The 115,343-nt window shown below is 62.6% G+C and carries 98 protein-coding genes, 3 tRNA genes, 3 rRNA genes, 2 pseudogenes and 1 riboswitch (1 of these 107 running past the window's edge); of the genes and pseudogenes, 47 read left to right on the forward strand and 59 right to left on the reverse strand.

From position 1 onward, the window contains the following. Position 1: 1 nt before the first annotated feature. From PW947_RS11730 to PW947_RS11770, 9 genes are all read right to left on the reverse strand, one after another. Positions 2-87, reverse strand: a tRNA-Tyr gene (locus PW947_RS11730). A 146-nt stretch (positions 88-233) separates the two neighbouring features. Further along, positions 234-346: ribosomal RNA gene (gene rrf / locus PW947_RS11735) — 5S ribosomal RNA — on the reverse strand. Between the two features lie 208 nt (positions 347-554). After that, positions 555-3,437 (reverse strand): 23S ribosomal RNA (locus PW947_RS11740). A gap of 340 nt (positions 3,438-3,777) precedes the next feature. After that, positions 3,778-3,853: transfer RNA gene (locus tag PW947_RS11745), tRNA-Ala, on the reverse strand. A 55-nt stretch (positions 3,854-3,908) separates the two neighbouring features. Further along, a tRNA-Ile gene (locus PW947_RS11750) sits at positions 3,909-3,985 on the reverse strand. Positions 3,986-4,051: 66 nt separating this feature from the next. Further along, positions 4,052-5,581, reverse strand: a 16S ribosomal RNA gene (locus tag PW947_RS11755). The 16S, 23S and 5S rRNA genes sit together here with 3 tRNA genes alongside, the layout of an rRNA operon. 464 nt (positions 5,582-6,045) lie before the next feature. Next, complete coding sequence (locus PW947_RS11760; protein WP_299631789.1) at positions 6,046-7,314, reverse strand: SGNH/GDSL hydrolase family protein; 1,269 nt, start codon at positions 7,312-7,314, stop codon at positions 6,046-6,048. 122 nt (positions 7,315-7,436) lie between these two features. Continuing rightward, the gene (locus tag PW947_RS11765) at positions 7,437-9,059 is read right to left on the reverse strand and encodes an NAD(P)/FAD-dependent oxidoreductase (protein WP_299631791.1); all 1,623 of its coding nucleotides are present in this window, start codon (positions 9,057-9,059) and stop codon (positions 7,437-7,439) included. Positions 9,060-9,213: 154 nt separating this feature from the next. Further along, positions 9,214-9,510: a DUF2628 domain-containing protein gene (locus tag PW947_RS11770; protein ID WP_299631793.1), complete on the reverse strand. Its 297-nt coding sequence runs from the start codon at positions 9,508-9,510 to the stop codon at positions 9,214-9,216. 160 nt (positions 9,511-9,670) lie between these two features. On the opposite strand from PW947_RS11770, the gene paaA reads away from it, so the two are divergent. From paaA to PW947_RS11810, 8 genes are all read left to right on the forward strand, one after another. Next, the gene (gene paaA, locus PW947_RS11775) at positions 9,671-10,669 is read left to right on the forward strand and encodes a 1,2-phenylacetyl-CoA epoxidase subunit PaaA (RefSeq protein WP_299631795.1); all 999 of its coding nucleotides are present in this window, start codon (positions 9,671-9,673) and stop codon (positions 10,667-10,669) included. Positions 10,670-10,764: 95 nt separating this feature from the next. Continuing rightward, on the forward strand, positions 10,765-11,049 hold the full coding sequence (paaB, locus tag PW947_RS11780) for a 1,2-phenylacetyl-CoA epoxidase subunit PaaB (protein ID WP_299631797.1): 285 nt from the start codon (positions 10,765-10,767) through the stop codon (positions 11,047-11,049). A 7-nt stretch (positions 11,050-11,056) separates the two neighbouring features. After that, positions 11,057-11,860 carry a 1,2-phenylacetyl-CoA epoxidase subunit PaaC gene (gene paaC, locus PW947_RS11785; RefSeq protein ID WP_299631799.1) on the forward strand — a complete coding sequence of 268 codons (804 nt, stop codon included), beginning with the start codon at positions 11,057-11,059 and terminating at the stop codon, positions 11,858-11,860. Positions 11,861-11,888: 28 nt separating this feature from the next. Further along, the gene (gene paaD / locus PW947_RS11790; protein ID WP_299631801.1) at positions 11,889-12,443 is read left to right on the forward strand and encodes a 1,2-phenylacetyl-CoA epoxidase subunit PaaD; all 555 of its coding nucleotides are present in this window, start codon (positions 11,889-11,891) and stop codon (positions 12,441-12,443) included. 2 nt (positions 12,444-12,445) lie between these two features. Then, entirely contained in the window at positions 12,446-13,534 is a 1,089-nt protein-coding gene (gene paaE, locus PW947_RS11795) for a 1,2-phenylacetyl-CoA epoxidase subunit PaaE (protein WP_299631802.1), read from the forward strand. A gap of 159 nt (positions 13,535-13,693) precedes the next feature. Further along, on the forward strand, positions 13,694-14,506 hold the full coding sequence (locus PW947_RS11800) for a DUF1835 domain-containing protein (protein WP_299631803.1): 813 nt from the start codon (positions 13,694-13,696) through the stop codon (positions 14,504-14,506). Positions 14,507-14,536: 30 nt separating this feature from the next. Beyond that, a complete protein-coding gene (locus PW947_RS11805) occupies positions 14,537-15,142 on the forward strand; it encodes a TetR/AcrR family transcriptional regulator (protein WP_299631804.1) in 606 nt (201 codons plus the stop codon). Between the two features lie 233 nt (positions 15,143-15,375). Beyond that, complete coding sequence (locus tag PW947_RS11810) at positions 15,376-16,044, forward strand: GNAT family N-acetyltransferase (protein WP_299631806.1); 669 nt, start codon at positions 15,376-15,378, stop codon at positions 16,042-16,044. 105 nt (positions 16,045-16,149) lie between these two features. Here PW947_RS11810 and PW947_RS11815 read toward each other — a convergent pair whose 3' ends face one another. Next, positions 16,150-16,668, reverse strand: coding sequence for an Lrp/AsnC family transcriptional regulator (locus PW947_RS11815; RefSeq protein ID WP_299631808.1), 519 nt, complete (start codon positions 16,666-16,668; stop codon positions 16,150-16,152). Positions 16,669-16,815: 147 nt separating this feature from the next. Here PW947_RS11815 and hppD point away from each other — a divergent pair, with 147 nt between their 5' ends. Further along, positions 16,816-17,913 (forward strand): 4-hydroxyphenylpyruvate dioxygenase, encoded by a 1,098-nt coding sequence (gene hppD / locus PW947_RS11820; protein WP_299631809.1) that lies wholly within the window; start codon positions 16,816-16,818, stop codon positions 17,911-17,913. Positions 17,914-17,999: 86 nt separating this feature from the next. Here hppD and PW947_RS11825 read toward each other — a convergent pair whose 3' ends face one another. Continuing rightward, a complete protein-coding gene (locus PW947_RS11825; RefSeq protein WP_299631811.1) occupies positions 18,000-18,185 on the reverse strand; it encodes a hypothetical protein in 186 nt (61 codons plus the stop codon). 338 nt (positions 18,186-18,523) lie between these two features. On the opposite strand from PW947_RS11825, the gene PW947_RS11830 reads away from it, so the two are divergent. Continuing rightward, positions 18,524-22,132: an indolepyruvate ferredoxin oxidoreductase family protein gene (locus PW947_RS11830; RefSeq protein ID WP_299631812.1), complete on the forward strand. Its 3,609-nt coding sequence runs from the start codon at positions 18,524-18,526 to the stop codon at positions 22,130-22,132. 137 nt (positions 22,133-22,269) lie between these two features. Here the strand turns inward: PW947_RS11830 and PW947_RS11835 are convergent, their stop codons facing one another. Continuing rightward, positions 22,270-24,549: an NADP-dependent malic enzyme gene (locus tag PW947_RS11835; RefSeq protein ID WP_299631815.1), complete on the reverse strand. Its 2,280-nt coding sequence runs from the start codon at positions 24,547-24,549 to the stop codon at positions 22,270-22,272. 302 nt (positions 24,550-24,851) lie between these two features. After that, entirely contained in the window at positions 24,852-26,108 is a 1,257-nt protein-coding gene (locus tag PW947_RS11840; protein WP_299631817.1) for an MFS transporter, read from the reverse strand. Between the two features lie 273 nt (positions 26,109-26,381). On the opposite strand from PW947_RS11840, the gene PW947_RS11845 reads away from it, so the two are divergent. Then, the gene (locus PW947_RS11845) at positions 26,382-27,071 is read left to right on the forward strand and encodes an orotate phosphoribosyltransferase (RefSeq protein WP_299631819.1); all 690 of its coding nucleotides are present in this window, start codon (positions 26,382-26,384) and stop codon (positions 27,069-27,071) included. A 135-nt stretch (positions 27,072-27,206) separates the two neighbouring features. On the opposite strand, the gene PW947_RS11850 is transcribed toward PW947_RS11845, so the two are convergent. Then, entirely contained in the window at positions 27,207-27,899 is a 693-nt protein-coding gene (locus PW947_RS11850; protein WP_299631821.1) for a response regulator, read from the reverse strand. 263 nt (positions 27,900-28,162) lie between these two features. Here PW947_RS11850 and PW947_RS11855 point away from each other — a divergent pair, with 263 nt between their 5' ends. The 5 genes from PW947_RS11855 to PW947_RS11875 all read left to right on the forward strand — a co-directional run bounded on the left by PW947_RS11855 (position 28,163) and on the right by PW947_RS11875 (position 34,171). Beyond that, positions 28,163-28,765, forward strand: a complete 603-nt coding sequence (locus PW947_RS11855) for a YbhB/YbcL family Raf kinase inhibitor-like protein (protein WP_299631823.1) — start codon at positions 28,163-28,165, stop codon at positions 28,763-28,765. 180 nt (positions 28,766-28,945) lie between these two features. After that, positions 28,946-29,893 carry an N-acetyl-gamma-glutamyl-phosphate reductase gene (gene argC, locus PW947_RS11860; RefSeq protein ID WP_299631825.1) on the forward strand — a complete coding sequence of 316 codons (948 nt, stop codon included), beginning with the start codon at positions 28,946-28,948 and terminating at the stop codon, positions 29,891-29,893. 493 nt (positions 29,894-30,386) lie between these two features. Continuing rightward, a complete protein-coding gene (locus PW947_RS11865; RefSeq protein ID WP_299631827.1) occupies positions 30,387-31,778 on the forward strand; it encodes a DUF2957 domain-containing protein in 1,392 nt (463 codons plus the stop codon). 107 nt (positions 31,779-31,885) lie between these two features. After that, a complete protein-coding gene (locus PW947_RS11870; RefSeq protein WP_299631829.1) occupies positions 31,886-33,133 on the forward strand; it encodes a DUF2957 domain-containing protein in 1,248 nt (415 codons plus the stop codon). 213 nt (positions 33,134-33,346) lie between these two features. Beyond that, on the forward strand, positions 33,347-34,171 hold the full coding sequence (locus PW947_RS11875; protein ID WP_299631830.1) for an OmpW family outer membrane protein: 825 nt from the start codon (positions 33,347-33,349) through the stop codon (positions 34,169-34,171). Between the two features lie 215 nt (positions 34,172-34,386). On the opposite strand, the gene PW947_RS11880 is transcribed toward PW947_RS11875, so the two are convergent. Continuing rightward, the gene (locus tag PW947_RS11880; RefSeq protein ID WP_299631831.1) at positions 34,387-35,028 is read right to left on the reverse strand and encodes a LysE family translocator; all 642 of its coding nucleotides are present in this window, start codon (positions 35,026-35,028) and stop codon (positions 34,387-34,389) included. A gap of 146 nt (positions 35,029-35,174) precedes the next feature. After that, on the reverse strand, positions 35,175-36,044 hold the full coding sequence (locus tag PW947_RS11885) for an NAD(P)-dependent oxidoreductase (protein WP_299631832.1): 870 nt from the start codon (positions 36,042-36,044) through the stop codon (positions 35,175-35,177). Between the two features lie 158 nt (positions 36,045-36,202). Between PW947_RS11885 and PW947_RS11890 the strand changes: the two genes are divergently transcribed. Together PW947_RS11890 and PW947_RS11895 are read left to right on the forward strand one after the other, a co-directional pair. Further along, positions 36,203-37,054, forward strand: coding sequence for a Mut7-C RNAse domain-containing protein (locus tag PW947_RS11890; protein WP_299631834.1), 852 nt, complete (start codon positions 36,203-36,205; stop codon positions 37,052-37,054). A 33-nt stretch (positions 37,055-37,087) separates the two neighbouring features. After that, on the forward strand, positions 37,088-37,366 hold the full coding sequence (locus tag PW947_RS11895; protein ID WP_299631836.1) for a hypothetical protein: 279 nt from the start codon (positions 37,088-37,090) through the stop codon (positions 37,364-37,366). A gap of 108 nt (positions 37,367-37,474) precedes the next feature. On the opposite strand, the gene PW947_RS11900 is transcribed toward PW947_RS11895, so the two are convergent. Together PW947_RS11900 and PW947_RS11905 are read right to left on the reverse strand one after the other, a co-directional pair. Then, complete coding sequence (locus PW947_RS11900; RefSeq protein ID WP_299631838.1) at positions 37,475-37,684, reverse strand: hypothetical protein; 210 nt, start codon at positions 37,682-37,684, stop codon at positions 37,475-37,477. A 122-nt stretch (positions 37,685-37,806) separates the two neighbouring features. Further along, positions 37,807-37,983 carry a hypothetical protein gene (locus tag PW947_RS11905; RefSeq protein ID WP_299631840.1) on the reverse strand — a complete coding sequence of 59 codons (177 nt, stop codon included), beginning with the start codon at positions 37,981-37,983 and terminating at the stop codon, positions 37,807-37,809. A 58-nt stretch (positions 37,984-38,041) separates the two neighbouring features. Between PW947_RS11905 and PW947_RS11910 the strand changes: the two genes are divergently transcribed. After that, positions 38,042-38,971, forward strand: a complete 930-nt coding sequence (locus PW947_RS11910) for a DMT family transporter (protein ID WP_299631841.1) — start codon at positions 38,042-38,044, stop codon at positions 38,969-38,971. An 80-nt stretch (positions 38,972-39,051) separates the two neighbouring features. Here PW947_RS11910 and PW947_RS11915 read toward each other — a convergent pair whose 3' ends face one another. From PW947_RS11915 to PW947_RS11935, 5 genes are all read right to left on the reverse strand, one after another. After that, positions 39,052-39,303, reverse strand: a complete 252-nt coding sequence (locus PW947_RS11915) for a hypothetical protein (RefSeq protein ID WP_299631844.1) — start codon at positions 39,301-39,303, stop codon at positions 39,052-39,054. Positions 39,304-40,150: 847 nt separating this feature from the next. Next, on the reverse strand, positions 40,151-40,849 hold the full coding sequence (locus tag PW947_RS11920) for a DUF2242 domain-containing protein (RefSeq protein ID WP_299631845.1): 699 nt from the start codon (positions 40,847-40,849) through the stop codon (positions 40,151-40,153). 280 nt (positions 40,850-41,129) lie between these two features. After that, on the reverse strand, positions 41,130-41,816 hold the full coding sequence (locus tag PW947_RS11925) for a transglycosylase SLT domain-containing protein (protein WP_299631847.1): 687 nt from the start codon (positions 41,814-41,816) through the stop codon (positions 41,130-41,132). 98 nt (positions 41,817-41,914) lie between these two features. Further along, positions 41,915-43,198 carry a cytochrome c peroxidase gene (locus PW947_RS11930; RefSeq protein ID WP_299631849.1) on the reverse strand — a complete coding sequence of 428 codons (1,284 nt, stop codon included), beginning with the start codon at positions 43,196-43,198 and terminating at the stop codon, positions 41,915-41,917. Between the two features lie 4 nt (positions 43,199-43,202). After that, positions 43,203-44,426, reverse strand: a complete 1,224-nt coding sequence (locus tag PW947_RS11935) for an alkaline phosphatase family protein (protein WP_299631850.1) — start codon at positions 44,424-44,426, stop codon at positions 43,203-43,205. A 181-nt stretch (positions 44,427-44,607) separates the two neighbouring features. Here PW947_RS11935 and PW947_RS11940 point away from each other — a divergent pair, with 181 nt between their 5' ends. Continuing rightward, positions 44,608-45,102 carry an MgtC/SapB family protein gene (locus PW947_RS11940; RefSeq protein WP_299631851.1) on the forward strand — a complete coding sequence of 165 codons (495 nt, stop codon included), beginning with the start codon at positions 44,608-44,610 and terminating at the stop codon, positions 45,100-45,102. A 97-nt stretch (positions 45,103-45,199) separates the two neighbouring features. Here the strand turns inward: PW947_RS11940 and PW947_RS11945 are convergent, their stop codons facing one another. The 4 genes from PW947_RS11945 to glmU all read right to left on the reverse strand — a co-directional run bounded on the left by PW947_RS11945 (position 45,200) and on the right by glmU (position 52,279). Beyond that, positions 45,200-45,703 (reverse strand): GAF domain-containing protein, encoded by a 504-nt coding sequence (locus PW947_RS11945; protein ID WP_299631852.1) that lies wholly within the window; start codon positions 45,701-45,703, stop codon positions 45,200-45,202. A gap of 111 nt (positions 45,704-45,814) precedes the next feature. Beyond that, entirely contained in the window at positions 45,815-48,802 is a 2,988-nt protein-coding gene (locus tag PW947_RS11950; protein WP_299631853.1) for an autotransporter outer membrane beta-barrel domain-containing protein, read from the reverse strand. A gap of 242 nt (positions 48,803-49,044) precedes the next feature. Continuing rightward, positions 49,045-50,862: a glutamine--fructose-6-phosphate transaminase (isomerizing) gene (glmS, locus tag PW947_RS11955; RefSeq protein WP_299631856.1), complete on the reverse strand. Its 1,818-nt coding sequence runs from the start codon at positions 50,860-50,862 to the stop codon at positions 49,045-49,047. Between the two features lie 55 nt (positions 50,863-50,917). Further along, complete coding sequence (gene glmU, locus PW947_RS11960; RefSeq protein ID WP_299631857.1) at positions 50,918-52,279, reverse strand: bifunctional UDP-N-acetylglucosamine diphosphorylase/glucosamine-1-phosphate N-acetyltransferase GlmU; 1,362 nt, start codon at positions 52,277-52,279, stop codon at positions 50,918-50,920. Between the two features lie 222 nt (positions 52,280-52,501). Between glmU and PW947_RS11965 the strand changes: the two genes are divergently transcribed. Both PW947_RS11965 and ttcA read left to right on the forward strand, forming a co-directional pair. Then, positions 52,502-52,813: a hypothetical protein gene (locus PW947_RS11965; RefSeq protein ID WP_299631858.1), complete on the forward strand. Its 312-nt coding sequence runs from the start codon at positions 52,502-52,504 to the stop codon at positions 52,811-52,813. 138 nt (positions 52,814-52,951) lie between these two features. After that, positions 52,952-53,908: a tRNA 2-thiocytidine(32) synthetase TtcA gene (gene ttcA / locus PW947_RS11970; RefSeq protein ID WP_299631860.1), complete on the forward strand. Its 957-nt coding sequence runs from the start codon at positions 52,952-52,954 to the stop codon at positions 53,906-53,908. Between the two features lie 116 nt (positions 53,909-54,024). Here ttcA and PW947_RS11975 read toward each other — a convergent pair whose 3' ends face one another. Both PW947_RS11975 and PW947_RS11980 read right to left on the reverse strand, forming a co-directional pair. Next, a complete protein-coding gene (locus PW947_RS11975) occupies positions 54,025-54,420 on the reverse strand; it encodes a dihydroneopterin aldolase (RefSeq protein WP_299631861.1) in 396 nt (131 codons plus the stop codon). Between the two features lie 93 nt (positions 54,421-54,513). After that, the gene (locus PW947_RS11980; RefSeq protein WP_299631862.1) at positions 54,514-55,353 is read right to left on the reverse strand and encodes an SDR family oxidoreductase; all 840 of its coding nucleotides are present in this window, start codon (positions 55,351-55,353) and stop codon (positions 54,514-54,516) included. Between the two features lie 13 nt (positions 55,354-55,366). Here PW947_RS11980 and PW947_RS11985 point away from each other — a divergent pair. Further along, positions 55,367-56,600: pseudogene (locus PW947_RS11985) on the forward strand (SAM-dependent methyltransferase). 22 nt (positions 56,601-56,622) lie between these two features. Continuing rightward, the gene (locus tag PW947_RS11990; protein ID WP_299631863.1) at positions 56,623-56,817 is read left to right on the forward strand and encodes a DUF2905 domain-containing protein; all 195 of its coding nucleotides are present in this window, start codon (positions 56,623-56,625) and stop codon (positions 56,815-56,817) included. Positions 56,818-56,850: 33 nt separating this feature from the next. Here the strand turns inward: PW947_RS11990 and PW947_RS11995 are convergent, their stop codons facing one another. The 4 genes from PW947_RS11995 to PW947_RS12010 all read right to left on the reverse strand — a co-directional run bounded on the left by PW947_RS11995 (position 56,851) and on the right by PW947_RS12010 (position 61,809). After that, a complete protein-coding gene (locus PW947_RS11995) occupies positions 56,851-58,128 on the reverse strand; it encodes a multifunctional CCA addition/repair protein (RefSeq protein WP_299631864.1) in 1,278 nt (425 codons plus the stop codon). Beyond that, entirely contained in the window at positions 58,125-58,772 is a 648-nt protein-coding gene (locus PW947_RS12000; RefSeq protein ID WP_299631866.1) for a glutathione S-transferase family protein, read from the reverse strand. Before PW947_RS12000 ends, PW947_RS11995 begins: the two co-directional genes overlap by 4 nt. A 30-nt stretch (positions 58,773-58,802) precedes the next feature. Then, positions 58,803-59,756, reverse strand: a complete 954-nt coding sequence (locus PW947_RS12005; protein WP_299631868.1) for a complex I NDUFA9 subunit family protein — start codon at positions 59,754-59,756, stop codon at positions 58,803-58,805. 76 nt (positions 59,757-59,832) lie between these two features. Beyond that, positions 59,833-61,809 (reverse strand): lytic transglycosylase domain-containing protein, encoded by a 1,977-nt coding sequence (locus tag PW947_RS12010; protein ID WP_299631870.1) that lies wholly within the window; start codon positions 61,807-61,809, stop codon positions 59,833-59,835. A 20-nt stretch (positions 61,810-61,829) separates the two neighbouring features. Here PW947_RS12010 and PW947_RS12015 point away from each other — a divergent pair, with 20 nt between their 5' ends. Beyond that, positions 61,830-62,429, forward strand: coding sequence for a 5-formyltetrahydrofolate cyclo-ligase (locus tag PW947_RS12015; protein WP_299631872.1), 600 nt, complete (start codon positions 61,830-61,832; stop codon positions 62,427-62,429). 45 nt (positions 62,430-62,474) lie between these two features. On the opposite strand, the gene PW947_RS12020 is transcribed toward PW947_RS12015, so the two are convergent. Beyond that, the gene (locus tag PW947_RS12020) at positions 62,475-62,987 is read right to left on the reverse strand and encodes a winged helix DNA-binding protein (protein WP_299631874.1); all 513 of its coding nucleotides are present in this window, start codon (positions 62,985-62,987) and stop codon (positions 62,475-62,477) included. A gap of 186 nt (positions 62,988-63,173) precedes the next feature. On the opposite strand from PW947_RS12020, the gene pxpB reads away from it, so the two are divergent. From pxpB to PW947_RS12050, 6 genes are all read left to right on the forward strand, one after another. Beyond that, the gene (pxpB, locus tag PW947_RS12025; protein ID WP_299631876.1) at positions 63,174-63,836 is read left to right on the forward strand and encodes a 5-oxoprolinase subunit PxpB; all 663 of its coding nucleotides are present in this window, start codon (positions 63,174-63,176) and stop codon (positions 63,834-63,836) included. Next, a complete protein-coding gene (locus PW947_RS12030) occupies positions 63,833-64,873 on the forward strand; it encodes a biotin-dependent carboxyltransferase family protein (protein WP_299631878.1) in 1,041 nt (346 codons plus the stop codon). Before pxpB ends, PW947_RS12030 begins: the two co-directional genes overlap by 4 nt. Before the next feature lie 30 nt (positions 64,874-64,903). Beyond that, positions 64,904-65,656: a 5-oxoprolinase subunit PxpA gene (pxpA, locus tag PW947_RS12035; protein WP_299631880.1), complete on the forward strand. Its 753-nt coding sequence runs from the start codon at positions 64,904-64,906 to the stop codon at positions 65,654-65,656. 277 nt (positions 65,657-65,933) lie between these two features. Continuing rightward, positions 65,934-66,680 carry a DUF969 domain-containing protein gene (locus PW947_RS12040; protein ID WP_299631882.1) on the forward strand — a complete coding sequence of 249 codons (747 nt, stop codon included), beginning with the start codon at positions 65,934-65,936 and terminating at the stop codon, positions 66,678-66,680. Beyond that, positions 66,677-67,633: a DUF979 domain-containing protein gene (locus tag PW947_RS12045; protein ID WP_299631884.1), complete on the forward strand. Its 957-nt coding sequence runs from the start codon at positions 66,677-66,679 to the stop codon at positions 67,631-67,633. The genes PW947_RS12040 and PW947_RS12045 overlap by 4 nt, the downstream gene beginning before the upstream one ends. Positions 67,634-67,876: 243 nt before the next feature. Continuing rightward, positions 67,877-69,718 carry a tetratricopeptide repeat protein gene (locus PW947_RS12050; RefSeq protein ID WP_299631886.1) on the forward strand — a complete coding sequence of 614 codons (1,842 nt, stop codon included), beginning with the start codon at positions 67,877-67,879 and terminating at the stop codon, positions 69,716-69,718. A gap of 28 nt (positions 69,719-69,746) precedes the next feature. Here PW947_RS12050 and PW947_RS12055 read toward each other — a convergent pair whose 3' ends face one another. The 12 genes and pseudogenes from PW947_RS12055 to PW947_RS12115 all read right to left on the reverse strand — a co-directional run bounded on the left by PW947_RS12055 (position 69,747) and on the right by PW947_RS12115 (position 82,343). Continuing rightward, the gene (locus PW947_RS12055; protein WP_299631888.1) at positions 69,747-71,081 is read right to left on the reverse strand and encodes a TraB/GumN family protein; all 1,335 of its coding nucleotides are present in this window, start codon (positions 71,079-71,081) and stop codon (positions 69,747-69,749) included. Next, complete coding sequence (locus PW947_RS12060) at positions 71,074-72,096, reverse strand: peptide ABC transporter ATP-binding protein (RefSeq protein WP_299631890.1); 1,023 nt, start codon at positions 72,094-72,096, stop codon at positions 71,074-71,076. Before PW947_RS12060 ends, PW947_RS12055 begins: the two co-directional genes overlap by 8 nt. After that, positions 72,093-73,142, reverse strand: a complete 1,050-nt coding sequence (locus PW947_RS12065; RefSeq protein WP_299631892.1) for an ABC transporter ATP-binding protein — start codon at positions 73,140-73,142, stop codon at positions 72,093-72,095. Before PW947_RS12065 ends, PW947_RS12060 begins: the two co-directional genes overlap by 4 nt. A 2-nt stretch (positions 73,143-73,144) precedes the next feature. Then, the gene (locus PW947_RS12070) at positions 73,145-74,062 is read right to left on the reverse strand and encodes an ABC transporter permease subunit (RefSeq protein WP_299631893.1); all 918 of its coding nucleotides are present in this window, start codon (positions 74,060-74,062) and stop codon (positions 73,145-73,147) included. A gap of 92 nt (positions 74,063-74,154) precedes the next feature. Beyond that, positions 74,155-75,168, reverse strand: a complete 1,014-nt coding sequence (locus PW947_RS12075) for an ABC transporter permease subunit (protein WP_299631895.1) — start codon at positions 75,166-75,168, stop codon at positions 74,155-74,157. Between the two features lie 130 nt (positions 75,169-75,298). Next, complete coding sequence (locus tag PW947_RS12080) at positions 75,299-76,927, reverse strand: ABC transporter substrate-binding protein (protein WP_299631898.1); 1,629 nt, start codon at positions 76,925-76,927, stop codon at positions 75,299-75,301. A 283-nt stretch (positions 76,928-77,210) separates the two neighbouring features. Beyond that, positions 77,211-78,043 (reverse strand): annotated as a pseudogene (gene metF, locus PW947_RS12090) (methylenetetrahydrofolate reductase [NAD(P)H]). A 31-nt stretch (positions 78,044-78,074) separates the two neighbouring features. Beyond that, positions 78,075-78,428 carry a phage holin family protein gene (locus PW947_RS12095; RefSeq protein WP_299631902.1) on the reverse strand — a complete coding sequence of 118 codons (354 nt, stop codon included), beginning with the start codon at positions 78,426-78,428 and terminating at the stop codon, positions 78,075-78,077. Between the two features lie 188 nt (positions 78,429-78,616). Then, complete coding sequence (ahcY, locus tag PW947_RS12100; protein WP_299631904.1) at positions 78,617-80,035, reverse strand: adenosylhomocysteinase; 1,419 nt, start codon at positions 80,033-80,035, stop codon at positions 78,617-78,619. 32 nt (positions 80,036-80,067) lie between these two features. After that, a riboswitch (S-adenosyl-L-homocysteine riboswitch) is annotated at positions 80,068-80,200 on the reverse strand. Positions 80,201-80,278: 78 nt separating this feature from the next. Then, a complete protein-coding gene (locus PW947_RS12105) occupies positions 80,279-81,058 on the reverse strand; it encodes a glycosyltransferase family A protein (protein WP_299631906.1) in 780 nt (259 codons plus the stop codon). Between the two features lie 87 nt (positions 81,059-81,145). Next, complete coding sequence (locus tag PW947_RS12110) at positions 81,146-81,868, reverse strand: LrgB family protein (protein ID WP_299631908.1); 723 nt, start codon at positions 81,866-81,868, stop codon at positions 81,146-81,148. Between the two features lie 61 nt (positions 81,869-81,929). Continuing rightward, a complete protein-coding gene (locus PW947_RS12115) occupies positions 81,930-82,343 on the reverse strand; it encodes a CidA/LrgA family protein (RefSeq protein WP_299632931.1) in 414 nt (137 codons plus the stop codon). Positions 82,344-82,512: 169 nt separating this feature from the next. On the opposite strand from PW947_RS12115, the gene PW947_RS12120 reads away from it, so the two are divergent. Beyond that, positions 82,513-83,460 carry a LysR family transcriptional regulator gene (locus PW947_RS12120; RefSeq protein WP_299631910.1) on the forward strand — a complete coding sequence of 316 codons (948 nt, stop codon included), beginning with the start codon at positions 82,513-82,515 and terminating at the stop codon, positions 83,458-83,460. 31 nt (positions 83,461-83,491) lie between these two features. Here PW947_RS12120 and PW947_RS12125 read toward each other — a convergent pair whose 3' ends face one another. After that, positions 83,492-85,252: an OmpA family protein gene (locus tag PW947_RS12125; protein ID WP_299631912.1), complete on the reverse strand. Its 1,761-nt coding sequence runs from the start codon at positions 85,250-85,252 to the stop codon at positions 83,492-83,494. Between the two features lie 378 nt (positions 85,253-85,630). Next, entirely contained in the window at positions 85,631-87,277 is a 1,647-nt protein-coding gene (locus PW947_RS12130) for a GMC family oxidoreductase N-terminal domain-containing protein (RefSeq protein ID WP_299631914.1), read from the reverse strand. Positions 87,278-87,668: 391 nt separating this feature from the next. On the opposite strand from PW947_RS12130, the gene PW947_RS12135 reads away from it, so the two are divergent. Continuing rightward, positions 87,669-89,351, forward strand: a complete 1,683-nt coding sequence (locus tag PW947_RS12135) for an isovaleryl-CoA dehydrogenase (RefSeq protein ID WP_299631916.1) — start codon at positions 87,669-87,671, stop codon at positions 89,349-89,351. A 78-nt stretch (positions 89,352-89,429) separates the two neighbouring features. Continuing rightward, on the forward strand, positions 89,430-90,845 hold the full coding sequence (locus PW947_RS12140) for a coniferyl aldehyde dehydrogenase (protein ID WP_299631918.1): 1,416 nt from the start codon (positions 89,430-89,432) through the stop codon (positions 90,843-90,845). Positions 90,846-90,893: 48 nt separating this feature from the next. Here PW947_RS12140 and PW947_RS12145 read toward each other — a convergent pair whose 3' ends face one another. The 5 genes from PW947_RS12145 to fliE all read right to left on the reverse strand — a co-directional run bounded on the left by PW947_RS12145 (position 90,894) and on the right by fliE (position 94,179). Then, positions 90,894-91,277, reverse strand: a complete 384-nt coding sequence (locus PW947_RS12145; protein WP_299631919.1) for an EscU/YscU/HrcU family type III secretion system export apparatus switch protein — start codon at positions 91,275-91,277, stop codon at positions 90,894-90,896. Between the two features lies 1 nt (position 91,278). Beyond that, positions 91,279-92,796, reverse strand: coding sequence for a flagellar hook-length control protein FliK (locus PW947_RS12150; protein WP_299631920.1), 1,518 nt, complete (start codon positions 92,794-92,796; stop codon positions 91,279-91,281). A 57-nt stretch (positions 92,797-92,853) separates the two neighbouring features. Beyond that, positions 92,854-93,180 carry a flagellar protein FliT gene (locus tag PW947_RS12155; RefSeq protein ID WP_299631921.1) on the reverse strand — a complete coding sequence of 109 codons (327 nt, stop codon included), beginning with the start codon at positions 93,178-93,180 and terminating at the stop codon, positions 92,854-92,856. A 9-nt stretch (positions 93,181-93,189) separates the two neighbouring features. Beyond that, positions 93,190-93,612 (reverse strand): flagellar export chaperone FliS, encoded by a 423-nt coding sequence (fliS, locus tag PW947_RS12160; protein WP_299631922.1) that lies wholly within the window; start codon positions 93,610-93,612, stop codon positions 93,190-93,192. A gap of 231 nt (positions 93,613-93,843) precedes the next feature. Next, a complete protein-coding gene (gene fliE / locus PW947_RS12165; protein ID WP_299631923.1) occupies positions 93,844-94,179 on the reverse strand; it encodes a flagellar hook-basal body complex protein FliE in 336 nt (111 codons plus the stop codon). A 241-nt stretch (positions 94,180-94,420) separates the two neighbouring features. Here fliE and fliF point away from each other — a divergent pair, with 241 nt between their 5' ends. From fliF to fliR, 13 genes are all read left to right on the forward strand, one after another. Then, the gene (fliF, locus tag PW947_RS12170) at positions 94,421-96,214 is read left to right on the forward strand and encodes a flagellar basal-body MS-ring/collar protein FliF (protein WP_299631925.1); all 1,794 of its coding nucleotides are present in this window, start codon (positions 94,421-94,423) and stop codon (positions 96,212-96,214) included. After that, positions 96,204-97,199 (forward strand): flagellar motor switch protein FliG, encoded by a 996-nt coding sequence (fliG, locus tag PW947_RS12175; RefSeq protein WP_299631927.1) that lies wholly within the window; start codon positions 96,204-96,206, stop codon positions 97,197-97,199. Before fliF ends, fliG begins: the two co-directional genes overlap by 11 nt. Next, positions 97,192-97,872 carry a flagellar assembly protein FliH gene (fliH, locus tag PW947_RS12180; RefSeq protein WP_299631929.1) on the forward strand — a complete coding sequence of 227 codons (681 nt, stop codon included), beginning with the start codon at positions 97,192-97,194 and terminating at the stop codon, positions 97,870-97,872. Before fliG ends, fliH begins: the two co-directional genes overlap by 8 nt. Next, positions 97,866-99,560 (forward strand): flagellar protein export ATPase FliI, encoded by a 1,695-nt coding sequence (fliI, locus tag PW947_RS12185; RefSeq protein ID WP_299631931.1) that lies wholly within the window; start codon positions 97,866-97,868, stop codon positions 99,558-99,560. Before fliH ends, fliI begins: the two co-directional genes overlap by 7 nt. Positions 99,561-99,572: 12 nt before the next feature. Continuing rightward, positions 99,573-100,022 (forward strand): flagellar export protein FliJ, encoded by a 450-nt coding sequence (gene fliJ, locus PW947_RS12190; protein WP_299631932.1) that lies wholly within the window; start codon positions 99,573-99,575, stop codon positions 100,020-100,022. Between the two features lie 94 nt (positions 100,023-100,116). Further along, positions 100,117-101,634 (forward strand): flagellar hook-length control protein FliK, encoded by a 1,518-nt coding sequence (locus tag PW947_RS12195; protein ID WP_299631934.1) that lies wholly within the window; start codon positions 100,117-100,119, stop codon positions 101,632-101,634. Positions 101,635-102,449: 815 nt separating this feature from the next. Next, positions 102,450-102,992 carry a flagellar basal body-associated protein FliL gene (gene fliL, locus PW947_RS12200; protein ID WP_299631936.1) on the forward strand — a complete coding sequence of 181 codons (543 nt, stop codon included), beginning with the start codon at positions 102,450-102,452 and terminating at the stop codon, positions 102,990-102,992. 52 nt (positions 102,993-103,044) lie between these two features. Continuing rightward, positions 103,045-104,043, forward strand: a complete 999-nt coding sequence (gene fliM, locus PW947_RS12205; protein ID WP_299631938.1) for a flagellar motor switch protein FliM — start codon at positions 103,045-103,047, stop codon at positions 104,041-104,043. Next, positions 104,036-104,476: a flagellar motor switch protein FliN gene (gene fliN / locus PW947_RS12210; protein WP_299631939.1), complete on the forward strand. Its 441-nt coding sequence runs from the start codon at positions 104,036-104,038 to the stop codon at positions 104,474-104,476. Before fliM ends, fliN begins: the two co-directional genes overlap by 8 nt. Before the next feature lie 134 nt (positions 104,477-104,610). Next, positions 104,611-105,141, forward strand: coding sequence for a flagellar biosynthetic protein FliO (fliO, locus tag PW947_RS12215; RefSeq protein WP_366146116.1), 531 nt, complete (start codon positions 104,611-104,613; stop codon positions 105,139-105,141). Positions 105,142-105,225: 84 nt separating this feature from the next. Further along, on the forward strand, positions 105,226-106,008 hold the full coding sequence (fliP, locus tag PW947_RS12220) for a flagellar type III secretion system pore protein FliP (RefSeq protein WP_299632933.1): 783 nt from the start codon (positions 105,226-105,228) through the stop codon (positions 106,006-106,008). A 54-nt stretch (positions 106,009-106,062) separates the two neighbouring features. Further along, positions 106,063-106,329: a flagellar biosynthesis protein FliQ gene (fliQ, locus tag PW947_RS12225; protein ID WP_299631940.1), complete on the forward strand. Its 267-nt coding sequence runs from the start codon at positions 106,063-106,065 to the stop codon at positions 106,327-106,329. A gap of 58 nt (positions 106,330-106,387) precedes the next feature. After that, positions 106,388-107,170, forward strand: a complete 783-nt coding sequence (fliR, locus tag PW947_RS12230) for a flagellar biosynthetic protein FliR (protein ID WP_299631941.1) — start codon at positions 106,388-106,390, stop codon at positions 107,168-107,170. Between the two features lie 932 nt (positions 107,171-108,102). On the opposite strand, the gene flgL is transcribed toward fliR, so the two are convergent. The 6 genes from flgL to flgH all read right to left on the reverse strand — a co-directional run. Continuing rightward, a complete protein-coding gene (gene flgL, locus PW947_RS12235; protein ID WP_299631942.1) occupies positions 108,103-109,344 on the reverse strand; it encodes a flagellar hook-associated protein FlgL in 1,242 nt (413 codons plus the stop codon). A gap of 11 nt (positions 109,345-109,355) precedes the next feature. Further along, positions 109,356-111,359 carry a flagellar hook-associated protein FlgK gene (gene flgK, locus PW947_RS12240; RefSeq protein WP_299631944.1) on the reverse strand — a complete coding sequence of 668 codons (2,004 nt, stop codon included), beginning with the start codon at positions 111,357-111,359 and terminating at the stop codon, positions 109,356-109,358. A gap of 138 nt (positions 111,360-111,497) precedes the next feature. Continuing rightward, positions 111,498-112,265, reverse strand: coding sequence for a flagellar brake protein (locus PW947_RS12245; protein WP_299631946.1), 768 nt, complete (start codon positions 112,263-112,265; stop codon positions 111,498-111,500). Between the two features lie 430 nt (positions 112,266-112,695). Beyond that, positions 112,696-113,646, reverse strand: coding sequence for a flagellar assembly peptidoglycan hydrolase FlgJ (gene flgJ, locus PW947_RS12250; protein WP_299631948.1), 951 nt, complete (start codon positions 113,644-113,646; stop codon positions 112,696-112,698). A gap of 11 nt (positions 113,647-113,657) precedes the next feature. After that, a complete protein-coding gene (locus tag PW947_RS12255; protein ID WP_299632934.1) occupies positions 113,658-114,830 on the reverse strand; it encodes a flagellar basal body P-ring protein FlgI in 1,173 nt (390 codons plus the stop codon). Between the two features lie 29 nt (positions 114,831-114,859). Beyond that, positions 114,860-115,343: the 3' portion of a flagellar basal body L-ring protein FlgH gene (flgH, locus tag PW947_RS12260; protein ID WP_299631950.1), read on the reverse strand. It continues 227 nt past the right edge of the window; only the last 484 of its 711 coding nucleotides appear in the window; its start codon lies off the right edge, out of view; it ends in the stop codon at positions 114,860-114,862.

The following is a 115,343-nucleotide window of genomic DNA, read 5'->3' on the forward strand; positions in this document are numbered from 1 at the left end:
CTGGTGGAGGAGGTTGGATTCGAACCAACGTAGGCGTAAGCCAACAGATTTACAGTCTGCCCCCTTTAGCCACTCGGGCACCCCTCCGCAGAGAACTGATGATTATGGGGGAACATCGACTTCATGTCAAGGGTTGCTTGACCGTTCCAAACCCAAAGCTCTCACTTATAGTAAGAAATAAAACGCAAAAACCCCACCTCTTAGGGAGGTGGGGTTTCTGTTTCTGCTTGGGAGCCTGACGATTACCTACTTTCACACGGGAATCCGCACTATCATCGGCGTGGAGTCGTTTCACGGTCCTGTTCGGGATGGGAAGGGGTGGTACCGACTCGCTATGGTCATCAGGCATGACTTGTTGTCGTGTCGCCTGTGGGCGGCACAACCAATCTGGAAGAAGTAGCTGAGAGGATGCCTCTCGGTGTTACTTTGGGCTGTGCTTGTAGTGCACAACACTGATCTCAACCTGTGTGCTCTCGTCGAGACCCTGCGCTTGGCGCAGGATGGGGCATCCATAAGTGCTAAAGCACTAACGGCTGCCGACACACACCTGTTATAGGATCAAGCCTTACGGGCAATTAGTATCAGTTAGCTTAACGCATTACTGCGCTTCCACACCTGACCTATCAACGTCCTGGTCTTGAACGACCCTTCAAGGGGCTCGAAGCCCCGGGGATATCTCATCTTAAGGCGAGTTTCCCGCTTAGATGCTTTCAGCGGTTATCTCTTCCGAACATAGCTACCCGGCGATGCCACTGGCGTGACAACCGGTACACCAGAGGTTCGTCCACTCCGGTCCTCTCGTACTAGGAGCAGCCCCCTTCAAATATCCAGCGCCCACGGCAGATAGGGACCAAACTGTCTCACGACGTTTTAAACCCAGCTCACGTACCTCTTTAAATGGCGAACAGCCATACCCTTGGGACCGGCTACAGCCCCAGGATGAGATGAGCCGACATCGAGGTGCCAAACACCGCCGTCGATATGAACTCTTGGGCGGTATCAGCCTGTTATCCCCAGAGTACCTTTTATCCGTTGAGCGATGGCCCTTCCATACAGAACCACCGGATCACTATGACCTGCTTTCGCACCTGCTCGACTTGTCGGTCTCGCAGTTAAGCACGCTTATGCCATTGCACTATCAGCACGATTTCCGACCGTACCTAGCGTACCTTCGTACTCCTCCGTTACACTTTGGGAGGAGACCGCCCCAGTCAAACTGCCTACCATGCACTGTCCCCGATCCGGATTACGGACCAAGGTTAGAACCTCAAACAAACCAGGGTGGTATTTCAAGGACGGCTCCACGCAGACTGGCGTCCACGCTTCATAGCCTCCCACCTATCCTACACAGATCGGTTCAAAGTCCAATGCAAAGCTACAGTAAAGGTTCATGGGGTCTTTCCGTCTAGCCGCGGGGAGATTGCATCATCACAAACACTTCAACTTCGCTGAGTCTCGGGAGGAGACAGTGTGGCCATCGTTACGCCATTCGTGCAGGTCGGAACTTACCCGACAAGGAATTTCGCTACCTTAGGACCGTTATAGTTACGGCCGCCGTTTTTACCGGGACTTCAATCAAGAGCTTGCACCCCATCATTTAATCTTCCGGCACCGGGCAGGCGTCACACCCTATACGTCCACTTTCGTGTTTGCAGAGTGCTGTGTTTTTATTAAACAGTCGCAGCCACCAGTTTATTGCAACCCCTTCACCCTCCTGGCGCAGGCCAGTCAAGCTACAGGGGCGTACCTTATCCCGAAGTTACGGTACCAATTTGCCGAGTTCCTTCTCCCGAGTTCTCTCAAGCGCCTTAGAATACTCATCTCGCCCACCTGTGTCGGTTTGCGGTACGGTCTTGTTAAACTGAAGCTTAGAGGCTTTTCTTGGAACCACTTCCAGTTGCTTCTTCACCTAGGTGAATGGCCTCACACCCTTGAATTCCGCGCCCGGATTTGCCTAAGCGCCTTCTCCAATGCAAGGACCGGGACTTCCAACACCCGGACAACCTTCCGCGATCCGTCCCCCCATCGCATTTAACAATGGTGCAGGAATATTAACCTGCTTCCCATCAGCTACGCATTTCTGCCTCGCCTTAGGGGCCGACTCACCCTACGCCGATGAACGTTGCGTAGGAAACCTTGGGCTTACGGCGAGGGGGCCTTTCACCCCCTTTATCGCTACTCATGTCAGCATTCGCACTTCCGATACCTCCAGCGCACTTTTCAATGCACCTTCGCAGGCTTACGGAACGCTCTCCTACCATGCACATAAATGTGCATCCGCAGCTTCGGTATATTGCTTAGCCCCGTTACATCTTCCGCGCAGGACGACTCGATCAGTGAGCTATTACGCTTTCTTTAAAGGATGGCTGCTTCTAAGCCAACCTCCTGACTGTTTTAGCCTTCCCACTTCGTTTCCCACTTAGCAATATTTGGGGACCTTAGCTGGCGGTCTGGGTTGTTTCCCTCTTGACACCGGACGTTAGCACCCGATGTCTGTCTCCCGTGATTGCACTCTTCGGTATTCGGAGTTTGCTATGGCGAAGTAATCCGCAATGGACCCTTCAACCATGACAGTGCTCTACCCCCGAAGGTGATACACGAGGCACTACCTAAATAGTTTTCGGAGAGAACCAGCTATTTCCAGGTTTGTTTAGCCTTTCACCCCTATCCACAGCTCATCCCCTAACTTTTCAACGTTAGTGGGTTCGGACCTCCAGTACGTGTTACCGCACCTTCATCCTGGCCATGGATAGATCACCTGGTTTCGGGTCTACACCCAGCGACTGAATCGCCCTGTTCGGACTCGCTTTCGCTACGCCTGCCCTAATCGGTTAAGCTTGCCACTGAATGTAAGTCGCTGACCCATTATACAAAAGGTACGCAGTCACCCCACAAGGAGGCTCCTACTGTTTGTATGCATGCGGTTTCAGGATCTATTTCACTCCCCTCCCGGGGTTCTTTTCGCCTTTCCCTCACGGTACTGGTTCACTATCGGTCGATCACGAGTATTTAGCCTTGGAGGATGGTCCCCCCATCTTCAGACAGGATTTCACGTGTCCCGCCCTACTTGTCGTACACCTAGTTCTTCCTCGCTGTTTTCGTCTACAGGGCTATCACCTGCTATGGCCGCACTTTCCAGAGCGTTCAACTAACAATGAAGATAAAGAGTACAGGCTGGTCCCATTTCGCTCGCCACTACTCTGGGAATCTCGGTTGATTTCTTTTCCTGCGGTTACTTAGATGTTTCAGTTCACCGCGTTCGCTTCGCATGACCTATGTATTCAGTCATGGATACTCCATTCGGAGTGGGTTTCCCCATTCGGACATCTACGGATCAAAGCTCGTTTGCCAGCTCCCCGTAGCTTTTCGCAGGCTACCGCGTCCTTCATCGCCTGTGATCGCCAAGGCATCCACCACATGCACTTGTTCGCTTGACCCTATAACGGGTGTGTCTCTGGCCGTCTTCACTGGGAAGACCGCGCGAGCCACATCGTTACAGGTTGAGTATTCGTGTTGCGCCGTATTCCAAGGCAATCTTTCGATCACCTTTTCATACATTGATACAATCACAACCCTGATTCACCTACTCGGCCACCCATCTCTAGATGTCCTTTCGTGAATCTCTTTACTACTTCTTCCTGATTGTTAAAGAACGACAGCCGATAATGCGGTTGCTATAACCGCCTATCTTTACTGACTGGCTCAATCGCCAATGCTTGTTTCACTGAACCGCCAGCACGTTTAAATGCCTGCGCCAGATAAACCAGCATTGAAGATTGGTGGAGGATGACGGGATCGAACCGACGACCCCCTGCTTGCAAAGCAGGTGCTCTCCCAGCTGAGCTAATCCCCCAGTCACATACATCACACAGGGGAACTTCGCCGATCAGCCACACCAGACAAGACATTGGTGGGTCTGGATGGATTCGAACCATCGACCCCCGCCTTATCAAGACGGTGCTCTAACCGACTGAGCTACAGACCCCTGAGTCTGTCTTTCAAATTCACAGCCGATAAGCGTGAGCGCTCAACTTTGATGCTGAAGCTCTGGAAAGGAGGTGATCCAGCCGCACCTTCCGATACGGCTACCTTGTTACGACTTCACCCCAGTCATGAATCCCACCGTGGTAAGCGCCCTCCTTGCGGTTAGGCTACCTACTTCTGGTGAAACCCACTCCCATGGTGTGACGGGCGGTGTGTACAAGACCCGGGAACGTATTCACCGCGGCATGCTGATCCGCGATTACTAGCGATTCCAGCTTCACGCACTCGAGTTGCAGAGTGCGATCCGGACTACGATCGGTTTTCTGGGATTGGCTCCCCCTCGCGGGTTGGCGACCCTCTGTTCCGACCATTGTATGACGTGTGAAGCCCTACCCATAAGGGCCATGAGGACTTGACGTCATCCCCACCTTCCTCCGGTTTGTCACCGGCAGTCTCCCTAGAGTGCTCTTGCGTAGCAACTAGGGACAAGGGTTGCGCTCGTTGCGGGACTTAACCCAACATCTCACGACACGAGCTGACGACAGCCATGCAGCACCTGTGTTACGGCTCCCTTTCGGGCACCCCGACCTCTCAGCCAGGTTCCGTACATGTCAAGGGTAGGTAAGGTTTTTCGCGTTGCATCGAATTAATCCACATCATCCACCGCTTGTGCGGGTCCCCGTCAATTCCTTTGAGTTTTAATCTTGCGACCGTACTCCCCAGGCGGTCAACTTCACGCGTTAGCTACGTTACTAAGGAAATGAATCCCCAACAACTAGTTGACATCGTTTAGGGCGTGGACTACCAGGGTATCTAATCCTGTTTGCTCCCCACGCTTTCGTGCATGAGCGTCAGTATTGGCCCAGGGGGCTGCCTTCGCCATCGGTATTCCTCCACATCTCTACGCATTTCACTGCTACACGTGGAATTCTACCCCCCTCTGCCATACTCTAGCCCGCCAGTCACAAATGCAGTTCCCAGGTTAAGCCCGGGGATTTCACATCTGTCTTAGCGGACCGCCTGCGCACGCTTTACGCCCAGTAATTCCGATTAACGCTTGCACCCTACGTATTACCGCGGCTGCTGGCACGTAGTTAGCCGGTGCTTATTCTTCCGGTACCGTCATCCCACCCAGGTATTAACCGAATGGTTTTCTTTCCGGACAAAAGTGCTTTACAACCCGAAGGCCTTCTTCACACACGCGGCATTGCTGGATCAGGCTTGCGCCCATTGTCCAAAATTCCCCACTGCTGCCTCCCGTAGGAGTCTGGGCCGTGTCTCAGTCCCAGTGTGGCTGGTCGTCCTCTCAGACCAGCTACAGATCGTCGCCTTGGTAGGCCTTTACCCCACCAACTAGCTAATCTGCCATCGGCCGCCCCTTGAGCGAGAGGTCCTAAGATCCCCCCTTTCCTCCGTAGAGCGTATGCGGTATTAATCCGGCTTTCGCCGGGCTATCCCCCACTCCAGGACACGTTCCGATGTATTACTCACCCGTTCGCCACTCGCCACCAGGATTACTCCCGTGCTGCCGTTCGACTTGCATGTGTAAGGCATGCCGCCAGCGTTCAATCTGAGCCAGGATCAAACTCTTCAGTTCAAACCTGTTACTGTTTTTCGGTTCCGTTAAGAACCGGTCGCTCACTCAACGTACTGACGAATGATCCAGCCATCTTGCGACGGCCAAACCTTCCTTTCATTACTGTGTGAGACTTGATACTTTCGCTTTTACGCCAGATTCCGAAGAACCCGGCCAGCGTCGCCATCAAGCGCCCACACTTATCGACTGTTAATTTTTAAAGATCAATTCGCGTCACTCGCAGTCGCCGCACTTCAAACTACCCGGCACCGCTTCGTTCTGCGTCGCTGCATCTGCAGCAGAGAAACGAGATTATGAAGAATCTTTTTCGCTACGTCAACCGTTGTTTTTGCTATCGCTTAAAACTTCCGGTTCACCTCGCGTTCACCGGTTTCTGCGGCGAACCCCGTTTGCACGGAGGAGGCGAATCATAGGTGAGCCGCGCCCCTGGTTCAAGCGTTTTCCCAAAATTCTTTTTTGATATCTCATTTTGATGTGGATGCGCGTAGCAACACCGCCGAATCCACCGTCCGGGCCATCACTGCGTAGCCGGCGTCGTTGGGATGGATATGGTCGCCGCTATCGTAGCCGCGTTGCAGGCGATCTTCCGCCGCAGGATCGCGCAGCGCCGCGTCGAAATCCACTACGCCGTCGAATGCGTGCGACGTACGGATCCACTGATTAACCGCCGTCCGGAGTTTTTCCCGCGATTCCGGCAACGCTGCGGGCGTCACCGTGGCGCCGACGATCCGGATGCCATGTCGATGTGCCGTCGCGATCACGCGCTGGTAGCCGGCAATCAGATCCGCCGCCGACACCACCGTATGCGGCGCGTCGCAATCCAACCCGGCGTGCGGCGGCATCGCCGCGAAGTTGATGTCGTTGATCCCGATCAGCAGCACGACCGCCTTGATACCCGCCTGCCCCATCACGTCATGCTCGAAACGTCGATCGAGCGCGTCGCCGTAACAGGCCGAGTCGCTCAACAAGCGGTTGCCGCTGATGCCCAGATTGACCACGCCCGCTTTCCTGCCCGAATGCTCCAGTTCACGCGCCAGCCCGTCAGGCCATCGGCGATTCTGGTTCAAGCTGGAGCGCATTCCGTCAGTGATCGAATCGCCGATTGCCGCGATTCCTTCACTGCCCGGCGCGTTGACTGACAGACTCGTGACCCAAGCGTATTGCGTAAAGCGGGCGGCGAACGCCTTGCCGGTCGGGTCGTCTGCATGATTGCCGGGCGTCGACACGTAGTTGAGCTGGTTCGCCACGCGGTGCCAGGCGACCAGGCGCTGTTCGCGCCCCATGTAGGAACTGATCGCGTAAGGTGCACCGCTCTGGATCTCGATTGAAACCGGATCGCTCTCGAGTTCGGCGCCAGCCGGGATCGAGACTTCACCTTTCCCGCCGAAGGTCACCCGCGCCTCGCCGGCGCTCTGCGTCGCCGCGCCGCCCGCCGACCGCGCGATGCGCAGGTCGTCGATGACGAGCGGCGCTTTCCCGTACTGATTGCTCACGCGCAACCGCACGCCGTTACCTGACAGCGTCGGATAGACGATCTGACGGACAGTTCGTCCTGCGACATCAGGCGCGCGGTAGAGCGGCGGAGGATTCTGGAGTTGCGGAATAGGTTGCAACGCAGTGCCCCACGCGCTGACCCAATGACCGGGCGCATCAGCGGCAAAAGCGGCGGGAGCAATGAATGCGTGAGCGAGAAAAGCGGCGCCGCAGGCAGCGGCAAGAGTGCGGAGGGTCATTCGATGAGCGCGCGGAGAGCAAAACGCTCATTGTGCCCGATCGACAGTGACCGGGCGCCGGGCGGACAGCGAACGTGTCCACCCGGCCGGATCTGCGCACGATCAGCGCGCAGATCCGGAGTTCAGGCCGCGCGCGACGGCACCAGCTTGAGCGCGAGCGCTTCGGCGACTTCGATCCCGTCGATGGCCGCCGAGTAGATGCCGCCGGCATAACCCGCGCCTTCGCCGGCCGGATACAGACCTTCGACGTTCATGCTCTGGAAATCGTCCTTCCGGCGAACGCGGATCGGCGACGACGTGCGCGTTTCCACGCCCGTCAGCACGGCGTCGTGCATCGCGAAACCTTCGATCTTGCGATCGAGCTGCGGCAACGCCTCGCGGATTGCTTCGATCACGTAGTCCGGCAGCGCGGTGCTGAGATCGGTCGGCGTCACGCCCGGCTTGTACGACGGGACTACGGAACCGAGCGACGTCGAAGGCCGTCCGGCAATGAAATCGCCAACCAGCTGGCCCGGCGCGCAATAGTTGCCGCCGCCGAGTTCGAACGCGCGCTCTTCCCATTTGCGCTGGAACGCGATGCCGGCCATCGGGCCGCCGGGGTAATCGTCCGGCGTGATCCCGACCACGATCCCGGCGTTCGCATTGCGTTCCGCGCGCGAGTACTGGCTCATGCCGTTCGTGACAACGCGGCCCGGCTCGGACGTCGCGGCAACCACGGTGCCGCCGGGGCACATGCAGAAGCTGTAGACCGCGCGGCCGTTGCTCGCGTGATGGACGACCTTATAGTCGGCGGCGCCGAGCTGTTTGTGTCCGGCAAACTTGCCGAAACGGCTACGGTCGATCAAACCCTGCGGATGCTCGATCCGGAAACCCAGCGAAAACGGCTTCGACTCGATATAGACACCGCGATCGCTGAGCATCTGGAACGTATCGCGCGCGCTATGCCCGACGGCCAGCACGACGTTATCGCAGCGCAGCGTCTCGCCGTTCGACAGCGTCAACCCGCGCACCTTGCCGTCTTCGATCTCGATATCGTCGACGCGCATTTCGAAGCGCACTTCGCCGCCCAGCTCGTGAATCGTCGCGCGCATCTTCTCGACCATGCTGACCAGCCGGAACGTGCCGATGTGCGGACGGCTCAAGTACAAAATGTCGTCCGGCGCGCCGGCCTTGACGAATTCATCGAGCACTTTGCGGCCGTAATGCTTCGGATCCTTGATCTGGCTGTACAGCTTGCCGTCCGAGAACGTACCCGCGCCGCCCTCGCCGAACTGCACATTCGACTCCGGATTCAACACCGACTTCCGCCACAGACCGAACGTGTCTTTCGTGCGCTCGCGGACGGCCTTGCCGCGCTCCAGAATGATCGGACGAAAGCCCATTTGCGCGAGCAGCAAGCCGGCGAACAGCCCGCACGGCCCCATGCCGATCACGACCGGTCGCTGAAATTCGGGATGCTCAGGCGCCTTCGCCACGAAGTGGTACGACATGTCCGGCGTGATACCGCAATGCGGCTGGCCGTCGAGTTGCTTGCGCGCCGCCGCTTCGTCGCGCACTTCGACGTCGACGATATAGCTGAGCTTGATGTCGGCGCGTTTGCGCGCGTCGTGCGAGCGGCGGAACACGGTGTAACGGATGAGATCGCCGGCCGGCACGCCCAGCGTGGCAAGGCGCGCGATGATCGCGGCTTCGAGATCGCTGTCGGGGTGATCGAGCGGGAGTTTGACTTCGCTTAGACGTAACATGTATTGGGGACGCGGTGGGCTGCGGAAATCGCGGCCAATTCGCAATTTTATAGGTTCTGCCGCACCAACGGGCAGTCGACGGTGGAACGCGTTGTGTCGGCGCGAACCGTGCACCGTCGAAATCCGCGCAAACAACCCGTGCGATGCGTGCCCGCTAAACCGGCACGTAGCCCTGCCGCTCCAGCGCCTGCCGGTGCCAGCGGTTGCCGTTCATCCCGCAAAACGCGGCGAACAGAATCGACAGCACGAGACTCGCGATATCCGCGCTTTCGCCCGCCAGCCCGATAAAGCCGATCAGCAGATCCGCCACCAGCAGCAGCGCCGCGAGCAGCCACATCCGCTTCATCAGCGCCCACACGAAACCGAGCAGACACGCCGCCCAACTGAACCCCGTCGCAACCGCGATCGTCTCGTCGCGGCTGGGATGCTTCAGAAAAATTCGATCCGGCATCGCCGATCCTCTATCTATATAGATGCGGCGACTCTAACCGCTTCTGACGAAACCGCGCCGCACTTGTACGGAAACGCCGTCTCAAAAAATATCATTAACCGACCGGTCGGTTGGTTTATACTCCCGAACACAGACAACTTCGGATGAGAGTGTCCCCGCCATGTACACGCAATCCCTCGACATTCCGGGCAACGTCGCCCCGATCGATCCCGCTGCCGGTTCATCCGAGCAGGCCGCTTTCGACGCCATCATGGCCGTCGACGGCAAGATCGAAGCGCAAGACTGGATGCCCGACGCGTATCGCAAGACGCTGGTGCGCCAGATTTCCCAACACGCGCATTCGGAGATCGTCGGCATGCTGCCGGAAGGCAACTGGATCTCGCGCGCGCCCAGCCTGAAGCGCAAAGCCATTCTGCTCGCCAAGGTGCAGGACGAAGCCGGTCACGGTCTCTATCTGTACAGCGCGGCTGAAACGATGGGCGTCTCGCGCGATCAGCTGATTGCCGCGCTGCACGCGGGCAAGGCCAAATATTCGAGCATCTTCAATTACCCGACGCCTACCTGGGCGGACGTCGGTGTGATCGGCTGGCTGGTCGATGGCGCGGCGATCATGAACCAGATTCCGCTGTGCCGCTGCACGTACGGCCCGTACGCGCGCGCGATGATCCGCATCTGCAAGGAAGAGTCGTTCCATCAGCGGCAAGGTTTCGACGCGTTGCTGTCGATGATGCAAGGCACCGACGCGCAGCGCGAACTCGTTCAACAAGCAGTGAACCGCTGGTGGTGGCCGGTGCTGATGATGTTCGGCCCGAGCGACAAGGATTCGATCCACAGCGGTCAGTCGTTCAAATGGGGCATCAAGCGCATCTCCAATGACGATCTGCGTCAGAAGTTCGTCGATGCGACCGTCGATCAGGCGAAAGTGCTCGGCGTCACGCTGCCCGACGCCGATCTCAAATGGAACGAAGCACGCGGCCATTACGACTACGGCGACATCGACTGGGACGAATTCTGGCGCGTCGTCAACGGCGACGGTCCGTGCAATCGCGAACGTCTCGCCACCCGCGTCAAGGCGCACGACGACGGCGCGTGGGTCCGCGAAGCCGCCCTCGTCCACGCCGAAAAACAACGGCAACGCGCGCAACAGCACGCCGCGTAAGCGTCGCGCGCAGTTGTCGCGCAATCAGATCACCGCCGCGCCGCCGCATCCGGATAACGCCGCGCCGGCACGCAACAGGATTCAGGAGACACGAGATGAACAAGGAATGGCCGATCTGGGAAGTGTTCGTGCGCAGCAAGCAGGGACTCGACCACAAACATTGCGGCAGCCTGCACGCGTCCGACGCGTCGATGGCGCTGCGCATGGCGCGCGACGTCTACACGCGCCGCCAGGAAGGCGTGAGCATCTGGGTGGTGCCGTCGTCGGCAATCACGGCGTCCAACCCGGACGACAAGGCGGAGCTGTTCGAACCGGCCGGCGACAAGATTTATCGCCATCCGACGTTCTTTACGCTCCCCGACGAAGTCAACCACATGTAAGCGCGACATGGACATCACGCCCCAACACCTCTCCTACGTGCTGCGCCTCGCCGATTCCGCGCTGATTCTCGGTCAACGGAATACCGAATGGTGCGGCCACGGCCCGGTGCTCGAAGAAGACATCGCGCTGTCCAACATGAGCCTCGATCTGATCGGCCAGGCGCGTTTGCTCTATACGCACGCGGCGTCGCTCGAACAGGCCATGACCGGCAAAACCCGCACCGAAGACGATTACGCGTATTTCCGCGCCGAGGGTGAGTTTGCCAATTACACGCTGACCGAGTTGCCGCATTACGGTCCGCTGTCCGGCACCGCGCAAGCTGAAAAAGACTACGCGGTGACGATCGTGCGCAATTTCCTGTATGCGTCGCTGATGGCGCATCTGTGGACGGCGCTGACCGCATCGACGGATTCGCAACTGGCCGCGATCGCGTCGAAATCGATCAAGGAAACCAGCTATCACCTGCATCACTCGCGTGAATGGCTGCTGCGTTTCGGCGACGGCACCGCGGAATCGCATCGGCGCGCGCAGGCGGCGCTCGATTACCTGCTGCCTTACACCCGCGAATTCTTCAGTGTTGACGACGTCGAGCAACGCATCGCGGCGGCTGGCGTCGGTCCGCTGACGGCGGATCTGCAAGACGCGTGGTTCGACGACGTGCGCGAAGCGTTCGACGAAGCCACGCTGAGCCTGCCCGAGCCGGTCAAGCACATCACCACCGGCAAACACGGCGAGCATTCGGAGCACATGGGTTTCGTGCTCGCGGAAATGCAAAGCATCGCGCGCCAGCATCCGGGCGCGACCTGGTAAGCCGCGCGCGAAAAAACGGAGTCCGACGATGATCTCGACAGCTGAACTCGCCCACCCTACCGACCTCGCGCTCGATCGCGCATGGGACGTACTCGAATCGGTGCCCGATCCGGAGATTCCGGTGGTATCGATTCGCGAACTCGGCATCTTGCGCGACGTGCGCCGTGCCGCCGACGGCGCGCTCGAAGTCGTGATCACGCCGACCTACTCCGGCTGTCCGGCGATGTCGCAGATTGCCGAAGACGTCGCGCACGCGCTCGACGTCGCGGAACTCGGTCCGTACCGGATCGACACCGTGCTGGCGCCCGCCTGGACGACCGACTGGATGACCGCCGACGCCCGCGAAAAACTCCGCGCGTACGGCATCGCGCCGCCAACCGGCAATTGCGGCAGTGCGCAGCCGAGCGGCGCGCCGCAGCAGAAAGTGATGCGTTTCATGCCGCGCGCGTTGCCCGCCCCCGCGTGCCCGCGCTGCGGCTCCGCGCACACCGAACGACTCGCGCAATTCGGCTCGACCGCGTGCAAGGCGCTGTACCGCTGCATCGATTGCCGTGAACCCTTCGACTATTTCAAACCGTACTGAATATGGCCACCCCGCAATTTCACTCGCTGCGCATCCGGGAAGTGCGTCCCGAAACCGCCGACGCGGTATCGGTCGCTTTTGAAGTGCCCGTCGAACTGCGCGATCTGTACCGCTTTACGCAAGGCCAGTTCGTCACGCTGAAAACGCATATCGACGGCGAGGAAACCCGCCGCTCGTATTCGATTTGCGTCGGCGTGACCGACTACGACCGCGACGGCGAATTGCGCATCGGCATCAAGCGCGTGCGCGGCGGGCGTTTCTCGAACTTCGCGTTCGACACGCTGCAACCCGGCCACGAAATCGACGTGATGACGCCGGACGGCCGCTTCTTCACGCATCTGAACGCCGATCAGGGCCAGCAGTACATCGCGTTTTCCGGTGGATCCGGCATCACGCCGGTGCTCGCGATCATCAAGACGACGCTCGAAATCGAGCCGCGCAGCCAGTTCACGCTGGTGTACGGCAACCGCAGCGTCGAGCAGATCATGTTCGCCGAAGAGCTCGAAGACCTGAAAAACCGGTTTATGGAGCGCTTCCGGCTGTATCACGTGCTGTCCGACGACTTGCAGGATGTCGAGTTGTTCAACGGCGTGCTCGACCAGCAGAAATGCGCGGCGTTTCTGGAAACCCTGCTGCCGGTGGATTCGATCGACGAAGCGTTCATTTGCGGCCCCGGACCGATGATGGACGCCGCCGAAGCCGCGCTGAAGGAAGCCGGCGTGCCTGCGACAAAAGTACACGTTGAGCGCTTCGGCTCGCCGTTGCCGCAAGCGGGCGTACCGCTCGTCGAAATCACCGACGACACGCCCGCCGCCGATCTCGAAATCGTGCTGGACGGCAAACGTCGCAAGATGCGTCTGCCGTTTCAGGGCGTCAGCGTGCTCGACGTCGGTTTGCGTGCCGGACTGGCGCTTCCGTATGCGTGTAAAGGCGGTGTGTGCTGCACCTGCCGTGCGAAGGTGCTGGAAGGCGAGGTGAAAATGGAGAAGAACTACACGCTGGAAGAACACGAGATTCGCGACGGTTTCGTGCTGACGTGCCAGTGTCAGCCGGTCAGCGACAAGGTGGTCGTCAGCTTCGACGAGCGCTAAGCCGTTCGATGCATCGCAGGACGGACGCTCGTCTTACGACTTTCAGCCAACTCGCGATCCGCTTACACTAGGGGCCGCTCGAAACCGCGACTCCGTCCCGGTTTATCGAGCGGCCTCTTTTCGTTACAGAACGGCCCGCCGAAGCGGCCCACCCGACCGATGACCACGATCCACCTGACCAATGGCGACGTAGCCGCCGAATCCCTGCGGACCGCGCTGCGCGAAGCAGGACGCGCCGACTCCGTACAAGCGTTACGTGACGATCTGGCCGTCGGCCCGTTGCGCGGCATCGACGACACGAGCGACATGCGCGCCGATTTCTGGCAGCGCGTGACCGGCGACACCCACCGTGACTTCGTCGCGGATTTCGCCGAACAGGACGAGACGGTCGCGCGCGTGGTCGCGGATTCGTCGAATGTCGTGCTGTGGCACGGCGAAAGCGCCGCCGATCAACTGATGCTCCGGCGCGCCTGCTACCGGCTGCGCAACAGCCCGCAACGCCTGAACGAAGTCCGTCTGTCGATCCGCGATCTGACCGACACCGGCGCGTGGGCGCATAGCCGTCCCGATCGCGCCACGTCGGTCGGCATGTTCGCGCCGGACGTATTGCAGGCGCGCATCGCCGAAGCCGCACCGATTTCCGTGCTGCGTATCAGCCGTCTTGCGCTCGAATGGCAGGAGGTCAAGCACGTTAACGGCGAAACCCGTCGGTGGCGCGACAACACATTCACCAGCGGGACGTTCGCCGAACTCGACGCGCTGATCGTCGAACACGCGTCCGGAACGTGGCAGCCGGCGGCCCGCGTCGCCGCGCAGCTGATGTGCGCGCAACTCGGCTTTCTGGTCAGCGACACGATCGCGCTGTGGCGAATCCGCGAAGTGGCGGCAAGCGGGCGCATCCGCCTGCGCGGCGATACAGCCGCGTGGCGCACGCTCGAATTGAGCAGCGCCGAAACCACCTGCTCCAGCTAATCCCCGACGACCTTCCGATTTTTCGATCACATGGCCCGCACCCGAGCGCCCGACCACGAAACCCAACGCGACCAGATTCTCGAACTGGCCGCCGCCAAATTCGCCCAGACGAGCTATCCGAGCACGTCGATGGCGGATCTCGCCGCCGCCAGCGGCACGTCGAAAGCGCGGCTTTATCACTACTACGAGAGCAAGGAAGCGATCCTGTTCGACCTGCTCGACCGCTACACGAAACGGCTGATGCTGATCATCGCCGAGGTGGAAGGATCGAGCCAGCGTCGCGGCCTGACCGAGCGCGAGACCTTCGCGGAGTTGATTCGCGCGTTTCTGTCCGAATACGAGACGTCGCACAGCCGGCACGTCGCGTTGCTCAACGACGTCAAATATCTGCTCGATGCCCAGCGCGAAATCATCCTGAACCGGCAACGCGATGTAGTTGCCGCGTTTGCGCGTCAACTGACGCGCGCCTATCCCGAACGGGCGACGCGTGACAACCAGACCGCGCTGACGATGATGGTGTTCGGCATGATCAACTGGACCTTTAGCTGGCTGAAACCCGGCGGCCGGATGAGCTATCGCGAATTCGCCGAAGAAGTGGTGTCGGTGGTCGATCAGGGCTTGCGCGGCTCGCAGTGATTCCGCAGAGCACCATTCGTCTGATATATTAAGTTGCCGCCAAACCACGCTGTGCGCATCCGACGCACTGCGTGGTTTTTTACTTTAAAAACAGCATGTTGAATTGTTCTAACTAGACCACTAGAAGCCACGCTCGAAATGAGATGCGGGTTTTCCCTAGGGTCTAAAGTCGGTTTCCGGTAAAATTGATTTTGCGGTGCATCAAGCCGCTCGATCAAAAGGAGAACCCGACCATGAACTTGACTACTAGCCGCGCCGCCGGGCCGATCGTGACATCCGGCCGTCCGCTGCCTGCTGCTGGCCACGCGCCGGTTCTGGTCCGGGAACTGACTTCGGCTGATCGCGAGCGTCTGCTCACCCATTTTCTCGCGCTGGAAGAAGACGACCGCCTGCTGCGCTTCGGTCAGATCGTGCCCGATCACGTGATCGAAAACTACGTTCGCACGCTCGACTTCACCCGCGACACCGTTTTCGGCGTGTTCGACGCGCAATTGCATCTGGTCGGCGTCGGCCATCTGGCTTATCTGCCCGCTGAAGGCGACAAGCGCACCGCCGAATTCGGCGTTTCCGTCCTGGAAAGCGCGCGCGGTCAGGGCATCGGCACGAGGCTGTTCGAGCGCGCCGCCATGCGCAGCCGCAACACACACGTCACCACGCTGTATATCCACTGCCTGTCGCGCAATTCCACGATGATGCACATCGCGAAGAAAGCCGGCATGAAGATCGAATATTCGTACGGCGAAGCCGACGCGTACCTCACGTTGTCGCCGGCGGATCAATCCAGCATCATCGCGGAGATGTTGCAGGAACAGGCCGCCGTGTTCGACTACGCGATGAAGCGTCAGGCGCGCCACGCATCGAAGCTGTTCGAAAGCTTCATGCCCACGAAGGCTGCGGCTTAAACAGCCGCTTTCGCGCAAAACATCGCGCTGAACGCACCCACAAAAAGGGCGGATTTCGATCCGCCCTTTTTGCTTTTGCGACACCGTTCATGGCCAGCGAAGCCATCAAAGAATAGGCAGCGCGGTGGTTTCCTTGATCTTTTCCAGCGAAAAGCTCGTCTTCACGTCGATCACCGACGGATGGTGCAGCAACTGATCCTGCACAAACCGCGAAAAGTGCGCCATATCCTCGACCTGCACACGTAACAGGTAGTCCATATCGCCGGTCATCGCGTGACACGCCACCACTTCCGGCCACGTCTGCACGGCCGCGCGAAACAGATCGGCGTGCGTCGATCCGATCCGCGCCGACGTATTTTCACCGCGTCCACCCAGCGACGGCCCGCCGCGCTTCTCCAGCCGCACGTTCACGTAGGCCAGCAGATCCAGCCCGAGGCGCTGCGCATCGAGCAGCGCCACATAGCCGCGAATCACGCCGCTTTCTTCGAGCCGCCGGATGCGCCGCAAACACGGACTCGGCGACAGATTCACCCGCTCCGCGATCTCCTGATTCGACAAGCGGCCGTCCTGCTGCAGGATCGCGAGGATTCGCCGGTCGATTGCGTCCATCTCTATATTGGGCATTTTCTGTCTCCGTTTGCCGCTTATGCGCTATCGAATAGCGCCAGCGTAAAGACGGGCGATTAATTTCGCAAGTTTTCGTCTCAAGCCGATCGCTACACTGTTCTCACTCAAACGCGCAAAGCGCTTGCCCACAATCAGGAGACAGACATGCAGGTCGCAACATGGGACAACCCCGTCGGCACCGACGGCTTCGAATTCATCGAATACACCGCACCCGATCCGGTCGCGCTGGGCAAGCTGTTCGAGCAGATGGGATTCACGGCGATTGCCCGCCATCGTCATAAAAACGTGACGTTGTATCGCCAGGGCGAGATCAATTTCATCGTGAACGGCGAGCCCGATTCGTTCGCGCAACGCTTCGCGCGACTCCATGGCCCGTCGATCTGCGCAATCGCGTTTCGTGTGCAAGACGCCGCGATGGCGTACAAACGTGCGCTCGAACTCGGCGCATGGGGTTTCGACAACAAGACCGGCCCGATGGAGTTGAACATTCCGGCCATCAAGGGAATCGGCGATTCGCTGATTTACTTCGTCGACCGCTGGCGCGGCAAGAACGGCGCGCAGCCGAACAGCATCGGCGATATCGGCATCTACGACGTCGATTTCGAACCGATTCCCGGCGCGAATCCGAATCCGGTCGGCAACGGCCTGACCTATATCGATCACCTGACGCACAACGTCCATCGCGGCCGGATGCAGGAATGGGCGGAGTTTTACGAGCGCCTGTTCAACTTCCGCGAAGTCCGGTATTTCGATATCGAAGGCAAGGTGACGGGCGTGAAGTCGAAGGCGATGACGTCGCCGTGCGGCAAGATCCGCATTCCGATCAACGAGGAAGGATCGGAAACGGCGGGCCAGATTCAGGAATATCTCGACGCGTATCGCGGCGAAGGCATCCAGCACATCGCACTCGGCAGCAACGATATCTGCACCACCGTCGACGGCCTGCGCGCGTCGAAGATCGCGCTGCTCGACACGATCGACACGTATTACGAACTGGTCGATCGACGCGTACCGAACCACGGCGAGCCGCTCGACGAACTGCGCAAACGCAAGATCCTGATCGACGGCGCGCCGGAAGATCTGCTGCTGCAAATCTTCACGGAAAACCAGATCGGGCCGATTTTCTTCGAGATCATCCAGCGCAAGGGCAATCAGGGTTTCGGCGAAGGTAACTTCAAGGCGCTGTTCGAATCGATCGAACTGGATCAGATCCGGCGCGGCGTCGTGCAGGACAAGGTTTAAACGCCTGAAGCGGCGCGCATGAAAAAAGGGCGAGGATCGTAAGATCCTCGCCCTTTTCGTTATCTGGGCCGCGATGCGGCAGCGGGTTACGTCTGCTGTTCGTCGTCGACGGACGGGGCGGCGGGCGTTGCGCGCTCAGCCGCCACGCGAACCGGCGCAACATGCGCCAGCCGTACCGTCGATCCGACTGCGTTAGCCGAGCGCACCGGCGCGCTCATCGCAAAAAATGCGGCCGACACCATCAGGAAGGTCTGGATGTTTTTAGTGTTCATGCGTACTCCTTTTTCTAGCTGCCTGCGGCCCTGAAACGTCACAAAGGGCGACGCGTCACGTGGACGTGCACAGGTGGGGGTTAGACAGACTTCCGCCAGTCGGTTCCGCGCTGGCACGCTTTTTACGCCTTGTTACACGAGTTGGCGAACCATCCGGAAACGCCTCCAGCCTGCGTGAACGGCCTGTTTTCGCGATATTCCGGCCGTTCTGCGGCGGGTTTTTCCCAGTGCTACCATCAGAAAAAAGCCGTCAAGATGGAATCCCGGCCTGCGCATTCAAAAGATGCTTAAAGCCCAAAAGTTTTGGTGATCCCAAACTGGTTGGAGGAGAACACATAATGAACGCCCCGCTAGATGCCGGCCAACGCGCCACGCTGGAAGCCGCGCTATCTTCTGTCACGCTCGATGACAAATACACGCTCGAACGCGGCCGCGCGTATATGAGCGGCATCCAGGCGCTGGTGCGTCTGCCGATGCTTCAGCAGGAACGCGACAAGGCCGCCGGGTTCAATACAGCCGGTTTTATCTCCGGTTATCGAGGCTCGCCGCTCGGCGGACTCGACCAGTCGCTGTGGAAAGCCAAAACGCATCTCGCCGCGCATGGCGTCGTGTTTCAGCCCGGCGTCAACGAAGACCTCGCGGCCACCGCCGTCTGGGGCTCCCAACAAGTCAATCTCTACCCGAACGCCAAATTCGATGGCGTGTTTTCGATGTGGTACGGCAAAGGTCCGGGCGTAGACCGTTCCGGCGACGTCTTCAAGCACGGCAATTCGGCCGGTTCGTCACAGTTGGGCGGTGTGCTGGTGCTCGCCGGCGACGACCACGCGGCGAAGTCGTCGACGCTCGCGCATCAGTCCGAGCACATGTTCAAGGCGTGCGGATTACCCGTGCTGTTTCCGTCGAACGTGCAGGAATACCTCGACTTCGGTTTGCACGGCTGGGCGATGAGCCGCTACTCGGGCCTGTGGGTCGCGATGAAGTGCGTGACGGACGTGGTCGAATCGTCGGCTTCGGTGGATATCGATCCGCATCGCACGCACATCGTGCTGCCGACAGACTTCGCGATGCCCGACGGCGGCCTCAATATCCGATGGCCCGATCCTCCGCTGGTTCAGGAAGCGCGTCTACTCGACTATAAGTGGTACGCCGCGCTCGCCTATGTGCGCGCGAACAAACTGGACCGCGTCGAAATCGATTCGCCGAATGCGCGCTTCGGCATCATGACGGCGGGCAAAGCGTATCTGGACGTGCGCCAGGCACTGACCGATCTCGGCCTCGACGACGACACCTGCTCGCGCATCGGCATCCGTCTGTACAAGGTCGGCTGCGTGTGGCCGCTCGAAGCGCAAGGTGCGCACGCGTTCGCGAAAGGCCTCGAAGAAATTCTGGTCGTCGAGGAAAAGCGGCAGATCCTCGAATACGCGATCAAGGAAGAGTTGTACAACTGGCCCGACGCGCAACGTCCGCGCGTGTTCGGCAAGTTCGACGAGAAAGACGGCGCGGGCGGCGAATGGTCGGTGCCGATGGGCAACTGGCTGCTGCCCGCGCATTACGAACTGTCGCCCGCGATCATCGCGAAAGCGATCGCCACGCGGCTCGACAAATTCGATCTGCCCGCCGACGTGCGCGCGCGCATCGCGACCCGCATCGCGGTGATCGAAGCGAAAGAACGCGCACTCGCCCGGCCGCGCGTCGAAGTGGAACGCAAGCCGTGGTTCTGCTCCGGCTGTCCGCACAACACGTCGACCGCGGTGCCGGAAGGTTCGCGCGCGATGGCCGGGATCGGCTGTCACTACATGACCGTGTGGATGGACCGCAGCACCAGCACGTTCAGCCAGATGGGCGGTGAAGGCGTCGCGTGGGTCGGTCAGGCGCCGTTCACGCACGACAAACACGTGTTCGCGAATCTCGGCGATGGCACGTATTTCCACTCGGGATTGCTCGCGATCCGCGCGGCGATCGCGTCGAAAGCGAACATCACGTACAAGATTCTCTACAACGACGCGGTCGCGATGACAGGTGGCCAGCCGATCGATGGCGTGCTGACCGTGCCGCAAATCACGCATCAGCTCGCCGCCGAAGGCGCGGCGAAAATCGTGATCGTCACCGATCAGCCGGAGAAGTACACGCCGAACGTCGGACTGGCGCCGGGCATCGAAATCCATCACCGCGACCAGCTCGACGACGTGCAACGGATGTTGCGCGAAGTCGGCGGCACGTCGATCCTGATCTACGACCAGACGTGCGCGACCGAAAAGCGCCGGCGTCGCAAACGCGGCACCTATCCGGACCCGGCACGGCGTGTCGTGATCAACGAAGCAGTCTGTGAAGGATGCGGCGACTGCTCGGTGAAATCGAACTGCCTGTCCGTCGAACCGCTCGACACCGAATACGGCACGAAGCGCCAGATCAACCAGTCCACCTGCAACAAGGACTTCTCGTGCGTGAACGGGTTTTGCCCGAGCTTCGTGTCGATCGAAGGCGGACAGTTGCGCAAACCCAAAGTCTCCGCCGCCGACGATGCATCGATGCCGCCGGTTCCAACGCCCGACGTGCCGTCGATCGATCGTCCGTATGGCGTGCTGGTCACGGGCGTCGGCGGAACGGGCGTGGTGACGATCGGTGCGCTGCTCGGCATGGCCGCGCATCTGGAAAGTAAGGGCGTCACCGTACTCGATGTCACCGGTCTCGCGCAAAAAGGCGGCGCCGTGATGAGTCACGTGCAGATTGCCAACCGTCCCGGCGAAATCCATGCAACGCGGATCGCGATGGGCGAGGCGAGTCTCGTGATCGGCTGCGACGCGATCGTGACGGCCAGCGACGAATGCGTGTCGCGGATGCAGGTTGGCCGCACGCACGTCGTGCTGAACAGCGCGCACACGCCGACGGCCGAGTTCATCAAGAATCCGAACTGGCGCTTTCCGGGCACGAGCGCGGAAGCCGACGTGCGCGCGGGCGCGGGCGACGCCAGCGTCGATGCGGTCGATGCGAATCACTTCGCCGTCGCCCTGCTCGGCGACGCGATCTATACGAATCCATTTGTGCTGGGATACGCATGGCAGCGCGGCTGGGTGCCGCTGACGCACGAATCGCTGATGCGCGCGATCGAGTTGAATGCGGTGCAGATCGAGAAGAATCGCGCTGCGTTCGAGTGGGGACGTCGCGCGGCGCACGACCTGGCCGGCTTGCGAAAAATTGTGCGCGCTCAGGCAAACGGCGCATCAGCCGATGCGGATACCGATACGGCGTCGAGCAAGATCGTGTCGCTGCATACGCCGAAGGCGCTCGATACGTTGATCGACAAACGGGCAACGTATTTGAGCGCGTGGCAGAACGATGCGTATGCGGCGCGGTATCGCGATCTGGTCACACAGGTTCGCAAAGCCGAATCCGCACTCGACTCCGCCGATCCGCAATTGCCGTTGACCGAAGCAGTTGCCAGGAATCTTCACAAGCTGATGGCGTACAAGGACGAATACGAAGTCGCCCGTCTTTACGCCGATCCCGTGTTTGTCGACAAGCTGAAAGCGCAGTTCGAAGGCGACTGGAAGCTGAAGATTCACCTCGCCCCGCCCGCGTTTTCGAAGAAAGACGCGCATGGGCATCTGGTGAAGAAGAAATACGGCCCGTGGGTTTTCACCGCGATGCACGTGCTGGCGAAGTTGAAATTCCTGCGCGGCACCGCGTTCGACGTTTTCGGCAAGACTGAAGAGCGCCGGACGGAGCGCAAATTGATCGTCGAGTACGAAGGTTTGGTGCGGGAATTGATCGCCGGCTTGACGACGAAAAATCAAGCACTTGCGGTCGAGCTTGCCAATCTGCCGGACGGCATTCGCGGCTACGGTCACGTGAAGGACAACAACCTGAAGGGCGTGCGCGTGAAGTGGCAAAACCTGCTGACGCAATGGCATTCGGCGCATGGTGGCGAAGCGCAGCACGCGGCCTGATTTCTGTCGGCGTTAACGCAAAAGCGGCTGTCCTTATGGACAGCCGCTTTTTTTTACAGCCCGTCAAAACCAACTTGAGAACGTGATTACCGCGCCGCACCTGCCGGCGCGTCCAATCCGTTCATCATTCGCGCAACTCAGCTGCCCGAACGTGCCCGCGCATTCGCCGAAGCGATTGCCGTCATGTTGATGATGCGTCGAACCGTTGCCGCCGGCGTCAGGATGTGCACCGGCTTTTCCGCGCCGAGCAGGATCGGCCCGACCGTCACGCCTTCGCCGCCGATCATCTTCAGCAGGTTGTACGTGATGTTCGCGGCTTCGACGTTCGGCATGATCAGCAGATTCGCTTCGCCGGTCAGCGTCGTGCCGGGGAACGCCGCCTTGCGGACCGCTTCCGACAACGCCGCATCGCCATGCATTTCACCGTCGATTTCCAGCGTCGGCGCGCGTTGGGCGATCAGCTTGCGAGCCGCCGCCATCCGTTGCGACGACGACGACGGCGCGCTGCCGAAATTCGAGTTCGACAGCAACGCGACCTTCGGCGTAATGCCGAACTTTTCGATTTCGCGCGCGGCGAGCATCGTCATGTCGGCGAGTTGTTCCGGCGTCGGCGTTTCGTTGACGTACGTGTCGCAGATAAACAGATTGCGCCCTTGCAGCATCAGCAGATTCATCGCGGCGAAGTTCTGCACGTTGTCCGCCTTGCCCAACACCTGCTCGATGAACTTCAGATGCGTGTGGTACTGACCGATCATCCCGCAAATCATCCCGTCGGCTTCGCCGAGGCGAACCAGGATCGAGCCGATCAGCGTGTTGAACTTGCGCATCGCCGCCTTCGCGACTTCCGGCGTGACGCCTTCGCGCGCGCCGATTTCGTGATACGCCTGCCAGCATTGCTGATAACGCGGATCGTCTTCCGGATCGACGATCTCGACATCTTCGCCGCACTTCAGCTTCGAACCCATCTTCTTCAGACGCATTTCGATCACCGACGGACGGCCGATCAAAATCGGCTTCGCGATTTTTTCGAGCAGCACGAATTGCGCTGCACGCAGCACGCGCTCGTCTTCGCCTTCGGCAAACACGATGCGCGCCGGCGCCGACTTCGCTGCCGCGAACACCGGACGCATCACCATGCCGGTGCGATACACGGTCGTGCCGAGTTCTTCGCGATACGCGTCCATGTCCTTGATCGGGCGCGTGGCCACGCCCGAATCCATCGCAGCCTGTGCGACGGCCGGCGCGATCTTGATAATCAGACGCGGATCGAACGGCTTCGGAATCAGATATTCGGGACCGAATTCGAGCGAATGACCTTCATAAGCCTTCGCCACTTCGTCGCCCTGATCGGTTTCTTCCGCGAGTTCGGCGATCGCGCGAACGCACGCGAGCTTCATTTCTTCCGTGATGGTCGTCGCGCCGACATCCAGCGCGCCGCGGAAGATGAACGGGAAGCAGAGCACGTTGTTGACCTGGTTCGGATAGTCCGAACGGCCGGTCGCGATGATGCAGTCCGGACGCACCTTCTTCGCTTCTTCCGGGCGGATTTCCGGCTCCGGATTCGCGAGCGCCAGAATCAGCGGCTGCGTGCCCATCGTGACGACCATTTCCGGCTTCAGCACGCCCGCGCTCGAACAGCCCAGGAACACGTCGGCGCCTTGAATTGCGTCGGCCAGGGTGCGCGCTTCGGTGTTCGCCGCGTAGCGTTCCTTCGACGGATCGAGGTTGCCGCGGCCTTCGTAGATCACGCCCTTCGAGTCCGTGACCAGCACGTTGCTCTTCGACAGACCGAGGTTCACCAGCAAGTCCAGACAGGCGATCGCCGCCGCGCCCGCACCCGAGCACACCAGCTTCACTTCATCCAGTTTCTTGCCGACGACTTTGAGCCCGTTCAGGATAGCCGCCGACGCGATGATCGCCGTACCGTGCTGATCGTCGTGGAAGACGGGAATCTTCATGCGCTCACGCAGCTTCTTCTCGATGTAGAAGCATTCGGGCGCCTTGATGTCTTCGAGGTTGATGCCGCCGAGCGTCGGTTCGAGCATCGCGATCGCGTCGACGAGCTTGTCCGGATCGGACTCGTTGAGTTCGATGTCGAACACGTCGATGCCCGCGAACTTCTTGAACAGGCAGCCCTTGCCTTCCATCACCGGCTTCGCCGCGAGCGGGCCGATGTTGCCGAGGCCGAGCACCGCCGTGCCGTTCGTGATGACGCCGACGAGGTTGCCGCGCGACGTGTATTTCTGCGCGTCGAGCGGTTCTTCGAAGATCGCCATGCAGGCCGCTGCAACGCCCGGCGAATAAGCGAGCGACAGGTCGAGCTGGTTAGACAGAGGCTTGGTCGGCGTGACCGAAATCTTGCCGGGCTTCGGATTCTGGTGATACGCGAGAGCGCTTTGCTTCAGTTGTTCGTCCATTTTTTTGACCTGCGAGAGACGTAAAAAGAAATTGGGCCGCGGCTCACTGCAATGTGCGTCGCCTGGCGTATCGAAGTGATGGTCGACGACGGCGGTTCTCGCGTGCGCCGGTTAGGCGCGGCGTCGAACCTGAGCGACCGGCGGGACAGCGCGGAGCCGATGCGGTCGGTTAGTGTACACCCCGTGCGTGACGAAACGCGTGGGGTTTAGCCTGACTCGCCATAGGCGAAACAGGGGGCTGCGCGAGCCGCGCGCATGATGCGGCGCGGCATCTTCCGGTTGATCCCGGCGAGGATAAAACGTCAGTCGAGCGCAGCGCCGCGACGTTCAGGAATCAGACACAACGTGGCGATCACGTCGAGCAGATAGATCGATGCGAGCATCGTAATTGCGGCACCGAACGAGTAGCGCGCGGCCAGCGCGCCGACCGCGACCGGACCGAATCCGCCGACCGCGCGACCGATATTGAACAGCACGTTCTGCGCGGTCGCGCGCGCTTCGGTCGGGTACAACTCGGAGATCAGCGCGCCGTATCCGCCGATCATCCCATTCACGAAAACCCCCATCAGCGCGCCGCCTGCGAGCAATGCGCCGGGTGTCGTCAGATGCGCATAGACGAACACCATCACGACCGCGCCGATCTGATAGAACACGAACGCGGGCTTGCGGCCGAAGCGATCCGCAGCAATCCCGAACAACCAGATGCCGATCCCCATGCCGATCACGGTAACGGCCGTCCACAGCCCGGATTTCGTCAGCGAATAGCCGAAGGTTTTCGACAGATAACTGGGCAGCCAGATCATCAGTCCGTAGTAGCCGAAGTTCTGCACCGAACACAGGATCGTCACACCGATGCTGGCGCGCGCGGTACGCCAGTCGGCGACCAGCAGCTTCAACGGCATGCGACGCCGTGACGCACGAGCACGACGCGCGGTGAACAGTTCCGGCTCGTCCACCCGGCGGCGCACGACGAACGACACGACCGCGGGCAACAATCCGACGGCGAACATCCCGCGCCAACCGATCAGCGGCAACAGCAGCGGTGTGATCAGCGCGGCAGCGAGCACGCCGAGTTGCCAGCCGAGTCCGACATACGACGACGCCCGCGCGCGTTGCGACGCAGGCCACGCCTCCGCGACCAGCGTCATGCCGATACCGAACTCACCGCCCAGCCCGATGCCGGCGATGGTCCGGTAAATCAGCAGATCGCCGTAACCGCGTGCGAGCGCGCACAGGCCGGTGAAAACCGCGAACAGCAGAATTGTCCAAGTCAGCATGCGGACGCGGCCGAAATAATCGCTCAACACGCCGAACACGACGCCACCGATCACCGCGCCGATCAACGTCCACGTGACCAGCGCGCCGGCCTGCCCGGCGCTCAGATGCAGGTCGAGCGCGATTGCCGGAAGCATGAAGCCGAGAATCAGCAGATCGAAGCCGTCCATCGCGTAGCCGAGCACGGCGGCGATCAGCGCGCGCGCGGCGTACCGGCGTTGCGTGCGCGGGTCGGTGGAATCGGGGCGGGAACCCTGGCCGGAAGAAGGTGAAGCGAGACTCATCGAAAGCATCCCGTAGGGCTGCGGCCGCCGGGCGGCGACCTCGAAAAATCGCGTGAGTGTAATCGGCCCGAAGTCCCGTCACAAGCAGGCCAAAAAGGCGCGCGGCCTCGTCGGGCTATCTCAATTCGGGTAAAATGCCCGTCTGCGCGCGTAGCAAAACCGGTCTGTATCGCAGGCCGTCCGCGTGGTCCGCCCTTCCGGGCCCGGAACCTTCCGCTTTGCTACGCCACATGGCCTCGCGCCCGCCTCCCGCTCACACCCAAGGATTCGCCCATGACAGGCTTCGATCGCCAGACGATCTCCGACACGACCGCCAAGATGCTGCTTGAAGTTCAAGCGGTGCACTTCAACGCGGAGAAACCGTACATTTTCACGTCCGGCTGGGCAAGCCCGGTATACATCGACTGCCGCAAGCTGATCTCGTATCCGCGCGTGCGTCGCGGCCTGATGGAAATGGCCGAAGCCACCATCCTGCGCGATGTCGGCTATGAACAGATCGACGCGGTCGCCGGTGGCGAAACCGCCGGTATCCCGTTCGCGGCCTGGCTGTCGGACCGTCTGATGGTGCCGATGCAATACGTGCGCAAGAAGCCGAAGGGTTTCGGCCGTAACGCGCAGATCGAAGGTTTGCTGACCGAAGGCCAACGCGTGCTGCTGGTCGAAGATCTGACCACCGACAGCCGCAGCAAGATCAACTTCATCAACGCGCTGCGCACGGCTGGCGCGACGGTGAATCATTGCTTCGTGCTGTTCCACTACAACATCTTCAAGGAAAGCGTATCGGTGCTGAAAGACATCGATGTCGATCTGCATGCGCTCGCCACCTGGTGGGACGTGTTGCGCGTCGCGAAGCAGGAAGGCTACTTCGACACCAAGACGCTCGACGAAGTGGAAAAATTCCTGCACGCACCGGCTGAATGGTCGGCTGCGCACGGCGGCGCAAGCTCGACGCCGCAAGGTTAAGCGCTGGCCCAAACGCCGCACTCGCGCGGGTCACGGCGAGTCGGCGGCACGTGCTACGCCGGTATGAAAAAAGGCCGCCTGTCTCTGACAGGCGGCCTTTTTATTGCGCGCCGGATGTGCACGCTGATCGATGCGTCAACGGGGCAGATCGGGCTCGTCCGGCACGTTGTACGAAGACAGATTCGCAAGACCGTTGCTTTGCGCGTACTGAAACAGCTCCGAATCGCGGTCGAGACCGAGCTTGCGCATGGCCGTGTTTTTCTGCGTGCTGATGGTCTTGATACTGCGGTTCAGTTGCTCGGAAATTTCCTTGATCGTCATGCCGGACACGAACAGCCGCACCACTTCCAGTTCGCGCTTCGACAGGATCACTTCGTCGTTCTTGCCGCCCGCATTCATTCTCAACGTATCCAGCGCCGCCTTCACCGACGGACTCATATATTCGAGATGCCGGCTCACATGCTGAACCGCCAAACCGATATGACTGAGATCGTCCGATTTATTCACGACGGAATGCACGCCAAGCTCGCTAAGCCGTTTTAACAGCGCGGCATTTTCAAGCATCGTCAGGACGACGATTGGAAGGGTGGGGAAATTCCTACGCAGATAACCGATTAACGGCAGACCGTCGCCGTACTGGCCGCCCGGCATCGCGAGATCGGTCACCAACACGTCGCATTCGACGGTCTGGAGAATCTTGATAAGTTCGGTGGACTGACGCGCACGCGCTACGACCAGCATTCCGGGAAACTTGAGCAAGGCCTGCTCTGCGCCAAACAGAATCACCGGATGATCGTCAGCCACCACGACCCTGACTGGCTCTTGCATTGCATTCCTTTACGATGACACGCTCTCAGAAACACCGCCGCCACATATTCTCTTTTTTTGAAATAGTTGGCATGCCGGAACGTCTTAAGAGAGCCGACTTTGCTCGGACTATAGCTGATTTCGTCTGAAAACGGCCTACGTTACAGTCGGCGTAGGTCAATAGGCCTAATCTTAGTCGCGATTCACGCGCAAAGCTCAAAATAGGGACAATAATCAACGTCATCTCAATACTGACGAATGCGCCCTGACAGGAGAATCGGCACATGCGCTCGCGTTGTCTCGCCATTCCGCTTGCTTCGCCCCGTCCCAGAATGCTGTCGTTCGCCTGCGCCACGTTGAGCGCCGCGCTGATGATCGCTCACGGTCCCCACGCGCTCGCCGATGGCGTGTTCAAGCTGACCAGCGCGAGCTTCGCGCCGGGCGGCACGGCGGCGCCCGCGCAACTGTTCGACCAGTCGGAATGCAAGGGCGGCAATCGCTCGCCGCAACTGAGCTGGCGCGATGCGCCGGCCGGCACGCGCAGCTTCGCCGTCACGATGTTCGACGCCGATGCGCCGGGTCGCGGCTGGTGGCACTGGGCGGTCGCGGGGATTCCGTCCACCGTCGATCACCTGCCGGAAAACGCCAGCGCATCGGGTTATCTGAAAAAGCTCGGCGCCACCGAAGCGCGCAACGATTTCGACGTCGATGGTTACGGCGGTCCGTGTCCACCGGCAGGCAAGCCGCATCGGTACATCGTCACGGTCTATGCGCTGAACACTGACGACCTGCGTATCGCGCAAGGCCGCCCCGCGCTGATGTTCGACCACGAAATCAGCACGGCGACGCTCGGCAGCGCGCGCATCGAGGTCACGTACGGGCGTTGAACGCGCGATCGCCGCCCGCTAGACCGAAGCCAGGTCAAACCGATGACGTGCGCGCGCGGCGCACGCGGACGTCGTTTTTCGCCCAATCGAACACGCGCGCGGCGATACGGTCTTAAAATAACGTTCCGGCGCGGTCGAGCGTCCGGACCCGCCACGACCCCGCAGCCAGTGAGAAACCAGATGAGCACGAAAGTTTTTGTCGACGGACAGGAAGGCACGACCGGCCTGAAGATCTTCGAATACCTGTCGCAACGCGCCGATGTGGAAATCCTCCGCATCGAGGAAGCGAAGCGCAAGGATCTCGACGAGCGCCGTCGTCTCATCAACGCGTCGGACGTGACGTTTCTGTGTCTGCCGGACGTCGCATCGCGCGAGTCGGCTTCGCTGGTCGATAACGACAACACCGTGCTGATCGACGCGAGCACCGCATTCCGCACCGACGCAAGCTGGGCCTACGGCCTGCCGGAACTGGCACGTTCGCAACGCGAACGCCTGCGCGGCGCGAAGCGTATTGCCGTGCCGGGCTGCCACGCATCGGCATTCGTGCTGGCAATGCGGCCGCTGGTCGAAGCCGGCGTCGTCGCGGCGGACTTTCCCGCACATGCCTATTCCATCACCGGCTACAGCGGCGGTGGGAAAAAGATGATCGCCGAGTACGAAGCCGGCGGTAACGAGAAGCTCAAGAGCCCGCGTGCCTATGCGCTCGGTCTGACGCACAAGCATCTGCCGGAAATGGCTGCGCATACAGGCCTCGCATCGGCGCCGGTGTTCACGCCGATCGTCGGCGGGTTCTACAAGGGCCTCGCGGTGACGACGTACTTCTCGGCGTCGCAACTGGCCAAGAAGACCACGCCGGAAGACGTGCGCGCGCTGTTCGCCGAGTACTACGGGGGCGAAGCGTTCGTGCGCGTCGCGCCGTTCAACGCGGACGAGAATCTCGACAGCGGTTTCTTCGACGTGCAGGCCAACAACGACACCAATCGTGTCGATCTGTTCGTGTTCGGCACGGCCGAGCGTTTTGTCACGGTCGCGCGACTGGACAACCTCGGCAAGGGTGCGTCGGGTGCGGCGATCCAGTGTATGAATCTCGCAATCGGCGCGCCGGAAGAAAGCGGCCTGAAGCGTTAATCGCCCACGTGCAATGAAGATGGTTTAAACCATCTTCACTTCGAAAAAGCCGGTTTAAAAACCGGCTTTTTTTATTTTTCAAATGCCCTGCAACACCGCCGTTTTAATTCCCGATTATCAGTGTTAGTCCCGATTAACACCGAAGCCAAATCCCGATAATCGCGTAACAATCGGTAAGTTCTTCTTTACCTCTCTCCCGCTGGCACGCTTTTCCGCATAGGGAAACACCCGACTTTTTATCGAACGATCGTTCGAAGATCATAGAGCGCTTTCGCCTGAGGCCTTGACTGGCGGGCCTCGACGGGAATCGTCAGACGCTCGCCGGGGGATCGAAAATCATTTTTCGTTTAAAAGGGCCGCGAACCGCGCAGCCGCGTGGCATTGCCGTTTTACTCACCGTTTGAATCGCGGTTTTTAGACGGTTCTGTCAATTGACAGCGATTAGACGCGAAGCCAAATTAGCTCGCACAAATACATGAAGGGAGACAGCAGCATGTCAAATGGCATCACGCGTGCGTTGGCATTGGCCATTGCGACGACGCCTTTGTTAATCGCTTGCGGCGGCGGCAAAGCCGACAACCCCAGCGCGATCGCAAGCCCGCAATGCTCCGGATCGAGCTGCCCGGTTCAAGGTCCGCCGACCCAAGGTGCGGGTGCCGCCGCGTTGTGCCCCGCCACCGCCGACATCGTCAAGAGCACGTATCTGGGTGGCGCCGGCAGCGGCGAAGTGGTGCAGCTGAACATCGACGCCACCGCGATGACCTACACGCTGAAGTTTCTCGAATCGCCGATTCCCACCTCGTCCGGTCAGGTCACGACCACCCGCGCGGGCACGCAGATCGCCGGCGCGGTGATCCACCCGCCCGCAGGCACGTTGCCGACCGACGAACAGACGCGCTGCGCGTTCGTCCTCACGCCGGGCTCCGGCACGGCGTCCGACGGCACCGCATACTCGACCGCATCGACATTCAACCAGGCCAATCCGCCGATGGTGCTGGTCGGTCTCGGCGTCGCGGGCGGCGGCATTCCCGGCGCGTCGATCCAGTTCGACGGCCTGCTCGGCTCGGGCGTGGTCAATAGCCGGACCTTCGACTTCTATCCGTTCCTGTCGTTTGCCAGCACCACCACCGACATGAGCAAACTGCCGGGCACCTACAACGGCCTGCTGTATCACCTCGTGCCGTCGGACGCCTATCTGACGGCGACCGCGAGCACCGTCGAAACCTTCGACGCCAGCGGCAACTGCACGTCGAGCAACACCGCGAACGCGGCCTACAACCCGAATTCGGCTGGCTGCCTGACCACCGGCAACGCGCTGAGCGTCAACGCGAACGGTTATTTCGACAGCACGGTGGCGCCGCAGATCGAGGCGCAAACCAGGCTGCTCGGCACGATCACGACCGGCAAGACGGCGACCGCGCACATGATCCTCGGCCAGATCAACGGCGCGACCGTGCCGCTGGTGGTGCGGACCGGCCGCGTGGTGCTGCCGCCCGCCGGACTCGAAGTCGATGACGAATCCGGCATCGCGATGCTCGCCGCCGCGACGCCGCTGGCATCGGGCGGATTCGACGGCGGTTATGTCGGCGCGGATTCGAACTTCAAGTACACAGCGACGCTGATTCAAGGCGGTCTCGGCACCTTCATCAATCCGTCCACGCAAGCCGCCGAAAGCGGTTTCGGCATGGCCTACGGCCAGTTGCCGAGCCCCGGCATGGTCGGCGTTCAGGATGCATCGGGCAATACCGGACTCGCGATCGCATCGGGCGGCCTCTACGCCATCGCGATTCAGGGCACGGAAAACGGCGGCGTCACATCGACCTCCGCCAATGCCGACACGACCGCCGTGCCGTATTTCGGGATCGGTGCGCAGATCAGCAAATAAGGATTGGAAGCCATCACGACGTGATCAGCAGTCGCAGCACGCAAAAGCAAGAGGCGGCCGGACAGGGAGCCGGCCGCTCACAACGAAAAACATTCTGGAGGGGCGGTATGAATTGGAGATTCCTGACGGCGCTGGCGATGGCAGCGCCGCTGCTCGGGGCGTGCGGCGGTGCCAGCGAAAACAGCACACCGTTGACGGTGACGCGTCTGTGTCCGGCTTCGCTCGACTACAACACGACGTTCACCGGCGGCGGCGGCGATGGCGAACTCGTCAAGCTGCAACTCGACAACAACAAGATGACGTGGCAGATCACCTACGTCGAATCGCCGATTCCGGTTACGACCGGCACCGTCGCGCCGACCCGCAAAGGGACGACCGCCACCGGCACGTTGACTCAGGAAACCGGCCTGCCGACGACCAAGCTCAATCAGTGCGCGTATCAGCTGAACGGCGCGAGTCTCGATTCGAGCCGACCGGCGCGGATTTTCGTCGGTGAAGGCGTCGCGGGCGGCACGATTCCCGGCGCGGAAATCTCGTTCCCCGGCATTCTCGGCGCGGCCGTGGTGCCCGATACCAAGTTCCCGTACTACCCGTTCATCGGATTTTCGTCGCTCGAAACGAATATCGCGAACGTCGCGGGCACGTACAACCAGCTCGGCTATCACCAGATTCCGTCGCAAAGTTTTGCGCCGGTCGCGGTCGACGCGAAGATCACGATCAACGCGGACGGCACATGGAGCGAGTGCGACAACTCCGGTATCCACGCGGGCACCTGTCAGCAGGCGGGCACGAACTTCGTGCAGTCGTCGGACGGCAGCGGCGCGTTCGAGACCGACAACTTCCTGTCACAGGCAAAAGCCACCGTGTCGCCGACATCCGTGGCCAAGGGTTTCATGATCGTCGGCAAGTTGCGCAACCAGCTCGTGCCGATTCTCGTGCGTGACGGCGCGGCCAATTCCTCGCTGACGACCAATCCGCAAAACGGCCTGACCGGCCCGGTCGCCGACGACGAATCCGGCATCTCGATCCTCGCGCCGCAAACCGCGATCGCGCAAGGCTCGCAAGACGGCGAATACGTCGGCGTGGACAGCCAGTTCAACTACCGCACCACCGCACTGGCCGGCGCGCAGGCCACCTTGCTCGATCCGTTCAACGCGTCGCAGGCATCGCTCGCGACCGCGCTGAACCTCGACTACACGCAAACCGTGCCGGGCATCGTGACGACCGTTCGCGTCGGCGCATCGACGGGCACGACACCGACCGGAAAGATGATTTTCTCGGGCGGCGTCTTCGGCTATCTCGATCTGACCGACGCGTCGTCGCCGTACTTCACGATCGGCGCGTTCGTGCAATGAGCGCGGCGCGTCCGGCCGTGACGGTCATCGACGCGCCAGCCGGATCGAAAGTCGCCGCAGTTTTCGTAGTCAACACGTAACGATGCGACCGCTGCTTCGCTGCTGCGCGGGCTGTCCGCGTGGCAGCGGACGCCCGCCGGGGATGCGGCGCGCGCACGGATCGACGAATCCGGCCGCCGCATGCAGCAGGGACGCGCGCTCAGGAGGAACAACATGAAAAAACTCACCGTCGCGGCGCTGGCCGCTTGTGTGTCGGTCGGCGCGCACGCGCAGCACGCGGGCGACAACGTCGTTTCGCTCGGCTGGTTTCACGTGATGCCGAAAGATTCGAGTTCGCCGCTGACCACCCACGTCGCGCCCGTGCCGATAAATACGCCGTTGCGACTGCCGGATTCGTTCACGTCGGAAGGCACCGGTCTGTCGACCAGCGGCGCGAATACCGCGGGTCTCGTGATCAGTCACTTCGTCACCGATCACATCGCGATTACGTCAGTGGCCGGTGTGCCGCCGACGTTCAAACTGTACGGTCACGGCACGATTCGGCCGCCCGGTCCGGCCGGCGCGCTCGGCAATCAGGATCTCGGCGACCCGGCCGCGAATCCGATCGTCAAAAGCGTGCGGCAATGGAGCCCGGCGCTGATTTTCCAGTATTACTTCGCTAAGGCGGACGCCAAATTCCGGCCGTTCGTCGGGATCGGCGTGTCGTACAACTGGTTTTCGGATATTCAGCTTAGCAACAACTTCGTGACATCGACGCAGGACAATCTCGGCGCGATTCTCGCGGCAGGCGCGGGCAAACCGGGCAGGACGACGGTGTCGGCGAAAGCGTCGTCGTCGTGGCAGCCGGTGTTCAACGCCGGTATGACGTATGCGATCACCGAGCATTGGGGACTGGTGGCGTCGGTGACGTATATCCCGTTGAAGACGACGTCGTCGGTGATCATCAAGGCGGCCGACGGCTCGGAGCTGGGTGTCAGCAAGGCCGAGCTGAAGGCCAACCCGATCATTTCGTACCTCGCGGTGTCTTATAAGTTCTAGATGCGCGCGAGACGGAAACAGCGACGAAACCGATGGGCAAAAAAAAGCCCGCCTAATTGGGCGGGCTGAATCCATATCAGAGAAGACATGGAGGAGACAAAACGAACTATAGCAAACGCCTTGGTGCGCTGCAACAACTCCATTAGGGGAGACCCTCGGTGTTGCAAACACACAACAAACTCACTCCGTGCCGCTTTTTTCCTGCTGCGTTCGTTTTAGTGCCGCACCAACGCCATCATCGCGCCGAATCCGACGAAAACGCCGCCGGTCAGCCGGTTGAACGCTCTGGCGACATTGCGGCTGCGTAGCGTCGAACCGATCCGCGTGCCGAATCCGGCATAGACCAGATACCAGCTCACTTCGATCACCGCGAAGGTCGCGACCAGCACGCCGAATTGCGGCAGCGTCGGGCGCGATGCGTCGATGAATTGCGGCAGCAGCGCGGCGGCGAACAGGATCGCTTTCGGATTGCTGGCCGCCACGAGAAAGCCGTTCCGAAACAGCGAGAATGTCGAGCGCGTGGGTTTTGCGGCAAGCTCTTCCGGCGTCGCGTCGGCGAATGCGCTTTCGTCGGCGGGCGCGCGCCACGACTTCACGCCGAGATAGACGAGATACACCGCGCCGATCAGCCGCAACGCATTGAACATGGTGGGCCACGCTTCGAGAAACACGCCCAATCCCGCCGCCGATACCGACAGCATCGCAATCAACGCCGACAGGCAACCGGCCATCGTCGCGCCCGAACGGCGCAAGCCGTGCTGCGCGCCATGCGTCATCACGAGCAACATGTTGGGACCGGGAATCGCGGAAACGACGAAGACAGTGGCGACGAACAGCCACCAGGTATGCAGGTTCATGACAATCGGGACGCTTTGAAGACGGGCAGCAATTATGCCCGTCCGAACCGTGCTTGTGCCGGCTGGCCGGTTAGCCGGTTACGCGTCCCTGCTTCCGCTTGCTGAAAAACGCGTGCGCGTCCTGAACGGACGCGCACGCGCAAACCTCAACGCGCCGCGCGTCGCGCTGAAACTTCGCCGAGCACCGCGAAATCCTTGTCGCCGTCGCCGTGCGCGACGGCGTCCATCAGACTGTCGCGGACGACGCTCGCCACCGGCATCGGCGTCATGACCGCGTCGGCGGCTTCGAGTGCGAGGCGCACGTCTTTCAGACCGAGTCGCGCCTTGAACAGCGCCGGTTCGTAGCGCTGTTCGGCAATCGCGTTGCCGTAACCCTGATACACGGGACCGGGGAAAATACCGCTCGTGATCACGTCGATGAAATCCTGCATCGCGACGCCATGTCCGGTCACGAGTGTCGCCGCTTCGCCGAGCGATTCGACGGCGGCGGCCAGCATGAAATTCGCCGCGAGTTTGATCACGTTCGCCTGCTGCGGCAACGAGCCGATCCGCCAGGTCTTCTGGCCCATCGCGTCGAACAGCGGTTGCACGCGATCGATCGATTCGGCCGGACCGGCCGCGACGATGGTCAGCTTGCCGGCCGCCGCGACATCCGCGCGACCCAGCACCGGCGCAGCAACATATTCGATGCCGCGCGCCGCATGCGCGCTCGCGAGTTCTTCGGCCAGCGTCACCGAAATGGTCGCCATGTTCACGTGGATCAAACCGCGTGCCGCGTTTTCGAGCAGCGTCGCGTTGAATACTTCGCGCATGGCCGCATCGTCGGCGAGCATCGAGAACACCGCATCGCCGGCAAACGCTTCGGCAGGCGTCGCGACGACTTGCGCGCCCGCGTCGGCGAGCGGCTGCGCACGTTCAGGCGAGCGATTCCATACGCGCACCTGATGCCCGGCTTTCAGAATGTTTGCGACCATCCCCGCGCCCATCTCGCCGAGACCGATAAAACCGATGTCCATCTAATGCTCCATGCTTTGAAAGAACCCAAAGTAAAGCACACCGATGCGACACGTGCAGGAAAAGCGCGCGAATCGCCGGTAATCTGGCGCCGAAAAACGTGACGAAGCGGCCCGCTGGCGCGATCGCGCACAAGCCCGCGCGGTGCCATACTGCAGCGATGGTTACCGCGACATTCCGCTTTTACGAGGAATTGAACGACTTCCTCGCCCCGCCGCTGCGCCGGCGCGCGTTCGAGCGGACGTGCGCGAAAGGCGCGAGCGCGAAACACATGATCGAGGCGCTGGGCGTGCCGCATACGGAAGTCGAGCTGATTCTGGTGAACGGCGAGTCGGTCGGTTTCGAGCATCCGCTCGCCGACGGCGACCGCGTCGCGGTCTATCCGACCTTCGAAGCGATCGATATCTCGCCGGTGTTGCGCGTGCGCGAACGGCCGCTGCGCGTGACGCGTTTTATCGCCGATGCGCATCTCGGCGGGCTCGCGCAACTGTTGCGGCTGGCCGGTTTCGACACGCTGTACGACAACCACTACGCCGACGCCGCGATCGAAGCCATCGCGCACGACGAACATCGGATCGTCCTCACCCGCGACCGTGAATTGCTGAAGCGCCGCACGATCACGCACGGCTGTTATGTGCGCGCGTTGAAGCCGCAAATGCAATTGCGCGAACTGTTCGAGCGGCTCGACCTGACACGCAGCGCGCAACCGTTTCGCTTATGTCTGATGTGCAACGCGCCGCTGCGTCGGATCGCAAAAGAATCGGTCGGCGATCGCGCGCCGGAAGGCGTGTTGCAGCGTCACTCGCAGTTCGTCACCTGCGATGTCTGCGGCCGGGTTTTCTGGGAAGGCACGCACTGGCAACAGATGCGACGACTGATCGACGGCGTGACGGCCGACGCCACGCTCGACGCGCAAACCGGCCACGAAAACGCGCGTCCACATCAAACCGATAACGAAAGCGCAATGCGCAACGGCGATCCCGGCCCCGGCGATGCGTACAATGCGGGGTAATTCGACCTTATCTGTTTTGTAGAGGCTTTCCGTATGCCAATGAAAAAAACCGACCTTGAGAAAAACAAGGCGCTCAAACTGAACAACGCAATGAAGCTATCCACCGCGGATCGCTTTGGCAAACCCGGCGCCGACAAGCTCGACCGTCGCGAGCAGCGCAAGCTGGATCAGGCGCAAGGGCTGGTGCCGTTCGCCTGCAAGATCGACGGCGAACTGGTCGCAACGCTGAAGGCGCGTGCGGTCGATCATCCGGGCGGCCTGAGCGGTTTGCTGAACGAAGTGATCCAGCGCGGTCTCGGCGACGAGTCCTGATTCACTGATCGAACGTGTGACGCGTCGCGAATCCGGGCGCAAAAAACAAAAGGCCAGAGCAAAAGCTCTGGCCTTTTTTGCTGGCGCGAACGCCAACAGAACGCCTGCTTAGTTCGGCGTGCCCTTGTCGTTGGTACCTGCTGCCGAAGCAGCAGCCGACACCGGAGCGCGCTTGCCGTGGGTCTTCAGCTTCTTCGAATGATGCTTCGGAGCGCTGGCGGCCGCTGCGGGTGCCATTGCGTCCGATGCCTGTGCAAAAGCCTGAGCGGATACGAGCACGAACGAAACGGCTGCGAGCGAGGCGATGACTTTCTTCATGTGTTTTTCCCCAAACCTGAACGACTAGATCAATGTTGAATGAAAACTGCGCGGTGAAGCGGAACCGGCAAACAGGCCATCCAGCCTCCCGCGGGGGAGTATTACGCAGCGTAGGGCGTTTGTCATCCCGGATAAGCCCATATGTATTTTCCGGGAGACACAGGCTTTCTGCGGCCTTTCAGCATTGAAAAAACCGATTTTTCCGCCGGGCGAAACACGCGATGCGAGCCGTGATAACCACCGCCGATTGCGTGAATCACCTTGCCGATAATCCGGCGGCTATCATTGACGATTCGCATGAAGATTCCGCGCATCGTCGCGTGATGAAAAACCCGCCATAAACCGAGGTTTTGTCGTTTGAATTCCACTTCCCGCCAACATCTTCGTGCGAACGCATTGATGCTCGTCGCCGCGCTGATCTGGGGCTCGGCCTTCGTCGCGCAACGCCTGAGCCTCGACGCAATCGGCCCGTTCCTGTTTACCGGCTTCCGGTTTTTACTGGGTGCGTGCGTCGTGATCGTGCTGATCGCGTATCTCAAGCGTCGTCGCCAATCCGACCGGACGGACAACCCACCCGCCAACGACGGCCGCGCCGTGATCGTGCCGGGCATCGTGCTCGGCGTGCTGCTTTCCGTTGCGATTTCGGCGCAGCAGATCGGTCTGCGTTACACGCTGATCGCCAACGCCGGTTTCATCAGTTCGCTGTATGTCGTGATCGTCCCGTTGATGGGATTGCTGGCGCGGCATCAAACCCATAACGGCACGCTGGCGGGCGCGGTACTGGTCGCGATCGGACTGTATTTTCTCAGCGTCAGCGAGCACTTTTCGGTTCACTACGGCGACTCGTACCAGCTTGTCGGCGCAATCGTCATTGCCGCGCAGGTGATGCTGGTCGGACGGTTTGCGCGTCGTCACGATCCGCTGATGCTGGCGCTGATCCAGTTCGTCACGTGCGGGGTGATTTGCCTGACGATCGGCGTCGTCATCGAACCGCTCGACCTCGCGACGCTGCAGCGCGCCGCGCCGACCCTGCTGTACGGCGGCGTTTTGTCGGTCGGGATTGCGTACACGATCCAGGTCGTCGCGCAAAAAGACGCCGCGCCTTCGCATGCAGCGGTGATTTTCAGTATGGAAGGGGTATTCGCCGCGCTCGCCGGCTGGCTGGTACTCGGCGAAACGCTCACCGCTCGCGCGATGTTCGGTTGCGCGTTGATGCTGGCGGGACTGATCGTCTGCCAGGTTGCGCCTGCGTGGGCGAACCGGCGGCAACCGGCGTCGCTGCGCTGACGGCGCGGGTCGAGACGATCTCGCGATGCGTCGAACCCGCATCACGCTTTACGCCGTTATGCGATTACGCCGTCAGGAAGTCAGGCGGATAGCGCTTCCAGCTGCGTTCTGGGTTTATCGTGGGTCGGCGGAAACACGCACCAGCAACCGTCGTCGTGTCGAAAGAAGAACAGACCGCGCGCGCCACCGCTCGCCATCGTTTCGACTCGCACGTAACGTCTGCCGCCCCATCGCGTCCGGCTGAATGCCGTGACCCGAACCACCACCGACGGCGCGGGCGCCAGCCATTTCTCGACCAGAAAGCGCAAAGACTGCTCGCCGGCGGTTTTCACGAGCGGCTCCGTCGATCCGCGTCACGCGCATCGTCGCGCGCGGTATCGGCGCTATCGGTTCCGGATGCGTCGGTTTCGTCGTCTTCACTGAGGATTTCGTCGATTGTCCGGCTGGTCGCGGCCGAGCGGATCGCCCGACACTGTGCCGAATGACGGATGTCAGACAGTAGATGGACAAGCTGCCGCGCTGTTCTGCGTTTCATCACACACCCCCGCACCGCACAATTTTGCTGAGAAAGCACTTTAACTCTATGCCTCTCCGGTACGTCGATGTGCGCGTTTCGACAAATTAGCAACAGTCTTTCCACGTTCGGCAAATCGCGCCGTGAAATAGACCGTCTGCACCGTTGATTTCACTGTGCGCGCGTTGTGCATCGCGGTATGTGCGCCGCCGAGCGTTACGGAATCTCGACTGAGCGCGCGGCGTGATCGTCCGGAAAGCCACATCAGGCAACGGCGTCGGATCGGAGCACGTTATCCACAGGAGTTATCCACCGGACCCTCTGGACAACTCTGGGATACGGGGTGAACTGCCTGTGTGTGGATTCTTGATAACGTCGTGCGGTGGGTTGCCTGTGGAAAAGTTGTCCTTCTTTCCCGGCAAATGTTGCACCTGCGATACGAGGGTTATCAATGCTGTACGTCGTTGACGCGACGGGGGATTTTGGGGTTGTCCACAGAAAACGTCGCAGCTTGTTAACTATTACTACATATATATACAGAAGATATAAAAGACTGGGGAAAACACTGAGTCAACCACTTCAACCCCAAAAAAGCGCAAACCCGCGACACGATCGCGAGCGTCAAACACCCCGCTCGCGATCCTCGATGCGTGTCCCCGGCCGGTTTAAGGCGTGACGATCGCGTCGCTGGCCGGCTGCGGGGTATCGACTTCGGCACGCGTCGACGGCATCGGCTCGGTGCCGATGGGCGCGAGCGGTGCGTCGAGCGAACCCGGCAGGATCCGGCTGCTGACCGGTGCAATGGTGACCGGCGTGGTCTTCACGACGGTTTGCAGGTAGTGATCGACGAGCCCGAAAAAGCGGTCGTAGAACTTGCCCGACGGAATCGTCTCGCTGGAGATCTTCACCATCGCGTCGTTGTTCGAGCGGATCGGCAACGACAGCGAGCCGAGCACGCTCAAACCGACGCTGGCCGACGTATCGCTCTTCTTCATCGCATAGCCGTTCTGCACCGCGTTCACGTAGACGATGCTGGTATCGCTCGCCTCTTCGCCCGGCGTACAGACCACATGAAACTCGACGACGATGTGCGAATCGCTGGCCGGCTGAAAATTCTTCGTGCCGTCGACGGTATCGCTGCGCGGCGACGTCGTCATGTAACCCTGGCTCAGCAACGCGCGACGCGCGGCTTCGCAGGCGTCGTTCGAACTCGAGTTGAAATTGCGCGCGTACGGGCTCGCGCCGGTCTCGAACAATTCCTGCTGGAACTTGGGTTGCGGTGTGCTGGAACAGCCCGTCAACACGACGAGCCCGGAAAAGCCGAACAACATTGCAGCGGTATTTCTGGAGAGGCTGGAGAACATGGCGGGAGGACGGGCAACAGAGGACAGATTGGCTGGCATTGTATTGCGGTTGCCAGACAAGACGAAAACAGCGATGTAAGTGGGGTAATACTTTGAAATTGGGCGCGTATCGATGCGGCCGACGCTCGCGAAACCTGTGCTGAACGGTCTTTTTGGGGCCGTTTCGGCCTCAACCCGGCGAGTGTCGGATCATGGATGAGTCATCGACACACAAGCGGCGGGAGCGAAACATTGCCGGGTGGGCGCGAAGGTCGCGGATCAGGACGGCTTCAGCGCCGATTCAGGGCGTGAACGGCGGAGAAAACGATGCGACCGGCAACGCACCGACCATCCCGCTGACGCTCAGCAAGGCGACCGTATTGCCGACCGGCGCGGTGAGCGCGCTCCAGTGCACGGTGGACGTCGGGCAACGGTCGAGCCAGCGGAAAGCGCAGAAGCCGAACGCGGGCGAAGCCGCGTCGTCATTGCTGCCGACGGCTTCCTCGAAGGTGTCGGCGCGCAGACTCACCTTTTGCGCGTAAGCCTGTGATCCACCGTAATTTTTCAGCGCGGCGTTCAGATCGCCGCCGGCCGATTGCTTGTAGCCGTAAAGAATCGCGGAACCGATTTCGATATTCGCGCCGGGATCGGTCAAATCCTTCACGTTTTTCAACATGCGGCGATGCGCGCCCGGCACGACCTGCATCAGGCCAGTGGCGCCGTTGGCGCCTTTAGCCTTTTCCTTGAAGCGGGATTCGATCGAGATAATCGCCAGCAACAAGGCGGGCGGCAGCGAATATTTGGTGGCCGATGCCTGAACGGCGTTGGCGATTTCTTCGGCTTTTTCCTTCGCGACGCCGAATTTCTGCGTCAGATACGCTGACATCTTCGATCGATCGGTGTCGGTGTGGCCGTCGTCGGCACGCGCGGGGTGCGCGAGACTCAACGACAGCGAAGACAGCACGATCAAGGAAGGTAACCGGCTCATGGTCGAAAGACGCGAGGGACGAAAAACCTATTATAACGGCCTCTCAAAATAGCCCTTTTTCGCGACTGATTTCGTCACAATCCGCCGGATCGTCGCGTTCATCGGCTGGAAGTTTTCAGCGCGCGGGCTTTGGTTTCGGGCACGTAGCCGTCGTTCAGGGTCGCGAGAAACGCGGCGACATCGTCGATATCGCGCTCGGTCCATGCCGGACGCTCGCCCTGCTTTCGCGTCAGCGGTTCGTCGGTGGTGTCGACGTTGACGCGCATCGACGGCGGTAAATCGTCGAATTTCACGACTTTGCCGTGCGCATCACGCGGGTACCACTTCGCCGGTTGCGTGTCGCGTTGTACGTAGAAACGCAGCGAATCCTTCAACGTATGAAAACGCCCGTTGTGGAAAAACACCCGTCGCGTTGCGGTATTTCTCAGCGATGGCGATTTGAACAACCCGCAATTGGTTTTGTCGGCGGCCTGATCGGTGCGCAGCGGCCCGCATAAACCCATGTCGTAGTAATGCGGATCGGCATTTGCGCGCAACTCGGGATTGCGCGGCACACCGAGCGACTGGAAGTTGAAGTCCGTGAATAACGGATGGGCGCCGTTTGCACCGGACTGGTCGATGTGACAGGACGCGCAGTTGCCACCGGCGGGGTCATCGAATAGTTTCTTGCCATGCAATTCTTGGACGGTTAGTTGCGCTTTTCCATCCAGGTAAGCGTCGAACTTGCTCGAATACGGATGAAAACTGTCGTCTTCGAGTTCGAAGCGCTCTACGGCATACATTGCCTGCGTGAACGCCTTGGCTGGATCGACAAAGATGTTCTGGCCGAACACGTCCTTGAATCGTGCTGCATATGGCGTGTGCTGAAGCTTCGCGAGTAAGGCGGCTGGATCTTTGTTCGCCATTTCGTCCGGATTGAACAGCGGGAACGAGGCCTGATCGTGCAAGGTATTGAAGCGGCCATCCCAGCCGAATCCGCCCGACGGCGCGTTATCGGTCTCGCTCAGGCGCTCGGACAGGCTGGCGGCCTGCGCGTGCGTCCAGATCGGCGTGCGGTTCAACGTGTAGCGCAGGCTCGGCACGGCGCGCGTGCCTTGCGAGCGCATGTCCGGACCGCCGATCTGCGCAGCCAGACCGTTAGGCGGACCGTATGCGTGCGACGGGCTATGACAGCTCGCACACGACATCCTGCCCGACGCCGACAACGATGCATCGAAGAAAATCAGCTTGCCGAGTTCGGCGGCGTTGCTGAGCGAATGGTCGGACGCAGCCGCGTCTGCCGTGCCGGTTGCATGCGCAACCGGCATCGACAGGCCGCCGACGCCCACGATCAATGAAGCCAGCGCGGCCCGCGCCGCGCGTCGTAGTGCGAAAAGCGGCATCGGTTTAGAGGGCCGTGAAGATGTCGTTGCCGAAGCCTTGCAGACCCGCTTGCGCCGCGTAGCCGAGATGATCGAGGCCGAAGATATCCTCGATGCTCTTCAGCATCGAATAATGGTTGTACGCGACCGTCGACACCGTGCCCGCCTTGATGAACGGCGAGAGCATCACTGCGCCGGTCTGGTCGCCGCCGTAGCTCTGCTTGGTCAGATTGATCGTGATGCCCTTGTACGTCAGCGACGCGGTCTGCGGGAACGTGCCGAGGTTCGGCCCGACCTGCTGGCTGCAACAGGTCGCGCCGGAGAAGATCAGATCTTCCTCGGTGGCCGATGGCTGCGACACGGTCGCGTACGAGCTTTCATCGAAATTGATGATCAGCAGGCCGTCCTGCTTGAACGCAGCCGACGCGGTGATCAGCGGCACCCACTTCTTCAGGAAATCGTTCGCGCTGGTCAGGCCGCCCGCCGCGCCGTTCACGCAAGGTGCATCGTGGCCGTCGTCGCACAGGTTCGGCGTAATCAGGTTGAAGTTGGCCGTGGTCGAGATCGACTGAAGATCGGTCGTCAGTTTGTCCAGATTCACGACGTTCTGCGCGCAATCGGACGAATCGATGATCGAGTGGAAGTACATGAACGGGTTATGGCGCGTCGCGTACTGATCGCCCAGCGGCACCGCGCTGCTCGGCGCTTCGGCCGATTGCGTCATATCGGTCGTGTCGAGCGTCGGGTGGCCGCAGGTAGCGGCTTCGCGCGACGGGTCGTTGCCCATGTCGCCTTCATATCCCTTCCACGTATAGCCCGCTGCTTTCAACTGATCGGGCAGCGTCTTCACGCTGGCCGGATACACACAACCGGTGCCGGCCGCCTGGCCGTCCGACGTCATCCCTGTCAGCTTGAAATCGGAAAACGTGATGCAGTCGTTGTCGGTATCGACCGTCGGCGACTGGCCGCTGATCATCGAAATGTAGTTGTCGAGACTCACGTGACCGGTGCCGTAATACTGCTGCACCAGCGCGCCTTGTCCGGCGAGCGTCTGCGCCAGATACGGCGCCTTGGTGCTCGAACCGAAGGTGGTCGCGTAATTTTCGTTTTCGAGCGTGATCACGAACACGTGGCGGATTTGCTGCTGCCCCGCGGTGTGAACGGTGGAGCCGCAAGCCGCGACGATCACGGCGATCAGCGCGGCAAAAATCGTGGCGAACGCGGCACGCATCCAACTGCGTTGAGACATGGATTTTCCTCTTGTGGGTTTGAATTTTTTTGTAAGCCACGGGAATGTAGTGTGCGTTTATGACAGCGCCATGAAGAAACCGCGTAGTCATGCACGCCGCAACAGATACCCGGTATTTCGGGGAATCCTCGCGCTCGGCTAGACTGTGCGCTTCCGATTTTTGCCCTCGCGCGCCCTCCTCATGCTCTCAACGACAGTCTTCCAGGAAGCCTTGATCCGGATGCTCACGGCGATGGTGGTCGGCTGCATCGTCGGGATCGACAGGAACTTGCGCGGCAAGCCGACGGGCGTGAAAACGCTCGGGCTGGTTGCGCTCGGTGCGTGTCTGGTCACGATGGCGGCCCAGGGCTTCGCGCTGAACGGCATTTCCGCGGGACAAGACGGCTCGCGGGCCATTCAGGGGATCGTCACGGGCGTCGGCTTTCTGGGCGCGGGCGTGATCGTGCAGAACGGCGCGGAAGAAAAGATTCGCGGACTGACGACGGCGGCATCGATCTGGGTGACGGCCGCGCTGGGAATCGTCTGCGGTGTGGGCGCATGGTCGATCGCGCTGACGGCGACCGTGTTGCTGATGATGCTGCTGATCTTCGGACGACGCGCGGAGCGCGCGTTGCACCGTCGCTGGATGGCGAAGCCGAAAGCGCACCGCGATGCGATCGCCGACGGCGAAGATTGAACCGCGTCGATGCGCCGGAAACGACGCGGCGCCGCTGACCGGTTGCCCGAATCAGCGACGCCGCGTTGGAACGAGCCGGAACCGCGCTAGCGCGAGCTCAACGCCCGCGTGCCGGCCACGCCAGTTCGACGAACAGTGCGCACAGCGCCTCCATGCCCTTCTGATCGTCCGCATCGAAGCGGTTGACGATCGGACTATCGACATCCCACACGCCGATCAAGCTGCCGTCTTTGGCGAACAGCGGCACGACGATTTCCGATTGCGATGCCGAATCGCACGCGATGTGGCCGGGGAATTCGTGCACGTCGCGCACCACTTGCGTCTGACGGGTTTGCGCAGCCGTGCCGCACACGCCCTTGCCGAGCGGAATCCGCACGCACGCCGGCTTGCCCTGGAACGGCCCGACCACCAGCTCGGTGCCGTCGAACAGATAAAAGCCCGCCCAGTTCAGGTCGGACAGCGCGTGATAGATCAACGACGAAAAATTCGCCGCGTTGGCGATGCGGTCGGGCTCGTCGGTGATCAGCGAGCGGGCTTGCGCCAGAAGTTCTTCGTATTGCACCGACTTCGGACCGTCGGCGCGCTGGACTGAGAAAGACATGTTTTCAACCGGTTGAGGACATGAACGGCCTTCATGATACGGGTTCGCGTGCGGGGTTGCAGGTGTTGCCGGTGTTGCCGTCAGCATCGACGGTGACGGCATGCGTCGGCGTCACCAGTTCAGGCGCACGCCGGCGTTGCCCTCGACACCGCGTCGATGCGGCCCGTTCACATTGGTCAGATAGCTCGCCGTCACGAACGCACTGCCGCGCGCGCTGAAACGCGCGACGACGCCGACGCCGAATTGCGCGGTGGTCGCGGCGATGTCGGTCGGAATCGCCGTGGTTCCGGCAAAGGTCACGTGATCCGTACCGCCGAAACTGCGCCACAGGTTCGCGCGCAGATACGGCTCCCATGCGATTTTTGCGACGTCGAAGTGCCCTTGCACGCGCACGCCGACGCGTCCCGTCACGCCGTTGGCGCTGTCGAACGACACGCTCGAAATGCCGTCGTTCAGGTCGTTCAACGACGTGTGTTGCCAGATCAGTTGCAGTTGCGGTTCGATCCGCCACGACGCCGTCAACGCGACCGGCAAACCCGCCTCGCCGGATACCGCGATCGCGTGGCCGTGCGTGGTTGCGCCGATCTGCTGGTTCGATAGCGGATCGGCCGTCAATGACGAGCCGATCAGCACGGCGTCCGTGTACCAGCCGCCCGGCCCGATATGCGTCCAGTAGCCGCCGACGCTGTACGCGTCGATGGCGACATGTCCCGCCGCCAGACCCGGAAAGCCGAGCGCGAAGCCGCTGACGTCGCCCTGCGCGCGCGCAAAGCCGAGCAGAAAGCCGAAGTGATTGCGGTGCCCACCGGACGTGAGGTTCGCGTACACATCCTGGCCGAGTTGCGCGCCGCCAGTCGTGCCGCTGAATTCCGGCGACACCGCGCCGCCGCTCGCTTGCGTCAGATGACCGCCCCACACCCGCGCCCACGACGCGGGCAACACACCGCTCTGATCCAGCGACGACTGCGAGCCTTGCCGGTCGTGAAACGTGCCGATCTGCTCGATGCTCAACGCGCGCGCGAGTTCGGGGACTTCCGCGTAGACCGGCACTTCGAGCCGGTACAACGGCGTGGGCGCGCTGCCCGCACGCGCAGCGGCCGGCAACAGCGGCGTGCCCGCGGCGGCGATGGGCGGGGCTATGACCGGCGTCGAGTCCGGCGTCGAGGGTGTTCCCGGCGTCGACGCCGTCGTAGCCGGTTCCGGTGCGACGCTCGATCGCAGATACCAGTTGTCCGCCGTTCCCGCCGACACGCCGCCCTTGAACAGGTAGTACGTGTACGCGCCGGCGCTCAACGGCTTCGGAATCGTGAACGCGCTCGCCGTCGTCGTCGCGCCGCTCGCGGCCTGCACGAGCAGGATGCCGTCGGCGAGCGTAGCGCCGCCGGTGCCGTTCAGGTTCGTCACGCCGATCGTCGTGCTGCCCGCGCCGACGCCCTGCGCGATCACCAGCCGGTCGGACGCCGAGCCGTCACCGCCGAGCACGCTCTGCACCAGCAAGCGACCGTTCGCGCCAATGTAGTTGCCGTTGATCGTCAGCGTATGGTCGGCGGTCGCGCCGCCCGTCAGATCGATCGTTCCGGCGTTCGTCACGTTGACCGCGTGTCCCGCGACGGCTGGCGAGATCGACGCGCTCGCGATATTGCCCGCAATCAACGTGCTGCCTGAATCGATCGACAACGCGCCGGTCGAGGTTCCGCTATCGCCGAGCGTCAGCCCGCCGCTGTCCAGCGTGAGCGTGCTGCCGTTCGTCAGGTTGACGGTTTCCCATTCGATGAAGCGACTCGATCCGCTGGCGGTCGTGCCGTCGAACGTGACGACGTCGGTGCCGGTGCCGCCGTCGAACGACGGCACGCCCGCGAGGTTGGCGTCGGTGAGGCCGGTGAGCGTCGCAGTGTCGTTCCCCGCCGACAGTCGCACGAAGCCCGTCACGGTGCCGCCATGCCAGTTGAACGTGTCGTCGCCGCTGTCGGTCCAGATCGCGCGGCCGTTGCCGCCCGCGATCGTCCCGGTGTTGTCGATGGAGATCGCGTAGGTGCCGTCGGAACTGATCGCCTGACTCGATTGCGCGACGATCGCGCCGGTGTTGACGATGCTCGCCGCGCCGCCCGAAATCGCAATCGCGTTCGCGTCGCCGGAGATCGTCCCGGCGTTGACGAACGTGCCGCCGCCGTTCGCGGCGATCCCGTTGCCCTGCTCCGCGACGATGCGCGCGCCCGCCGTGTTGTCGAACGTCGCCGCATTCGACAGATACATGCCGAGGCCGCCGACGCCGTGCGCGGTGATCGTGCCGGTATTGACCAGTCGGCCAGGCGTCGGATCGAACGATACGAGGCCGTGCGCGCTCGCGCCGTACACATCGATCGTGCCGGTGTTCGTCATTGCATTGTTGCCCGCGCCGCCGACCACGTTGCCGTTCGCGACCATGCCGTGCGCGCCCGCGCCGGTCGTGGTGATCGTGCCGCTGTTGACGACCGTGTCGTTGACGGTCTGCGCGGCCATGCCGGGAGAGAAGTCGCCGGTGGTCGAAAGGATGCCTTTGTTGGTCAGCGTGCCGCCGCCCGGGCTCATGAAATCGTTGATCGCGGCGGACGTATTGCCGCTGGTGCGGATCACGCCGGTCGTGTCGTTGAGCATCGTGACGGCCGCCGCGTTGTTGTACAGCCCTTCCGACAACGCGCCGCCGGTGACGATCAGCCCGCGATTGATCAGCACGTTTTGTCCCGCGCCGACGCCGGACAGGCTGCCATGCGCGGAGATCGCGTCGAAGGTGTCGCCGGTCAGACGGATCGTGCCGAGATTGACGACGCTCGACCGGTCGCCGATGAGAACCGCGTTGTTGCCGGCGACATCGAGTTCGGCATTGGACTGGACGTTGACGGTGACGTCGGTGCTGCCGGTCGCGGCAGCGACGCCGGTGGTGGTCGGGTTGGGCGCGGTGGCGCTACAGGTGACGGTTTCGCCGGTGACGGGCGCGGTGATATCGCACGCGGCGACGGCCGCAGGCAGGCGGCCGAGCAAGGTCAAACCGACCGCCACCGACGCAGGACGCGGCAAGCCATGCCAGCGACGCACGCGCGACCGTCCGGTTTGATCACGCATGGTCTCTCCTGCGAACGGTTAAGACAATGCGATTAGCCTAGGTCAAGTTGTGCGCGCGTGAGCGCGAGATTGCGGGTTTTTGCAGCCGCCGAAACGGTGTTGGGGAGTGTTGAGCGGTTGCAATTCACACGCCAGCGGATGGGTGGATTTGTCGGATTGAAGGGAGGTGTGGGTGAGGGGCGGTGGGTAGCCTATGGCCGGTGGCAATAAAAAAGGGCGGTGTATCCACACCGCCCTTCCCATCACTCCACCGTCACCGACTTCGCCAGATTCCGTGGTTTATCCACGTCCGTGCCACGTGCGCACGCTGTGTGATACGCGAGCAACTGCAACGGCACCGTGTGCAGGATCGGCGACAGCATGCCGTAGTGTTCCGGCATCCGGATCACGTGCAGCCCTTCGTCGTTGACGATCTTCGTGTCGCCGTCCGCGAACACGTACAGCTGACCGCCCCGTGCGCGCACTTCCTGGATATTCGACTTCAGCTTTTCGAGCAGCGCATCGTTCGGCGCGACGGTCACGACCGGCATCGCTTCCGTCACCAGCGCGAGCGGACCATGTTTCAACTCGCCGGCCGGATAAGCTTCTGCGTGGATGTACGAGATTTCCTTCAGCTTCAGCGCGCCTTCCAGTGCGATCGGATAGTGCAGCCCGCGACCCAGGAACAACGCATGTTCCTTGCGCGAGAACTCTTCCGACCACGCGATGATCTGCGGCTCCAGCGCCAGCACGCTATTCACCGCGGCCGGCAGGTGACGCAACTGCTTGATGTAATCCGCTTCCTGCGCCGCGCTGACCTGGCCGCGCAGCTTGCCGAGCGTGGCCGCCAGCACGAACATCGCGACCAGTTGCGTCGTGAAGGCCTTGGTCGATGCCACGCCGATTTCACGACCCGCATGCGTCAGGAACGCCAGCTCCGTCAGACGCACCATTGCGCTCGTCGCGACGTTGCACACGGCCAGCGTGTGCGTATGACCGAGCGATTGCGCGTGCTTCAACGCCGCCAGCGTGTCCGCCGTTTCGCCCGATTGCGAAATGACGACGACCAGCGCCTTCGGATTCGGCACCGACTCGCGATAGCGATACTCGCTCGCGATTTCCACCTGGGTCGGAATCTTCGCGATCGATTCGAGCCAGTACTTCGCCGTCATGCCCGCGTAGCTGCTGGTGCCGCACGCGAGAATCAGCACGCTGTCGATCTCGTCGAACACCTTGGCCGCGTCCGCGCCGAACAGCGACGCATCGAACGCTTCGGCTTGCGGGATCGTGTCGGTGATCGCGCGCGGTTGCTCGAAGATTTCCTTTTGCATGAAGTGACGATACGGACCGAGTTCGACCGCGCCGCCGTACGCCGCCACCTGACGCACTTCGCGCGGCGTTTGCGCGCCGTTGCGATCCGCGATGCGCACTGCATCCAGCGTCAGTTCGCACACGTCGCCTTCCTCGAGGAAGATAAAGCGCTCGGTGCTGCCGGCCAGCGCCAACGCGTCGGACGCGAGGAAGTTCTCACCGTCGCCCAATCCGACGACGAGCGGCGAACCTTGCCGCGCGCCGACCACTGTGTGCGGCTGATCCTTGTGCAGCACGGCGATCGCGTATGCGCCGTGCAGATGCCCGACCGCTTCCTGAACCGCGGCGAACAGATCGCCCTTGTACATGCTGTGGATCAGATGCGCGATCACTTCGGTGTCGGTTTGCGACACGAAAACATAGCCGTTGCCGCGCAGCATTTCACGCAGCGTTTCGTAGTTTTCGATGATGCCGTTGTGAACGATCGCCAGCGTGTCGCGCGAAAAGATGGGGTGCGCGTTGTCCGTCACCGGCGCGCCATGCGTGGCCCAGCGTGTGTGCGCGATGCCCGTCACGCCGTCGAGGCGCGTCTCGCGAACCTGTTCGTCGAGATCGGCGACGCGCGACACGCTGCGCGCACGGCGCGGTTCGCCGTTCGCGAGCACCGCGACGCCGCACGAGTCGTAGCCGCGATATTCGAGGCGTCGAAGTCCTTCGATCAGGACGGGGACGATATTACGCTGCGCAACCGCGCCGACGATGCCGCACATAGTTTGATTCCTTTACTTTGCAGAGGTCGAGCAACGCTTGCGCGTTGCATCGTGTTCAGCTTTTCTTTTTGGTCGGGCGCACATAGCCCGGCTTGCTGGTCTGGATCTTGTCGTTCAGCACCAGCATGTCCGGCGCGACGTCTTTCCACACCGTGGTGCCGGCCGCGATGGTGACGCCGCGACCCACGCGCACCGGCGCGACCAGTTGCGTATCCGAACCGACGAACACGTCGTCTTCGATGATGGTGCGCGACTTGTTCGCGCCGTCGTAATTGCAAGTGATCGTACCGGCGCCGATATTCACGCGCGCGCCGATATCGGCGTCGCCGATGTAGGTCAGATGGTTCGCTTTCGAGCCGTGACCGAGCACCGCGTTCTTCACTTCGACGAAGTTGCCGACGTGAGCGTCGTCTTTCAGCTCGGCGCCCGGACGCAGCCGCGCGTACGGGCCGAGCACGACGCGTTCGCCGACCTGCGCGCCTTCGATATGCGTGAACGCGTCCACGCGCGTGCCCGCGCCGATGGTCGCGTCGCGCAGCACGCAGTTCGCGCCGATCGTCACGTTGTCGCCGAGCGTCACGCGGCCCTCGAACACGCAGTTGACGTCGATCGACACGTCGCGGCCGCATGCGAGCGTGCCGCGCACGTCGATGCGCGCGGGATCGGCCAGCGTCACGCCGTCGACCAGCAGCGCGTCGGCGACATTGCGTTGATGAATGCGTTCGAGTTCGGCCAGTTGCTGCTTGCTGTTCACGCCGAGCGTTTCCCACTCTTCGTCGGGCTGAGACGTGACGACGTCGAAACCGGCTTCGATCGCGCGTTCCACCACGTCCGTCAGATAGAACTCGCCTTGCGCGTTGTCGTTCTTCAGCGACGCGAGCCACATGGCCAGTTGCGCGGTGGGCGTGACGACGATGCCGGTGTTGATCTCGCGGATTCGCTGCTGTTCGGGCGTCGCATCTTTCTGTTCGACGATGCGCGTTACGCAGCCGCCCTGATCGCGGACGATGCGGCCGTAGCCGGTCGGGTCGTCGAGCGTCACGGTCAGCACGCCGTAGCAGCCTTCGGCGGCGCTTTCGGTGAGGCGCTTGAGCGTGCTGGCGCGCGTCAGCGGCACGTCGCCGTACAACACGAGCGTGGGCACCGCCGGATCGAGCAGCGGCAGCGCCTGCTGCACGGCATGACCGGTGCCGAGTTGCTGGTCCTGCACCGCGAACTGGACGTCGGGCGCGCCGACCGCGGCGCGCACGGCTTCCGCGCCATGTCCGATCACGACGACCAGTCGGGTCGGCGCGAGTGAGCGTGCGGTGTCGATAACGTGGGACAGAAGCGGCCGGCCAGCCAGCGGATGCAGCACCTTGGGCAGCGCGGAACGCATGCGCTTGCCGGTGCCTGCCGCCAAAATAACGATGTTCATGGCGTCGGCGAAAGAGGAGTTTGGAGCCGTAGATTCTAACATGCGGGGTCGGCCGCAGCGCCTTGCGCCAGTTGCGTTGCAGCATCGTTGCAGGGTTCGCAAGCGCTTGAAAACAGAGGGTTTTTTTGAGCGACGGCGGATGAAACGGTACAATCTCAGCTTTGGCGATGTGTGTGGCGGACGCCACGCGCACGCGCCGGCGTTCGAATCACGGTGGTCCCCATGTTTTATAAGCAATCCAGCCTGAAAATGATCGCGGCGGCCGCGCAAGCCGATTTCTGGTCGCGTCATCAGGTTCCGCCGCGTCTGCGCGCACTCGCCACGCCGCTGTTGATGCGCGCGGCGTTGTGGATGCTGGCCGCGTGCGCGTTGCTGGTGGGCGCGGTGCGAATCGCCAGCGGCGACGTAGCGCTCGCGCTCGACGTCGCGGGCGCGCTGGCCGTTGCGTGGAGTGTCGTGCTGGCGTCGTTCGCGGTGGCATTCTTCATCGCCGCCAGCGGTTCGCCGCGCGATGTATTCCGCCGACGCTTCTGATTGCGCGGCATTGACGCCGGGTTTTCAACGTAAGTCCCTGATTCCTGTTTGGATGTATCATCGGCACCACCATTCAAATGGCTCGCCCGGTACGTCTTCGCCGCTGCGGCGCCTCTTATTTTCGTCTTCGTCCCTGCCATGAAAGCATCAAATAACTTCTTCCGTCTTGAGACCCGGCTGCAATCGCACACTGGAAAGGCGATCGCCGACTTCAACATGATCGAAGATGGCGACAAGATTCTGGTCTGCATGAGCGGCGGCAAAGACTCGTACACGATGCTGTCGGTATTGCTGGCGCTGCAAAAGCGCGCGCCGATCGATTTCCAGATCATCGCGATGAATCTGGACCAGAAGCATCCCGGCTTCCCGGAAGAGGTGCTGCCCGCGTATTTCGAATCGATCGGCGTCGAATACCGGATCGTCGAGGCCGACACGCACTCGATCGTCAAAGAGAAAGTGCCGGAAGGCAAAACCACCTGCTCGCTGTGCTCGCGTCTGCGTCGCGGTGTGATCTACCGTACCGCGAAGGAACTCGGCGCGAACAAGATCGCGCTCGGCCATCATCGTGACGATATCGTCGAAACCTTCTTCCTGAACCTGTTCTTCGGCGGAAAGCTGAAGGCGATGCCGCCGAAGCTCGCGACCGACGACGGCGCGCACGTCGTGATCCGTCCGCTTGCGTACTGCAAGGAATCCGATATTGCGACCTACGCGCGCGCGATGGAATATCCGATCATTCCGTGCGATCTGTGCGGCTCGCAGGAACAATTGCAGCGCAAGAAGGTGAAGGAGATGCTGACGCAATGGGAGCGCGAAACGCCGGGCCGCGTCGATAACGTGTTCCGCGCGCTGTCCGATGTCGTGCCTTCGCACCTGGCCGACACGAACCTGTTCGACTTCAAGGGCCTGGCCACCGGCCTCGCGAAGATCGACGAGGAAAACCTGTTCGGCGACACCTCGTACAACCAGACGGCGCTGGTGTTCTCGCATTCCAGCGAGCATCGTCTCGAATTCGTGCGGCCGGCGGAACGCGCGGCAGCGCTCGCGGCCGCAGCGGCGGCCAGCGCGTGCGAAACCTCGTCGAACGCGCTGTAAATTTCAGATCACGATGCGACGGGCAGCCGTCGCACCGGTCATGACAAAACGGCGGCGAAACGCAAGTTTCGCCGCCGTTCTGCTTTTCAGCGCCCGACTCGGACTCAACCGCAGTCTCAGTCTTCCTTGACCTGAAACACTTCGACGCCGACCGCGTCGCAATCCGGATACACGTCCGGCTTTTCCGTCGACACGCGCGCCGCGCGCACCTGCGGATGCGCGAGCAGCGCTTTCACGACGTCGTCGCACAGCGTTTCCTGCAAATGAATATGGCCTTGCGACACACGTGCGGCGATCGTCGCGCGCATGAAGTCGTAATCGACCACTTCGCTGAGCTTGTCTTCGGTCGGCGTGGACAACGCGAGCGGAACGAACAGTTCCACGTTGATCACGACGCGCTGCTCGCCGCGCTTCTCGAAATCGTGCACGCCGATATTGATGTGCACTTCATAGTTGCGCAGAAAAAGCCGGCGGCAATCGGCGAGCCGGGGATGCGAAAGAGCGGCAAACATGGTCGTTCCAGTCGAAAAAGCGTGCAGGCACGCAAAAAATTAACGCGTTTCAACGTGTGGTTGCGGGCAATCGGCCCAGCGCACCGCGCGTTATCAGCCGCCCGTCAAAAACATCACATCACGCGGCAGCGGCACCAGGTGCTGGCCGCCATCGACCACCAGTGTCGTGCCGGTGACGCCCGCCGCATCCGCGAGATACAGCGCGGCGGCGACGATATCCTCAGGCCGCGACGCGCGACCCAGCGGCGTCACGCGATGCGCGGCCGCAAAGCTGTCGGGCGTCTGGTCGGCGGATTGCAGCGTCAGGCCGGGCGCCAGTCCCACCACACGCACCTTCGGCGCGAGCGCCTGCGCGAGCGCGGTGGTCGCCGTTTGCAGCGCCGCCTTCGACAGCGTGTACGACAGGTAATCCGGATTCAGGTTGTACAGCTTCTGATCGAGCACGTTGATCACCACGCCGCGCTGCGATTCGTCGCTGAGCGCGGCCTCGGGCGTGGCGTCGAACAGCATCCGCGACAGCACCAGCGGCGCGCCGAGATTGATCGCGGTGAGTTCCAGCAAGCGTGCATAGCCGACGTCGCGCGCCGTATCTTCGTCGAACCGCGACGCGTTGTTCACGACGCAATGCAGGCGCCCGAACGCCGCGACGCAATCCGGCACCAGGCTTTCCACGTCGGACTCGACGGCGAGATCGGCTTTCAGCGCGATGGCGCGGCGGCCGAGCGCGACGATCTCAGCAACCAGTTCGTCGGCGTCGGCGCGCGACGTGCCGAAGTGCACGGCGACATCCCACCCGCGCGCGGCAAAACCCAGCGCCAGCGCGCGCCCGATGCGTCGCGCGCCGCCGGTGATCAGTACCACGCGTGCGGCATCGGTCGATGCAGCGGTGCCGGCGCGGGCGAAAGTGTCGAATGAGTCGGAGGAAACGGTCATTTACAATGCGGGGATGAATCCGATAGCTCACCAACCCGACAGTTTACCTGCTCCCAGCCTGGCCGCGCTCGCGCAGTCGGATGCGCTGGTGGCGCTGATCCGCACGGAAATCGACGCGGCCGGCGGCTGGCTGCCGTTCGACCGCTACATGGAGCGTGCGTTGTACGCGCCGGGCTACGGCTACTACAGCGGCGGTTCGATGAAATTCGGACTGCGCGCCGACGACGGCAGCGACTTCGTGACCGCGCCGGAAATGTCGCCGCTGTTCGCCGCGACGCTCGCGCGGCCCGTCGCGCAGGCACTCGACGCAAGCGGCACGCGTCACGTGATCGAATTCGGTGCGGGCACCGGTAAGCTCGCGGCCGGTTTGCTGAATGCGCTCGATGCGCTCGGCGCGGCGTTCGATACGTATTCGATCGTCGATCTATCGGGTGAATTGCGTGAGCGCCAGCGCGAAACGATCGAAGCCGAAGCGCCCGCGCTCGCGTCGCGCGTGCGCTGGCTCGACGCGCTGCCCGCGCAGTTCGAAGGCGTGGTGATCGGTAACGAAGTGCTCGACGCGATGCCGGTGCGGCTGTTCGCGCGGATCGACGGCGTGTGGCACGAGCGCGGCGTCGCGTTCGGCGACACCGGCTTGCGCTTCGACGACCGGCTGGTCAGCGCGCCGCAGGACATCGCGTTTCTGGCCACGGTCGAAGCGGAACACGACGCGGACCTCGCCGCCGACGGCATCGCCTCCGCCATCACCGACGACTACGTGACCGAGCGCCACGAAGCCGCGCTGGCATTCACGCGCACGGTCTGCACGATGCTGACGCGCGGCGCGGCGATCTTTCTCGACTATGGTTTTCCGCGTCACGAGTTCTATCACGCGCAACGCGTGCAGGGCACGCTGATGTGCCACTACCGGCATCGCGCGCACGGCGATCCGTTTCTGTATCCGGGTTTGCAGGACATTACCGCGCACGTCGAATTCACCGGCATCGCCGAAGCGGGCGTCGATACCGGCGCCGATCTGCTCGGCTACACGTCGCAGGCGCGCTTTCTGATGAACGCGGGCATCACCGACGTACTCGGTGGAATCGATCCGTCGGATGCGAAGCGCTTTCTGCCGGCGGCGAATGCCGTGCAGAAAGCTGTTGTCGGAAGCGGAGATGGGTGAACTGTTCAAGGTGATCGCGTTCTCGCGCGGCATCGACGACACGCTCGACGCGTTTTCGCACGGCGACCGGACGCACACGCTATGAAGCACACGGTGCGGAGCCCGGCATGATCCGCTGGCTGATCACGACTTTCGTCGCGACGATGATCCTGTCTGCATGCTGGCCGTGGCTGCGGAAGATCGGCGTTGGCCGGATGCCCGGCGACGTGTCGTTCACGCTGTTTGGACGGACGTACTACTTTCCGTTCATGTCGTCGATCATTCTGACCTTCGTGTTTTTCGCGCTCGCGCGCGCGTTGTGACGTCGATGCGCGCGCCCACGCGCGTGCCATGCGTCAGCGGTCGGGTTCCGCGCCGTCCAGTTCACCTACTTCGCCCGCTTCACCCAAAGCGACGGCGACCGCGCGAATCCGTTCCTTCTGCACCGCTTCCTTGATTTGCGCAGGTTTGTCCGCGCAACGCGCCGCGACCGCGCCCGCATCGACCGCGCGCGCCGCAACCAGTGCCACGCGCAGCTTTTCCGCTTGCGGATAATCGCGGTTTTCGAAACCCAACCGGCCGCGCGCGTCCGCCTCGCACGCCTGCAACGCTTCGGCGAAACGCGCGGGTTTGCGCATCGCATCGCAGCGCTCGAACATCCGGACCAGCGCCGCCGCGCCCATCTCCATCACGCGATGAATATTGCCGTGCTCGCGGGCCACCAGCACGGCCAGATCGCGACACTCGTTCGGCACGCGCAGACGCTCGCACAAAGGCTTCAATAAATCGACGCTGCGTCCTTCGTGACCGATGTGACGCGGCAGAATATCGGCCGGGGTCGTGGCCTTGCCGAGGTCGTGCGTGAGCGCGGCAAAGCGCACGGGCAACGCGTAACCCTGCACGGCCGCGTGATCGACGACCATCATCACGTGGACGCCCGTATCCACTTCCGGATGGTAGTCGGCGCGTTGCGGCACGCCGAACAGCGCGTCGATTTCCGGCAGGATGCGCGCGAGCGCGCCGCATTCGCGCAGCACATCGACCATCCGCGACGGCTTTTTCTCCATCAGCCCGCGCGAGACTTCTTGCCAGACGCGCTCGGCGACCAGCGCATCCACTTCGCCCGCCTCGACCATCTTGCGCATCAGCGCCATGGTTTCCGGCGCGACCGTGAAATCGGTAAAGCGCGCGGCGAAACGCGCGATACGCAGAATCCGCACCGGGTCTTCGAGAAACGCGTCGCTCACATGCCGGAACACCTGTGCGCGCAGATCGGCCTGACCGTGATACGGATCGACGACCGGCCCGATCATCTGGCCGTCCGGCGTGACTTCGCGCGCCATCGCGTTGATGGTCAGATCGCGGCGCGCGAGATCTTCTTCGAGCGTCACGTCCGGCGCATAGAAAAACTGGAAGCCGTGATAACCGGCGGCGGTCTTGCGCTCGGTGCGGGCGAGCGCGTATTCGTCGTGCGTGCGAGGATGCAGGAACACCGGGAAATCCTTGCCGACCGGTTTATAGCCCTGCGCGATCATCTGTTCCGGCGTCGCGCCGACCACCACGTAATCGCGATCCTGCACCGGCACGCCGAGCAGTTCGTCGCGGATCGCGCCGCCTACGACGTAAACTTTCATGCGAGCACGTCGTATTTGGCGATCGCGTGCGTCTCGGCCCGCGCTTCGTCGATCCAGCGCTTGACGGCCGGTTGCGCGGTGACGCGTGCCGCGTAAGCCGCTGCCGCTTCCGACAACGCCGGTTGCCATGTGTTGAAGCGCATCACGACGGGCGCGAACATCGCGTCGGCGATGCTGAACTCGCCGAACAGGAACGGACCGCCATAGGTATCGAGACAGTCGCGCCAGATTGCGTCGATCCGGCCGATATCGGCCAGCGCGTCGGGCGTTGCGCCCTTGCCCGCGAACGTCGCGCGAATGTTCATCCACATATTCGTGCGCACCGCGCCGAAGCCCGAATGCATCTCCGCGCTGACGCTGCGCGCATGACCGCGCGCGATCGGATCGCGCGGCCACATCGGATGCTGCGGGAAACGTTCGGCGAGTGTTTCGGCAATTGCCAGCGAATCCCACACGCTCAACCCGTCGTCGCCGACGAGCGCAGGCACCTTGCCCGACGGCGAATGCGCGAGGATCGTCTCCTTCGCGCCGGATTCGAACAGATCGACCTTCACTTCTTCGAACGGAATGCCGAAGTGAATCAGCAGCAGCCACGGCCGCATCGACCACGACGAATAATTCTTGTCACCAATGACGAGTTTCATGCGACGGTTTGAACAGATATTGAGAAAGAGTTAACGGCCCGCACTGGCGCGAAACGCGTTGAAGCGCGAGCGCATCGACGCGCCGGTCAGATACACGGGCGCAATGGTTTCGATGCTGGCGGGTTCTAGATTCAGTTCGGGCGCGATGGGCGCGTTCAGCACGTTGTCGACTTTCATCGAATCGAGATTGTCGCGTGTGATGACCGGTTCGCCGGGCGCCATTTCGAAGGTCATCGCCTGAAGCCGCGCGAACGCTTCCGGCAGCCGCACGATGCGCGCGTGCCGACCGATCACGTCGCCGCAATATTTAACGATTTCTTCCAGCGTGTACACCGACGGTCCACCGAGCTCGTAAGTCCGGCCGACTGCTGCATCGAGATCGAGCGTGTTGATCATCGCCTTGACGACATCGCCGACGAATACCGGCTGGAACTTCGCGTCGGGCATGCCGAGCGGAATCATCGGGAAGTAGCGTTGCAGGAACGCGAACTTGTTCAGGAACTGGTCTTCCGGCCCGAACACGACCGACGGACGGAACACGGTGGTCGCGAGATTCGACGCGCGGATGGCTTTTTCGCCGTCGCCTTTCGAGCGCTGATACATGCTCGGACCGTGCGAATCCGCGCCGAGCGCGCTCAGATGCATCAAGCGATAGACGCCCTTGCCTTCGCACGCGGACACGATTTTGGTCGGCAATTCGACGTGCGCGCGCGCGAACTCCGGGCCGTAGGGCGAGCCGCGCTTCGCGTGCAACACGCCGACGAGATTGATCACCGCGTCCGCGCCTTCGACAAAGCGCGCGAGTTGAACCGGATCGAAGACATCGGCTTCGATCACGTCGATGGGAAGCAGCGTGAGATGACTGGCGTTGTCACGGCGACGCGTGGCGATGCGAACGGTTTTGCCCTGTTCGACGAGCGCGTTCACCAGATGGCTGCCGATAAAACCCGAGCCGCCAATGACCGCAATGGTTTGATGTCGCATTTCCGACTCCCTGGGTGGAAGCCGCGGCAACGGCTGCTAGTGAAGCGGCGCCGCGGACCACGCGGCGGCACGACGCTTACGGTGCGATATACCCGAGCCGCGTCTTCAGCGATTGCGGACGGCCTTCGAACAATGCCGCGTAGTAGACCGTGTTGGACAACACATTCTTCACGTAGTCGCGGGTTTCCTGGAACGGGATGGATTCCGCAAAAATCGCGCCTTCCACCGGATGCGCCAGTTGCTGTCGCCATGCACGCGGGCGGCCGGGGCCGGCGTTGTAACCGGCGGTGGCCAGCACGGCCGAACCATCGAATTGATTGTAGATCATCGACAGATAGTTCGTTCCCAGCAGGATATTGGTGTTGATGTCGTTCATCTGTTCGCGCGAGATCGGGCCGAGGCCGATCTTCTTCGCGACCAGTTGCGCGGTGCCGGGCATCAGCTGCATCAGGCCGCTCGCGCCCACTTCCGAGCGCGCGTTCATGATGAAGCGCGATTCCTGGCGGATCAGTCCGTACGCCCATTCGACATCGAGACCGCTCGATTGCGCGTCCTGCTCGACGATATTGCGGAACGGCGACAGATAACGCAGCGAGAAATCATGCTCGGATTTCGTGCGATCCGCCGTGTTGACCGCGCGGTCGTACAGTTCGATGCGCCGTGCGTATTCCGCGACGGCCAGCAGTTGGCGGTCGCTCATGCCGCGCAACGGCCAGTTCCATTCGCGATTGCCTTCGAGGCGCAGGTTCATTTGATAGAAACGCTGCGCAAGCGCGAGGCCCGGCGTATTCGCCGCTTGCTGCACTTCGGCGTCGCTGACGGCGGTTTTGGCCGGAACGGTGATTTTCTGACCGAGCTCTTCGAGCGCCAGCTGACCGTAGAAGTTATAGCCCGACGCGATCGTTTCGAATTCCTGGTTGGCCGTGACCGTGTCGCCGGCCTGCTTCAGCGCGCGCCCATGCCAGTAGACCCACGACGGCTGGTTGCGCAACGCGGCGGGCATCTGCTCGATCGACCAGCGAACCATCGTCCAGTCGCCGGCGAGCAGCGCGCTGCGGGTGCGCCATTCATACGCGGGATTGGACAGCACGCCGTTCGCCGACAACCGGTACCAGTCGACTGCGCTCGGCATCTGTTTGGCCGCCGCCTGATACGCAATCGTGCCCCAGCCGATCGCGCGTTCCGGCGTGGTCAGTTGCGGCGCGACGGACGCGAACGTGGCCGCGGCCATGGCCGGGTCGTTGCGCGCCATCCGGGTGATCGCGAGCAAGGCCAGTTGATGCGACTGCGAATCCGCGCCGATGCCGCGCACGAGCAGCAACGGCGGCGTACTGACGGCCTGATTGAACAGCACCGGATCGGGACGCGCGTTGCCGAGCGCGTCGAGCAGCTTCGCGCCGGTGTTGGTGTTGTTCTGTTCGTAGGCGAGCCGGATCAGCGTCCAGACGTCGTCGGTCGTGAATTGCTGGTTGATGGCGAGCGACGTGATCAGGTCGACGCAACCGTCGCCGTACCACTTCGGCTCGACCAGCAACGCACGCGCGGCATCGGCGACGTTCTCGCCGCGCGACGCACGCGATTCGAGCGCGTAGCACTTCACCTGCGTGTCGTCGTTCAGCACGAAGCGCGAATACTGCTGATCGAAATTGCGCCAGTCGTGACGCGCACCGAGTACGACCAGGTAGTCGTTACGCAGACGGTCGGCGATGGCCTGGCCGTCGTAGCGTTGCAGGAAAGACAGCACCGGCGCATCCGGTGCATCGACACGTGCATGACCGCTGCCGTCGAACAGTTGCGGCTTGATCTGGAAATACTCCAGATAGCTCGGCGCCGGATACGAAGGAATCATGCTCGCCAGTTGCGCGGCGCGCGCTGCATCGTTATTGCGCGCTGCTTCGCGAAGCTGGATGAATGTCTGGTCGTCGTTGTTGAGCTGGATGAGCTGCGAGACGGGGATTGGCTTGACCGCCGAAGCCGTGCTGCATGCGACGAGTGCCGCAGCGGCGAGCGCCAGACCGGCCGCGCGATATACTCGGAAGAGGCGTTTTGACATCGTTGTTTCTGGAGCGCGAATTGAACCCAAGCATAGCATGCAAGCCCGAGCCGGAATTGAAAAAGACAATGCGGCAAACATTGCTGAAAGCACGGCTGGAAGCGGCTCGCAAGCCGGTCGGCAACCAGGCGTTGGGGCGTCGGGTACTCGATGTATTACGGCGATTCGAGCCAACTTCTGTAGGGTTTTACTGGCCGCTTGAAGGAGAATTCGACGCGCGTGCGCCGATCTCGATCTGGCTGGCCGGCGATGTCGCTCGCGTGGCCGCGTTACCCGTTATCAAGACTCGCCATGCACCGCTGGAGTTCCATGCATGGACGCCGGATATGCCGATGCGCGTCGGTCATCACCGGATCGAAGAACCCACTTCCGATCTCGTGGTGATTCCCGATCTGCTGTTCGTGCCGTGCGTCGGTTTCGATGCGGACGGATATCGGCTTGGCTATGGCGGCGGCTATTACGATCGCACGCTGGCTGCCTGGCCGGGCGCGAAACGACCGGTGACGGTCGGCATTGCGTATGAAGCGTGTCGTGCGCCGAGTCTGCATCGCGAGTCGCACGACATCGCGCTCGATGCCGTAATCACCGATTCAGCGTGGTATCCGCTCGACCCGGCCTGACGCACCACACGCCACCACAACCCGACGCAACTCCGGATCAAGCGCTTATAACGAAGCCGCGGCGCGCGCTGCGGTGTCGTACAGCCCCGACGCGTTGCGCATCAATTGCGCCGCCTCGCCAATCTGCTGATTCGTCAGACCGCTCTCCTTGAGCGTCGTGATCAGGCAACTCTCACGCACTTCCCGGTACTTCAGGCACAGCGCACGACCCGCGTCGGTGGCGGAGAAAAACACTTCCTTGCCGGTCTTTTCGCTTTTTACATACCCTCTAGCTACGAGCTTCTTGAGCGCATAGGTGGCGACGTGCGTGTCCTCGATGTTCAGCACGAAGCAGATGTCGGCCAGTTTCTTGCGACGCTCGCGATGGCTGACGTGATGCAGCAACGACACTTCGATTGCGGTCATGTCCTTGTCGCCGGCGGCGGCCATGCAACGCACCATCCATCGGTTGAACGCGTTGCCGGCCATGATCAGGCCGTATTCCAGCTCGGATAGCTCGGCGCTCGTTTCGGACACGAGATGTTCGGACGACACGATTTTGGTGGGGTGACGCGACATGGAGGCGGCTCGATGCTCAAAGGGACGGTGACGGGAAGTGTACGTCGAGCGAACGCGTTTTCGCATCTGCACGAAAACTCTTATTGATAATTTGTCGATATTTTATTGAGAATGTAGTCTTAGATTCGAAACGTTGCAGACGGATTCGTCTGCCCTTTCAATGCTTTCGCCCTGGAAAATCATCCCGTGTCAGCGAAAAACGAAGCACGAATCTATGCGTTCGGCGATACCGCGCTCGTCTGCGAAGCGCCGCCGCCGGCCACACTCGATTGCCAGCGCCGCGTGTGGGCCGCCGCGGCTGCCGCGCGCGACTGGCCGCATGTGCGCGAAGTGGTGCCCGGCATGAACAATCTGACGATCACCTTCGACCCGCTCGAAGCCGACCCCGCCGATCTCACCGAGCGCCTGCGCGCGGCGTGGGACGCGGGCGGCAAGGCCAGCACGCCGGGTCGCGAGATCGAGATTCCGGTTCAGTACGGCGGCGAAGCCGGTCCCGATCTGCACGACGTCGCGAAGCACACCGGGCTGTCGGCGCAAGACGTGGTCGCGCGACACGCGGCCGGCGAATACATCGTGTTCTTCCTCGGCTTCCAGCCCGGCTTCGCGTACATGGGCGGCCTCGACGCCGCGCTGCACACGCCGCGCCGCAAGTCGCCGCGCGTCAGCGTGCCGGCCGGTTCGGTGGGGATCGGCGGTGAGCAGACCGGCATTTATCCGGCGGTGTCGCCGGGCGGCTGGCAACTGATCGGCCGCACCGACACCGCGCTGTTCGACCCGGCGCGCACGCCGCCCACGCTGCTGCAGCCGGGCGATCGGGTGCGCTTCACCGTTGCGGGGATCGACGCATGATCGACGTGATTCGCGCAGGCATGCTCAGCTCGGTCCAGGACCTGGGCCGCCCGGGACATCGGCAGCTCGGCGTGGCGCTCGGCGGCGCACTCGACCGGCTATCGCTGGAAGTCGGCAACCGTCTGGTCGGCAACCGGCCCGACGACGCCGGTATCGAAATCACCTTCGGCCCGACTGTGCTGAAGTTTTCGCGCGCGACACGCGTGGCGATCACCGGCACCGAGTTCGGCGCGACGCTCGACGGCGAGCCGGTCTATTCGTGGTGGAGCCTGCCGGTCAAGGCCGGCCAGGAACTCTCGCTGCAAACCGCGAAACGCGGCATGCGCGGTTACGTCTGCGTCGCGGGCGGCATCGATGTCCTGCCGGTGCTCGGTTCGCGCAGCACGGATCTCGGCGCGTGCTTCGGCGGTCTCGGCGGACGCACGTTACGTGACGGCGACCGTCTGCCGATCGGAACATCGGTACATCGCGCGAGCTCGTGCTTCAGTCCCGACGCACCCGAGTTCGGCGTAAAAGCGCCCGCATGGTGCAGGTTCGTGCTGGTCCACGAACCGGTCCGGCGCGGCCGTCATCCGTCGGGCGTTGCGTGGGCGGTGCCGATCCGCGTGCTGCCGGGCCCGGAGTACGACAGTTTCAGCGCCGACGCGCAGAAGTCGTTCTGGTCCGATGAATGGCTCGTCACGCCGAACAGCAACCGGATGGGCTATCGCCTGTCCGGCACGGAACTTGAACGCACGCAGAAGCACGACCTGCTGTCGCACGCGGTGATGCCCGGCACGATCCAGGTGCCGCCCAACGGCCAGCCGATCGTGCTGATGAGCGACGCGCAGACCACCGGTGGGTATCCGAAGATCGGCGCGGTGATTCAGGCGGATATGTGGAAACTCGCGCAGGTTCGCCTGAACGGCGGGATCCGCTTTATCCCGACCACGCTGCACGAAGCGCGTCACGCGCTGCAGGAAGAACGCACGTATTTGCGGCAGATCGATGCCGCGATAGCGATGCATGAAGAACGCCGCGAACGCGAACTCGCGTAAGCGGCCAGGCAATATCTGTAGAGGAACATCATGGAAATCGATCTGAATGCCGATCTCGGCGAAGGCTGCGGCTCCGACGAGGCGCTGCTCGACCTCGTCAGCTCGGCGAACATCGCTTGCGGCTGGCACGCGGGCGGCGCCAATGCAATGCGCGACTGCGTGCGTTGGGCGGTGGAGAAAGGCGTGTCGATCGGCGCGCATCCCAGCTTCAACGATCCGGAAAACTTCGGCCGTAAAGAGATGGATCTGCCCGCCGGCGAAATTTATGCGGGCGTGCTGTACCAGATCGGCGCGCTGTCGGCGATCGCGCAGGCCGAAGGCGGCCGGATCGCGCACGTGAAACCGCACGGCGCGCTGTACAACCAGGCCGCGCGCGATCCGAAGATCGCCGAAGCGATCGTCTCGGCCATTCACGATTTCGATCCGTCCATCGCGGTGTTCGCGCTGGCGAACAGCGGGCTCGTCACGGCCGCGCGCGAGGCGGGGCTGACTGCTGTGGAAGAAGTGTTCGCGGATCGCGGCTATCGGGCCGACGGCTCGCTGGTGCCGCGCAAGGAACCGGGCGCGCTGCTCGACGATGAACAGATCGTGCTCGAACGCACGCTCGCGATGATCCGCGAGCGCCGCGTGCAGGCGGTCAGCGGCGACTGGGTGCCGCTGAATGCACAAACCATCTGTCTGCATGGCGACGGCCCGCACGCGCTCGCGTTCGCCCGGCGCATCCGCAGCGCGCTGACCGAGGCCGGTATCGACGTGCATCCGGCCGGCGCGGCGCGGGTTTGAACGGGTCGTTCGCGCGACGTGTGATCCGGTGAAACAGCATCGAACGCCCCGCCCCGCGCGGGGCGTTTTGCAAACGATATAGCAGTCGCAGCAAGTAGCAGTGGCAGGTTGTAGTTGAAATGGCAGTTGAAGTGGCAACTGAAGTAGCAGGCGCAGTGCGACAGACGCGGCCAGCAGAGCCGCGCAAGGCAAGGCAGCGGCCCGGCGATCCCGGACGGCTGTCTCACGTGTGCCGCCTAACGGCGGCGAGGTTTAGAACCCTGTCTGGAGATCTTTAATGCAGTCCACCGTCAATCTATGGCCATTGATAGGCGTGGCCGTCATCATCGTCGGCTTCGTGTTGCGCTTCAATCCGATGCTGATCGTCGCCGCCGCCGCGATCATCACGGCGCTCGCCGCGCACTTCCCGCCCGAGAAAATTCTCGCGGCGATCGGCAGCGGCTTTATCAAGACCCGCAATATCCCGTTGATCATCCTGCTGCCGCTCGCGGTGATCGGCCTGCTCGAACGGCACGGTCTGCGCGAACGTGCGCAGGCATGGATCAGCGGCATCAAGGCGGCCACCGCCGGCCGTCTGCTGATCCTGTATCTGCTGGTCCGCGAACTCACTGCGGCGGTCGGGCTCACCGGTCTCGGCGGACATCCGCAGATGGTTCGTCCGCTGATCGCGCCGATGGCCGAAGGCGCCACCGAAACCCGCTTCGGCAAGCTGACCGATAGCGTGCGCTACAAGCTGCGCGCGTATTCGGCCGCCACCGACAACGTCGGTCTGTTCTTCGGCGAGGACATCTTCGTCGCGTTCGGCGCGATCGTGCTGATGGTTACGTTCCTGCGTGAAGCCGGGATCGAAGTCGAGCCGATGCACGTCGCCGTGTGGGGCATCCCGACCGCTATCTGCGCATTCCTGGTTCACGGTTTTCGCTTGTGGCTGCTCGACCGCTCGCTGGAACGTGAAATGCGCGGCAACGCCACCGCGTCCTCGTCCACCACGACGCCGCCCGGCGTGACCGGAGACAAAGCATGACGCTCACGATCAACTATCTGTTCTGGCTGCTGGGTATCGTGCTGCTGGTCGTCGGCGGGATGATCGTCACGGATAAAGATCATCCGCGCCGTCTGACCGCAGGCGGTTTCTGGATTCTGTATGCGCTGATTTTCCTGATCGGCGACAAGCTGCCGCCCGAAGTGGTCGGCGTGCTGGTGATTGCGATGGCGCTGATCGCCGGGTTCGGCGGCGTCACCGCCGCGAAACCGAAAGTGCTGTCCGCCGAAGCCCGTCAGGCCAGCGCGAAACGGCTCGGCAACAAGCTGTTCGTGCCCGCGCTGACGATTCCCGTCGTCACCGTGATCGTCACGCTCGGCGCGAGCCATCTGGTGTTCGGCGGCATGCCGCTGATCGAGGCGAAGAACGTCACGCTGATCGGCTTCGGGATTGGCTGCGTGATCGCGCTTGCGGTCGCATGCGTGATGACGCGCGACACCGTCGGCCAGTCGATGAAGGAAACCCGCCGTCTCGTCGATGCGCTGTCGTGGGCGGCCGTGCTGCCGCAAATGCTCGGCATGCTCGGCCTCGTGTTTTCCGACGCGGGAGTCGGCAAGGCGGTCGCGCACGTCACGACCGCGTATATCAGCCTCGACTACCGGCTGGTCGCGGTGGCCGTGTACTGCATCGGCATGGCGCTGTTCACGATGGTGATGGGCAACGGCTTCGCCGCGTTTCCGGTGATGACCGGCGGTGTGGGCGTGCCGATTCTGGTCGGCGTGTTCCACGGCAACCCGGCGGTGATGGTCGCGATCGGCATGTTTTCCGGCTACTGCGGCACACTGATGACGCCGATGGCCGCGAACTTCAACATGGTGCCGGCCGCGCTGCTCGAATTACCGGACAAGAACGCGGTGATCAAGGTGCAGGTGCCGACGGCGCTGACCATGCTCGTCATCAATATTTTCCTGCTGAACTTCCTGATGTTCCTGTAAGCGGCATCGCCACCGGCACGCTCGCGTCGCCGGTGGCGTGGTCATCTCCGTCAAGATCGGTTTTCGACACTTCCGCGACTTCTGCGATAAGCGGTCGCGTCGTCAGCCCCGTCTACCGGACACGTCTCGGGAAATTAGGATAAGTCTGATCGTCCGCGAAATGGCGCGGGCCTACTCTGGACAGACGTTTTCTTCACCGTCCGGTGATGCAGTTCGTCCGCCGGCGTCTTCCAGAGAGTCAACATGGATCAGACCGTTTCGCCGCGTCCCGACCACGCCGCCAATTCCTCGCACGTCGCCGGACCCAGCAGCGCCGTAGCCGCGCCCAACGCTTTGCTCGACGCCGCACTCGACGCGCATCGCTCAGGCGACCTCGACCGCGCCGATGCGCTCTATCGCGACGCGCTCGCGCACAATCCGTCGAATGCGGACGCGCTTCACTACTACGGCGTGTTGCATCATCAGCGAGGCAATGCGCGCTATGCGGCGCACCTGATGGACGACGCGCTCGCCATCTTCGCCGACGACCCGGCATGCTGGAGCAACCGCGGTCTGGTTGCGGCGGCGCTGGGTCAGCCGGATGCCGCGCACGCGTACTACCTGCGTGCATTGCGGTTGCAACCGGCGTTCGCCGACGCGCACAACAATCTCGGCGTACTGCTTCAGTCGCAACGACTTTACGACGACGCCGCGCACCACTATCAGTCCGCGCTCGACATCGACCCATCGCATATCGATGCTCACCTGAACCTCGGCACAACGCTCGCGAAGCTCGAACGTCACGACGAAGCGCTGGCGTGCTACGCGAACGCGCTGTCGCTCGATCCTCGCTCTGCATCCGCGTATTTCAACGCAGGCAATTGCTTCGACGATATCGGCGACGCCGACGCGGCGATCGTGCATTTCCGTCGCGCAATCGCCATTCAGCCCGACTTCGCCGAGGCGCATGTGAATCTGGGCAGCGTGATCGGCAAACGCGGCGACTATGCGCAAGCCGAGTTGCACTATCGCGACGCGCTCGCGCTGAAGCGTTCGCCGACGCATCTGGTGTGTGTCGGCGCGTCGCTGGCGGCGCAAGGTCGGGTCGACGACGAAGAAGCGTTCTATCGCGCCGCCCTCGAACTCGATCCGGGCCATGCGGACGCGCATCAGAACCTCGCGTGGGCTTTGCTCCGGCGCGGCGACTATCCGGAAGGCTGGGCGGCATACGCGAAGCGCTGGCGCGCCCAGGATTACGCGCACATCGCCGTGGCGGGCGTGCCCGAGTGGCACGGCGAATCGCTCGACGGCAAGCGTCTGCTGCTGGTCGGCGAGCAGGGTTTCGGCGACCAGTTGCAGTTCGTGCGTTACGCGAGCGTGCTTGCCGAGCGCGGCGCAATCGTCGATGTCAGCGTGCGCGCGCCGCTGGTCGAACTGGTCGCGACCGTGCCGGGCGTGCATCGCGTGTTCAGCGGTCAACCGGAAGGCGACGCCGCAAGTCAGTACGATTTCTGGGTGTCGATGATGAGCGTGCCGTCGTGCGTGCGCACCGGCCTCGACACGATTCCCGCCGCGCTGCCGTATCTGTCGGCGCAACCCGATGCGGTGGAACGCTGGCGCGAACGCGTGACGGCGGTCGCGCCGACACAGCGCAAGATCGGTCTGGTGTGGGCGGGAAGTCCGACCTTCGGTAACGACCGGTATCGGTCGATGCCTTTCGACACGCTCGCCACGTTGGGCGACGCTGACGCTACCGCGTGCTTTTCGCTGCAGAAAGGCGCGGCGGGTGAACCGGCAAGGCTGGCGTCTGCGGCATTGAAGCCGCACGACTTCACCGCCGATCTCCACGATTTCACCGATACCGCCGCGTTGATCATGAATCTCGACCTGGTGATCGCCGTCGATACCGGCGTTGCGCATCTGGCTGCCGCGCTGGGCAAACCGGTCTGGTTGATGCTGCCGTTCAACAGCGACTGGCGCTGGCTCGATGGCCGCAGCGATTCACCGTGGTATCCGGGAATGCGCGTGTTTCGTCAGACACATCTCGGCGACTGGACGCCGGTTCTGGCCGACATCCGCACGATCCTGCATACGCACGACGTTTAAGCGCCTGGCGACGCACTCGCGCCGCCACTCATCCCGCATCCACGACGAAGCCGCGCTGCCGCAGCAATTCCAGCACGCCCTTGCGTCCGCCCAGATGCAGCGCGCCGATCGCCACGAACACCGGGCGGTTCGGCGCGGCAATCAACACCATACGCGTGACGAAGCGCCGGTTCCGGTCATAGACGATCCGGTTATCGACCTGCGCCGACACCCGTTTATCCCGCGCGAGCGATTCCGATTTCGCCGCCTGCCACGCGGCGATCGCGTCGGCGTCGCCGACCCGCCATAACCGATGCAGCGTCTGCACGTCCGCGACGTTTTGCGCGGGCGTCTGCACCAGATCCTGCGCGAGCATCTCGCGCTGTTGCGGCAGCGTCAGGTTGGTGAACGCACGCATCTGCTCACCGAGTGTCTCCAGTCCGACGATTTTGCCGCGCGTGTGCAGATAGACGTTCTGCAATTGCGCTTCGGTGCCGTATTCGGTTTGCAGACCGGCGCTCAGTGAATCGTAGGTTTCCACCAGCAGCGACGCGAGCCACGGCCGCATCTTCCGGATTTCGACCAGCGCCGCCGGATTGCCGCGCAGCCGCGCTTCGAGTTTGTGCCACAGCGGATCGGGCAGCAGCTTCGGCAGACACGGCCACGAGCAGACTCCGTAGCGCGACACGTCGTCTTGCGACACGAGCAGATCGTCGGGCGACAGTTCGAGCGCGAGTGTGGGCGAAGCGGCGAGCGCGCCGGTGATCGGACGCCGGAACGGCTGGTTCGGCGGATAGTCGGCCGGGTCGCCGACATGCAGCGTGCCCAGCACATAGATGGTCACAGACCCGCGTGTCGCGACATAGAACGGCATGCGCGCCGGTTGCGTGCGAACCGGACCGCTGGCGGTCGTGCTGGAACTGCTCTGCGGCCCCGCAGGCGGCGGATTGAAGCCGGGCAGACTGGCGCGCGGTTGCGCAGCCGGATTGGCGACAGCCGGTGCGGCCGGTACGGCTTGCGCGGCGTTGGCCGCGGGCGCGGCATGCGCCACTGAAACCGGATCGAAAAATTCGGATGGAGCAAACGAAGCAAACTGGGCGACGCCGCTGCCGGTCGCACACACGGCCAGCGCCAGCGCGCCTTTGCACAGATAGCCGCGAACGATTCGCGCGAGCCGTGCGGGACGACGGCGTCGCGCGAACAGTGCATTGCGGACAAGACGAACCACGCGGAAAGCGGCAAGGCCGGCGAGTCGGGCAATGGCTGGCAGACCGGTTTCCCGGTTTCCCGCCCGTTCACCCATGCGTCCACCCGCCCGGCCGCCATCGCGCCCGCCAATACGCAGGCGACGCGCAGGACGACGCGCCGCCGACGTATCAGGCATCCACGTCCCCCACCTCCTCGGCACGGTGGCACGACACCTGGCGGCCGTCGACTTCACGCAGCTTCGGTTCTTCGGTGCGGCAGCGGTCGATCACATACGGGCAGCGCTGATGGAACGTGCAGCCCGACGGCGGATTCAGCGGCGACGGCATTTCGCCTTGCAGCTTGATCTTGATCGTGCGGTCCGCCTCGAAGATCGACGGTGTCGCCGACATCAACGCGCGCGTGTACGGATGACGCGGATTCGCGAAGATCTTCTTCTTGTCGCCGAGTTCGGCCACGCCGCCGAAGTACATCACCATCACGTCGTCGGCGATATGCTCGACCACCGACAGATTGTGCGAAATGAACACGTAGCTGGTCTTGAACTGTTCCTGCAAGTCCATGAACAGATTCAGGATCTGCGCCTGGATCGACACATCGAGCGCGGATACGGGTTCATCGGCGACGACGATCTGCGGATCGAGAATCATCGCGCGCGCAATCGCCACGCGTTGCCGCTGACCGCCCGAGAACATATGCGGATAGCGCTTCGCATGCTCCGGGCGCAAGCCGACGGTGCGCATCATCTGCGCGATCCGGTCGGCGCGCTCCGAGGCGCTTGCCTGGGTATTGATGGCGAGCGGCTCGCCGAGCGTCTGCTCGACGGTCTTGCGCGGATTCAGCGACGCAAACGGATTCTGGAACACCATCTGCACGCGCCGCCGCAACGCGGCGATCTTCGCGTGATCGGCGCCCGCGACGTCTTCGCCATCGACCAGCAGACGGCCTGCCGTCGGCGCTTCGATCATGGTCAGTTGACGGGCCAGCGTGGACTTGCCGCAGCCGGATTCACCGACCACCGCGAGCGTCTTGCCGCGCTCCAGCGCGAACGACACGCCGTTCAGTGCCTTCACCGTGGCGTGACCGAACATCCCGCGCTTCACCGGATAGTGACGCGCCAGCTGTTCCGCGACCAGCACGTGGTCGCCGCTACTGCTTGCGCCGGGTTGGCGCATGTCGGGTACTGCATTCATCGTGCGCCTCCCTGGAAGTGAGCGTCGGGTTGAACCGGTTTTTGAACCGGAGCGGCCTTGGTGTGGACGTTCGCATCGCCCAAAAGGTTCAGCGGTTTGATACATCGTACGCGAGCCGCTTCGTCATGATCGGGCAACGGCGCAAGCGCCGGACGCGCCTTCGTGCAATCGTCCACCGCATATTTGCAGCGCGGCGCGAACAGACAGCCGCGCGGACGGTCATCGCGTCCCGGCACCATCCCCGGTAACGCCGCCAGCCGGACCGCGCCCACATTGTGCTCGGGAATCGCCGCCAGCAACGCTTCCGTATACGGATGATGCGGTGCCGCGAAAATATCCGGCACCTTGTTGGTTTCGATGACTTCGCCGGCGTACATCACCGCGACGCGCTGCGCGACTTCCGACACCACGGCGAGATCGTGCGAGATCAGCACGAGCGCCATGCCGCGTTCCTTTTGCAGCTTGACGAGCAGTTCCATGATCTGCGCCTGGATCGTCACGTCGAGCGCGGTGGTCGGCTCGTCGGCGATCAGCAGCTTCGGATTGCAGGCCACCGCCATTGCGATCATCACGCGCTGGTTCATCCCGCCCGACATCTGGTGCGGAAATGAATCGATGCGGTTTTTCGCGTCGGGAATACCGACCTGATCGAGCAGTTCCAGCGCGCGTTGCTGCAATGCCGCGCCGCGCAAGCCTTCGTGCAGCTTCAGCACTTCCTTGATCTGATAGCCGACGGTATAGCTCGGATTCAGACTCGTCAGCGCGTCCTGGAACACCATCGCGATATCTTTGCCGATGATCTTGCGGCGTTCTTTCGGCGAGGCCTTCAGCAGGTTCTTGCCGTCGAAACTGATTTCGTCGGCGGTGACCTTGCCGGGCGCGTCGATCAGGCCCATCAGCGCCATCATCGTGACGCTCTTGCCCGATCCGGATTCGCCCACCACGCCGACCACTTCGCCTGGCGCGACGTCGAGGTTGATGCGGTCTACCGCCGGCAAGCCGTTGAAATTGACCGCGAGATTGCGGATGGTCAATAGGTTGCTCATGGTCAGGCCATCCGTTTCAGTTTGGGATCGAGTGCGTCGCGCAGCCCGTCGCCGAGCAGGTTGATCGCAAGCACCGAGATCAGGATGGACAGACCGGGCATCGTGACGATCCACCATGCGCTGTCGATGTAGTCACGCGCGGATGCCAGCATCGCGCCCCACTCCGCCGACGGCGGTTGCACACCCAGGCCGAGAAAGCCGAGCGCGGCCGCGTCGAGAATGGCAGACGAAAACCCGAGCGTAGCCTGGACGATCAGCGGCGCGGTGCAGTTCGGCAGCACCTGCGAGAACATCAATCGCGCCGTGCCGGCCCCGGCCACGCGCGACGCCGTCACGTATTCCTTCTGCAACTCGCCGAGCGCAGACGCGCGCGTCAGCCGCACGTAACCCGGCAACGCGACGATCGCAATCGCGAGCATCGTGTTGACGAGCCCCGGCCCGATGATCGCAACCACGGCCACCGCGAGCAGCAGCGACGGCAACGCGAGCAGCACGTCCATGATGCGCATGATCGGCGTATCGGCCCATTTCTCGAAGAACGCCGCGCACAGACCGAGCACGACGCCCGGAATCAGCGCGAGCACGACCGACACGAAGCCGATCCAGAACGACAGCCGCGCGCCGTACATCAGACGCGAAAGGATGTCGCGGCCCGCTTCGTCGGTACCGAGAATGAACTTCCAGTTGCCGCCGTCGAGCCATGCGGGCGGAATCTTAACGTTGTCGCGGTATTGCTCGATCGGGCTATGCGGCGCGATCAGCGGTGCGAAGATCGCCACGATAATCAGCAGCAACACGATGGCGCCCGCGAAAACCGCGCCGCGGTTACGCGAGAAGTTGGCCCAGAATTCGCGGGCAGCGATGGCACGGCCGCTGGGCGGCGTGACCGATTGGGGAATGGTGTTCTGGATATCAGCCATAGCTATTTCATGCCTCCCGTGGAGCCGCCTCGACCGGGGCGTGCGCCCCGCCGGAGGTCAGCGAACGAATGTGAGCGTGGGGGTGCATGTATTTACCTCGTATGGCGAATGCGCGGATTCAACACGCCGTACAGCAGATCGACGACGAGGTTCACGACGATCACGAGCGTCGCGATCATCAGGATGCCGCCCTGCACGACCGGATAGTCGCGCCGGCCGATCGCATCGATCAACCATTTGCCGATACCCGGCCATGAAAACAGCGTCTCCGTCAGCACGGCGCCCGCAAGCAACGTGCCGACCTGCAGACCGATCACCGTCACGACCGGAATCAGCGCGTTACGCAGCGCATGCACGACGATCACGCGACCCGGCGGCAAACCCTTCGCGCGCGCGGTGCGGATGTAGTCCTCGCGCAGCACTTCGAGCATCGACGAACGCGTCATCCGCGCGATCACCGCGAGCGGAATCGTGCCGAGCACGATCGCGGGCAGGATCAGATGGCTCAGCGCCGAACGGAACGAGCCTTCGTCGGTGCCGGGCAACAACGCGTCGATCAGCATGAAACCGGTGACGTGCGGAATGTCGTATTCGACCGCGATGCGACCCGACACCGGCGTCCAGCCCAGCTTCACCGAGAACAGCATGATGAGGATCAAGCCCCACCAGAAGATCGGCATCGAATAGCCGGTCAGTGCAGTGCCCATCACGCCGTGATCGACGACCGTACCGCGCCGCAATGCAGCAAACACGCCGGCCGGCAGGCCGATCAGCAGCGCGAAGATCATCGCGCAGATCGACAGTTCGACGGTGGCGGGAAAACGTGCGAGGAATTCGCCCATCACAGGCGTGTTGGTGATGATCGACATCCCGAGGTCGCCGTGCAGCGCGCGGCCGACATAGTGGATGTATTGCATCGGCAGCGATTCGTCGAGACCGAGACGATGCATCGCCGCAGCGTGCATGGCCGGATCGACGCCGCGCTCGCCCATCATCACTTCGATGGGGTCGCCGGGGATCAGATGGATGAGCGCGAATGCAAGGATCGTGATGCCGATAAACGTCGGAATCACCATGCCGATGCGGCGCAAGACAAAGCGGAACATGGTTCGTCCCTATGGTTTCGATGAGGGGAAAACGCAACCGGCGACGAGGGCTTGTGGCCCCGGCCGCCGGATCGTCCAGACCCGGTTTTCTACCGGGTTCGAGGAGCGTACTGCGTGAGGATTATTTAGCTTACTTCATGCTCACGCCGTCGAAGCGCGTATAGCCGAGCGGCTCGATCCGCATATCGACCACTTTCTTGCTGACCGGCTGATAGACGGTCGAGTGGGCGATCGGCGAGAACGGCAGCTGCTGCGCGAAAATCTGCTGCGCCTGCATGTAAGCCTTGGTGCGCGCGCCTTGATCGGACGTCACGCGGCCCTTCTGGATCAGGTCGTCGAACGGCTTGTAGCACCACTTCGAGAAGTTGTTGCCGTTGACCGCTTCGCAGCCGAGCAAGGTGCCGAGCCAGTTGTCCGGATCGCCGTTGTCGCCGGTCCAGCCGATCAGCATCGCGTCGTCTTCGCCCGCGTGCGCACGCTTGATGTACTCGCCCCATTCATACGTGACGATCTTCGCCTTCACGCCGATCTTGGCCCAGTCGGCCTGGATCATTTCCGCCATCAGGCGCGCGTTCGGGTTGTACGGACGTTGCACCGGCATTGCCCACAGGTTGATGTCGAAGCCGTTCGCGAAACCGGCCTTGGCGAGCAACGCCTTGGCCTTTTCCGGATCGTACGATGCCATCTTCAGGCTCTTGTCATACGACCATTGGGTCGGCGGCATCGGATTCGTCGCGGCCTGGCCTGCGCCCTGATACACGGAATCGATGATCGCCTTCTTGTTGATCGCCATGTCGAGCGCCTGACGCACTTCGAGCTTGTCCACCGGCTTGTGCGTCACGTTGTACGCCAGATAGCCGAGGTTGAAGCCCGGTTGCGACGGCATGTCGAGGCTGGTTTCCGCCTTCAGCGGCGCGATGTCCGCCGGACGCGGATAGCTCATCACCTGGCATTCGTCGCGCTTCATCTTCTGCACGCGCACGCCGGCGTCCGGCGTGATCGAGAAGATCAGCTTCGAGACCTTCACCGCGTTCGGCTTCCAGTAATCCGGATTGCCGTCGAAGCGGATCGTCGCGTCTTTCGTGTAGCTGCGGAAAATGAACGGGCCCGTGCCGACCGGGAACTGGTTGATGTCCGACGCCTTGCCGGCCTTCATCAACTGGTCGCCGTATTCGGCGGACAGCACCGACGCGTATTCCATCGCCAGATTCTGGATGAACGGCGCGTTGACTTCCTTCAGCGTGAACTTGACCGTGTACGGATCGACCTTTTCGACGCTGGTAATCAGCTTGTCGAGGCCCATGTCCGTGAAATACGGGAACTGCACCGGATACGCCTTGTGGAACGCCGAGTTCGGATCGAGCATGCGCTGGAACGTGAACACGACGTCGTCCGCGTTGAATTCGCGGGTCGGCTTGAAGAACGACGTGGTCTGGAACTTCACGCCGTGACGCAGATGGAACGTGTACGTCTTGCCGTCGGCGGATACATCCCACTTTTCGGCCAGACCCGGCTCGACCTTGGTGCCGCCGCGTTCGAATTCGACGAGGCGGTTATAGACGGTGAACGTGTTGGCCGTGAAGTCGGTGCCCGTCGTGTATTGGGCAGGATCGAAACCCGCGGGGCTGCCTTCTGAGCAGTAGACGAGCGTCTTGTTCGGGATCTCGGCGCGCGCGATGCTGGCGCCCGCCATCGATGCCGCTGCAGCGGCGACGAGCGTGGTGAAACGCGCGGCGCGCAACAGATTGTTTTGCTTCATGTTTCCTCCAGGTTCGGGACCGGCGTCAGCCGGCGTAGCGCGATATTACGCGAGCTTGGCTGGCGTCAACAAGCGGACGAAATTACGGGGTTGACGATCGGAAACATTACCCGCGTGGGGTCGTCGGCGCGGCGCCGGATGTGGGCAAAATGAAAGCACGGACGACATGACGCGTCAGCCGGCACAACGAAAAACGGGCCCTGACGCGAAGTCAGGGGCCGTCGATTCAAGCATTGTTCACGCTTTGACACGGTTGAGCGCGGATGCGCGCAACTGGACGAACTTAGGCGCCGAGGCGCTCGCAGATCGCCTTGCTCGCCGCCGACGCGTTCAGCGTGTAGAAGTGAATGCCTGGCACATCGGCCTCCACCAGACGCTGACACAGCGCCGTCACGACATCCAGCCCGAACGCGCGGATCGACTCGCGGTCGTCGCCGAAGCTTTCGAGACGACGCGCGATCCAGCGCGGCACTTCCGCGCCGCACATCTCCGAGAAACGCATCAGCTGCGAGAAGTTCGTAATCGGCATGATGCCGGGCACGATCGGCACATCGACGCCGAGGGCTTCTGCGCATCTTCGACGAAGCGGAAATACGCGTCCGCGTTGTAGAAGTATTGCGTGATCGCCGAATTGGCACCCGCTTTCACCTTGCGCGCGAAGTTCTCGAGATCGACACGCGGCGAACGCGATTGCGGATGATATTCCGGATAGCCCGCGACTTCGATCCAGAACCAGTCGCCGAACTCGGCGCGGATAAAGCTCACCAGTTCCGACGCGTAGCGCAACTCGCCGACTTCGCCCATGCCGGACGGCAAATCGCCGCGCAGCGCGACGATATGGCGGATGCCATGCGATTTGTACTCGTTGAGGATGGCCCGGAGGCTCTCTTTCGACGAGCCGATGCACGACAGATGCGGCGCCGCGGACAGCCCTTCCTTCGCCATCTCGACGACGGTATCGAGCGTGCCCTGTTGCGTCGAACCGCCCGCGCCGAACGTCACGGAGACGAACTTGGGCTTGAGCGGCAACAGCTGCGCGCGCGTGGCGCGCAGCTTTTCGACGCCTTCCTGCGTTTTCGGCGGGAAGAATTCGAATGAAAGTTCGATCGGTTTCATGTTTCAGTCAGATTGCTGATGCCGCGCATGACTACGCGAGATTGCGGTTGCCGAAGATCAGCGCCGACAGCAGCCACGACACGATGCTGTACAGGATCGAGCCGAAGAACGCCGACCAGAATCCCGAGACTTCGAAGCCCTTCAGCAGCGACGCGCACAACCAGAAGCACAGCGCGTTGACTACCAGAATGAAGAGTCCCAGCGTCAGGATCGTCACGGGCAAAGTCAGCAGAAGCAGCACCGGGCGCAGGATCGTATTGATCAGCCCGAGCACCACGGCCACGATCAGCGCGGTGCCGAAACTGCGGATGTGGATCGACGGAACGAGGTACGTGATGATGAGCAACGCAAGCGCGTTGATGAGCCAGGTCAGCAGCATGGTCATGTAAAGCTCCTTTCAGGCTGGGCGTCGGATTACGTATCGGGTTGAGTATCGGGTGACATGACGTCACGCAAATGATGACGTTCAGTGTGAGCAAGGCGGCGCATCGCGCCGCCTTGCTTCATCGAATCGTCAAACTTCGGCATCGCTGCCGCGACATCCGTCGCGGCCTGCTCGCGATGCTATCGCGATCAATAACGGTAGTGGTTCGGCTTGAACGGGCCGTTCTTGTCGACGCCGATGTAGCCGGCCTGATCGTCCGACAGCACGGTCAGATTCGCGCCGATGCGCGCCAGATGCAGGCGTGCAACCTTCTCGTCGAGTTGCTTCGGCAACACGTAGACCTTGTTCTCGTACTTGTTGCCTTCGGTGAACAGTTCGATCTGCGCGAGCGTCTGGTTCGTGAACGAGTTCGACATCACGAACGACGGGTGGCCCGTTGCGCAACCCAGGTTCACGAGGCGGCCTTCGGCCAGCAGGATCACGCGCTTGCCGTCCGGGAAAATGATGTGGTCGACTTGCGGCTTGATGTTGTCCCACTGGTACTGACGGGTCGATGCGACGTCGATTTCCGAGTCGAAGTGACCGATGTTGCAGACGATCGCGTTGTGGCGCATCGCCTTCATGTGATCGTGGCCGATCACATGGAAGTTGCCGGTTGCCGTCACGAAGATGTCGGCCTTGTCGGCGGCGTATTCCATCGTCACGACACGGTAGCCTTCCATCGCTGCCTGCAATGCGCAGATCGGATCGATTTCGGTGACCCACACGGTCGCGCCGAGGCCGCGCAGCGATTGCGCGCAGCCCTTGCCCACGTCGCCGTAACCGGCCACGACCGCGATCTTGCCGGCGATCATCACGTCGGTGGCGCGCTTGATGCCATCGACCAGCGACTCACGGCAGCCATACAGGTTGTCGAACTTCGACTTCGTCACCGAGTCGTTGACGTTGATGGCCGGGAACGGCAGACGGCCTTCCTTTTCCATCTGATACAGACGATGCACGCCGGTCGTGGTTTCTTCCGTCACGCCCTTGATGTGCTTGAGACGCGTCGAATACCACACCGGATCGTTGTCCAGATGCGCGGCGATCGACTTGTACAGTGCCACTTCTTCTTCGTTGGTCGGCTTCGAGATCACCGAACGGTCTTTTTCCGCCTTCGAGCCGAGAATCAGCAACAGCGTCGCGTCGCCGCCGTCATCGAGAATCATGTTGGCGAATTCGCCGTTCGGCCATTCGAAAATGCGGTGCGAGTATTCCCAGTATTCGTCGAGCGATTCGCCCTTGTACGCGAACACCGGCACGCCGCCTTGCGCGATCGCGGCCGCAGCGTGATCCTGCGTCGAGAAAATATTGCACGATGCCCAACGGACGTCGGCGCCGAGCGCGGTCAGCGTCTCGATCAGCACGCCAGTCTGGATCGTCATGTGCAGCGAGCCGGCGACGCGTGCGCCTTTCAGCGGCTGTTGCGCCTTGTACTCGTCGCGGGTCTGCATCAGACCCGGCATTTCCGTCTCGGCGATGGTGAGTTCTTTGCGACCCCACGAAGCCAGCGACATGTCGGCAACGATGAAATCCTGGGAATCTGTGGAATTGACTGCGGCGTTCATCACGCACTCCTTTCTAAGAATTGACTAGAAATTTGACGTGAGCGCCGTTCAATGCGGTGGATGAGAGCGCGTCGCGCATCAAACCGTCCGATAGAAAGCTTCCGAGCCTGGCAGGCCGCTCGCGAATACAGATTCGCGGGTCCCGTCGCAACGCTCCTCGGAAGCGAACCAGGATTGTAGCAAATCGGGATAGCGAGGGGCGCGGATTCCCCCGCTCCGGCGAGGGTCGCGTGTTTGCGTGTATTACGCGAGAACCTGCAAGCCGCGCACGGTGGCGACGGCGTTCAATGCGGTGTCCACGAAATGTCGCGACAGACGGAAAGCTTCGTCGGTATCGGCTTCGTCGCGCGGCTGCATGCCCATTTCGATGCGGAAATACCGTTCGGCGTGAATGCCGTGGTGGTAGTGCATCCGCACGCGCTTACCGTCGATCAGACGCCGGTTGCCGAACGCCTTCAGCAATGCCCACGAAAACGCGCCGTCCTCGCCGCCGTTGCGGCGGAAAAACGCATCGTCGGGAAAGCCGCCGAACAGCACGAACACCGGTCGGCGGATCACAAGGCCGCTCGGCACGGTATTGCTGAGCACGGCCGCGTGTCGCGCGAAATCCGGATGCGAGACGATTTCGGCGGGAAAACCGGCAAACTCGACGTCGAGCCGGATCGACGCTTCATGCGGATGGTCCGACAGATACGCACAGGCGGCCGCCAGCGCGCCGTGCAGATAGTCGTCGTCGGCATCCATAAACGCGATCAGCGCCTCGCTTGCGTGCAGCGCCGCCCAGTTGCGGGCGCGCGCCGCGCCGCCGTTCGCGGGCATCGTCAGTACGAGGATACGGGCGTCGCGGCGCGCATACGCGTGCGCGAGATCTAGCGACGCGTCGGTCGAACCGTCATCGACGACGATGATCTGCGCGGCTTCCGGTTGCGCAATGCAGCTGTCGAGCGTGCGCGCGAGCGTCGCCTCGGCGTTGTAACAGGGAACGATGACGGAAACAGACGAAGTGGACGAAGCGGTGGACATGGGCGATCGGCGGTGCGCGAACGCGCGCGCAAGGAGAAAAGCCGTCGATCATAAGACGCCGGCACCGGCGCCGATCTTGAAAACGGGCTAGACCGGGAGCCAGCCGAGCATCGGCGCGAGCAGCACCATCACGACGCCCGCGATCATCATCGTCAGACTGGCGACGACGCCTTCCTCGCTACCGAGTTCGCGTGCTTTCGCGGTGCCGACGCCATGCGCCGCCGCGCCGAACAGCGCGCCGCGCGCGAGCCGCGTGCGCAGCGGCACGATACCGAGCACCAGTTCGCCGAACAGCATGCCGCAAACGCCGGTCGCGATCACGAACAACGCGGTCAGGTCTTTCGGCGCGTGAATCCTGTCCGACACGGCCAGCGCGAACGGCGTCGAAACCGAGCGGGTCATCAGGCTGCGCTGCAATTCCGGCGACAGATGCAGCAGTTTCGCCAGCGCGAGCGATCCGCCGATGCCGACGACAATCCCGACCGTCACGCCGACCGCCAGCGAAATCCAGTGCTGCCGGAGCAACGCGCGATATTCGTAGATCGGCACGGCGAACGCGACGGTCGCGGGGCCGAGCAGCCACATCAGCCAGCGCGTGTCCTGAAAGTAGACCGGATAGGGAATGTGCGCGACGACCACGATTGCGGCCAGCACGGCCGGCACGGCGACGAGCGGCGTCAGCCACGGCGACTTGAAGCGCGCGTAGAGCCGCTTCGACGCGAAATACAGGGCGATGGTCAGAACCAGGCAGGTCGCCGCGATCAGCTTCGACGCGTCGTCGGCGAAGAGTGCGGTGTAGAGCGCGTTCACGGCGGTTTCCTTCAACGGTCGGTCAGCAGACAATCAGGCGCGATCGGACGCGTTCGTACGCTCAAACCCGCAGCGCCGCACGCGCGATCGTCACGCGGCGCAATGCCAGCCGCCGTTCGAGCCGGGCAGCCTGTTCGACCGCCACCGCGACGGCCACCATCACCATCAGCGTGCCCGCGATCACCACCAGCGCGAGCCGCCAGCCGTCCTCGCGGAACAGGCCGCCGTATTGAACCACCGCGACAGCCGCCGGAATAAAGAACAGCAGCATGTCCGAGAGCATCCAGTCGGCGCCGGCCTTGATCCAGCGTGTCGTCACGCCGCCGCAAAACAGCGCGGCCAGCAATGCGATCAGTCCGATCACGCCGCCAGGCACCGGCAAGCCGAAACGACGCACGATGAAATCCGCCGCGACCCAGATCGCGCAGAGCGCCGCGCTTTGAATCGCGATTCGCGCAAACCGGAACGCCTGCATCGCGCCGCGGGTGTTTCGAGCGGTCGCAAAACGGGACAAAAGGCGCGAACTCATGGCGATTCCTAAGTGACTTTTTCTGTGAAAATCAGTATAGGTTGCGGTGCACCATAAATATAATGACTTACAATCATCAAAACCATTCCAACTTGGAATTCTGGAGCGTGAGGCCGTGGAACTCCGAGCATTGCGGTATTTCGTCGAGGTCGTGCGCCAGCAGAGCTTTACCGTGGCCGCCGAGCAGATGTACGTCACGCAGCCCACTATCAGCAAGATGGTGAAGTCGCTGGAAGACGAGGTCGGGTCGCCGTTATTGCTACGCGATGGTCGCCAGATGGTACTGACCGATGCCGGACGCATCGTCTATCAGCGCGGTCAGGATGTGCTGGCCGCCCACGCGCAACTTCAGGCCGAACTGAACGATCTCGACACGCTGGGTCGCGGCGAATTGACGATCGGCATTCCGCCGATGGGCGGCTCGCTATTCACGCCCGCCATTGCCGCATTCCGCAAGCGTTATCCGAAAATCGATCTCAAGCTGTTCGAGCAAGGTTCGCGCGCCATCGAAGCCGCGTTGATCGCAGGTGAACTGGAACTGGGCGGCGTCCTGCAATCCGTCGATCAGGAACATATCGACGTGCTGCCGATGACACGCCATCTATTGTGGCTCGTCGCGCCGCACGGTTCGCGTTGGGACGACATGACCCATGTGCCGCTTTCCGATCTGGCCGGCGAGCCGTTCGTGTTCTACGGCGAAAGTCTTGCTCTTAACGACGTCGTGCTGAACGCGTGCCGCGCGGCCGGTTTTGCGCCGGCTATCGTGGGGCGAAGCGGACATTGGGACTTCATGGCCGCGCTCGTTCAGGCGGGCGTCGGCATTGCGTTGCTGCCTGCACCTTATTGCCGTCGTCTGGACGATGCGCAGTTCACCTGCCGCCCGGTCGTCGAACCTGAGATTCCATGGGAAATGGCCATTGGCTGGCGCCGCAACGGCTACCTGTCGCATGCGGCGCGCGCGTGGCTCAACGTCGCGCGTGAAACGCTGCCCGCCCATCGCGACGATTTCATGCACTGGCCGGGTGTGGGCGGGAGCGTGGCGGGCGCGGGAGCGGCTGAATAACAACGTAACAGCGGCGCTCCCAGCGGCGGTCTTATTGCTGAACGGCGACGAACTCGATGCGCCGGTTCGCGAAGCGACCGCTCCCGGTGGCGTTGTCGGCCACCGGATGCGTGGCGCCATACCCTTGCGCGCGCAGTGACGCGGCCGGTACACCCGACGCAACCAGGAACGCCCGCACCGACTGCGCGCGCTTCTTCGACAGTTGCAGATTGGCCTGCGTCCCGCCGACATTGTCCGAGTAACCCGCCACTTCGAACTCGGCGACCTTGCCGTGCCCGGCGCAAGCGCTCAGCACCGCAGCCGACCGGCGCAGATCGTCCGCCGCCGATGCCGGAACGACCGTGCTCGCGCTCGCGAAGTTGATGACTTGCAGGTTCAGCACCTTCGCGATATCCGCTGTGGCGCACGGATCATTTGCGGTATGCAGGCGCTCGATCGCTTCGCGGAACGATTGCGTTGCGCTGGCAACGGCCTGATCCGCGTTGAACGCGCCGATCTGGTACGACGCCCCGAACAGCGATTTCAGCCGCTCCAGCCAGCCGAGCTTCGCATTTGCGGCCGTGCCGCCCAATTCCACCCGCGCGCCATCGACCTTCACTTCCGCGCCGGGCAACGCCATCAGCGGCAACAGCGTCCCGAGATGCGCGAGCCAGCCGGCGGGACGCGTGGCAGGGTCGACCGTGACGTTCGCGGTAAAGCCGCTCGCGCCGAACTGTCGGGTCAACGCGTCGAGCAACTGCGTCTTTTCGGCTTCGGTGCCGACCGTCGCCGACAGTGCCGGTTTAGCTGCGGGGTCAACCGTGAAGGTCAGCGTGCTGTCCACCGTGGGGGCGGCTTCGGCCGCTGGCCCGGATGCGGCGTCGCTGGCGATCACGCCGGATGCCGCGGCCACGACGGCGTCGCTCGCTGCGTTCGTGCCGATCGCACCACTCGCCTCACCCGCTGCGGCCGATGCCGGACGAAGTGCCGCTGCATCGACGTCGGCGCCAGCGTGGGCGTCTCGCTGCGTCGCCGTGTTGCAGCCGCGCAGGCACAGAAACGCCAGCACGGCGGCGATCGCCGCGAGCAACCACCACCACCGCTTATGCGAGCGACGGTGCTCGCGCACCACCGCGCCGTCCGGCACCTGCACCGACGCATGCGCCGCGTGATCGGCAGAATCGAGCGGTGCGGCAGCGGGCGGCGTCGGATGTTCGATATGAGCGGAAACGGCTTTCAGTTGCGGCAGGATTGCGCTGGTGAACACGCTGACGCCGCCCAGCCCCAATGCCGACAGCAAACCATCGTTCAGGAACGGGCCGATCAGCGGCAACTGATGACCCAGCAAAGTGGGCAACTGCCCGACATTGCCGCGACCTTCGACGAAGTGGCGCTTCAGCACGCCGAACAGCGTCGCGCCGACAATGCCCGTCAGCGCGTGCGACGCATGCATCGGCGCGCCGACCTGCGTGGACAGCACGTCGCTCAGACCGTCGATGCGACGCTCGACCGTGCGTTCCAGCAACTGACGTCCGACGGTTTCGAGCTGGTTCATGCCTGCGGTCGTGCCGAGCAGCAACGACAACTGCTCGCCGATATGCGCGTTCACTTCCGGCGATAACAGGGTTGCGAACAGCGACCGCGCGCCTTCGAGTGTCGCGCCCTTGTGCATCAACGCGGCGACGAGCGCCGGCGCGGCACTGGACGTGAGATTGCGGACGACGTCGGACGGCAGGCCGAAACGGCTCGCCAGTTGCATCACCACACTGTCCGGCATCGCGGACCGGATCAGTTGAATGACATTGATACTCATCGGCTCGCTTCCTCGATTTTTTATGCACGTCACCTTGACGCGTCATTTCGCGGGCCGATTATAGAGTCCGGAAAATCTCAAAAACGAAAGCCGAAATATAATGACAAAAACAGGCGATATTCCTATTAAATCCGATCTTTATTTATCCGATTTTAAGAACTTCAGCACTGACAAAACATCCCGGAAAACACCGCCCATCTTGCGTTCGTGGCAAAACAATCAATACTCGCCACCATTCGATCCACACATACACAACGACACAAATTAACACGCACGATAAATCCATAAAAATAATAAAAACTCACGCACGACAGCATAAATATCCACCATGCCGTCGTGCACCCTTTAATTCGTTTAGGTGAAAATTCGTTGCGGCAATTACGCCGCCGCGCTCAACGCCGACGTCGCGGCGTCCGGGGCGCGCTCCGTGCCACGTCGCGCCGCCGCGATGAACTCCGCCGCGCGCTCGCCGATCATCACCGTCGGCGCATTCGTGTTGCCGCCGATCAACGTCGGCATCACCGATGCATCGACCACCCGCAAACCCGTTACGCCGCGCACCCGCAAATGCGAATCCACCACGGCGTCGGCATCGCTGCCCATCCGGCAGGTGCCGACCGGGTGATAGATCGTGTCGGCATGGGCGGCAATCGTCGCGCGCAATTCGGCGTCGCTCTGACCGGCATGCGTGTATAGCTCGCGCCCGCCGTGAATTGCCAGCGGACGCGCATCGAGAATTCGCCGCCCGATATGCGCGCCGTCCACCAGCAGATCGAGATCGCGCGGATCGCTGAAAAAGCGCGGGTCGATCAGCGGTGCGTCGCGCGCATCGCCGCTCGCGAGCGTAACCGTGCCGCGACTATGCGGACGCAGCACGCACACATGCAGCGAGTAGCCGTGACCCCAGTGCATACGACGGTTGTGATCGTCGACGATCGCCGCGCAGAAATGCAATTGCAGATCGGGCCGGTCGAGCGTCGGACGGCTTTTCAGAAACCCGCCCGCCTCGGCCACGTTGCTCGACAGCATCCCGCGTCCGTGGCGGGAATACGTGATCCATTGCGGCGCCATCCGCGCAATGCCGCGCAGCGAAAAGCCGGTCGGCTCGATCGACCGGACGCGCTTGTTGATCGTGAAATCGACGTGATCGATCAGATTCCGACCCACGTGCGGCGCGTCGTGGACCACCGCCACGCCGAGCGCCTGCAATTGCGCGGCCGGTCCGACGCCCGAGCACATCAGCAACTGCGGCGAGTTGAACGCGCCCGCCGCGACGATCACTTCGGCACGCGCTTCGAGCGTTTCCACGCGCCCGCCACGCACGATCTCGACGCCGCTCGCGCGCTTGCCGTCGAACGTGATGCGCAGCACCGTGGCATTCGCGATCGTCTGCAGGTTCGCGCGCGGTTGCCCGTAAACATAGGCTCGCGCCACGCTGCAACGCTGTCCGTCGCGTTGCGTCACCTGATAGAAACCGACGCCTTCCTGATCGACGCCATTGAAATCCGGATTCAGCCGATGCCCGGCTTCGACCGCCGCTTGCACGAAGCGATGCGAAAACGGGTTCTGAAAGCGCAGATCGGACACTGTCAACGGACCGTCGTCGCCGTGCCACGCGTCGGCGCCGCGCTGGTTGCCTTCGGCGCGGCGGAAATACGGCAGCACGTCCGACCACGACCAGCCGTCGCAACCGAGCGCCGACCATTCGTCGTAGTCGAGCGGATGACCGCGCGTGTAGATCATCGCGTTGATCGCGCTCGATCCACCGACGCCGCGCCCGCGCGGCTGATAACCGCGTCGTCCGGCGAGGCCCGGTTGCGGCACGGTTTCGTATCCGTAGTTGGTTTTCAGTTTGAACGGCACCGCGACCGCGACGCCGACCGGCATATTGACGACCGGATTGCGTTCCGTGTGCGGACCGGCTTCGATCAACGCGATGGTCGCGTCGGGGCACGTGTCCGCGAGACGGCCGGCCAGCGAGCAGCCGCCCGATCCTGCGCCTACGATGATGTAATCGTATTGCATGCGCTCCTCCATTTTTCGGGCCGCGCGATGATGCGACGTGGCGGTCCGTGTCTCCAGTGCACACTTGTCTACGTGTGTTTATCGGGCATTGTAGGGACGCTTGCAACGACGCGCCGGGTTGATGCCAGAGCGAATCCTCTAAACGGAACAGCCGCCGCGACCCTATGATGAAAGGCGCTGCCGCGCGTTTGAGACAGCGGTTCGCGCCGTTTTCCGATCGCTTTCCGGTAATTTGCAGAACAGTTCAAACACGCTGCGCTGCGGCATATCCGGCAGTGTCGCCGGATCCGGCAACGGCTTGAAACGGCAGTACGGAATCGACCGCAGCACCGACGCACCTCGACATGCAAACCAGCGGCACCGGCATCGACCGGTGAACGGAGACAGCACGATGGAACGGCACGGCCCCGGCCCTACGCATGACGTGACCAATCAGGTTCCGCCGCTCGCGGACTACAACTTCTTTGCCTGCGATCCGGCATTGAACGCCGCCGTCGATCGCGACGGTGCAGGCTGGCATCGCGATGCGCTGGACCGTCACGGGGCGGCACTCGGCACGCCCGAGATCCTCGCACTCGCCGATCTCGCCAACCGTCACACGCCCGAACTCTTCACGTTCAGCCCGCGCGGCGAACGCATCGATGCGCTCGCGTTTCATCCTTCGTGGCACGCGCTGCTTGGGTTGTTGCGCGGCGAAGGCCTGCACGCGTTGCCGTTCGCCGAACCGCGCGCGGGCGCGATGGCCGCGCGCTGCGCCGGCTACTTCCTGCACGCGCAACTCGAATCCGGCTCGCTGTGTCCGCTGACGATGACCTTCGCCAGCATCCCCGTGCTGCAACGCGAACCCGCGCTGTTCGACACGTTGCGCGACAAGCTCTACACGCGCGAGCACGATCCGCGCGACATACCGCTCGCCGATAAACGCTCGATGATGATCGGTATGGGCATGACCGAAAAACAGGGCGGCTCCGACGTGCGCAGCAACCAGACCCGCGCATACGCGACGTCCGGCGCGGGACGCGGCGCCGGCTACGCGCTGGTCGGCCACAAATGGTTCTTCTCCGCGCCGCAATGCGACGCGCATCTGGTGCTCGCACGCACCGACGATCAGGCCGGACTGTCCTGCTTTTACGTGCCGCGCTTCGCGCCCGACGGCAGCAAGAACGCCGTGCAGATTCAACGTCTGAAGGACAAGCTCGGCAACAGGTCGAACGCGAGCAGCGAAGTGGAGTTTCACGATGCGTTCGGCGTGATGATCGGCGACGAAGGGCGCGGCGTGCCGACCATCATCGAAATGGCGAACTACACGCGGCTCGATTGCGTGATCGGCAGCGCCGCGCTGATGCGCGCGGCACTCGTCCAGGCCATCCACCACGCGCGGCATCGCAGTGCGTTCGGCCGGCATCTCGCGGATCAACCGTTGATGCGCAACGTGCTCGCCGATCTCGCGCTCGAATCCGAAGCCGCGACCGTGCTGTTTATGCGCCTCGCGGCCGCGTTCGACGCGTCGTCGATGTCGGAGGCGTCGCCGGTCGAACGCGCGTGGCGGCGCATCGTCACGCCCGCCGCGAAATATTGGGTCTGCAAACGCACGCTCGAATTCACCGGCGAAGCGATGGAAGTGTGGGGCGGCAACGGTTACGTCGAAGAAGGTCCGATGGCGCGTTTCTATCGCGAAGCGCCGGTCAATTCGATCTGGGAAGGGTCGGGAAACGTGATGTGCCTCGACGTGTTGCGCGCGATGGAACGCGAGCCCGACGCCGCGCATGCGCTGTTCGACGCGTGGCGCGCCGACGCGCATGCGTCGCCGGTATTGGGCGCGGCGTTGCAGCGTCTCGCCGCGACCCTCGCCGAACCGGCCGAAATCCGCGAAGCATCGGCGCGGCGGATCGCGCAGCAGATTGTGCTGATCGCGCAGGCGTCGCTGCTGGTGCGGCATGCGCCGTCGGCGGTGGCCGATGCGTTTATCGCGACGCGACTCGGCGCGACGGCCGATCAGACCGGTCGCGTGTACGGCACCTTGCCCGCGACGGTCGATCACAAGGCGATCGTCGATCGCGCATTTATCCACTAAAAGAACCACGCCGGACCGCGAGCGGCGCGCCACGATGCGCGTCGCCGATACAACACCTAGAAAAACTCAGGGAGCATCGTGAGAAACAATATGTCCGGGATTGCCGCGCTCGACGCGTTGTTGAGCGAACAGCGGCACGCGTATCTGCGTGCGCCGTTTCCGTCGTGGGACGAACGCGCGCTGCATCTGAAGGCGCTTCGAAAGGTGTTGCTCGACAATCGCGACGCCCTCGCCGACGCGATGAGCGCCGACTTCGGCAATCGCGCGAAAGAAGAAGTGCTGCTCGCCGAATTCCTGCTGATCAAGGAAGAGATCGACGCCGCGCTGCGTCACGGCCGGCGCTGGATGAAGCCGCAACGCCGCAGCACCAACAAATGGCTGATGCCCGCGCGCGCGAAGGTCGTGCCGCAACCGCTCGGCGTGATCGGCATCATCGTGCCGTGGAACTACCCCGTTCTGCTCGCCGCCGGACCGCTGATCAGCGCGCTGACGGCGGGCAATCGCGCGATCGTCAAGATGTCGGAACTGACGCCGCGCACGTCCGCGCTGTTCGAGCAACTGATTGCGCAGACGTTCGCGCGCGATCACGTCGCGGTCGTCAACGGCGACGCTGCGCTGGCCGCCGCGTTCAGCGCGCAGCCGTTCGACCATCTGCTGTTTACCGGTTCGACGAAAGTCGGACACGAGGTGATGCGCGCCGCCGCGGACAACCTGACGCCGGTGACGCTGGAACTCGGCGGCAAATCGCCGGCCATCGTCACGCCGGGCGCGCGCTTCGACAACGCGGTCGACAACATCGTCGCGGGCAAGACCCTGAACGCGGGGCAAACCTGCGTCGCGCCGGATTACGTGCTGGTGCCGCGCGGCCGCGAGCAGGCGTTCATCGACCGCGCGCGCGTGAAAATGGCGAAGATGTATCCGGATCTGGTGCGCAATCGCGATTACACGTCGATCATCTCCGACCGTCACTACGCGCGGCTTCAGCGTCTGGCCGACGAAGCGCAACTCGAAGGCGCGCAGCTTCACCTGCTCGCCGACACACCCGGCGACGCCGCCGCGCGGCGCTTTCCGTTGATCGCCGTGACCGGTGCGCCCGATCCGGGCGCGCTGATGCAGGAAGAAATTTTCGGGCCGCTGCTGCCGCTCGTGCCGTACGACACGCTCGACGAAGCGATCGCCTACGTGAACGCGCGGCCGCGTCCGCTGGCGCTCTATCTTTACGCGGAAGATGCGAACACGATCCGGCGCGTCGAGCGCGAAACCATCGCGGGCGGGATGGCAGTCAACGAAACGCTGATGCATCTGGCGTGCGAAAGCCTGCCGTTCGGCGGTGTCGGCGCGAGTGGCATGGGTGCGTATCACGGCTACGAAGGCTTCGTGACGTTCTCGAAGATGAAACCGGTGTTGACGCAGACGCGCTGGAACACGCGCGGCTGGATTTCGCCGCCGTACGGCAAGCGCGTGAATGCGCTGCTGAAATTGATGATGCGGTAACGCGGCTTTTTTGCGCGGGCACGGGCGCGGGCGCGTTTGCGCAAGCGCTTACGGCCAGCGCTTTCCGCCGTTCTTGCCCGGGCCGGACGGCGGATCGATGGTTTCGGTGGCCTCGACGTCCTGCACGTCGTTCGCGTTGGGCATCGACGGCGGTTCGACCTCGTCCGCGCCGCTTTCCAGCCGGTGCAGCCACGCCAGCAATTCCGCGATAGCCTGGTACAACTGCGGCGGAATCCGCGAATCGAGATCGACCTGCATCAGCAGCGACACCATTTCCGGTGCTTCGTGCACGTAGAGTCCGGTTTCCTTCGCGCGCTGGATGATCATCTCCGCGACCATCCCGTAGCCCTTGGCGACCACGCGCGGCGCGGAATCGCCGCTTTGCGCGTCGTAGACGAGCGCAGCCGCGCTCTTGCGATTCGGGCGACGCATCTCAGATGTCCCAGTCGTAGTCGTCGGTGAGCGGCGTGTTGCTGCGGTCGACGCGCCCCGGTCCGCGCGACTTGCTGCCCGCCGGACCATGAGCGGTGTTGGTGTGGTTGGGGTTGGCGTGGCCGCTGCCCGCACTGCCATTGCCGGCGCTGTGCGCATGCGTGCTCGCGGCAGCCGCGCCCATCGCCGCTGCATCGGCATCGGCCGAGCGTGCGGCATACGCCGACGCGGCCGCATGTGCCGCCGCTGCGCCGCCCGGCGTCATCGCCTCGCGTCCGCCGAATTCGCGGATCGACAGCGCGCTCAGTTCGATGCCGGCTGCGGCGAGCCGTTGCCTGAACGTGTCGCTTTGTCCGGCGAGCCGCGCCGCGCCGCCCGGACTGGCCAGCACGCGCGCCATCAGACGGGTGCCGGTCAGCGTCAGATCGACATCGACCGTGCCCAGCGACGGCAGCGACAAGGTCAGCCGCGTGCGCCACGGATAATCGTCCTCCGCATCCGCGCCGCCGCCGCTGCGGTCCCATTCGTCGCCTTCCTGCTGGACCGTCCAGTCGAGCTTTGCGCCCGGCCACGGTTCGCCGGTCCAGCGAAACTGGCCGGTCGCGAGCATGTCGAGCTGCTGGCGCACCAGCGGCATGGTCGCCGGATGCACCGACGCCGCCATCGATTGCGATGCATTCGCGTTGCCCGCCGCCGAACCGTCGTCGAAAGCGGAACCGGGTGCGTGCGACAGCGCGCGAACGTGGACATTCGGCAGATCGGGCGCGGCGTGCGCCAATCCTTCGGCCAGCACCGCGCGTAATCCGTCGAACGACTGGACGTTCAGCGCCATTTTCACGAAGTTGCTGCCGTTCAGCGGACCGCTTTGCGCCGCGTTGCCGCCCGCGCCAGTGGCGCTAGCCATGACCGGCGATGCGCCGTGCATGGCGGCCGACGCCGGATCGCCGTCGCCCGACCAGTCGAGCGGCAACTGGGTGGCATTCGCGAGCAGACGGTTTTGCGGCTCGCTCGCCAGATCGACGGGCGAGCGTTGGCCCGACAGCCATTGCGCGAGGTGGGATTCGTAGAAAAGACCGCTATCGGCGACCGTGCGTTCGAGCGCGGCGGCAAGCTGCGCGACCGGAACATGCGTCGCGCCGACGCTGGCGGTGCCGGTCGTGGCGGTGCTGGACGACGTAGCGGGGTCGCTGCCGAGCGGATCGAACAGCGGCAATGCGCCGACTTCGACGTCGATGCCGGGTGCGGCCGGCCAGATCGGCAACTGGCCGACCACGGCCGGCGTGGCTCCGCCGCCCGACGATGCGATTGCGTTCAGCGTCAACGCCACCGCCGACAACGCAGTCTGCGCGGACGCTTGGGGCGCCGCGGCGACCGCGGGTGGCGGGGTCACGAGCGGCTGTTCGAGGCCGAGCGTCGAAGCGCCCGCCTGCGACGTGGTCGCCCTGCCCGGCGTAATGTTGAGCAGGCTGTCGACCCGGTTCGCGAGCAGCGAAGCGAGTGCCGTGTCGATTCCGTTCATGCCGGGTTCCTGATATCAAACGTGCGGCTGCGCACGGCGTTCACAGCCTGTCCATACTCAGCGCGCGCCGTACAGCTCCTTGATTACCCGCGCCGGGCGGCCGGCAAACAGCGCCGACAGATTGGCCAGCCTCGGGTTCGCCAGATCCCGGATGGCGGCGTCGTCTGCCAGAATCCGGCAGACCAGATCGTATTTTCGTGAGCGCTCGCTCTCATCGAGCGCCACGTCCAGCTCTGCCTCCTTCAGCAGGTCGACCTCGTGCCGGTACTCTTCCTGCAAGTGCACCAGGTCATTCCACAGGGAGCGGCGTGCTGCCATCAGCATGCGGCCTGAAATCGCTGCGATCGCCTCGTATCGGGCGAAATAGTCTGCGTTCGGGTTCATCTCGTGCTTTTACGCGGAGGGCTGGGCCGCCATCCGTGCGATCTCCGGGGCAATCCCGAGCCAGGCTTCTTCGAGGGTGGCCAACAAGCCGTCCACTTCGATCAGCATGGCTTCGTTTTGCTTCGCGTTGGCTTCGAGAAGCCGCCGCGCCATATAGTCGTATAGTGAGTCCAGCCGGATTGCAATCTCACCACCCGCTTCCTTGTTCACCGCCTGACGCAGGCCCTGCTCGACGATCTGGATCGCCTTGCCGATGGCCTCTCCACGACCCGCTACGTTGCCGGTCTGAACGTGCATCCGTGCTTGTGCCACGGCGCGACGCGCGCCCTGGTACAGCATCTCGATCAGACGATGCGGACTTGCGCCCATCACCCCCGTCTCAACGCCGACGCGTGCGTACGCATTGGCTCCAGACTGTCCTGGGGAAAACATCGGCGCTCCTCCTGTCTTGCAACTTGCGGTTGATCACTTTCGGCCATGCGAACCCGAAAACGTCGGTTCGCAATTTGCCTGGTAAGTGGTTATCGGAAAGACAGCGAAAAAGCTTTAGGCCATCGTGGCGGACGTTAAGAGATTATTTACCGTCTGGCTCGACCTGCGCGGTAGGCGTGCGGGCTGCAAACGCACCGGAACGGTGCGCTCGACCGCCTTCGCCGTTCGCATTCAGACCGAAATCTGCATGATGTCGTTGTAAGCCGACACCAGCTTGTTGCGAACCTGCAAACCGAACTGGAATCCGACGTTCGCTTTCTGCATGTCGACCATCACATCGTTCAGCGACACGTTCGACGAACCCACTTCGAACGCCTGCGCTTCGCCGACCGCGTGTTGCTGATCGCCGCTGATCTTGTCGATCGATGCCTTCAGCGCCGACGCGAATCCGCCAGCCGACGCGGCGCTCGAATCATTAGTGACCGATGCGCTGCCACCGGCAGCCTGGGCCGCCATCGTTTGCATCTGTTGCAGGGCTGATGCGAGCGGGTTCACGGGGGATGTCATATTTACTCCGTTGATCAGAAAATCCGGCACGACGAGGCGCACCGATCTGAACGAAAGCATAGCAGCGGGCCTTTTTCGAAAGCCGTGAAAGTAGGGGGAAAACCCGGCTCTATTCGGGCGATCGGGTTGCGGCGTGCTCCGGATAATTCATCCTCATGAAAGTCTCTGTCCCTGCGTGGCTTCCGATTCTCCGGAACACGTCTAGCGACAGGACCCCAGGCATCCCGGAGATACCCGACGCATGGATTCGTCAGCCAACTCTTTGATTAACCCCGACGCCCGCATGGGCCTGGCCGGAGCAACGGCAGGCGCCGGCGCGACCGGCCAGCCTGAGCTGTCCGGCGCAGGCGTCGGCGGTAACTTCTCGCAGCGCCTGTCGGGCCTCGCGCAAATGCGCGGCAACCCGCGCGCACCGCTGATCTTCGCAGTCGCCGTCCTCGTGGCGGTGGTCGCGGGCCTGATCCTGTGGTCGCGGCAACCTGATTACAAGGTGCTGTACAGCAACCTGTCGGATCAGGACGGCGGCACGATCGTCACCGCGCTGCAGGCCGCGAACATTCCGTACAAACTGTCGGATGGCGGTGGCGCGATCCTCGTGCCGTCGGAACAGGTTCACGAAACCCGTCTGCGGCTGGCCTCGCAAGGTCTGCCGAAGTCCGGTTCGGTCGGTTTCGAACTGATGGACAACCAGAAGTTCGGGATTAGCCAGTTCGCCGAACAGGTTAACTATCAGCGCGCACTCGAAGGCGAGCTGGAAAAGACCATCCAGTCGATTTCCGCCGTGCGCACCGCGCGCGTCCATCTGGCGATTCCGAAGCCGTCCGTGTTCGTCCGCGAACGCGAAGCGCCGTCGGCGTCGGTGATGCTCAATATGTATCCGGGCCGCGTACTCGACGAAGGCCAGGTCGCGGCGATTTCGCGGATGGTGGCGTCGGCGGTGCCGGACATGCCCGCTTCGGGCGTAACGATCGTCGATCAGGACGGCAACCTGCTGACGCAGCAGAACTCCGGCGCCGGGCTGGACGCGACGCAGCTGAAGTATCGCCAGCAGATCGAACGCAATACGCAAAAGCGCATCGACGCGATCCTCGCACCGCTGTTCGGCGCAGGTAACGCGCATTCGCAGGTCAGCGCCGATATCGATTTCTCGCGCACCGAGCAGACCGCCGAAAGCTACGGTCCGAACGCCAACCCGCAACAGGCCGCGATCCGCAGCCAGCAGACCAGCACCGCGACCGAAACGGGTCAAAGCAGCGTCGGCGGTGTGCCGGGCGCGCTGTCGAACCAGCCGCCGCAACCCGCGTCCGCGCCGATCAACGCGCCCAACGGTGCAAGCGGTGCCGCGCCGACCACGCCGGTCAGCGACCGCAAGGACGCCACGACCAACTACGAACTCGACAAGACCGTCCGTCATTACGAGTTGCCGCAAGGTGGCATCAAGCGCCTGAGCGTGGCCGTGGTGGTGAATTACATGCGCACCGTCGATGCCAAGGGCAAGGTCACGATGCAGCCGGTTCCCGCCGACAAGCTGACGCAGGTCAACCAGCTGGTGAAGGACGCGATGGGCTACGACGAGCGCCGCGGCGACTCGGTCAACGTGGTCAACAGCGCGTTCACCACCGACATCGACCCGAACGCGGACGTGCCGTGGTGGCGTACGCCGGACATGATCGCGATGGCCAAGCAGGTGGCCACGTATATCGGTATCGGTATCGTCGCGCTGATCCTGTATCTGATGATGGTGAAGCCGGCCCTGCGTCGCGCTTTCCCGCCGCCGCCGGAAGCAGTCCCCGCGGTCGCATCGTCGGACGAACCGATCCTGCTCGACGGCATTCCGGATTCGGAACGCATCGGTGGCGTGGGCGGCGCAGAAGGCGCAGCCGCGCTGGAAGGTCCTGGCGGTACGGATCTGCTGACGTTCGAGAACGAAAAGCACAAGTTTGAGAAGAACCTGGAATTCGCTCGCACCATCGCGCGCCAGGATCCGAAGGTAGTAGCAACTGTCGTCAAGAATTGGGTGAGCGATGAGCGCTGAAGGCGTAATGAAGAGCGCACTCCTGCTGATGTCGATCGGCGAGGAAGAAGCGGCGCAGGTGTTTAAGTTCCTCGGACCGCGCGAAGTGCAGAAGATCGGCGTCGCGATGGCTGCGATGAAGAACGTGACGCGCGAAGAGATCGACGCGGTGTTGCAGGAGTTCGTCAGGGAAGCCGAACGCCATACGGGTCTGTCGCTGGATTCGGGCGAGTACGTCCGCTCGGTGCTGACCAAGGCGCTCGGCGACGACAAGGCCGGTGTGATCATCGACCGGATTCTGCAAGGCAGCGATACCAGCGGTATCGAAGGCCTGAAGTGGATGGATTCGCCGGCGGTCGCGGAACTGATCAAGAACGAGCACCCGCAGATCATCGCGACAATTCTCGTTCACCTGGACCGCGATCAGGCGTCGGAAATCGTCGCGTGCTTCACCGACCGTCTGCGTAACGACGTGCTGCTGCGGATCGCGACGCTCGACGGTATCCAGCCGGCGGCGTTGCGCGAACTGGACGACGTGCTGACGCATCTGCTGTCGGGCAGCGACAACCTGAAGCGCAGCCCGATGGGCGGTATCCGGACGGCGGCGGAAATTCTCAACTTCATGTCGAGCAATCACGAGGAAGGCGTCATCGAGAACGTCCGCCAGTACGACGCGGAACTCGCGCAAAAGATCGTCGATCAGATGTTCGTGTTCGAGAACCTGCTCGATCTGGAAGACCGCGCGATCCAGTTGCTGCTGAAGGAAGTGGAATCGGAAGCGCTGATCATCTCGCTGAAGGGCGCGCCGCCGGCACTGCGTCAGAAGTTCCTGTCGAACATGTCGCAGCGCGCAGCCGAACTGCTCGCCGAAGACCTCGATGCACGCGGCCCGGTTCGCGTGTCGGAAGTGGAAACGCAACAACGCCGCATCCTGCAGATCGTGCGCAATCTGGCGGAAGCCGGAACGATCGTGATCGGCGGCAAGGCAGAAGACGCATATGTCTAATCAGACCCCCGCGCGCAATGCCAATCTCTCGGCGTATCAACGCTGGGAAATGGCCTCGTTCGATCCGAAACCGCCGGCACCGCCGCCGGTTCCGGAAGTCGATCACCGGGCTTTCGAAGCCGAACTGGAACGCCTGCGCGACGCCGCGCACGCACAAGGCGTGGCACAAGGCCACGTCGCCGGGCAGGCGCTCGGTTACCAGGCCGGTTACGAACAAGGCCATGCGCAAGGTTTCGCGCAAGGCCAGTCCGAAGCGCGCGAGGAAGCAGCACGGCTGGCGGCGCTGGCCGCCACGTTCCAGGACGCACTGGACGGCGCGCAGGGTGAAATCTCCGAGACGCTGTTCCATCTGGCGATCGATATCGCGCAACAGGTGGTGCGTCAGCATGTACAACACGATCCGACCGCGCTGATCGCGGTCGCCCGCGATGTGCTGGCGACCGAACCCGCGTTGACCGGCGCGCCGCATCTGCTGGTCAGCCCGTCGGATCTGCCGGTGGTCGAAGCATATTTGATGGAAGAACTGCAGGCGCGCGGCTGGACCGTCGGCACCGATCCGGCGATCGAACGCGGCGGTTGCCGCGCGCAAGCCCACAGCGGCGAAGTCGACGCGGGCATCGATACGCGCTGGGAGCGCGTCGCCGCTGCGCTCGGCAAGGTGAGCAAATGGTAAGGCCGACACTTCAGGACATTCACACCGGCGACCTGACGCCGCTCGAGCAGGAACTGGCGTTCGCGTCGTCGCTGATGGGACCGTCGTTGCCCGATGCGCCGCTGAGCCACGCGCTGCTCGATCACGACGTACAACCGACCCGCGATCCGCAACTGGCGCATCCGCAGGCGGCTGCCGCGAGCCGCGAATCGGCGTCCGGTTTCGCGCCGGGCACGACGTCCGGCGCCGACGATCTGCTGGTCGATCCGGCCGCGCAGATCGCCGCCGCCGAAGCCGCTCACGCGCCCGCGCCGTTCAAACCGAATCCCGCGCTGGCGCGCAATCCGCACGTGATGGCCTGGCGCGCGCGCCTCGACAGCGTGCGCGAACGCAATACCATCGCCCGTCCGATGCGCGCCTGCGGCCGCCTGACGCGTGCCGCCGGTCTGGTGCTCGAAGCGGTCGGCCTGCGTCTGTCGGTCGGTGCGGAAGTGATGATCGAGTTGCCGCCCGGCAGCCCGCTCGCGATGGCCGAAGCCGAAGTCGTCGGCTTTTCCGGCGACAAGCTGTTTCTGATGCCGACCACCGAAGTTCACGGCCTGTTGCCGGGCGCACGGGTGTATCCGCTCGAAAGCGCGCCGATCAACGATCCGATGGCCGGCGCGAAACGTCTGCCGGTCGGTTGGGAAATGCTCGGCCGCGTGGTCGATGCGTCCGGACGTCCGCTCGACGGTCTCGGCCCGCTCGGCGCGAAAGTCGATGCGTCGCTGTCCGCGCCGGTGATCAACCCGCTGAATCGCGAGCCGATCCATAAAGTGCTCGACGTCGGCGTGCGCGCGATCAATGCGCTGCTGACGGTCGGTCGCGGTCAACGGATGGGGCTGTTCGCCGGTTCGGGCGTCGGCAAGTCGGTGCTGCTCGGCACGATGGCGCGCTACACCAGCGCCGAAGTCATCGTGATCGGGCTGATCGGCGAACGGGGCCGCGAAGTGAAGGAATTCATCGAGCAGATTCTCGGTGAGGACGGACTCGCGCGCTCGGTAGTGGTCGCCGCGCCCGCCGACGTGTCGCCGGTGCTGCGGATGCAGGCCGCCGCGTACACGACGTCGCTGGCCGAATATTTCCGCGACCAGGGCAAGCACGTGTTGCTGCTGATGGATTCGCTGACGCGTTACGCGATGGCGCAGCGCGAGATCGCGCTCGCGATCGGCGAACCGCCGGCAACGAAAGGCTATCCGCCGTCGGTGTTCGCGAAGCTGCCGGCGCTGGTGGAACGGACCGGCAACGGTCCCGAAGGTGGCGGTTCGATCACCGCGTTCTATACGGTTCTGACCGAAGGCGACGATCAGCAGGATCCGATCGCCGACTCGGCGCGCGCGATTCTCGACGGCCATATCGTGCTGTCGCGCTCGCTCGCGGAAGCCGGGCACTATCCCGCAATCGACATCGAAGCGTCGATCAGCCGGGCAATGACCTCGCTGATCGACGACTCGCATCTCGACAGAACGCGTATGTTCAAACAGATGTTGTCGCGCTATCAACGCAACCGCGACCTGATCAACGTCGGCGCGTATTCGACCGGCCGCGATCAGTTGCTGGACCGGGCGATTGCGTTGTATCCGCGCATGGAAGCCTTCCTGCAACAGGGCTTCCGCGAATGTTCGGAATTCGATTCGAGCATCGACAAGCTTAATGCGCTGTTTGCCTAACGGGGGCTAGCAATGGCGAAGCATTTTCCGATCAAGACCTTGATCGATATGGCGCAGGACGACGTCGACGCGGCTGCGCAGCGCCTTGGGCGCGCGCAACGCGAGCGCACCGAGGTCGAGAACCAGCTGAATGCGCTGGTGCAGTACCGCGACGAGTATCACGCGCGCTTCACGGCGTCCGCGCAATCGGGCATGGCGGCCGGCAATATGCGCAATTTTCAGGCATTCATCGACACGCTCGACGCCGCGATCCAGCAGCAGCGCAATCTGCTGACAATGGCGACGCAACGGGTCGAAGCCGCCAAGCCCGACTGGCAGAAACAGAAGCAGAAGCTCGGTTCATACGAGATCCTGCAAGCGCGCGGCGAAGCCGCCGAGGCTAAAGTGGTTGCGCGGCGCGAACAGCGCGACGCCGACGAACACGCCGCGCGGGCCATGCGCACCCGCACCGATAACGCGTGACGCACCGGCGTTGCGCATCGCATGAATCCGAATTGACCTAACCGTCTCAACCGATTCGTCGCCCGCTCGACGGGCGCATGGACAGGACACTTTTATGTCGCAAATTTCATTGCTCAGTTCGCTGTTCGGTTCATCCGGCACCGCGAAGGCGGCGTCGGCCAGTTCCGCTGTCAGCTCGATGCCGTTCTCGCAGACCTTGCAGCAAAGCATGGTCGCGCAGGCCGCCGCGCAGCCGGCAAGCCCGCCGCCGCCTCAGTCGTCGAACGGATCGGGGTCCAGCGTGCATGACGCGCCGCCCGCCGATTCGTCCGATTCGAGTCAGGCATCGGACGACACGTCGAGCGCGCAAAGTTCGAATTCGACCGATGCATCGAACGCCGCCGATCAGTCGCAACAGGCGTCCAGCCAGCCCGCCGACGCAGCGTCGTCGAGCAAGCCGAAAGGCGGTGGCGCGAGCGCGAACAACGGCCCGACCGATCCCGCCACCGCACAGGCGAATGCTGCCGCCGCAGCCGCTCAGGCGCAGGCGAACGCCAACGCGAACGCGACCGCCGTGCCGGACGGCACCGATCCCACCAGCGCGTTGGCCGATGCCACCGCAACGCTGGCCACGGGCGATGCCGATCCGACCGCGACGACGACCGGCACCAGCATGAACGGCACGAAGAAAGCCGCATCGAGCGACGGTAAGACCCCGCTCGACGCGTTGCAGGCAGCGCTTGCCGCGATGACCGGTAACGCCGTGCCCGCACAGCCGGTGCCGACCGGCACGGCCGCGCCGTCGACCGGCACGAGCGATGCGAGCGGTCTGGCCGACAGCGGCTTGGGCGCGCGTGGCACGTACGGCGGCAAGGCGTTGTCGTCGGGCGGTTTGCTCGGCGACGGCAAGAGCGCCGCCAAGACCGCCGATCCGACCGCGCTGGCCGGTGCCGCGACCGCCGTGGCCGCACAGAATCCGGTGCAGATGCTGGCCGCCGCCGGCGCAGCGGGCGGGATTCAGGACAGTTTGAGCACCGCGAAAGCCGCCGCCGATGCCGCGCAAGCCGCTCAGGCAGCGACCGCCGCTGCCGCGACGGCAGTGGCCGGCGCGGGCAGCACCGCATCGACCGCGCAGACGACGGCAGCTGGCGCCGTGGCTGTTGCGGACACGTTGGCGCCGCAGGTCGGCACGTCCGATTGGGAAGACGCGTTTAGCCAGAAGGTGGTGTTTCTGTCGAACGCGCATACGCAGAGTGCCGAGTTGACGTTGAATCCGAAGGATCTGGGGCCGTTGCAAGTGGTGTTGCAGGTCGCGGATAACCATGCGCACGCGCTGTTCGTGTCGCAGCATCAGTCGGTGCGGGAGGCCGTCGAGGCCGCGTTGCCGAAGTTGCGCGAGGCGATGGAGGCGAATGGCATCGGGCTGGGTAGTACTAGCGTGAGCGATGGCTTTGGTGGACGTTCGGGCGGCGATCAGCAGCAGCAGGCTTCGGGTGGGTCCGGGTCGCGTTCGGGGTCGTCGCGGTATGGGGCTGGTGGGTATGGCAGTGGGCTTGGCGGTGATTCGGATGTGACGAGTGTCGCTAGTGTTGCTGTTAAGCGGAAAGTTGGATTGGTGGATACTTTTGCCTGAACGGCAGGTTTGGGTTTTGTAGTTTTGCGCTCGCTTGTCCCGGTTTCACGGCGGTCTGCCTGGATCGTCCCTGTGCGGGACCGCACCTACTTTTCTTTGCTCGCGCAAAGAAAAGTAGGCAAAAGAAAGCGCGTTTACACCGACGCTTCGTAGCGAGTGGCGTCTAGTAATTTTCGGGTAGTGGACCGCGCACGATTTGAGGTGTCGCGCCGTTTGCCTTGGTGACAAGGCTGCCATTCGGTCCGGTTGTTCGCTTCGCGACGCCGTTGGGTTCAGCCCCGTCTGCAATCTCGGATGGTTTTAAAGGTCTGGCGTGATCGGCCGTAAAACCGTCTGTATCCTTGCGCCCTCAAAATCTCATCTGGCTATTGAAGTGACGGACCGGTTGCACGGATCGTGCGCGGTCCACTACCCGTTCTGGAAGGACGCCACTCGCTACGAAGTGGGGGGTAAACGTGCTTTCTTTTGCCTACTTTTCTTTGCACGAGCAAAGAAAAGTAGGTGCGGTCCCGCACAGGGACGATCCAGGCAAACCGACGTGAAAACGGGACAACCGAAAACGAGCACGAACCAGCCGGCACAACCCAAGCCCACGGCAACCCAACCCTGCGCCGAAAAAACCAGAAAAAAACAGGCAAAAACCCGCCCCGCAAGGCAATGAAAGACCCCCTCGACCGATTCCCCGCGCCAGACGGGCAAAATCATCATCTCAGGGATTAGCCTCAAATCACCCCTCTTTTCGGCCCATCGCACGCAGCGCAAATCAACAACAATTCAACCTACACCTTACCCGCACTCAGGTACGCAGGAATCTCATGGCATCCACCACCGCAAACCAAGCCGCCGATAAACCGGCATCCCCTGGCCCGATGAAGCGCATCATCATCATCGCGCTGATCGCGATCGTCGCAGCCGGCGCTGCCGGCGCGGGCGTGTGGTTCTTCATGTCCCGCCATCACACGGCCGGCCCGGTCGAAGCCCCGCCGCCTCCGCCGCCGGTCTTCTTCGCCCTCGATCCTATGACGGTCAACCTGCTGTCCGATGACGGTCAGCAACACTATCTGCGCGTCGGCCTCACGCTCAAACTCGCGGACGCCAAAGCGCAAGACGATCTCACGGTCCATATGCCGGAAATCCGCAGCCGCATGCTGCTCGCGTTGTCCAACAAACACCCGGAAGACCTCGCAACGCTCGACGGCAAAACCGCGCTCGCCAACGAACTCAAGGCGTTGATCGATAACCCGGCCGCACCGGAAGGCGCATCGGGCCCGGTCGCCGCGCCCGCTGCTGCCGCCGGCAAGGCCGACGCGAAAAGCGCCGTCCAGGATGTGCTGTTCACCGAATTCGTCGTGCAGTAACCGTGCTCCACGCCGCCAACCCTAACCGCGAACGGATGCACGAGGAATAATCATGGGCCACGAAGAGTTCATGTCCCAGGAGGAGGTCGATGCCCTCCTCAAGGGCGTCACCGGCGAGTCCGACTCCGAAGCCGCACTCGGCGAACGACAGACGATCCGCCCTTACAACATCGCGACGCAAGAACGCATCGTGCGCGGCCGGATGCCCGGCCTCGAAATCATCAACGACCGCTTCGCCCGTCTGATGCGCGTCGGTATCTTCAACTTCATGCGTCGTTCGGCGGAAATCTCCGTCGGCCCGGTGAAGGTGCAGAAGTACAGCGAATTCACCCGCAACCTGCCGATCCCGACCAACCTGAACCTGGTCCACGTGAAGCCGCTGCGTGGTACGTCGCTGTTCGTGTTCGACCCGAACCTGGTGTTCTTCGTGGTCGATAACCTGTTCGGCGGCGACGGGCGCTTCCATACCCGCGTCGAAGGTCGCGAATTTACGCAGACCGAACAGCGGATTATCGCGAAGCTGCTGAATCTGGTGTTCGAACACTACGCAGCATCGTGGAAAAGCGTGCGCCCGCTCGAATTCGAGTACATGCGCTCGGAAATGCACACGCAGTTCGCGAACGTCGCCACGCCGAACGAAATCGTCATCGTCACGCAGTTTTCGATCGAATTCGGCCAGATCGGCGGCACGCTGCATATCTGCATGCCGTATTCGATGATCGAACCGATCCGCGACGTGCTGTCGTCGCCGATCCAGGGCGAATCGCTCGATGTCGATCGCCGCTGGGTGCGCGTGCTGTCGCAGCAGGTGCAGTCCGCGGAAGTCGAACTGACCGCCGACCTCGCGCAGGTGCCGATCACGTTCGAGCAGATCCTGAACATGCGCAAGGGCGACGTGCTGCCGATCAACGTCCCCGAAACCATCACGGCGAAAGTCGACGGCGTGCCGGTCATGGAATGCGGCTACGGAATTTTTAACGGTCAATACGCGTTGCGGGTCCAGAACATGATCAGCGCAGCCGAAACGATTAAGGACAGTGAATATGAGTGACCTGAACGCTACGCCCGAGGCAGAACTGCCGCCGGCAGCCACCGAAGACGAAACCGCCATGGCCGACTGGGCCAGCGCGCTCGCCGAGCAGAACGACAACGAACCGGCCGCGCCCGCAGCATCGGCCGGCGTGTTCCAGCCGCTGTCGAAAGTCGCGCCGAACGCGACCCGCAACGACATCGACATGATTCTGGACATTCCGGTCCAGATGACGGTCGAACTGGGTCGCACGAAAATTGCAATCCGCAATTTGCTGCAACTCGCGCAAGGGTCGGTGGTCGAACTGGACGGCCTCGCAGGCGAACCGATGGACGTGCTGGTGAACGGCTGTCTGATCGCGCAGGGTGAGGTGGTGGTGGTGAACGACAAGTTCGGGATCCGCCTGACCGACATCATTACGCCGTCCGAGCGGATCCGGAAACTGAACCGATGACATGTCTTGCCGGCCGCCGCAGCGCAGGCCATGCGTTGCGCGCTGCCCTTCCCTGTGTTTCGCGTGCTGTGTTGCCTGCTGTGTCCCGAGCGGTTGTCGCGCGCGGGGCGCACAGGACGGCAGCGGCCGGTAGCGTGCTCATTACTTTCAGTTGGCTGACGTTTTCGTCGGGCGCCGCGTTTGCGGCCGACATGAACGCCGTCAATCACGCCGCGCAGATCGCTTCGGGCGTCGGCGCGGGCAGCTCGGTGCCGTCGTTGGGGTTTGGCGCGGTGTTGCAGACCATCCTCGGTCTGCTGCTGGTTATCGCGCTGGTGTTCGCTTGCGCGTGGCTCGCGCGGCGCTTTGGCTTGCAGCCGGGCGGCAGCCGCAGCGGGCTCGTGAAAACCATCGGCGGTGCGTCGCTGGGCGGCAAGGAGCGTGTCACGGTCGTCGAGATCGGCGATACGTGGCTAGTGCTCGGCGCAGCGCCGGGCAGCGTCCGCCTGCTGCACACCATGCCTGCGGGATCGGCCGCCGTGCCGGGCCGCGAGACCGGCAGCGCCGACCCGTCGGTCGACGCGAGCCGCGCCGGCGACGCATCCGCAGGCACCTTCGGCCAACGCTTCCGCGACGCGATGAAAGGCGAAGTGGGCAAGCGTTTCAACGGTGGCAAGGATCGGTAAATGCAGTCCAGTCAATTGCGCGCGCAGTCCGTCGCGCTGTCCACGATGACCTCAGCTTCGAACCGCTTCGTTATGAACTCCCAGATGCGTCGCGTCGCGCGCGGCGCGCTTTCCGTCGCGATTTCCATCACGTTGTTTATCGTGATTCCCGTCGCGCTGTTGATGTTGCCCACGTTCTCGTTTGCGCAGACGGCGGGCTTGCCCGCCTTCAACACGAGTCCGGGACCGAACGGCGGCACCACGTATTCGCTGAGCGTGCAGACGATGCTGCTGCTCACGATGCTGTCGTTCCTGCCGGCGATGGTGCTGATGATGACGAGCTTCACGCGGATCATCATCGTGTTGTCGCTGCTGCGGCAGGCGCTCGGCACCACCACCACGCCGCCGAACCAGGTGCTGGTCGGGCTGGCGTTGTTCCTGACGCTGTTCGTGATGTCGCCGGTGCTCGACAAGGCGTACAACGACGGCTACAAGCCGTTCGCCGACGGCACGATCCAGATGGATCAGGCGGTGCAACGCGGCGTCGCGCCGTTCAAGACATTCATGCTGCGTCAGACGCGCGAAACCGACCTTGCGCTGTTCGCGCGCATTTCGCACGCCGCGCCGATGCAAGGGCCGGAAGACGTACCGTTGTCGCTGCTGGTGCCCGCGTTCGTGACGAGCGAGTTGAAGACCGGCTTCCAGATCGGCTTCACGATTTTCATTCCGTTCCTGATCATCGACATGGTGGTGGCGAGTGTGTTGATGTCGATGGGGATGATGATGGTGTCGCCCGCGACGATTTCCCTGCCGTTCAAGCTGATGCTGTTCGTGCTGGTGGATGGCTGGCAGTTGCTGCTGGGTTCGCTCGCGCAGAGTTTTGTTTGACGGCGCTTGTGCGCCGGATCTCGCTTCACCGATTAACTTGAGACTGAATTCACGATGACTCCCGAATCCGTCATGACGCTGGCCCATCAGGCGATGTACGTCGGCTTGCTGCTGGCCGCGCCGTTGTTGCTGGTGGCGCTGGTGGTCGGTCTGGTGGTGAGCCTGTTCCAGGCCGCGACGCAGATCAACGAAAGCACGCTGTCGTTCATTCCGAAGCTGCTGGCGATCTGCGTGACGCTGGTGATTGCCGGGCCGTGGATGTTGTCGACGATGCTCGATTACCTGCGTCAGACCTTGAGCAGTTTCCCGACGCTGAACTGAGCGCGGCGCATCTTGCTCTCTTCTCCTTTCCCCTCTCTTTTGCCACTGAACCGTCGCCATGTTTAGCGTCACCTATGCGCAACTGAACGGCTGGCTGACCGCCTTTTTGTGGCCGTTCGTGCGGATTCTGGCGTTGGTCGCAACCGCGCCGGTGCTGGGCAACATGTCGGTGCCGATCCGCGTGAAGGTAGGGTTGTCGGCGTTCATCACGTTGATCGTTGCGCCGACCTTGGGCGTGATGCCTCAGGTGACGGTGTTCTCCGCGACCGGCGTATGGATCATCGTGAACCAGTTTCTGATTGGCGCGGCGATGGGTCTGACGATGCAGGTGATTTTCGCGGCCGTTCAGGCATCGGGCGACCTTATCGGTTTGGGGATGGGGCTTGGATTCGCGACGTTTTTCGATCCACAGGCACGCGGTTCGAGCGGCGTGGTGGCCAGCTACATGAACGTGATGGCGATGCTGGTGTTTCTCGTAATGGACGGGCATCTGCAGATGATCAGCGCGTTGATCGCCAGTTTCCAGACCGCGCCGATCGGTGCGGGGATCGTGGGGTCGACCGGTTGGCGGACGTTGGCCGGATATGGGAATACGGTGTTTTCTGCTGGGATTCTGTTGTCGTTGCCGGTCGTGGCAGCGTTGTTGATTGCCAATCTTGCGCTTGGGATCTTGAATCGGGCTGCGCCGCAGATTGGGATTTTTCAGGTTGGGTTTCCGTTGACCATGCTGGTGGGGCTTTTGTTGTTGCAGTTGATGGTGCCGAATATGATTCCGTTTTTTGCCAGGTTGTTTGATTCTGGGGTTGGGGAGATGGGGAGAGTGGCGGCTGGGTTTAAATAGGTTTTTGGTTTTTGTTTTTGTTTTTTGGTTTTTGTCTCGTTTCGTTTCGCCTCGGTTTGTCCCGTTTTCGCGCTGGTCCGCCTGGTTCGTCCCTGTCCGGGACCGGACCTACTTTTCTTTGCTCGCGCAAAGAAAAGTAGGCAAAAGAAAGCGCGTTTACACCGACACTCCGTAGCGAGTGGCGTCGTTTCAGAACGGGTAGTGGACCGCGCACGATTTGAGTTGCCGCACCACATGTCTTGGTGACAAGGCAGTCATTCGTTCCGGCTGTTCGCTTCGCTACAGCCGACGGGCACAGCCCCGTCTTCATCCCTCAGCGTCATTCGCGCGCTGCACTCCGTCGGTCACAACACCCATTTTCCTGGCATGCGCCGGTCTTGTCCTGCGCGCAAAACTCCAGGCCAATCAGGCCGTCGAAACCATCGCGAAGACGGGTGAATGCCGTGGCGCAAACCGGGCCTTGAGCCGGACGCTGGCACGGCCGCGACGGCTGGCAAATCGGGTGGTGCAAACCGGGCTTCGATCCGACGACGAAACCGTCGAAACGGTGTGCAAATGACGTGGCGAAAATGGGTTTTTGAAGTGGGCTACCGCCGCGGAGCGGGCGGGATGTGCCGGCGCGGACCACCGGGAAAAACGGACCGGCAACTCCAAACGTGCGCGGTCCACTACCCGAAAGTCAGTAGACGCCACTCGCTACGAAGCGCGAGGTAAACGCGCTTTCTTTTGCCTACTTTTCTTTGCGCGAGCAAAGAAAAGTAGGTGCGGTCCCGCACAGGGACGATCCAGGCAAACCGACTTGAAAACAGGACGCGCACAACGAGCCAGGAACAACCAAACCAAAACCCAAACCAAAAACGAAAAGGGCGAACCCCATCAAAAGAGCCCGCCCAGAAAACCACAAAAAAACCAGCAAAAACCTTAATTCAAAATCAATTCAGATACTGGAACAACGTCATCCCCTGAATCTTCACAAACGCCTGCTGCGCTGCCTGCAACGACGCCTGCTCCATCGTGTACTTCCCGATCGTCTTGGTCAGATCGGTCTGCGTCAGATCCGCCAGATCACTCGAATTCTGCAATGTGTTCGTCTGCGTCACCGTCTGCAACGCCTGAACTTCCTGCTCGCGTCCACCCACCGACGCCTGCACCGTCGTGATGTTGTTCATCGTGTTCTCGAGCTGCGTCATGCTCGAATTCACCGCGTTCTGATAATTCGCCGCTGCTACCGGACCGGACTGGATCGGCGTCTGCAACGTCGTGATCAACTGGTTCAGGTTCGCGAACACGTCCGTGCTCTGTTGAACCGCCGGCGTCACCGAGAACGAATCGCCACCATTCGGCGCGCCGCTGATCGCCACCGATTGCCCACCCAACGTGATCGCCGTGCCGGCCGAAAACGGCTGCGATGCGCTCGTGGTCGTCGTGCCGCTCGCCGGATCGTATGCGCTCACGGTGTATGTCGACGCCGCACTGCCCGCGGTGCCGTCGAACGAAACCGTGTACGTGTACGCATTGGTCGGATCGACCGGGTTGTTCGTGCTAACCGTCCCGATCACGCCCGTGCCGCCGTTCGTCGACGCACCCGCCGGAATCCCGCTCGTGCCGATCGACGCGACGCTCTGGAACACCGTAATGCCATTGTCCCCCGCCTGCACCGCATGCGTGTCCGTCATCTGCACGGTGCGGTTGCCCGCGTCGCCGGCATAGACCACTGTGCCGCTCGAATTCTCAGTGAACGGCTGCGCCGTGCTCTGGAAACCCGCAAAAATGTAGTTGCCTGCGGAATCCGTCGAGTTCGCCAGCGTGACGAGCTGACTGCGCAAGCTCGTCAATTCCGTGGCGATCGAGCCGCGGTCGCCGTCGTTCAGCGAACCGTCGCCCGCGCGCAGTACCAGCGTGTGAATGTTCTGCATCACGTTGTTGACGCTGGTCAGCGTGGTGTCTTCCTGCTGCAACGACGTCAACGCCGTGCTCTGGTTCGACGTGTATTGCGACAGCGACGTACCCACCGCGCTCAACTGCACCGCCTGCGCGGCGCCGAGCGGGTTGTCCGACGGCGTCGCGAGACTCACGCCGCTAGAGATCTGTTGATAAAGCTGTGACAACTGAGCTTGCTGATCGCTCATCGCCGACACGTTCATCGTGTAGTACTGCTGGCTCGAGATGCGCATTATTCAACGCCTCACTGGAAGATGCCCAACAGCGTCTGGAACAGGGTCTGCGCGGTCTGGATGACCTTGCTGTTCGCCTGATAGAGCTGCTGATACTGAAGCAGATTCGCTGCTTCTTCGTTGATATTGACGCCCGACACCGACTGTTGCGCCGAGGTGATTTGCGTCACCAGCGTGGTCTGCGCCGTGCTCGAAGTCTGCACCTGATTGGTCTGGTTGCCGATGCCGTTCACGTAGTTCGCGAACGAACCGTTCAACGTCACCGTGCCGCCCGACAATACCTTCGCGGTCGACAACGACGACAGCGACTGTGCATTGCGGCCGTCGTTCGATGCGCCCGTGTTCGGACCGACGCTGAACGTGTCGCCGTTCGCCGGCGTGCCGCTCACCGTTACCGTCACGTTGTTCATCGACGTCGAACCGCTCGACGTGCCGGTACCGATCGTGATCGTCGCGCCGCTCGACGGGTCGTACGGAATCGACGTGACGGCAGGCGCCGTCGAACCGATCGTGTACGACGTGTTGCCGACGCTCACCACCGAGCCATCCGCGAAACCGCTCAACGTGCCGCTGCCCGACGTATTGCTGTACGTCAGCTTCAGCGTCGAAGTGGGCGCCTGGTAACCGGCCGTCACCGAACCTTGGGTGATCGTCGCGGTGCCAGTGTTCGACGTCGTCGCCGAAGCGAGCACCGGCGAGGCGGCGGCAATCGCCGAAGCGGTCGTCGTCGCGAGGCTGAAGTTGTTCAGTGCGCTGCGGGTCGGCTCGACGGTGAACGTGTCACCGGCGTTCATCGTGCCGGTCGACGAAAAGTTCAGGCCGGCGATCGGCTTGGTCAGATCGGCGGCGGTCGCGACGATGTTGCCCGACTGGTTGTCGGTCAGCGTGTAGCTCGAACCGTTGTACGCCAGCGTGTAGTTGCCGGTCGGCGGGTTGGTCGCGTCGGCGAAAGTCGCCGACACGGTCGCGCTGCCGGTATTGGCCTGGCTCGAATAAATGGTCGGCTGGGCGACGTTGAACAGCGCGCTGCCTTGCGTGCCGCTCAGCGTGATACCGAGCCCGTTCTGCGCATTCACCTGTGCGGCGAAGCTGGTCGCGATCGCGCCGAGTTGCGCTTCGGCCGGATCGAGCGTCTGGCTGCGGAACGACGTGAGACCGCCGAGCGTGCCGCCGAAACCCGATACCTGGCTGTCCGTCAGCGTCTGCGGCGTCGGCGCCGGGCTTTGACCCGCCGTGCCGAGATATTGCACCGACAGTTCGCTCGGATCGCCGGTCGATGCGGCCGTGCCGAGATTGAAGCTGGCATTGCCGACCACCAGCGGCTGACCGTTGCCCATGAACAGGCTATAACCGGTGTTGCTCTGCACGACCTGCACGCCCACCAGCGACGACAGGTTCGACACGGCGAGATCGCGCTGATCCATCAACTGGTTCGGCGGCTGGCCGCCAGCGCTGGCAGCCGAAATCTGCGTGTTCAACGCGGCGATCTGCGCGGTGTACGTGTTGATCTGCGTGACGGTATCGGTCAACTGCGTGTTGACGCTCGACCGCAACTGGTCGTACTGTGCGCCCGCTGCGGTGACCTGGTCGGCAAGCGTCGCGCCGTTGCTCATCGCCGTCTGGCGCGTGGCCAGATCCGACGCGTTGTTCGCAACGCTTTGCAGACCCGTGAAATAGCTGGTGATGGAGCTCGCAATGCCGGAGGTCGGGCTGCCGACCATGTTGTTCAGCTGCGAGATCATCGTGTTGTACGTCGACAGCGAACCTGCCTGCGACTGAGCGTTGTTCAGCTCGGTGGCGAGATAACTGCTGTACGAACGTTGCACGGTCGTGGTCGACACGCCTTGCGGCAGATAACCCGAACCGGTGTACTGACCGTTGGCTTCCGAGTAAACCGGCTTCTCGACCGAATACCCCGGCGTCGACGCATTGCTGATGTTCTGACCCGTCGTCGTCAGTCCCCACTGCGCTGCATTGAGACCGCTAAGACCGATTGTTAAGAGATTGCTGGACATGCGTCATCCTGAAGGGCGGACATCGGACACTTGCCGCCGCGTTACGTGAACATCCGTGTTCTTGTATAACGGCTCGCGAGCGGAAAGATTAAGGGGTGCCGCAGACTTCGTGTAACGTTTGCGACCCCTCTCCCTACGTCATCGAACCAGAGAGCGACGCTTCATTTCGAGCTGCGTAATCAGCCGCTGAAGCGTGTTTTCCGCGCTGCCGGGCAGCGTGATGAAGCGAAAGCCGAGTTGATAGCGGGTCTGCCCATTGGGCAGGTCGGTTGCGCGATGCGATACCAGTTGCAGATCGATCGTCAGCTTGCCGAGCGGGCCGAGACTCAACAGGCAATCCTGGAAGATCGCGCCCATCGGCAGTTCGGCCACGCGTTGATCCGTCGTGCGCATACCGACGCCGCCCAGCGACAGATCGTGCACCTCGAAGCGGAACGCGTCGTCGGTTTCCGGCAGACGGCCCGTACAGGTGAACGGATCGAGCACCGGCGCATCGACGCGGAAATACTCGCGACGCTGCACGTGAAACAGCACTTCGGGGAAATCGGCTTCGAACGCGGGCAAGCCTTCGAAACGCGTTTCGCGCGGCGTGCCGGTTGCGAACTCGACGCGCACGCCATCGGGCGACGCGTGGAAACGGCAATGCGGTGAATTGAGCAGTCCGTGGTTTTGCACGGACAACGCACCCCAGTCGAAAGTGAAACTGCGTTCACGCACGTCGACATCGAGGATGCGCGTGACGAGTTGTCCGCCTTGATATTCAACCGTCAGAAAATCGCCGCGATTGACGAGGTTGCGCAACTGAACGCCGATTTCAAGCGGGTTACGTCGTCCGAAGTCGCTGCCCGATTCATCGGACTGCGGCGTCTGATCGGCGTTCTGGCCTTTCGACTGATTAGTATCCATGGGCTTGCCGGTATGCATGTTCTTTGGGCGCGCTCGCCGGACGGCGAAGAGGATGAAGCGTCGGCTCTCCGTCGCGGCAGGTCACGCGATCAACCGGATGGGGTTCCATACCGGTATCGGGTCAATCTGTTTAGCGGCACGGCATTCGCAAAATTTAGCCTTTAAGACGAAAAATTTTGCGCAAACGTTTAACTCCTGCATACCCGGCCCGGTCTCGCCGGACGCGGGGATCGAACGGGAAGGACTCCCGTTGCGGCACACTGCTGCGGATTGGCCGGGCGCCACGGGCGACCGGCCTGTTCCGTCTTTTTCTGCGACATGGCCCCGTCGCCGTCGTCCTTCAGGACTGTATTGGGTACTGCGCGGCGGATGCCGACATGATGTTGTCGGCATCCGCCATTTGCGAATCCGGAATACGGTGCAGCGGCGCTTACGCCATCTTCTGCATGATCGAAATCAGCTTTTTCGCGTAATGCGGGTCGGTCGCGTAACCGGCGCGCTGCATGCCATGCGCGAAGCCGGTGACGTCGTGCGACGAATTGAGCACCTGCGCATAGCGCGGATTGCCCTTCAGCAGGCTCGCGTAGTCGGTCATCGCGTCGGCGTACGAATCGTACGCGCGGAATTTCTCGACCACTTTGCGCGGGTGGCCGTTCACGTATTCCGTGGTCAGCGTCGACACGGTCTTGCCGGTCCAGTCGCTGCCGGCCTTGATGCCGAACACGTTGTGGCTGGTGCTGCCGTCCGACTTCGTGATTTCCTTCTTGCCCCAGCCCGATTCGAGCGCGGCCTGGCCGATGATAAAGCGCGCCGGAATGCCGGTCGCGGCGCTGGCCGCCTGAGCGGGCGCCGCGAGCTTGTCGACGAATGCATCCACCTTCGACGACGAACCGTCGCCACGCAGCGGCGGCGTCAGCGAACTGTTCGCCGAATAGCCCGGGCTGCTTGCGAGCGAGCCGTTGGCCGCTGCATTGCCGTAAGCACGCGTCAATGCGTTCAGCGCGGCCGTCTGGCCCGCGTTCGCATCGCTGCCACCGCTGCCGCCGACCTGCATGCCCTGATTGCGCATCAGCTGCTTGAGCATCGCGTCGGCAACACCGATGCCCTTCGTGGACATCTGCTGCGACAGCTGCTGATCCATCATCGACGTGAAGGTAGCCGAATCGTGCGAATCGAACGGGCTGTCCTGCGGCGTCGCGTCACGCATGCTTTTCAGCATCATCTGGGTGAACACAGCGTCGAACTGCTGGGCAGCCTGCTTCATGCCCGCTTGCGGCGATTCCTTCGCAAGCTTGGCCTTCAGCCCTTCGAAGCCTTGAACGTCGAGCGCAAAGCGCTGGGAAAGGTCGGTCGAAGCATTGGTTGTATCAGACGTGTTCATCGCCGTCCTCCTTAGATGATTTCGAGTTCGGCGCGCAAGGCGCCTGCTGCTTTCATGGCCTGCAGGATCGACATCAGATCCGCGGGCGTCGCGCCGAGCGCGTTCAGCCCTTTGACTACATCGGCGAGATTCGCGCCGGCGTTGACGTACTTCAGCGCGCCATTTTCCTGCTTCATCTGAATTTGCGACTGCTGGGCAGCCACCGTCTGACCGTTCGACAGCGCATTCGGCTGGCTGACCACCGGTTGCGTATTGATCACCACCGACAGATTGCCGTGCGCCACCGCGCAGTTCTGCAACTGCACCATCTGGTTCATCACGATCGAACCCGTGCGCGCGTTCAGGATTATCTTCGCCTGGCCGATGGCCGGCTTCACGTCGAGATTCTGCAACTGCGCCATGAACTGCACCTGTTGCGACGGATCGGACGGTGCGCGCAACTGGACCGTGCGGCCGTCGAGTGCAATCGCGGTACCGCTGCCGAATGCATTGTTGACCGCGGCGACCACGCGCTGCGTCGTGTCGTAGTCCATCTCGTTCAGTTCGAGCTGCATCGTGCCGGCTTGCGACACCGACGTCGGCACCGCACGTTCGACGATCGCGCCGTTCGTGATGCGGCCGGCGGCCAGCTGGTTCACCTGCACCTTGCTGCCGTTCGCGCTCGCACCGGCGCCGCCGATCGCGAGATTGCCCTGCGACAGCGCATACACCTGGCCGTCGGCGCCCTTCAGCGGCGTCAGCAGCAGCGTGCCGCCGCGCAGGCTCTTCGCGTTACCGAGCGACGAGACCGTCACGTCGATCGCTTCGCCCGGACGCGAGAACGGCGGCAAGGTCGCCGTCACCATCACGGCGGCGACGTTCTTCAACTGCATGTTCGACGACGACGACGACGACGTGGTCGCGCCCGCCTGCTGGTTGTTGATCGAGATGCCGAGGTTCGCGAGCATGTTGGTCAGCGTCTGCGTCGTGAACGGCGTTTGCATGGTCTGGTCGCCCGTGCCGTCGAGACCCACGACGAGGCCGTAGCCGATCAGCGGGTTGTCGCGCACGCCTTGGATCTGCACGAGATCCTTCAGGCGTTCGGCGTGAGCGGCGGGCATCGCCATCGGCAGAGCGGCGCACACCAGCGCGGCGCCGAGCACGGCGCGGCGAATCTGGCGGCCTGCCGCGCGCAGCGTCGGCATCGAGTTCAGGATAGAAGCGAAATACATGATCACCACGGCGCTACGTTAAGGAAAAAGCGTTGCAGCCAACCCATGTTCTCGGCCTCGTCGATATAGCCTTTCGCCGAGTACTCGATCTTCGCGTCGGCAACCGACGTCGAGTACACCGCGTTCTGACCGGAAATCGTGTTCGGGTTGACTACCCCGGAGAATCGCACGAACTCGTTACCCTGGTTGATCAGCATTTGCTTCTCTCCGCTTACCATCAGGTTGCCGTTCGGCTGCACGCCCGTCACCGTCACGGTGATCGTGCCGTTGAACGTATTCGACGCGTTCGCGCCACCCGATGCCGTCAGCGCATTGGTGCCCGACGCGCTCAGGTTGGCCTTGCCGAACAGACCGCCGAAAAAGCCGGCGGTCGGCGTCGCGAAACCGACCGACGTGCCACGGTTCGCTTTCGCGCCCGACGACTTCGTCGCGTTGATGTTTTCCGCGATCACGATGGTAATGATGTCGCCCACGTTGCGGGGACGC

This window comes from Paraburkholderia sp. (assembly GCF_028283785.1).
Taxonomy (GTDB): domain Bacteria; phylum Pseudomonadota; class Gammaproteobacteria; order Burkholderiales; family Burkholderiaceae; genus Paraburkholderia.

Bases quoted from the DNA above. Each gene is read 5' to 3' on its own strand.
- PW947_RS11855 (WP_299631823.1), top strand. From the start codon at position 28,163: ATGCGCTCGCGTTGTCTCGCCATTCCGCTTGCTTCGCCCCGTCCCAGA.
- PW947_RS11815 (WP_299631808.1), bottom strand. From the start codon at position 16,668: ATGCCCAATATAGAGATGGACGCAATCGACCGGCGAATCCTCGCGATC.
- PW947_RS12135 (WP_299631916.1), top strand. From the start codon at position 87,669: ATGGAACGGCACGGCCCCGGCCCTACGCATGACGTGACCAATCAGGTT.
- PW947_RS12070 (WP_299631893.1), bottom strand. From the start codon at position 74,062: ATGGCTGATATCCAGAACACCATTCCCCAATCGGTCACGCCGCCCAGC.
- paaE (WP_299631802.1), top strand. From the start codon at position 12,446: ATGGCCACCCCGCAATTTCACTCGCTGCGCATCCGGGAAGTGCGTCCC.
- PW947_RS11865 (WP_299631827.1), top strand. From the start codon at position 30,387: ATGTCAAATGGCATCACGCGTGCGTTGGCATTGGCCATTGCGACGACG.
- paaB (WP_299631797.1), top strand. From the start codon at position 10,765: ATGAACAAGGAATGGCCGATCTGGGAAGTGTTCGTGCGCAGCAAGCAG.
- PW947_RS11950 (WP_299631853.1), bottom strand. From the start codon at position 48,802: ATGCGTGATCAAACCGGACGGTCGCGCGTGCGTCGCTGGCATGGCTTG.
- PW947_RS11920 (WP_299631845.1), bottom strand. From the start codon at position 40,849: ATGTTCTCCAGCCTCTCCAGAAATACCGCTGCAATGTTGTTCGGCTTT.
- PW947_RS12005 (WP_299631868.1), bottom strand. From the start codon at position 59,756: ATGCGACATCAAACCATTGCGGTCATTGGCGGCTCGGGTTTTATCGGC.
- PW947_RS11980 (WP_299631862.1), bottom strand. From the start codon at position 55,353: ATGACCGTTTCCTCCGACTCATTCGACACTTTCGCCCGCGCCGGCACC.
- PW947_RS12020 (WP_299631874.1), bottom strand. From the start codon at position 62,987: ATGTCGCGTCACCCCACCAAAATCGTGTCGTCCGAACATCTCGTGTCC.
- PW947_RS11825 (WP_299631811.1), bottom strand. From the start codon at position 18,185: ATGAACACTAAAAACATCCAGACCTTCCTGATGGTGTCGGCCGCATTT.
- PW947_RS11900 (WP_299631838.1), bottom strand. From the start codon at position 37,684: ATGAAGAAAGTCATCGCCTCGCTCGCAGCCGTTTCGTTCGTGCTCGTA.
- PW947_RS12130 (WP_299631914.1), bottom strand. From the start codon at position 87,277: ATGCAATACGATTACATCATCGTAGGCGCAGGATCGGGCGGCTGCTCG.
- PW947_RS11935 (WP_299631850.1), bottom strand. From the start codon at position 44,426: ATGTCTCAACGCAGTTGGATGCGTGCCGCGTTCGCCACGATTTTTGCC.
- PW947_RS12040 (WP_299631882.1), top strand. From the start codon at position 65,934: ATGCAGTCCACCGTCAATCTATGGCCATTGATAGGCGTGGCCGTCATC.
- paaA (WP_299631795.1), top strand. From the start codon at position 9,671: ATGTACACGCAATCCCTCGACATTCCGGGCAACGTCGCCCCGATCGAT.
- PW947_RS11890 (WP_299631834.1), top strand. From the start codon at position 36,203: ATGGTTACCGCGACATTCCGCTTTTACGAGGAATTGAACGACTTCCTC.
- paaD (WP_299631801.1), top strand. From the start codon at position 11,889: ATGATCTCGACAGCTGAACTCGCCCACCCTACCGACCTCGCGCTCGAT.
- fliR (WP_299631941.1), top strand. From the start codon at position 106,388: ATGTTTAGCGTCACCTATGCGCAACTGAACGGCTGGCTGACCGCCTTT.
- PW947_RS12060 (WP_299631890.1), bottom strand. From the start codon at position 72,096: ATGAATGCAGTACCCGACATGCGCCAACCCGGCGCAAGCAGTAGCGGC.
- PW947_RS12145 (WP_299631919.1), bottom strand. From the start codon at position 91,277: ATGCGTCGCCCGAATCGCAAGAGCGCGGCTGCGCTCGTCTACGACGCG.
- PW947_RS12050 (WP_299631886.1), top strand. From the start codon at position 67,877: ATGGATCAGACCGTTTCGCCGCGTCCCGACCACGCCGCCAATTCCTCG.
- PW947_RS12045 (WP_299631884.1), top strand. From the start codon at position 66,677: ATGACGCTCACGATCAACTATCTGTTCTGGCTGCTGGGTATCGTGCTG.
- fliN (WP_299631939.1), top strand. From the start codon at position 104,036: ATGAGTGACCTGAACGCTACGCCCGAGGCAGAACTGCCGCCGGCAGCC.
- PW947_RS12245 (WP_299631946.1), bottom strand. From the start codon at position 112,265: ATGGATACTAATCAGTCGAAAGGCCAGAACGCCGATCAGACGCCGCAG.
- flgL (WP_299631942.1), bottom strand. From the start codon at position 109,344: ATGCGCATCTCGAGCCAGCAGTACTACACGATGAACGTGTCGGCGATG.
- hppD (WP_299631809.1), top strand. From the start codon at position 16,816: ATGCAGGTCGCAACATGGGACAACCCCGTCGGCACCGACGGCTTCGAA.
- glmS (WP_299631856.1), bottom strand. From the start codon at position 50,862: ATGTGCGGCATCGTCGGCGCGGTTGCGCAGCGTAATATCGTCCCCGTC.
- fliM (WP_299631938.1), top strand. From the start codon at position 103,045: ATGGGCCACGAAGAGTTCATGTCCCAGGAGGAGGTCGATGCCCTCCTC.
- PW947_RS11995 (WP_299631864.1), bottom strand. From the start codon at position 58,128: ATGAAAGTTTACGTCGTAGGCGGCGCGATCCGCGACGAACTGCTCGGC.
- fliG (WP_299631927.1), top strand. From the start codon at position 96,204: ATGAGCGCTGAAGGCGTAATGAAGAGCGCACTCCTGCTGATGTCGATC.
- PW947_RS11760 (WP_299631789.1), bottom strand. From the start codon at position 7,314: ATGACCCTCCGCACTCTTGCCGCTGCCTGCGGCGCCGCTTTTCTCGCT.
- PW947_RS12255 (WP_299632934.1), bottom strand. From the start codon at position 114,830: ATGCCGACGCTGCGCGCGGCAGGCCGCCAGATTCGCCGCGCCGTGCTC.
- PW947_RS11810 (WP_299631806.1), top strand. From the start codon at position 15,376: ATGAACTTGACTACTAGCCGCGCCGCCGGGCCGATCGTGACATCCGGC.
- paaC (WP_299631799.1), top strand. From the start codon at position 11,057: ATGGACATCACGCCCCAACACCTCTCCTACGTGCTGCGCCTCGCCGAT.
- fliQ (WP_299631940.1), top strand. From the start codon at position 106,063: ATGACTCCCGAATCCGTCATGACGCTGGCCCATCAGGCGATGTACGTC.
- argC (WP_299631825.1), top strand. From the start codon at position 28,946: ATGAGCACGAAAGTTTTTGTCGACGGACAGGAAGGCACGACCGGCCTG.
- PW947_RS12155 (WP_299631921.1), bottom strand. From the start codon at position 93,180: ATGAACCCGAACGCAGACTATTTCGCCCGATACGAGGCGATCGCAGCG.
- fliF (WP_299631925.1), top strand. From the start codon at position 94,421: ATGGATTCGTCAGCCAACTCTTTGATTAACCCCGACGCCCGCATGGGC.
- ahcY (WP_299631904.1), bottom strand. From the start codon at position 80,035: ATGAACGCCGCAGTCAATTCCACAGATTCCCAGGATTTCATCGTTGCC.
- PW947_RS11850 (WP_299631821.1), bottom strand. From the start codon at position 27,899: ATGCAAGAGCCAGTCAGGGTCGTGGTGGCTGACGATCATCCGGTGATT.
- PW947_RS11800 (WP_299631803.1), top strand. From the start codon at position 13,694: ATGACCACGATCCACCTGACCAATGGCGACGTAGCCGCCGAATCCCTG.
- PW947_RS11870 (WP_299631829.1), top strand. From the start codon at position 31,886: ATGAATTGGAGATTCCTGACGGCGCTGGCGATGGCAGCGCCGCTGCTC.
- PW947_RS12075 (WP_299631895.1), bottom strand. From the start codon at position 75,168: ATGTTCCGCTTTGTCTTGCGCCGCATCGGCATGGTGATTCCGACGTTT.
- PW947_RS12080 (WP_299631898.1), bottom strand. From the start codon at position 76,927: ATGAAGCAAAACAATCTGTTGCGCGCCGCGCGTTTCACCACGCTCGTC.
- PW947_RS11975 (WP_299631861.1), bottom strand. From the start codon at position 54,420: ATGTTTGCCGCTCTTTCGCATCCCCGGCTCGCCGATTGCCGCCGGCTT.
- PW947_RS12055 (WP_299631888.1), bottom strand. From the start codon at position 71,081: ATGCCTGATACGTCGGCGGCGCGTCGTCCTGCGCGTCGCCTGCGTATT.
- fliJ (WP_299631932.1), top strand. From the start codon at position 99,573: ATGGCGAAGCATTTTCCGATCAAGACCTTGATCGATATGGCGCAGGAC.
- PW947_RS11805 (WP_299631804.1), top strand. From the start codon at position 14,537: ATGGCCCGCACCCGAGCGCCCGACCACGAAACCCAACGCGACCAGATT.
- PW947_RS11885 (WP_299631832.1), bottom strand. From the start codon at position 36,044: ATGGACATCGGTTTTATCGGTCTCGGCGAGATGGGCGCGGGGATGGTC.
- PW947_RS12000 (WP_299631866.1), bottom strand. From the start codon at position 58,772: ATGAAACTCGTCATTGGTGACAAGAATTATTCGTCGTGGTCGATGCGG.
- PW947_RS11875 (WP_299631830.1), top strand. From the start codon at position 33,347: ATGAAAAAACTCACCGTCGCGGCGCTGGCCGCTTGTGTGTCGGTCGGC.
- PW947_RS11990 (WP_299631863.1), top strand. From the start codon at position 56,623: ATGATCCGCTGGCTGATCACGACTTTCGTCGCGACGATGATCCTGTCT.
- PW947_RS12065 (WP_299631892.1), bottom strand. From the start codon at position 73,142: ATGAGCAACCTATTGACCATCCGCAATCTCGCGGTCAATTTCAACGGC.
- PW947_RS12030 (WP_299631878.1), top strand. From the start codon at position 63,833: ATGATCGACGTGATTCGCGCAGGCATGCTCAGCTCGGTCCAGGACCTG.
- PW947_RS11940 (WP_299631851.1), top strand. From the start codon at position 44,608: ATGCTCTCAACGACAGTCTTCCAGGAAGCCTTGATCCGGATGCTCACG.
- PW947_RS11965 (WP_299631858.1), top strand. From the start codon at position 52,502: ATGTTTTATAAGCAATCCAGCCTGAAAATGATCGCGGCGGCCGCGCAA.
- PW947_RS11895 (WP_299631836.1), top strand. From the start codon at position 37,088: ATGCCAATGAAAAAAACCGACCTTGAGAAAAACAAGGCGCTCAAACTG.
- PW947_RS12105 (WP_299631906.1), bottom strand. From the start codon at position 81,058: ATGTCCACCGCTTCGTCCACTTCGTCTGTTTCCGTCATCGTTCCCTGT.
- PW947_RS11880 (WP_299631831.1), bottom strand. From the start codon at position 35,028: ATGAACCTGCATACCTGGTGGCTGTTCGTCGCCACTGTCTTCGTCGTT.
- PW947_RS11945 (WP_299631852.1), bottom strand. From the start codon at position 45,703: ATGTCTTTCTCAGTCCAGCGCGCCGACGGTCCGAAGTCGGTGCAATAC.
- glmU (WP_299631857.1), bottom strand. From the start codon at position 52,279: ATGAACATCGTTATTTTGGCGGCAGGCACCGGCAAGCGCATGCGTTCC.
- PW947_RS11770 (WP_299631793.1), bottom strand. From the start codon at position 9,510: ATGCCGGATCGAATTTTTCTGAAGCATCCCAGCCGCGACGAGACGATC.
- fliS (WP_299631922.1), bottom strand. From the start codon at position 93,612: ATGTTTTCCCCAGGACAGTCTGGAGCCAATGCGTACGCACGCGTCGGC.
- PW947_RS12150 (WP_299631920.1), bottom strand. From the start codon at position 92,796: ATGAACGGAATCGACACGGCACTCGCTTCGCTGCTCGCGAACCGGGTC.
- flgK (WP_299631944.1), bottom strand. From the start codon at position 111,359: ATGTCCAGCAATCTCTTAACAATCGGTCTTAGCGGTCTCAATGCAGCG.
- PW947_RS11930 (WP_299631849.1), bottom strand. From the start codon at position 43,198: ATGCCGCTTTTCGCACTACGACGCGCGGCGCGGGCCGCGCTGGCTTCA.
- PW947_RS12115 (WP_299632931.1), bottom strand. From the start codon at position 82,343: ATGCAGGCGTTCCGGTTTGCGCGAATCGCGATTCAAAGCGCGGCGCTC.
- fliH (WP_299631929.1), top strand. From the start codon at position 97,192: ATGTCTAATCAGACCCCCGCGCGCAATGCCAATCTCTCGGCGTATCAA.
- PW947_RS12095 (WP_299631902.1), bottom strand. From the start codon at position 78,428: ATGACCATGCTGCTGACCTGGCTCATCAACGCGCTTGCGTTGCTCATC.
- fliL (WP_299631936.1), top strand. From the start codon at position 102,450: ATGGCATCCACCACCGCAAACCAAGCCGCCGATAAACCGGCATCCCCT.
- PW947_RS12195 (WP_299631934.1), top strand. From the start codon at position 100,117: ATGTCGCAAATTTCATTGCTCAGTTCGCTGTTCGGTTCATCCGGCACC.
- pxpA (WP_299631880.1), top strand. From the start codon at position 64,904: ATGGAAATCGATCTGAATGCCGATCTCGGCGAAGGCTGCGGCTCCGAC.
- PW947_RS11840 (WP_299631817.1), bottom strand. From the start codon at position 26,108: ATGAGTCTCGCTTCACCTTCTTCCGGCCAGGGTTCCCGCCCCGATTCC.
- PW947_RS11925 (WP_299631847.1), bottom strand. From the start codon at position 41,816: ATGAGCCGGTTACCTTCCTTGATCGTGCTGTCTTCGCTGTCGTTGAGT.
- ttcA (WP_299631860.1), top strand. From the start codon at position 52,952: ATGAAAGCATCAAATAACTTCTTCCGTCTTGAGACCCGGCTGCAATCG.
- PW947_RS11905 (WP_299631840.1), bottom strand. From the start codon at position 37,983: ATGCGAATCGTCAATGATAGCCGCCGGATTATCGGCAAGGTGATTCAC.
- PW947_RS11835 (WP_299631815.1), bottom strand. From the start codon at position 24,549: ATGGACGAACAACTGAAGCAAAGCGCTCTCGCGTATCACCAGAATCCG.
- PW947_RS11830 (WP_299631812.1), top strand. From the start codon at position 18,524: ATGAACGCCCCGCTAGATGCCGGCCAACGCGCCACGCTGGAAGCCGCG.
- PW947_RS11765 (WP_299631791.1), bottom strand. From the start codon at position 9,059: ATGTTACGTCTAAGCGAAGTCAAACTCCCGCTCGATCACCCCGACAGC.
- PW947_RS12010 (WP_299631870.1), bottom strand. From the start codon at position 61,809: ATGTCAAAACGCCTCTTCCGAGTATATCGCGCGGCCGGTCTGGCGCTC.
- flgJ (WP_299631948.1), bottom strand. From the start codon at position 113,646: ATGAACACGTCTGATACAACCAATGCTTCGACCGACCTTTCCCAGCGC.
- fliI (WP_299631931.1), top strand. From the start codon at position 97,866: ATGGTAAGGCCGACACTTCAGGACATTCACACCGGCGACCTGACGCCG.
- PW947_RS12125 (WP_299631912.1), bottom strand. From the start codon at position 85,252: ATGAGTATCAATGTCATTCAACTGATCCGGTCCGCGATGCCGGACAGT.
- fliP (WP_299632933.1), top strand. From the start codon at position 105,226: ATGCGTCGCGTCGCGCGCGGCGCGCTTTCCGTCGCGATTTCCATCACG.
- PW947_RS11845 (WP_299631819.1), top strand. From the start codon at position 26,382: ATGACAGGCTTCGATCGCCAGACGATCTCCGACACGACCGCCAAGATG.
- fliE (WP_299631923.1), bottom strand. From the start codon at position 94,179: ATGACATCCCCCGTGAACCCGCTCGCATCAGCCCTGCAACAGATGCAA.